Annotated in this window: 74 protein-coding genes and 1 pseudogene (2 of these 75 only partly in view); 43 read left to right on the top strand and 32 right to left on the bottom strand. The window is 54.6% G+C overall.

Translation table 11 applies throughout. The annotated features are described in order from the left end of the window. Positions 1–1972, top strand: partial view of an ATP-binding protein gene (locus QTO31_RS04085; RefSeq protein WP_301428182.1) — the 3' portion only. The gene continues 170 nt to the left of window position 1, outside the view; only the last 1972 of its 2142 coding nucleotides appear in the window; the start codon falls outside the window, past its left edge; its stop codon occupies positions 1970–1972. A gap of 136 nt (positions 1973–2108) precedes the next feature. Beyond that, positions 2109–3191: a B12-binding domain-containing radical SAM protein gene (locus QTO31_RS04080; RefSeq protein WP_031460946.1), complete on the top strand. Its 1083-nt coding sequence runs from the start codon at positions 2109–2111 to the stop codon at positions 3189–3191. A gap of 77 nt (positions 3192–3268) precedes the next feature. Here QTO31_RS04080 and hisF read toward each other — a convergent pair whose 3' ends face one another. The 3 genes from hisF to QTO31_RS04065 form a co-directional block, all read right to left on the bottom strand. Then, a complete protein-coding gene (gene hisF / locus QTO31_RS04075; RefSeq protein WP_301428181.1) occupies positions 3269–4057 on the bottom strand; it encodes an imidazole glycerol phosphate synthase subunit HisF in 789 nt (262 codons plus the stop codon). Positions 4058–4085: 28 nt separating this feature from the next. Next, on the bottom strand, positions 4086–4874 hold the full coding sequence (locus tag QTO31_RS04070; RefSeq protein ID WP_301428180.1) for a hypothetical protein: 789 nt from the start codon (positions 4872–4874) through the stop codon (positions 4086–4088). A gap of 194 nt (positions 4875–5068) precedes the next feature. Beyond that, positions 5069–5569 carry a hypothetical protein gene (locus QTO31_RS04065; protein ID WP_028458017.1) on the bottom strand — a complete coding sequence of 167 codons (501 nt, stop codon included), beginning with the start codon at positions 5567–5569 and terminating at the stop codon, positions 5069–5071. A 163-nt stretch (positions 5570–5732) separates the two neighbouring features. Here QTO31_RS04065 and tkt point away from each other — a divergent pair, with 163 nt between their 5' ends. The 12 genes from tkt (at position 5733) to QTO31_RS04005 (ending at position 26541) form a co-directional block, all read left to right on the top strand. Beyond that, on the top strand, positions 5733–7745 hold the full coding sequence (tkt, locus tag QTO31_RS04060) for a transketolase (protein ID WP_301428179.1): 2013 nt from the start codon (positions 5733–5735) through the stop codon (positions 7743–7745). Between the two features lie 308 nt (positions 7746–8053). After that, entirely contained in the window at positions 8054–11197 is a 3144-nt protein-coding gene (locus QTO31_RS04055; RefSeq protein WP_301428178.1) for an HYR domain-containing protein, read from the top strand. Positions 11198–11530: 333 nt separating this feature from the next. Next, positions 11531–11995 (top strand): HYR domain-containing protein, encoded by a 465-nt coding sequence (locus tag QTO31_RS04050; RefSeq protein ID WP_301428177.1) that lies wholly within the window; start codon positions 11531–11533, stop codon positions 11993–11995. 1516 nt (positions 11996–13511) lie between these two features. After that, positions 13512–13814 (top strand): RNA recognition motif domain-containing protein, encoded by a 303-nt coding sequence (locus tag QTO31_RS04045; protein ID WP_301428176.1) that lies wholly within the window; start codon positions 13512–13514, stop codon positions 13812–13814. A gap of 96 nt (positions 13815–13910) precedes the next feature. Beyond that, the gene (locus QTO31_RS04040; RefSeq protein ID WP_301429433.1) at positions 13911–14996 is read left to right on the top strand and encodes a calcium/sodium antiporter; all 1086 of its coding nucleotides are present in this window, start codon (positions 13911–13913) and stop codon (positions 14994–14996) included. Position 14997: 1 nt separating this feature from the next. Then, a complete protein-coding gene (locus QTO31_RS04035; RefSeq protein WP_301428175.1) occupies positions 14998–15894 on the top strand; it encodes a histone deacetylase in 897 nt (298 codons plus the stop codon). 158 nt (positions 15895–16052) lie between these two features. Further along, the gene (locus QTO31_RS04030) at positions 16053–16787 is read left to right on the top strand and encodes a ferritin-like domain-containing protein (RefSeq protein ID WP_301428174.1); all 735 of its coding nucleotides are present in this window, start codon (positions 16053–16055) and stop codon (positions 16785–16787) included. A 178-nt stretch (positions 16788–16965) separates the two neighbouring features. Then, positions 16966–17556 carry a sigma-70 family RNA polymerase sigma factor gene (locus QTO31_RS04025; protein WP_301428173.1) on the top strand — a complete coding sequence of 197 codons (591 nt, stop codon included), beginning with the start codon at positions 16966–16968 and terminating at the stop codon, positions 17554–17556. Between the two features lie 4 nt (positions 17557–17560). Then, positions 17561–18340 carry an anti-sigma factor gene (locus QTO31_RS04020; RefSeq protein ID WP_301428172.1) on the top strand — a complete coding sequence of 260 codons (780 nt, stop codon included), beginning with the start codon at positions 17561–17563 and terminating at the stop codon, positions 18338–18340. Between the two features lie 348 nt (positions 18341–18688). Next, positions 18689–21640, top strand: coding sequence for a GAF domain-containing protein (locus QTO31_RS04015; RefSeq protein ID WP_301428171.1), 2952 nt, complete (start codon positions 18689–18691; stop codon positions 21638–21640). Between the two features lie 373 nt (positions 21641–22013). Further along, a complete protein-coding gene (locus QTO31_RS04010; RefSeq protein ID WP_301428170.1) occupies positions 22014–24092 on the top strand; it encodes a putative glycoside hydrolase in 2079 nt (692 codons plus the stop codon). 49 nt (positions 24093–24141) lie between these two features. Continuing rightward, the gene (locus QTO31_RS04005) at positions 24142–26541 is read left to right on the top strand and encodes a peptidoglycan recognition family protein (protein WP_301428169.1); all 2400 of its coding nucleotides are present in this window, start codon (positions 24142–24144) and stop codon (positions 26539–26541) included. A 15-nt stretch (positions 26542–26556) separates the two neighbouring features. Here the strand turns inward: QTO31_RS04005 and QTO31_RS04000 are convergent, their stop codons facing one another. Together QTO31_RS04000 and QTO31_RS03995 are read right to left on the bottom strand one after the other, a co-directional pair. Further along, a complete protein-coding gene (locus QTO31_RS04000; protein ID WP_031460719.1) occupies positions 26557–27180 on the bottom strand; it encodes an SRPBCC family protein in 624 nt (207 codons plus the stop codon). A gap of 55 nt (positions 27181–27235) precedes the next feature. After that, a complete protein-coding gene (locus QTO31_RS03995; protein ID WP_031460720.1) occupies positions 27236–28066 on the bottom strand; it encodes an NAD(+)/NADH kinase in 831 nt (276 codons plus the stop codon). Between the two features lie 883 nt (positions 28067–28949). On the opposite strand from QTO31_RS03995, the pseudogene QTO31_RS03990 reads away from it, so the two are divergent. The 13 genes and pseudogenes from QTO31_RS03990 to QTO31_RS03930 all read left to right on the top strand — a co-directional run. Then, positions 28950–30047, top strand: a pseudogene (locus QTO31_RS03990) (RCC1 domain-containing protein); the annotation flags it as partial. A gap of 694 nt (positions 30048–30741) precedes the next feature. After that, positions 30742–33405 carry a tetratricopeptide repeat protein gene (locus QTO31_RS03985; RefSeq protein WP_301428167.1) on the top strand — a complete coding sequence of 888 codons (2664 nt, stop codon included), beginning with the start codon at positions 30742–30744 and terminating at the stop codon, positions 33403–33405. Between the two features lie 80 nt (positions 33406–33485). Next, positions 33486–34460, top strand: coding sequence for an AAA family ATPase (locus tag QTO31_RS03980; protein ID WP_031461446.1), 975 nt, complete (start codon positions 33486–33488; stop codon positions 34458–34460). 374 nt (positions 34461–34834) lie between these two features. After that, positions 34835–35035 carry a hypothetical protein gene (locus QTO31_RS03975; RefSeq protein WP_035419820.1) on the top strand — a complete coding sequence of 67 codons (201 nt, stop codon included), beginning with the start codon at positions 34835–34837 and terminating at the stop codon, positions 35033–35035. After that, on the top strand, positions 35025–37037 hold the full coding sequence (locus QTO31_RS03970) for an anti-sigma factor (protein WP_301428166.1): 2013 nt from the start codon (positions 35025–35027) through the stop codon (positions 37035–37037). Before QTO31_RS03975 ends, QTO31_RS03970 begins: the two co-directional genes overlap by 11 nt. 377 nt (positions 37038–37414) lie before the next feature. Next, positions 37415–38233 carry an FAD-binding domain-containing protein gene (locus QTO31_RS03965; protein WP_301428165.1) on the top strand — a complete coding sequence of 273 codons (819 nt, stop codon included), beginning with the start codon at positions 37415–37417 and terminating at the stop codon, positions 38231–38233. Beyond that, on the top strand, positions 38230–38700 hold the full coding sequence (locus QTO31_RS03960) for a hypothetical protein (RefSeq protein WP_301428164.1): 471 nt from the start codon (positions 38230–38232) through the stop codon (positions 38698–38700). The genes QTO31_RS03965 and QTO31_RS03960 overlap by 4 nt, the downstream gene beginning before the upstream one ends. A 3-nt stretch (positions 38701–38703) precedes the next feature. Then, a complete protein-coding gene (locus tag QTO31_RS03955) occupies positions 38704–39474 on the top strand; it encodes an SDR family NAD(P)-dependent oxidoreductase (protein WP_301428163.1) in 771 nt (256 codons plus the stop codon). Between the two features lie 13 nt (positions 39475–39487). Then, a complete protein-coding gene (gene moaD, locus QTO31_RS03950; protein WP_031460955.1) occupies positions 39488–39751 on the top strand; it encodes a molybdopterin converting factor subunit 1 in 264 nt (87 codons plus the stop codon). Further along, the gene (locus QTO31_RS03945; protein WP_301428162.1) at positions 39748–40161 is read left to right on the top strand and encodes a molybdenum cofactor biosynthesis protein MoaE; all 414 of its coding nucleotides are present in this window, start codon (positions 39748–39750) and stop codon (positions 40159–40161) included. The genes moaD and QTO31_RS03945 overlap by 4 nt, the downstream gene beginning before the upstream one ends. Before the next feature lie 63 nt (positions 40162–40224). After that, positions 40225–41061: a bifunctional DNA-formamidopyrimidine glycosylase/DNA-(apurinic or apyrimidinic site) lyase gene (gene mutM / locus QTO31_RS03940; RefSeq protein WP_301428161.1), complete on the top strand. Its 837-nt coding sequence runs from the start codon at positions 40225–40227 to the stop codon at positions 41059–41061. 85 nt (positions 41062–41146) lie between these two features. Beyond that, positions 41147–41788 (top strand): response regulator, encoded by a 642-nt coding sequence (locus QTO31_RS03935; protein ID WP_301428160.1) that lies wholly within the window; start codon positions 41147–41149, stop codon positions 41786–41788. Between the two features lie 528 nt (positions 41789–42316). Continuing rightward, positions 42317–42874 (top strand): HD domain-containing protein, encoded by a 558-nt coding sequence (locus QTO31_RS03930; protein ID WP_301428159.1) that lies wholly within the window; start codon positions 42317–42319, stop codon positions 42872–42874. Between the two features lie 129 nt (positions 42875–43003). Here QTO31_RS03930 and QTO31_RS03925 read toward each other — a convergent pair whose 3' ends face one another. Next, the gene (locus QTO31_RS03925) at positions 43004–44128 is read right to left on the bottom strand and encodes a trans-sulfuration enzyme family protein (protein ID WP_301428158.1); all 1125 of its coding nucleotides are present in this window, start codon (positions 44126–44128) and stop codon (positions 43004–43006) included. 183 nt (positions 44129–44311) lie between these two features. Between QTO31_RS03925 and QTO31_RS03920 the strand changes: the two genes are divergently transcribed. Further along, the gene (locus tag QTO31_RS03920) at positions 44312–45493 is read left to right on the top strand and encodes a glycosyltransferase family 4 protein (protein WP_031460950.1); all 1182 of its coding nucleotides are present in this window, start codon (positions 44312–44314) and stop codon (positions 45491–45493) included. A 275-nt stretch (positions 45494–45768) separates the two neighbouring features. Next, positions 45769–46523 (top strand): IS5 family transposase gene (locus QTO31_RS03915; protein ID WP_367620632.1). Its coding sequence is split into 2 segments (ribosomal slippage): positions 45769–46063 and positions 46063–46523, totalling 756 coding nucleotides; the frame shifts between segments, so codons are not numbered across the junction. A gap of 503 nt (positions 46524–47026) precedes the next feature. Here QTO31_RS03915 and QTO31_RS03910 read toward each other — a convergent pair. Beyond that, complete coding sequence (locus QTO31_RS03910; protein ID WP_301428157.1) at positions 47027–47689, bottom strand: hypothetical protein; 663 nt, start codon at positions 47687–47689, stop codon at positions 47027–47029. A gap of 183 nt (positions 47690–47872) precedes the next feature. Here QTO31_RS03910 and QTO31_RS03905 point away from each other — a divergent pair, with 183 nt between their 5' ends. Next, positions 47873–49210: an amidohydrolase gene (locus QTO31_RS03905; protein WP_031458518.1), complete on the top strand. Its 1338-nt coding sequence runs from the start codon at positions 47873–47875 to the stop codon at positions 49208–49210. Positions 49211–49471: 261 nt separating this feature from the next. Here QTO31_RS03905 and QTO31_RS03900 read toward each other — a convergent pair whose 3' ends face one another. Next, the gene (locus QTO31_RS03900; RefSeq protein WP_173424541.1) at positions 49472–49636 is read right to left on the bottom strand and encodes a hypothetical protein; all 165 of its coding nucleotides are present in this window, start codon (positions 49634–49636) and stop codon (positions 49472–49474) included. Between the two features lies 1 nt (position 49637). Further along, positions 49638–49829, bottom strand: a complete 192-nt coding sequence (locus QTO31_RS03895) for a hypothetical protein (protein WP_031458517.1) — start codon at positions 49827–49829, stop codon at positions 49638–49640. 255 nt (positions 49830–50084) lie between these two features. Here QTO31_RS03895 and QTO31_RS03890 point away from each other — a divergent pair, with 255 nt between their 5' ends. The 3 genes from QTO31_RS03890 to rimO all read left to right on the top strand — a co-directional run bounded on the left by QTO31_RS03890 (position 50085) and on the right by rimO (position 53025). Then, positions 50085–50894, top strand: a complete 810-nt coding sequence (locus tag QTO31_RS03890; protein WP_031458516.1) for a helix-turn-helix domain-containing protein — start codon at positions 50085–50087, stop codon at positions 50892–50894. Between the two features lie 17 nt (positions 50895–50911). Further along, positions 50912–51409 carry a YajQ family cyclic di-GMP-binding protein gene (locus tag QTO31_RS03885; protein WP_031458515.1) on the top strand — a complete coding sequence of 166 codons (498 nt, stop codon included), beginning with the start codon at positions 50912–50914 and terminating at the stop codon, positions 51407–51409. Positions 51410–51654: 245 nt separating this feature from the next. Then, positions 51655–53025: a 30S ribosomal protein S12 methylthiotransferase RimO gene (gene rimO, locus QTO31_RS03880; RefSeq protein WP_301428156.1), complete on the top strand. Its 1371-nt coding sequence runs from the start codon at positions 51655–51657 to the stop codon at positions 53023–53025. Between the two features lie 49 nt (positions 53026–53074). Here rimO and QTO31_RS03875 read toward each other — a convergent pair whose 3' ends face one another. After that, entirely contained in the window at positions 53075–53500 is a 426-nt protein-coding gene (locus QTO31_RS03875; protein ID WP_301428155.1) for a BlaI/MecI/CopY family transcriptional regulator, read from the bottom strand. Between the two features lie 188 nt (positions 53501–53688). On the opposite strand from QTO31_RS03875, the gene QTO31_RS03870 reads away from it, so the two are divergent. From QTO31_RS03870 to QTO31_RS03855, 4 genes are all read left to right on the top strand, one after another. After that, positions 53689–54726 (top strand): polyprenyl synthetase family protein, encoded by a 1038-nt coding sequence (locus QTO31_RS03870; protein ID WP_301428154.1) that lies wholly within the window; start codon positions 53689–53691, stop codon positions 54724–54726. A gap of 698 nt (positions 54727–55424) precedes the next feature. Further along, positions 55425–57818, top strand: coding sequence for a RelA/SpoT family protein (locus QTO31_RS03865; RefSeq protein ID WP_031458511.1), 2394 nt, complete (start codon positions 55425–55427; stop codon positions 57816–57818). An 18-nt stretch (positions 57819–57836) separates the two neighbouring features. Beyond that, the gene (locus QTO31_RS03860; protein WP_031458510.1) at positions 57837–58763 is read left to right on the top strand and encodes an A/G-specific adenine glycosylase; all 927 of its coding nucleotides are present in this window, start codon (positions 57837–57839) and stop codon (positions 58761–58763) included. Positions 58764–58875: 112 nt separating this feature from the next. Beyond that, positions 58876–61266 carry an ATP-binding protein gene (locus QTO31_RS03855; RefSeq protein WP_031458509.1) on the top strand — a complete coding sequence of 797 codons (2391 nt, stop codon included), beginning with the start codon at positions 58876–58878 and terminating at the stop codon, positions 61264–61266. 319 nt (positions 61267–61585) lie between these two features. Here QTO31_RS03855 and QTO31_RS03850 read toward each other — a convergent pair whose 3' ends face one another. Then, positions 61586–63004 (bottom strand): aspartate ammonia-lyase, encoded by a 1419-nt coding sequence (locus tag QTO31_RS03850; protein ID WP_031458508.1) that lies wholly within the window; start codon positions 63002–63004, stop codon positions 61586–61588. A gap of 500 nt (positions 63005–63504) precedes the next feature. On the opposite strand from QTO31_RS03850, the gene dnaE reads away from it, so the two are divergent. After that, a complete protein-coding gene (gene dnaE, locus QTO31_RS03845) occupies positions 63505–67290 on the top strand; it encodes a DNA polymerase III subunit alpha (protein ID WP_301428153.1) in 3786 nt (1261 codons plus the stop codon). Positions 67291–67339: 49 nt separating this feature from the next. On the opposite strand, the gene QTO31_RS03840 is transcribed toward dnaE, so the two are convergent. Next, positions 67340–68560 carry a hypothetical protein gene (locus tag QTO31_RS03840; protein ID WP_301428152.1) on the bottom strand — a complete coding sequence of 407 codons (1221 nt, stop codon included), beginning with the start codon at positions 68558–68560 and terminating at the stop codon, positions 67340–67342. Positions 68561–68870: 310 nt separating this feature from the next. Here QTO31_RS03840 and QTO31_RS03835 point away from each other — a divergent pair, with 310 nt between their 5' ends. Continuing rightward, positions 68871–70115: a hypothetical protein gene (locus QTO31_RS03835; protein ID WP_301428151.1), complete on the top strand. Its 1245-nt coding sequence runs from the start codon at positions 68871–68873 to the stop codon at positions 70113–70115. 721 nt (positions 70116–70836) lie between these two features. On the opposite strand, the gene QTO31_RS03830 is transcribed toward QTO31_RS03835, so the two are convergent. Both QTO31_RS03830 and QTO31_RS03825 read right to left on the bottom strand, forming a co-directional pair. Then, complete coding sequence (locus QTO31_RS03830; RefSeq protein WP_031458504.1) at positions 70837–71451, bottom strand: superoxide dismutase; 615 nt, start codon at positions 71449–71451, stop codon at positions 70837–70839. Between the two features lie 91 nt (positions 71452–71542). Continuing rightward, complete coding sequence (locus QTO31_RS03825; protein ID WP_301428150.1) at positions 71543–72175, bottom strand: helix-turn-helix transcriptional regulator; 633 nt, start codon at positions 72173–72175, stop codon at positions 71543–71545. A 469-nt stretch (positions 72176–72644) separates the two neighbouring features. Here QTO31_RS03825 and apbC point away from each other — a divergent pair, with 469 nt between their 5' ends. The 4 genes from apbC (at position 72645) to QTO31_RS03805 (ending at position 79446) form a co-directional block, all read left to right on the top strand. Further along, complete coding sequence (gene apbC / locus QTO31_RS03820) at positions 72645–73739, top strand: iron-sulfur cluster carrier protein ApbC (RefSeq protein ID WP_031458502.1); 1095 nt, start codon at positions 72645–72647, stop codon at positions 73737–73739. A 99-nt stretch (positions 73740–73838) separates the two neighbouring features. After that, a complete protein-coding gene (gene moaA, locus QTO31_RS03815) occupies positions 73839–74900 on the top strand; it encodes a GTP 3',8-cyclase MoaA (RefSeq protein ID WP_031458501.1) in 1062 nt (353 codons plus the stop codon). Positions 74901–74966: 66 nt separating this feature from the next. Beyond that, positions 74967–75938 carry a small ribosomal subunit Rsm22 family protein gene (locus tag QTO31_RS03810; RefSeq protein WP_031458500.1) on the top strand — a complete coding sequence of 324 codons (972 nt, stop codon included), beginning with the start codon at positions 74967–74969 and terminating at the stop codon, positions 75936–75938. Positions 75939–76350: 412 nt separating this feature from the next. Next, positions 76351–79446: a PAS domain-containing protein gene (locus QTO31_RS03805; protein WP_301428149.1), complete on the top strand. Its 3096-nt coding sequence runs from the start codon at positions 76351–76353 to the stop codon at positions 79444–79446. On the opposite strand, the gene QTO31_RS03800 is transcribed toward QTO31_RS03805, so the two are convergent. The 18 genes from QTO31_RS03800 to QTO31_RS03715 form a co-directional block, all read right to left on the bottom strand. Next, positions 79435–80670: a glycosyltransferase family 4 protein gene (locus QTO31_RS03800; RefSeq protein ID WP_031458498.1), complete on the bottom strand. Its 1236-nt coding sequence runs from the start codon at positions 80668–80670 to the stop codon at positions 79435–79437. The genes QTO31_RS03805 and QTO31_RS03800 overlap by 12 nt on opposite strands. Positions 80671–80674: 4 nt before the next feature. After that, positions 80675–82063: a phenylacetate--CoA ligase family protein gene (locus tag QTO31_RS03795; protein WP_301428148.1), complete on the bottom strand. Its 1389-nt coding sequence runs from the start codon at positions 82061–82063 to the stop codon at positions 80675–80677. Next, positions 82060–82926: a carbohydrate deacetylase gene (locus QTO31_RS03790; RefSeq protein ID WP_301428147.1), complete on the bottom strand. Its 867-nt coding sequence runs from the start codon at positions 82924–82926 to the stop codon at positions 82060–82062. Before QTO31_RS03790 ends, QTO31_RS03795 begins: the two co-directional genes overlap by 4 nt. Continuing rightward, positions 82923–84149 (bottom strand): glycosyltransferase family 4 protein, encoded by a 1227-nt coding sequence (locus tag QTO31_RS03785; RefSeq protein WP_301428146.1) that lies wholly within the window; start codon positions 84147–84149, stop codon positions 82923–82925. The genes QTO31_RS03790 and QTO31_RS03785 overlap by 4 nt, the downstream gene beginning before the upstream one ends. Then, the gene (locus QTO31_RS03780; RefSeq protein ID WP_031458494.1) at positions 84071–84883 is read right to left on the bottom strand and encodes a glycosyltransferase family 2 protein; all 813 of its coding nucleotides are present in this window, start codon (positions 84881–84883) and stop codon (positions 84071–84073) included. Before QTO31_RS03780 ends, QTO31_RS03785 begins: the two co-directional genes overlap by 79 nt. Beyond that, on the bottom strand, positions 84880–86070 hold the full coding sequence (locus tag QTO31_RS03775; protein ID WP_301428145.1) for a glycosyltransferase family A protein: 1191 nt from the start codon (positions 86068–86070) through the stop codon (positions 84880–84882). Before QTO31_RS03775 ends, QTO31_RS03780 begins: the two co-directional genes overlap by 4 nt. Beyond that, entirely contained in the window at positions 86067–87422 is a 1356-nt protein-coding gene (locus tag QTO31_RS03770; protein WP_301428144.1) for an O-antigen ligase family protein, read from the bottom strand. The genes QTO31_RS03775 and QTO31_RS03770 overlap by 4 nt, the downstream gene beginning before the upstream one ends. A gap of 12 nt (positions 87423–87434) precedes the next feature. After that, entirely contained in the window at positions 87435–88349 is a 915-nt protein-coding gene (locus tag QTO31_RS03765) for a glycosyltransferase family 2 protein (protein ID WP_301428143.1), read from the bottom strand. 1 nt (position 88350) lies between these two features. Then, on the bottom strand, positions 88351–89358 hold the full coding sequence (locus QTO31_RS03760; RefSeq protein ID WP_301428142.1) for a GDP-L-fucose synthase family protein: 1008 nt from the start codon (positions 89356–89358) through the stop codon (positions 88351–88353). Between the two features lie 21 nt (positions 89359–89379). After that, positions 89380–90420 (bottom strand): NAD-dependent epimerase/dehydratase family protein, encoded by a 1041-nt coding sequence (locus QTO31_RS03755; RefSeq protein ID WP_301428141.1) that lies wholly within the window; start codon positions 90418–90420, stop codon positions 89380–89382. Between the two features lie 21 nt (positions 90421–90441). Further along, positions 90442–91962, bottom strand: a complete 1521-nt coding sequence (locus tag QTO31_RS03750) for an efflux RND transporter periplasmic adaptor subunit (protein ID WP_301428140.1) — start codon at positions 91960–91962, stop codon at positions 90442–90444. A 3-nt stretch (positions 91963–91965) separates the two neighbouring features. Next, positions 91966–93375 (bottom strand): polysaccharide biosynthesis tyrosine autokinase, encoded by a 1410-nt coding sequence (locus QTO31_RS03745; RefSeq protein WP_031458487.1) that lies wholly within the window; start codon positions 93373–93375, stop codon positions 91966–91968. Between the two features lie 529 nt (positions 93376–93904). Further along, positions 93905–95182: a glycosyltransferase family 4 protein gene (locus tag QTO31_RS03740; RefSeq protein WP_301428139.1), complete on the bottom strand. Its 1278-nt coding sequence runs from the start codon at positions 95180–95182 to the stop codon at positions 93905–93907. A gap of 4 nt (positions 95183–95186) precedes the next feature. Beyond that, on the bottom strand, positions 95187–96167 hold the full coding sequence (locus tag QTO31_RS03735) for a glycosyltransferase family 2 protein (protein WP_301428138.1): 981 nt from the start codon (positions 96165–96167) through the stop codon (positions 95187–95189). Between the two features lie 3 nt (positions 96168–96170). Then, positions 96171–96860 (bottom strand): acyltransferase, encoded by a 690-nt coding sequence (locus tag QTO31_RS03730; protein ID WP_031458484.1) that lies wholly within the window; start codon positions 96858–96860, stop codon positions 96171–96173. Positions 96861–96982: 122 nt separating this feature from the next. Further along, positions 96983–97765 (bottom strand): sulfotransferase domain-containing protein, encoded by a 783-nt coding sequence (locus QTO31_RS03725; RefSeq protein WP_301428137.1) that lies wholly within the window; start codon positions 97763–97765, stop codon positions 96983–96985. Further along, positions 97766–99475 (bottom strand): bifunctional sulfate adenylyltransferase/adenylylsulfate kinase, encoded by a 1710-nt coding sequence (locus tag QTO31_RS03720; protein WP_301428136.1) that lies wholly within the window; start codon positions 99473–99475, stop codon positions 97766–97768. A 39-nt stretch (positions 99476–99514) separates the two neighbouring features. Beyond that, a protein-coding gene (locus QTO31_RS03715) for a polysaccharide deacetylase family protein (protein WP_301428135.1) crosses the window boundary here: on the bottom strand, positions 99515–99757 show its 3' end. Its footprint extends 585 nt past the window's final position; 243 of the gene's 828 nt are visible here — the last part of the coding sequence; the start codon falls outside the window, past its right edge — the gene reads right to left on this strand; it ends in the stop codon at positions 99515–99517.

The raw sequence follows: 99757 nt of genomic DNA, 5'->3' as shown, positions 1-99757 counted from the left end.
CTACCCCTCTGTAACAAATCGCCTCTTGCTCGGTAGCATCGCGAGCGATCTCCTGTTTGTCTTCTGGTGTATTACGTTTGGTGGCCCTGCTGCTCTAACGGTCGTGCAGGGGATCGGTGCCCTACGCGCCTGGCGCTACCGTTTCTACTCGCTATGGCCAGCGTTCTTACCGGCAATTATTGGCTTTATCTTATTCCTGGGGGCCGGGAACGCGATGACGTTCACCACACCCACGACACTTGCACCGGTTGGTAGCCTCCTGCTCAGTCTCGTTGTTGTTGCAGCCCTGATCTGGTTTGGGGACAGGCGCAATCTAGCCGCCCGTGAGTGGCGTGCTCGCTACGATCATCTGCGGCGTGAACAGAAGCAACAAGTCGCCAATCTTGAAGAATCGAACAACGAACTGCGTGATCGTCTGCGCCGAATGGAAGCCCTTGGTGAGAGTTTACGCGCTATCAGTAGCTCGCTCAGCCTGGATGACGTTTTGCATCAAATCCTCGACTCGCTCACTCATATGCTGGGCGTGCAGCGTATTGATGATGTCGCACTGACTCTGGCGCGACCCACTGGTCTGGAACATCGCCTCCTCCATGCGAGTGAACATCAGGCTGATTGGGCAACCGTATTGGCGCAGACCGTCATGAACAGTAAGCGGCCCGTTTCGCTCGATGGATTTCAAATCACGCAACAACCGGAATGGCAGCCATTGGCTGCGCATCAATTTCGGGCTGCGCTTAGCGTACCATTATTTGATCCCGACCAACCCGATCACATTCGTGGTACCCTCAGTGTTGTAAGCCGACAGGTCACCACATTTTCACCTGCTGAAGAACGACATCTGACCTCGTTTAGTATTCAGGCGATGATCGCCATTCGTAACGCTGAATTCCATGTACAATTGAGCCGTCAACAGGCGGTACTCAGTGCTGTTTTACACGACATGGCCGATGGCCTGATTGTGTACGATCAGCAGGGAACGGTCTACCTCGACAACGCGGTAGCCCGTCAGATTATTGCGCAGAGTATGGCGCGCAGTGGTAATCTGGCGAACCGTCTGATCGAACTTGCTCTTCGTGTCCATCACGAGGGGAATTCGCTGAGCCAGGAGATTGTGGATGGCGAAACCGAACAGGCGCGGTTCTATCACGTTCATGCGACCCTGGTAAACCCCTCGGCCGATACCCGACTGGCTGTTCTGGTCTTACACGATGTGACGGATCAAAAGGGAGAGGAACGGCAACGTCGTGAGTTTATTGCGAAATTAGCCCACGAGCTGCGTAACCCGCTGAATACGCTCAAAGGGTTTCTCGCTATTGTCTTGAAAGAGAGCGACAACGTTGGGAAGCTCACCGAACGTCAACGTGAGTTTCTGGGTGAGGTGGAAGATAGCGCCAATCGCTTGAAAAAACGGGTTGAAGAACTCATTGAGATCAATCGCAACGGGACCAATCAGCTTAAGTTGCGTCCGATACGGGCAAATATCATCGATCTCATTATTACCACGTGCATCAAACAACAGCAGCAGGCTCACGAGAAGGGTATCGATCTGCGCTGGGATGTACCCGAGCAGTTACCCGATGTAATCATCGATGAGGAGCGCATTAGTCAGGTTCTGACGAATCTGATCGAAAATGCGATCAAGGCCACACCCAACGGTGGAAAGATCGTCGTGAGTGCCGAGCAGCATTCCCAAGGCATCTACGTACATGTGACAGATACCGGTGTAGGGATTCCAGCCGATCAGATTGAGAAGGTATTTCTCCCCTTCTACCAGGTCGATAACGGGATACCGGTGAAAAAGACGCATCTTGGCCTGGGACTGGCAATCTGTAAACAGTTTGTAGAAGCCCATGGCGGCAAGATATGGATTGCGCACAGTGAGGTAGGAAAAGGGACACGCTTCTCGTTCTCTCTGCCATTACCAGATAAAGACACATTTGATATGCTAGTTAATCGTCATGCGTCTGTATGACTTTATAGCAATTGTATGTGAAACACGATATATTTTGTAGCGATCAATATCTAGTATTTCTGCAACTCTTTTAACGATTTCCTACGTAAGCAAAAAATGCACTTTCTGCTTCTGCACGATTGTTGGGGGAAACGACGTGAAGATTGCGCTCATTGCTCTACCTGGTAAACAACAAAACCGGCTACCACCGCTCACCCTGGCATACATCGCGGCAATCCTTGAGCAGCGGCGCGCCATCGTGCGTCTCTACGATCGTGCGCTCGAGTCGGCAGGAAGTTGGAACGATATTCGACGACGGTTACAGACATTTCAACCCCAACGAATGATCATTGCCGGCGATGATAGCCGTATCATCGAACAGGCTGTTACCTATTTTCATCAGACCTACCCTGACATCTTACCCCTGCTCGTTCAACGGAGTGGGAGTGAAGCGCCAACAATCGTCAACCATGTGATGGCCTGGCTTGATAGTGATAATACCGATACGACCACCGAACTGTCAGCCGATGCACTCCCTTATCCGGCCCGTCATCTGCTCTCACTCGAACGCTACGCCCTACGTGCGCCGGGTGGTGAAGTACAAACACCGGTAGTCATCGGGTGGTCTGACCGCGGTAAATGGGTCATGCGTTCACCGCACGCTATCGGACAAGAGATTCAGGCCGTGATGGCCGAGTTTGGGATTCGGAATGTGCTCTTTTGTGAACCTGAGTTGACGATTGACCAAAGCTGGCTGAACGATCTGCTTGATTACTTCATTAAGGCCAACCTCAATGTCAGATGGCAAGCTACCGTTACCCTTGAGCACTTACGCGAAGAAACATTGCCGCGGCTGGCGCAGGCCGGCTGCGAAGCACTGACGTTTTCGATTGCGGCAAGCAGTATGTTCGATTCAGTGCAGCGTCGCCATCAGGTGCAGAAACTGATAACCAGTGCTGGTGAGCTGGGTATCTATACCCATGCAACCGTGTTGCTCGAACCCCCCTACGAGGCGATTGCCCGCCTGATTGACGTTGCTGCGACGTTCGGTCTCAACGATGTCTCGTTTGAACTTATGCAGACGCTGCGAGTTGGTGATGATGAACAACAGATACAGCGCTTTGCGCGTCAACGGTATCAGCAAGGGCGTAGCCGACAGCGCCTGATTGATCGTTTTGGCCCGGCATTGGGTAGTTTGCTTTGGCAATTGCGCGTGCAGCATCTGGCCGAAGATGAGTAGGGCGTGGCAGATCAAGCTCATACTGGGCCGATCATCAACGACGTCAACCACTGCCCAACGTAGCGCAACATTTCCTCTCATCTTGCTGATATTTGCCGCACCGGTACACCTCGCTCGGCCAGGTATTGCTTGACATCGGCAATCGAGTAGTCGCCGAAGTGGAAGATTGAAGCCGCCAGCACGGCATCAGCTCCCCCTTCAACGATCCCGCGATACGTATCGTGTGGCGAACCAACTCCCCCCGATGCGATCACGGGTACCGACGCTATAGCGGTGATTGCCTGCAACAGCTCAAGATCGTAACCGGTACGCGCACCGTCGGCGTCCATACTGTTAATGCAGATTTCGCCGGCGCCCAATTCGATCCCCCGCTTGATCCACTCGATAGCATCAAGACCGGTTGGACGTGGATTAGCCCCGGTATGGGTGAAGACTTCCCAGCGCGGTGGCTCGCCAGGTGCATTGACCCGCCGAGCGTCCACCGATAGTACGATGCACTGACTACCAAAGCGCCGCGCACCCTCGGCGATCAATTGTGGGTTGTAGACCGCAGCCGTGTTCAGGCTCACCTTATCGGCGCCGGCCCGCAGCATTCGATACATATCTTCAACACTGCGTAACCCGCCACCAACAGTCAGCGGAATAAAGACCTCAGCGGCAGTTCGTTCAACCACCTCAACCATGATCGCCCGCTCGTCACTCGAGGCGGTAATATCGTAAAAGACCAGCTCATCGGCGCCAGCAGCATTGTACGCCGCGGCCAACTCTACTGGATCACCGGCGTCGCGATGATTGAGGAATTTCACCCCTTTAACCACTCGCCCTGCTTTCACATCGAGGCAGGGGATGATACGTCGTGTCAGCATATGTCACCTTTTCTTCCAGTTACTGGTATTACTTCGGCCGAACCTGCCCACGCCGACCACGCTCTTCAACCGGTGTTGTTGTCGCCGCTTCAGTCACCTGCTTGTTCTGCACTTCATCAATCAACAACTGGGTTGCCCGTACTGCCCAGAGGGCAAGAAATGATACGCTGAAGAGGAGAAATGGAACAATAAGTACCAGACTGCTCACCACTAAGATGATCCCCATCAAGAGCATAGTAACCAGGGTATACAGCGGTCGCATAAGGATGAGCAGGAGGGCATTACGGGCAATCTGTCGTAGTGAAGGTTGATCGAGCAAAACCATCAGTGGGAAAGCATAGATAATGAGTGCTGACCAGAGCATAAACAGGTAGAGAAAAAAGCCAATCAGCACACCTCCAAGCAAGCCGGGAACACCAGAATAGAACGCCAGATTCCACAAAATCAAGGCTAGACCGGCCATCCAGCTTCCGTACAGACGCCAGGCAGGCAGGGCATACGCCCGCATCCCGGCAAAAAAGTCGGTTAGCTTGCAGGCCCTACCTTCTATGATCCGCTTGCTCAGAGCGTACAGGCCGGCAAAGGCCGGCGCTGCGGGTAATACACCAGCCAATGCTGCTGCCGCTGCCGGTAGCGCGGCATTACTCACCATCGCGACGCAAGCAACACTGAAAAGGGGCACACTCAGCGCTGCCCAGATAATGTTGGCAAAGGTAAGTAGGAGGAACTCGTCGAACAGGTCACGCAGAGCACTCCAGAATACGCGAAACGGTGCTGTTATTGCTGATGTACTGATGATTGGACGTCGGTTATCCATACCAAAACCATGATAACCCAGACGGCGAGGTATAAACGCTGGGGAGGCAGATAACACGTAAGCGTTACAACTACCGTGATCCTGGGCAGCTATCGGGTAAGCTGTTCTCTAGCCGAATAGGAGGGGCAGGTTTCAGAGCCGAACCCCTCTTGCGTGTGAGATATTCTTCTCAATTATACCTGAAGTCATTCCTTCTATGGCGCATCCTCGGCCCACAGTACCACAACACGTCGTTCATCAAATGCGAACAAACCATGATCTAACGGCGCCTCACTGAGTGAACGCCACCCCACCACTTCATTCCCGTGAATGTCGTAGACGGCAAAACCACCGCTCACTGCACCATTGGTAAAAAAGCGTGCTCTAGCATCGAGCAGCGCCAGGACCCGTCTGGCTAGCTCGGTTGCCTGTGCTTCGGGAACAATCTCATCAGGATACGCCAGATCATGAGCAATAATATGGGTTGCAATCTTGAGTGCAATCCGTCGCGGTATCTCGATCCAATGTTTACCAAGCGGCTGAAAATCAAGTTCACGCGCTACTGCATCGAGAACGGTGTACGGATCAGATGGTGGCCGGTACAACCGAAAAGCAGCTCCGATGAGCGGATAACTCGCGGCGCGGGCCGTTTCGATAGCTACCCATAGCCCTTCGATTTCCGGATCGGTCTCAAGGCTTATTATTGATTGCGCCATAATACCTCACTTCGTTAGAACCTGTTACAGGTGCAATAATAGCAAATTCGGGCGCTATGGTAACAGTCGTCGTGCAGTGAATGTTGGTGACAGTGGTATGATTGAAAGAGTGGGGAATATCAGAACACCGCGATGAGTGTTTGCAAAGAGGAGATGCCACTTCATGAACGAACCTACTACCGCCACTCTTGATCGGTTGTGCGCTAACGCGATACGGGCGTTGGCTATTGACGCAGTCCAACAGGCCAATAGTGGACATCCCGGTATGCCGTTGGGAATGGCAGATGCTGCCTATGTGCTCTGGACGCGCTTTCTCAAGCACAATCCAAGTGATCCGCACTGGCCGAACCGTGATCGGTTCGTCCTTTCTGCTGGCCATGGGTCAATGCTGCTGTATGCGTTACTTCACCTCACCGGCTACGATCTCGCGCTTGACGACCTGAAGCAGTTTCGGCAATGGGGCAGTCGAACGCCCGGTCATCCCGAATACCACGAAACACCTGGTGTTGAAATGACGACCGGTCCGCTTGGGCAGGGCTTTGCCACCGCCGTCGGGATGGCCATCGCCGAACGCTGGCTCGCAACCAAATTCAATCGGGCCGGGTTTCCCATCGTTGATCATTACACCTACGTTATCGCCAGTGATGGCGATTTGATGGAAGGGATTTCGCACGAAGCAGCCAGCCTGGCCGGGCATTTGCGGTTAGGCAAGCTGATCGTCCTGTACGATAGCAACGATATTTCTCTGGTTGGACCAACCAAACTATCCTGGAGCGAAAACGTCGCCGACCGGTTTGCCGCCTATGGCTGGCAGGTCTTGTATGCCGATGGTCATACGATGTCGTCGGTTGCCCTAGCGCTGGCAGAAGCGATCGCCGATGACCAACGCCCATCGCTCATTATTACCCGTACCATTATTGGGTATGCAAGCCCGCGCGCAGGGAGCCATAAAGCGCACGGCGAACCACTGGGCGTCGAAGGTGTCAAAGCGACCAAAGAGGTATTAGGATGGCCAACAGAACCATCCTTCTACGTACCACCTGAAGTCTACGAACATATGCATCTGGCCGTAGAGGTTGGTGAAGCGCGTCAGCGTGAATGGGAGGCGATGCTGAACCGTTACCGGGCTTCATACCCTGATCTGGCGGCTGAATGGGATCTGCTGCAACAAGGTGGACTGCCGGCGAACTGGCAAGCAGCGTTGCCGGTCTTTCCGCCTGATCCGAAAGCAAAAGGCACGCGGGTTGCTTCAGGGGCAGTGTTGCAAGCGCTGGCACCCATCCTGCCAGGTCTTCTCGGTGGTTCAGCCGATCTCCACACGTCGGATTTTACGTATCTTGAAGGCTTTGGCTCAATCAGTGGCGACAACTTTCAGGCCCGTAACCTGCATTTCGGTGTGCGCGAGCACGCGATGGGCGCTATTCTCAATGGGATGGCACTCCATGGCGGGATTATTCCGTATGGCGGTACCTTTCTGGTATTTAGCGACTACATGCGCCCATCCATTCGTCTGGCAGCGTTGATGAAATTACGGGTCATTTATGTCTTCACCCACGATAGTATCGGTGTTGGTGAAGATGGACCAACGCACCAGCCGGTTGAGCATTTAGTTGCGTTGCGTGCTATTCCTAATGTATTGGTTGTGCGTCCGGCAGATGCAAATGAGGTAGCAATGGCCTGGCGCTTAGCCCTTCAGCGGACCGATGGGCCAACAGCGATTATTCTGTCACGCCAGAACGTGCCGACCCTCGACCGGAGTGGGCTGGGTGCTGCCGAAGGTGTCCTCCGTGGCGGGTATATTTTGCGTGATGCCGAGTCGGCGCAGGCACTGATCATTGCAACCGGCTCAGAAGTGGCAGTGGCCCTTGCTGCTGCCGATCAACTCGAAGCGGAAGGGATCGCGGTACGAGTCGTGAGTATGCCCTGTCGTGAACTCTTCGATCAGCAAGAGGCAGGGTACCGCGAGAAGGTCCTCCCCTCATCGATACCAGTACGGGTAGCGATTGAAGCCGGACGGTCTCTCGGTTGGGAACGCTATGTCGGCTGTGAAGGGACAATTATCGGCGTGGATCGGTTTGGGGCATCGGCACCATTTCAACGCATCTATACTGAGTTTGGTCTGACTGTTGAACGGATTGTTGCCGTTGTGAAGCAACGTCTCTCGGCTACAGCTTGATAGTCTGTGCAACCCATGAGCATCACTGCCGCCCTCCTTCCGCCTCAATATTAGCAGCGGAAGGGGGGAACTTCTTTTACCTTCCCTTGTTCAGGATTGAGATGAGTTCGAGTGTCGCCTGTCGTGCGCACCTGATAAGGAGGTATCCGAAACCGTTCGTCTGCTTGTAACAATTTTGTCACATTCTTCGCAACGAGCCATTCATTCTCCCTACACCTGCTAACGGTATGCTCATACCGAGTACATTCCCATTAGCGTTACATCCTGTGCTCTACAGCCCTGTATAAGCTCGCAACGGAAGGGAGGTTATGCGATTCCTGTCTACCATCACATTGCTGGTCGCACTTGGAGTAATGCTTGGAACGATGCCAGAGATCGGTAATGCGCAGCGATCCGACAAGCCGATGTCGTCAGAAGGTTCATTACCGGGTGGCAATCTCACGCTGAATAGTGTGATCGGTGACAATGATGAACGAGTCAGTTTTGTTGCACCATTACGCGATGCTTTTGAGCCGGATATTGCCTACAATCCGGTGACCAACCAGTACCTGGTCGTGTACGCTCGTCCCCGTGAAGGCGGTGGTAGCAATGAGTTTGAGATTTATGGTCAGTTTATTGATGCTACCACTGGTGAGCCGGTGCCACCTACTGCACCTGATGCTGAAGTGAGTGGGACTGCGTTTCGGATCAGTCGGAATGGAAATGATCTGGCTACCGATCCGTTTGATGCTTACAGTCCGGCGGTGAGTTACAGTGCACGCGATAATGTGTTTCTGGTGACCTGGACTGCCGACAACACCAATCCTTATATCGACTGTAGTAACCCTGCTGCTGGTCGTGCCGGTTATCGCGCTGCTGGCGCTTATGAAATCTACGTGCAGGTGGTTGCTGCCAACGGTGATCTGTTGATCCGTGATGAGTGTGGTAATCCGCAGGATGATCGCATCAGCGAGATCAACGTTTTGTTCTATCGAACTTACTTCGACGGACGAAATCCTGACTGGGATGCGTTCTCTCCCGATGTCGCCTACAATAGTCAAAATGGTGAGTTCTTGATTTGTTGGTCTGATGATCGAGCGAATGGATTTCTCTCTCAACCTTTTGCCGAGCAAGGTGGTGAATTTGAGATTCGGTGTCAGCGCTTCTCCCTCGATCCCCATCCACAAAGACGCTTCATCGGCCAAATTGGACCAAACGATTTTCTGGTAAGCCGTGCTGGCTTCAATACCGGCGCTACCGGCTATGTTCGCCCTGACTATGATGCTGTAACACCGGCAATTGCCTACAACAGTATTGATAACCAGTGGTTCGTGGTCTGGTCGGCTGATAACAATGCCAGTGGCGTCGAAGACGGTGAATTCGAGATTTATGGCCAAGTACTCGCGGCCGATGGCACACAAGCCCACCTCTTGCCTGGGATTGGTTCTAACTACCGTGACGATCACCGCATTAGCCAAACTGGTGAAACGACTGGTTGTGCGAACGCCAGTTGTGATGCGTATCGGCCAGCTGTAGCGCACAACCCTGATCGCAATCAATATCTGGTCGCCTGGTTTGGTGATGATGTCAATGGCTTTGAAGAGGTCTACGTCAGTTTACGCCAGGCGACCGGCTTTGGTACTTCGGTAAGCAATCAGCGGGTCAGTTTTAGTTCCAACGGTGTTGATAATCGCTTCAAGGGACTTGATGTCGATGTGGCTTACGATCCGTTCAACCGTGAATGGTTGGTCGTCTGGCGTGGTGATCCGACGGTGAATGACCGCTTCGAGATCTACGGTCAACGGTTTAATGCTGATACCGATGGGAGTATTCCGCTGACTCCGGTTGGCGGTGGTAACTTCCAGATCGGTAACACCCCAGCGCTTGCGCCGACTGCCTTTCAAGCGAGCAGCAGTGGCCTGACCCGTCCATTACCGGGAGGTGAAGCAGAAACTGCTGGCTCGACCCTGCTCAACCCGGTCAATTGGCACCGAGTTGCGCCACGAGTTGCGGCAACCGGTAGCGGGCGCTATATGGCAGTTTGGGCCGGCTATCTTGATGGAGTGGCGTCCAATCGTCAGTTCGAGGTCTTTGGGCGTCGTTTGAGTTTTGTCCCACCCGCGGTACAGGCTGCTACACGTAGTGACGGCGCCACCATCACACCATTAAATAATGGTGATCTGATCAATGCTTCGGTTAGGGAGTTGGGCTTAACCTTCGCAGAATTGTTACGCAACGGCGCCGATGTCGCCAACTACCGTCTCGTTAGTGGTTCAGTGACTTCGTGCAGTGGCGCCGGTAGTAGTTTGATTGCCAATGTTAATGTGAATCTGTTCACCGTAACAATTCAGCCAACCATTCAGCCATTACCTGATGGACAATATACACTGATCGCCTGTGCCACGCTGACAAGCGTTGGTGGAATTACATTGGGGAGTGATGTGGCGATCACCTTTACCATCGATACTACCGCACCGTCGCTAAGCTTGCCCGGCGATATATCGGTAGAAGCTACTGATGCAAGTGGCTCAGTTGCCACCTACACCGCAACGGCCAGTGACGCGGTAGCGGGGACGGTTCCGGTGACGTGTACCCCGGCCAGTGGCAGCACCTTCCCACTCGGCGCCACCACCGTGACCTGTACGGCGAGCGATCCCGCCGGAAATACGGCGACCGGCAGCTTTACCGTCACCGTTGTCGATACGACCCCACCGTCGCTGAATCTGCCGGGCAATCTCTCGCGCGAGGCGACCGGCCCCAGTGGGACGGTGGTCACCTACACGGCGACAGCCAGTGACACGGTGGCGGGAACGGTTCCGGTGACGTGTACCCCGGCCAGTGGCAGCACCTTCCCACTCGGCGCCACCACCGTGACCTGTACGGCGAGCGATCCCGCCGGCAACACGGCAAACGGTAACTTTACCGTCACCGTTGTGGATACCACGCCACCGTCGCTGAATCTGCCGGGCAATCTCTCGCGCGAGGCGACCGGCCCCAGTGGGACGGTGGTCACCTACACGGCGACAGCCAGTGACACGGTAGCGGGGGCGGTTCCGGTGACGTGTACCCCGGCCAGTGGCAGCACCTTCCCGCTTGGCGCCACCACCGTGACCTGTACGGCGAGCGACCCGTCCGGCAACACCGCCACCGGCAGCTTTACGGTCTCCGTCGTCGATACCACACCGCCGACGCTGAATCTGCCGGACAACCTCTTGCGTGAGGCAACCAGCCCGGCCGGGTCGGTAGTCACCTACACCGCAACGGCCAGTGACGCCGTAGCGGGTACAGTGCCGGTGACCTGTACGCCGACCAGTGGCAGCACCTTCCCCCTTGGCACTACTACTGTCACCTGTTCGGCGAGCGACCCGTCCGGCAACACTGCCACCGGCAGCTTTACGGTCACAATCACGCCGTCTGGAGCACCACAAATACCACACCATCGTCTTTTCATCCCGATCATTACCAGTGTATAGGAGCCACTCAAATGTGGTGAGTTGTGGTTATTTGGTGATAAATGCAGCCGATATTTACCGTTAGTCATCGCTCGATAGGACTTCGTCACCTCGTCGAGCAAGGTAATTCCTCAGAAGGTAGGGGCAGATTTTAATCTGCCCCTCCCACCAGTACCACTAGAGGGGCAAAGTTTCCGGTTTTCGGTCGTGCTCCTTCACCATCACCAGCAGGCAGGCAAAAAACTTTACAAACCTCATCATTGGAACCTTAGAGCGTAATCAAAAGCCTGGGCTGTTGATGATTCTCAACCACGACAGCGCCATAATGGCCAGGGAAACGTTGGCGGGCAATGCATGAGTCTCCTCGCAACGGCCAGCGATGCCGTGGCGGGGGCGGTTCCGGTCACCTGTACCCCGGCCAGCGGCAGCACCTTCCCGCTCGGCGTCACCACCGTCACCTGCACGGCGAGCGATCCCGCCGGAAATACGGCGACCGGCAGCTTTACCGTCACCGTTGTCGATACGACCCCACCGTCGCTGAATCTGCCGGGCAATCTCTCTCGCGAGGCGACCGGCCCCAGTGGGACGGTGGTCACCTACACGGCGACAGCCAGTGACACGGTAGCGGGGGCGGTTCCGGTGACGTGTACCCCGGCCAGTGGCAGCACCTTCCCGCTTGGCACTACCACTGTCACCTGTTCGGCGAGCGACCCGTCCGGCAACACTGCCACCGGCAGCTTTACGGTCACAATCACGCCGTCTGGAGCACCACAAATACCACACCATCGTCTTTTCATCCCGATCATTACCAGTGTATAGGAGCCACTCAAATGTGGTGAGTTGTGGTTATTTGGTGATAAATGCAGCCGATATTTACCGTTAGTCATCGCTCGATAGGACTTCGTCACCTCGTCGAGCAAGGTAATTCCTCAGAAGGTAGGGGCAGATTTTAATCTGCCCCTCCCACCAGTACCACTAGAGGGGCAAAGTTTCCGGTTTTCGGTCGTGCTCCTTCACCATCACCAGCAGGCAGGCAAAAAACTTTACAAACCTCATCATTGGAACCTTAGAGCGTAATCAAAAGCCTGGGCTGTTGATGATTCTCAACCACGACAGCGCCATAATGGCCAGGGAAACGTTGGCGGGCAATGCATGAGTCTCCTCGATGCGCTCAACGGTTGTAGCGTCGGTGCTACGGAGCACGCCTGACGACCCTCACCTTCCCCCTGGCCCCCTTCCTCTCCCCATGTAAGAGAGGAAGGGGGAACGCAGGGTGCGGGAACGAAGGCATATTAGCAACCTCCTACATAATGGTTGCACAGGCACGGTACGTACCCGATGAGAAATCCGTGTTTTTGATCAGGCGCTTAGGGCTTTTCAACGTTTTCACCCTACCTGGCAGAGGTACAGAGAGAGGAGAAGAAACGAGAGCAGCAAATGAGAAAGTCTTACCTTCTCGACAATACGTGTATCGGTGTTCAGTTTCCCGTTCCGACAGCGGTCTCCCCACGCCACACTTCTCGCGTCATTTATGTCGCTAGCGTATGGGAGGGGCGGGTTCCTAACCCGTAAGCAGGAGGAGCTAGGGGACTGGGATCTGGCAGGTAATGGTCGCTGATGTGCCAACCGATAGGTTCCCTCTGTACATCGCGGATGCGGGCCGGAGGCCCGCGCACCTAGGGACGGATGGGTGAGGTAGCAAAGAGATCAAGCAAGAACGAGCACCGCTTCTGGCCGGAGGCCCGCGCACCCAGGGACGGATGGGTGAGGTAGCAAAGAGATCAAGCAAGAACGAGCACCGCTTCTGGCCGGAGGCCTGCGCACCCAGGGACGGATGGGTGAGGTAGCAAAGAGATCAAGCAAGAACGAGCACCGCTTCTGGCCGGAGGCCTGCGCACCCAGGGACGGATGGATGAGGTAGCAAAGAGATCAAGCAAGAACGAGCACCGCTTCTGGCCGGAGGCCTGCGCACCCAAGTACGGATGGGTGAGGTTCGTCGGTGTTCCGCCGCTGATATATTGTCTGATCATCGAAGGTGACCCGAAGCTGAAAACCTTTTATTGAAACCTTCAAAGGTCTTTTCATCTGGCGACGAATGTGATACACTATAGCCGTTACACAGCGTCACGTTGCCGCGAGAGTCCGTTCGTCCGTTTGAGGCCCGATCGACTCCCCCGTCCGCAAGACCTCCACGCCAGAGGAACAGCACGCGGCGCTGTGGGCCGCCGCCCGCTCTGAGGCGAAGCGTGCGGTGTTTGTTTCGGAGGCGTGGTAGTGGGTACGATACCCGTGAGTGACTGCGTTGCTTATCAACGCGGAGGGAGTGGGACCGGACATGTACGTGAAGCTCTTTGTCGGCAATCTGGCCTGGAGTGTTGACGATGCAACACTTGAAGCCTTCTTTCAGGACTACGGCAATGTACGAAGTGCACGAGTGATCAATGATCGGGAGACCGGTCGATCACGTGGTTTTGGCTTTGTCGAGATGGAAGTCGCCGATGTGGCAACCGTGATTAGCCAAACCAATGGCCGTGCAATTAATGGGCGCGAAATTCGGGTAAACGAAGCGGAGGACAAGAGTTCCCGCGGCCATCGTTCTGGTGGTGATCGCGGCGGCTTCGGCGGTCGGCGTTATTAACGCTTCCCTTCGAGCCGGTCGCGCCTCAACTGGCTCGTTTGCGGGAACTATCTGCCCCCTGTCTGTGACAGGGGGCGCATTGTGTCAGGACATACCATGGTTATCGTCCTCTTTATTGCAGGGATTATCCTGCTAGTCTTTGGCGCCGATCTGCTTGTGCGTGGCGCGGCTAGCCTAGCAGCCAGCCTGGGTGTTTCGCCTCTCATTATCGGTCTGACGATTGTGGCCATCGGTACCAGCTCACCTGAAATTGCAGTGAGCCTACAAGCTGCATTCAACGCTCAGGGTGCGATCGTGTTGGGGAATATCATTGGAAGTAATATCGCGAATATCATGCTCATTCTGGGAATGGCCGCTATGTTCGGGCCGCTTCCGGTTGATCGAGCGATTCTTCGCCGCGATCTACCGGTTATGATCGGCGCTTCACTGCTCACATTCTTGCTAACGCTTGACCGCACGCTATCGCGAATCGATGGTATTATTATGCTCCTCTGTCTGACAGCGTATCTCTGGGTAATGTGGCCGCGCAACGAACATCACGACGCGCTTCATCAATCACACCTACCGCAGCGACGATTGCGCGCTCTGCTACTGCAACTGGCAATGGTTGTTGGAGGTCTGGCTCTTCTCATTGTAGGAGCACGCTGGTTGGTCGATGGGGCAGTAACCTTTGCAACCTGGTTTGGGGTAAGTGAGTTGATCATTGGGCTCACTATCGTGGCGGTTGGTACTTCGCTACCAGAGATTGCCACGTCGGTGATTGCTGGTCTACGCGGAGAACGAGACATTGCTGTTGGTAATGTGGTCGGCAGTAATGTGCTCAATTTGTTACTGGTGCTTGGCACAACGATGGTGTTATCACCACAGCCAATCGCTGTTCCCGAGGTTACTATCGCCCTCGATCTACCGGTGATGGTCGGTGCAGCACTTATTTGTCTACCGATCTTCTTTACTCGTCGGGTTGTTTCCCAACGTGAAGGCAGTCTGTTGCTGGTTTACTACTTAAGCTATACCCTGTATCTGGTCTTGAGTGCTACTGGCAGTGCTGAATTACCGGTGTACAATACCATTGTCGGTCTAATTTTGATCCCATTGACCGTGGTGTTGCTGGTCGTGCGCGCCCTACGCTGGTTGGGCAAAGAGCGCCGACAACAACGCACGTCAATCGCTAATCGTAAATAGCATGCGAGTCTTCTATTCTGACACGTTTGTCTTACCATTACCGCCAGGACACCGTTTCCCAATGGAGAAGTATGCCCTACTGCGCGAGCGAGTGCTGAATGAGGGTATTATCACCTCTGATCAGTTACATATCCCCGAACCGGCTAGTGTCGCTGAACTGTCTCGTGCTCATGCACCAGCTTATATCGAGCGCGTATTGAACGGGCAATTAACGAGTGCTGAACTACGCCGGATCGGTTTCCCATGGTCGCCACAAATGGTCGAGCGCTCACGGCGTTCGGTGGGAGCAACCATAGCTGCCTGTCGTGTCGCTCTTAGCGAAGGGGTTGGGGTCAATCTGGCAGGCGGCACCCACCATGCTTTTTCGGACGCTGGTGCTGGCTACTGCGTCTTCAACGATGCGGCTGTAGCAGCGCGAGCAATGCAGGCTGAAGGTCGTGCGCAGCGGATGGCGATTATCGATTGTGACGTGCATCAGGGTGATGGGACAGCCGCTATTTTAGCTGGCGACGAGACGATCTTCACATTCTCGATCCATGGTGCCAACAATTTTCCGTTCCGTAAACAGCAGAGCGATCTGGATATTGGTCTTCCCGATGCAACCAGCGATACCGCGTACCTCGATGCACTGGAATGGGGTATTCGCCAGGTCTTTGCAAGCGCCCGCCCCGAACTGATCATTTATCTGGCCGGCGCCGATCCGTACTACGATGACCGCCTGGGTCGGCTTAGCCTGACCAAAGCCGGTTTAGCCGAGCGTGATCGGTTGATCTTTTCGTTCTGTCGGGCGGCAGGAGTACCGATTGCTATCACGATGGCTGGCGGCTATGCCCGCCAGATCGTCGATACGGTTGATATTCACGCCCATACCGTAGCAATGGCGGCTATGTTGCGCTAACTGCTGTTAACACGGTGAATACGCTTCCCCGGCTACGAAAAACTGGCAATAAATTCCTGCTTAAGCTGAGATCCAAAAACGAAAAACCTTCGCACAGATGTTATGAAGGTACATGCAGCGGCGTGTACTGAGAGCAATCTGAAAGTGGAGGTAACACCGTGACAGCAGAACACACAAAGCAAGGAGTCTTCTCACGTCGTAGCCTGATTAAGGGCATTGCCGGTCTGGGTGGCGGCCTGGTGGTTGCAAGCTTTGCGAATCTGTTTGGGATTCAGTCAGCTTCAGCCGGGCACGATCGGAAGGATGATCCCCAGCTCATTCTAAATCTGGCTGCAACCGCCGAAACCCTGGCAACAACTTTCTACTATGCAGCATTGACTTCTGCACAGTTCCGTCTCAGCGAAGAGGATGTCCTCTACCTCAAATTTGCTCTCGATGCTGAGAAGTATCATCTCGATTTTCTGGTCAGTAACGGTGGTCGGGCACTAACCAACCAGTTCTATGTTCCGGCTAATCTGCTACGTGATCCAGCTCTCTTTGTTCAGGTCGGCGCCGATGCAGAGACTGCATTTGTAGGCGCGTATCTGGCAGCTACTCGTCGCTTTGCCGAGTTAGGGGCCGACCGCCTGGCAGGTACCACTGCACAACATGCTTGCAGTGAAGCTCAGCACCTGGCGCTGATCCGTGAAATTGGTGGATTTGTTCCCAATAATCTACCATTGCCACTGCCTATTTACTATAATGTATCCGATGCTGTGCCAACACTTGCACCATTCCTCCAAGGTGGACAAGGCTTTATTGGCCCGGTCACGGCACCCACTGCTGATCAGATTATGCGTGCCCTTGGCGGTGTGAAGTCTGACCGAACGGAACCATACACAAGAGTATTCTAAACAACTTCGACTAATACGCTAGCCGAGCCTGCCAGCAAATAGGCTGGCAGGCTCATGTATGTCTGTAAGACGCGCAGCAGGGAGAGTCCATGTGGATGGCGGTTTAGATTGTATCTCAGCCAACTCGGTTATAATGCAGCGTTGTAGATATGCTGAAAAGAAAAAGGTTTCGAGTCTAATGCCGCCGCGACAATCTGAAGATACCGGTCTACCTAACCTAACCGATGAATTACTGATAGACTTAATCGTGCAGCGCGATGAAGCTGCACTCGGCGAATTGTACGATCGGTATGCTTCGTTAGTATATTCCATCGCACTCCGCATTACAGGAGATCGGCAAACCGCCGAAGAGGTTATGCAAGATGTCTTCCAAAACATTTGGCAGACAGCCGGTGGATTTCGTCACCAGTCAGGAGCAGTTGTCGGATGGATTATTGGCATTACCCGTCATCGCGCAATTGATACGCTCCGTAGCAAACGAGAACGGGCTCGCAATCGTGAGTTGACAAGAATTGAAGCGGCTTACTTCTTACCCAACAGCTCAGGTGTTGAACAAGACCTGGAGCAGCGAGCTTTACGGCAAGCAGTCCAGGCAGCCCTGGCTGACTTGCCACCAACTCAACGTCAGGCAATTGAGATGGCCTATTATGGTGGTATGACCCAGACAGAGATCGCTAAACAACTTGGCGAACCTCTTGGAACCATTAAAACCAGACTACGTCTTGGTTTATCGAAATTGCGTGAGCTTCTGCGCACGCTTGCGGAGTAAGGTAATGGAGTCTTCACCGGAGTATTCCGACGAAATAGTTGACTTGCTGACAGCTTACGCCCTTGATGCACTCGAACCGGCAGAACGGGCCAAAGTACAACAATTGCTGTCAGAACGACCAGAATTGCAGAAGATTCTGGCCGAATTACGTGCTGCTGCTGATTTGTTGCCATTTGCCCTGGAACGACCAGTTCTACCACCCGAATGGCGTCAACGAACGATTGATTACGCACTCGGTCGCCAGAGGATAGAGTCAAAGCAGAAGCATTTCTTCCCACATTCGCGGCAACCCTGGTTAATAGGACTTGGCAGTCTGGCAACTGCACTTATTATTGCCGTATTTGGTCTCATTGGATATATCAACAACCTGCACAGTCAGTTGACAACTGCTATTCAACAACGCGATCAAGCGCAAGCCCTAGCCGCGACTGCGCAAGCTGCGTCACAGCAATTGGCAGCCGTGCTCACTAATCCAACACCACTCGCATCCCTTCGGGGTGATGCCGGACAGGGATCGATCTACCTTGATCGAACCGGAGAGCTGTTATTAATTGCTGCACTACCTCCGTTGACTGAAAATCAAGTCTATCAACTCTGGGTCATTCAAGGGGATGCAGCGCCAGTGAGTGGTGGTGTCTTCACGCTTGACCCGAGTGGTTACGGTATCGTTCGATTACCGGCAGCAAGAGTTCCTGGCGGTAGCACCCTGGCAATCACGGCTGAGCCAGCTCCCGGTAGTGATGGACCTACAGGGCCGATACTGATTGCCGGCAGAATAACGTAGGATGAAGATGAACGCCAATGAGGAGAAAAAAGAGTGCTGTGTTCTGAAAGTCTCGTTGTCTGTAAATGTTGAGCACCATATTATATATTGAACTACATCAGCATGCCATAGCAGACCGGTCAGGAATACATCCTTACATACATAATGTTCAATCGTCATTAACACATTGTTAGTTCAGGCGGCAAGGCGCACAAGAACATTTTTGGCTTTCTATACCACACTTCAATCAATCAGTAAGCTACCGTGTTTCTTTCCCTCGCTCCACCAGCAGCGATATGTCATATTTTTCATCGAGCAGACCTGTATCTGTGCTATACTGAAGGGGAGAACCGCTCAGGGGGGATGTGTATGCCCGAGCCTGCCCACATTCTAGTTGTTGAAGATGACAACGACATCCGGCGTATTTTTCAAGTCATCCTTAGCCGGCATGGGTTTCGGGTGTCGGTGGTGACAACAGGTGAGGAAGCGTTAAGTTTTCTGCAACTTATCACCCCTGACTTAATCCTGCTCGATTTAGCGCTTCCCGGTGTTGACGGTGCCGAAATTACGCGACGCATCAAGGCAGATCGCACAAAACCGTTTATCCCTATCATCATTGTATCAGCGCACGCCGATCTCAACACCAGTATCAGCAATCTCGATGCTGGCGCCGATGACGTTCTGCTCAAACCGGTCGATCACAATCTGTTGGTAGCACGGGTACGTGCCCTGTTACGTCTCCAGCGAGCACAACGTAGTCTTCAGCAAGAGCAGCGAAAAACCGAATTACTCTTGCATCTCTCGCGTGACTTGGGCGCCAGTATTGATCTGGATGTGCTATTGACTCGTTTTTTAAACCACTTAGCCGACGCGGTTGGTGCGATTCGGGCCAGTATTATTTTAACCGGTTTCATTGAAGATAAAATCTTACTGTATTCGAGCAGTCAGCATCCGGCCTCAACAGAACTACAGGACATTTTGCGCTATGGTGTGGCTGGTGCCGCGTTACGTCAGCGCAGCCCGATATTGATTACAGATACTCGTCTTGACTCGCGCTGGCTGGCAACATCCGATTATCACCAGGACGTGCGTTCAGTGGCGGCAATGCCGATCATACGCGATAACCGCACCTGGGGCGTTATTACCCTGGTACACCATACCCCGGGTTATTTTACGAACGAACATCTTGAATTGTTGTCATCGGTTGCCGCCCAGAGCGCCGTTGCGCTGGAAAGCGCCCGCCTCTACCGGTTGAGTGAACAACAAAAAGAGCTGCTGGCGAAACGTGCTGAAGAGCTGCGCCAGATCAACGAACTCAACCAGATGCTCTCTGAACTCATGCAGATGGATCAGTTGAGTCGGCTGTTGGTGCAAATACTCCATCACCAGTTTCAGTACCCACTAGTGGCACTCACATTATATGAGCACAATCAGTTTGTGCTGAAGGCCCTCGCTAGCTCAGAACGAACTATTTCAACGACGTTGACGTTCGGTGTAGAGCAAGGGATCATTGGTTGGGTCTACCGCCATCGCGAACCGCTTCGGATCGACGATTTGTCGCAAGATGCGCGATTTACACCGTTATTACCCGGTGAAGCACAGATGCGATCGGCGCTGAGCATTCCAGTGCTCCTGGCCCGTGAAGTATTTGGTACCATCGAGGTACGCAGTCCACACATCAGTGCTTTCAGCTCAAACGATGAAGCAATTCTTCAAGCAGTGGCTAACCAGTTAGCGATTGCCATCAGCAATGCCCGCATGTTCGAGAGTGAACAGCGCCGAATTAAACAATTGAGTGACATCAATCGGCTATCACTTGCCTTAACCGCGCAGTTTATCGCTCCCTCTAACCTGCAACGCATTATTGCGGCAGTGGCACAGATTTTTCAAGTAGAACAGGCAGCAATGATCCTGTTTGGCCCACAGCCGACCGATACGATTGTTGCTTTAAGTGGTCAATCATCACCCAACGACGCTGAACTTCGTCAACTTCTCCAGCGGCATCCATACCTCGCCGCGAAAATTGCCAGGCTTAATCAACCGCGCTATGTACGTTTAGCAGAACAATCCGATCTGACACCGTTACAAGCGTTTTTTGCGGCTCGTCGGTTGGAAACCGTTTTACTGGTACCGCTCAAAGTGAAACAGCATACGCAAGGCGTGATCTGTCTCGATGTCAGTCAGCGTGAACCCCTTCAACAAGCTGAATTAGAACTAACTACGACGGTTGCCAGTTTGATCGTGCAGATATTGGAAAATAGTCGTCTCTACCGGCTTGTCAATGATGAGCGCTCGACCCTCAATGCCATTTTGCAAAGTACGACCGACCCGATCCTGCTCATTGACCCAGAACGGCGCCTGTTGCTGGCAAATTCGGCTGCGCAACATCGATTGCAGATCGATCAGAAAACGCACCGTGGGCAGGTTGTCGATCAACTGCCAACCCTACAAGCAGTCCTCCCCTTCCTGGCCCGTTCTGAGCCAACGACTATCGAGATAGAACCGGAGACCGATGTCCACTTTAGTGTAAGTATTGCACCCGTGCATAGTGTTGATAAAAAAGCATTAGGGCGCGTCGTGGTCTTCCGTGATATTAGCGCTATCAAACAGCTTGAAAAACAAGAACGTGAGCGCGTGCGCAGTGTCTTCCGCCGTTATGTATCACCGCAAGTTGCCGAGCAATTGCTTAGCGCCGGGAGTGATTTCGGAACCCCAACCGAACGGACGGTGGCGGTGCTGTTCGCCGATATGCGAGGATTTACCACATTAACCGAACAGATAGATGCCCACATTCTGGTTGAGCGCATTCTCAATCGCTATTTCACGGCAATGACCGAAGCGCTCTACGCTTACGATGGCACGATCGACAAGTTTCTCGGTGATGGCTTGATCGGTGTCTTCGGAACCCCTATCAGTCACCCTGATGATCCCCAGCGCGTGATATTGGCGGCTGTGGCAATGCAACAGGCTTTTGCCCGCCTGTCTGACATATGGCGGGAAGAATTAAACCTCCAGATTGGAATGGGTATCGGGATCGGCTACGGCTCAGCAGTTGTGGGGAATATCGGCTCAGAACAGCGCCAAGACTATACCTTGATCGGTGATGTAGTGAACACTGCTGCGCGATTATGCAGCATTGCCCAGGCCGGTCAGATCATTATTTCTTCACATTTGGCACACGTGCTTGCCGATCAATCACCTTACCCCCTGCGTGAACTGGGCGCGGTTCGGTTGAAAGGAAAACAGGAAGCTCACTTCATCTACGAAGTCGTGGTTGAGCAATCGCTAGCCAGAATGGTGAATCAGGAACAACCGCAGTAGGACAGGTGCTGCCTCGTCGCTACGGGTAAAACCGGCACTGCTTGAGTGCGGCATTGCTTCGTCCCTACGGGTAAGACCCGACGATGGTCGAACGACATAGGCGTATGATCAACAACCCCTATCTTCCATCAATCGCACGCCGTGTCCTCGGATAGGCCTTCAAGACCCGATTGCGCATATGTACAGAAACAACGTTGCACTCATCCCATCGCCACGATACTGCCCGCTCTGGCTATTCTACCCTGGCGATTTTTTCAGACACACGCTCACCTCTCTTGCCTCACTTGACAGCCGCCTGTGAGCCTCTTAAGATACCCCTGACTGGTACACATTTTGACCGGTCCCTCATTCTAACTAAAGGAGCCTGTAAACCATGGTGTTATTTGCGCGGCGAATTGTTCGCCTCTGGTCGATCTGCATTCTTTGCGTAATATTCCTGATCAGTTGTGCGTCGCAACCGGTTGTATTGACCGGTATCGTAACTGATGCTTACACTGGTGCACCGGTTCCCAATGCAACAGTATCCATCGGGGATCTGATGTTAACCACTGATGATCAGGGCCGCTTTCAGACCGAACGCTGGCGACCTGAAGACACACTGGCGCTACAGGCACCGGCTTACGAACCGACAAGTTTACCACTGGCCGAACAACCCGGTGTTGGTGTAAGTGGCGTATTGACCGTAACTATCACCACTGCCTTACGCCCAAATACGCTCGTTGGTAAGGTCATCGATGCTTATACCGGCCAACCCATTCGCAACGCTGAAGTCATCCTGAACGATACAGAACCACCACTTACCACGACGAACGAGAATGGACAATATACGTTAACTGATGTGCCGGAGACGTTTAGTATTACGGTACGTGCTGATGAGTATGAACCGGTTCGCGAGACACTCTCGCGGACAACAACCTTTGATGTTAAGCTCCGCCCTAATATCCTGCGCGGTCAGGTGACTAATGTGTATACGGGTGAACCGGTGGCAGGGGCGACGGTCAAGCTGTCCGATCTGAGTGTAACAACAGATGCCGAGGGGCGTTACGTATTGCGCGGTGTGACAGAGATCGGTGAGATTACCGTCGAAGCGGATGGTTTTGCGGCGGTTACGCAACCGTTTACCCGCACGACAACACTTGACGTCGCCATCAGACCGGACACCCTCTTTGGGCAATTGATCGACGCCACCACCGGAAAACCTGTCCAAAATGCAGCGATCATTGCCACTGAAACGCTCACTTCAACGGCTGTGGCGTTTGTGCGAATTAGGGATAGTGTTGAAGGTCGATTCCGCCTGCCCAATCTCCCTGAACGTGGATTTGTACAAGTGTTAGCGCCAGGATATACCAAACGAGTGATCCCTATTGAGCCTGGCAATATGCCGCATCAGATCGAGCTAGAACCTTTCTATGTGCGTGGTATCTACATTACAGCGGCTGTTGCTTCAGTGCCGAGATTAGTTGATCGCTTCCTCGATCTGATTGACCGTACTGAACTGAACACGCTGATCATCGACATCAAAAGCGATCTGCGTGACGACCTAGGTATGGTTTATTACGATTCACAGGTGCCGCTTGTAAAGGAATTAGGACTCAGTACACCTAGAGTTGATTTCCGATCAATTCTTGCCAAAGCGAAAGAACGCGGCATCTACACGATTGCCCGTGTTCAGCTCTTCTCACACGATAATGCGCTATCGGATGCCCGACCTGAATGGTCGATTCGTCTGCGCTCAACCGGCGAGGTGTACGCCGATTATCCCGGACCGGGGATTCGCTACGCTTATCTTGATCCAACCAATCAAAATGTCTGGGATTACAACATCGCCCTGGCAGTTGAAGCCGCGCAGATGGGTTTTGATGAGATTAACTTTGATTACATCCGCTTCCCTGACTGGTTTGGAACCAGGGATGAATTTCGTGATAAGCTCTTATTCAGCGAACCAATTGATCCTGTTGGTAATCCGGGCCGAATGTACGAGGTGATTCTCGAATTTATGCAACGCGCTCACCAGGCTGTCAATGCTGCTGGTGCCTTCATGTCGGTTGATGTATTCGGGCGGGTAGTGAACGGTCCGTCACTAACCATTGCGCAAGATATGACGCGGATGGGTGAGCACACCGACTACGTTTGTCCAATGCCGTACCCGTCGTTATGGTGGAGCGGATTAGACAACATTGCCGTACCGGTGAAGTACCCGTATGAGACCATTCAGATTGCGGTGCGAAAGGGTGGTCGGCTGATGGCAGATAGTTATGCCCGGCAACGTCCATGGCTGCAAGATCACACCGATCCATGGGCGCCAGTGGTGGTCGAGTACGGACCGGCTGAGGTGCGCGCTCAGATTAATGCGACTGAAGAGCAACCTGAAGCAGCAAGCGGTTGGATGTTGTACGATTCGGCTAATATCTATAAAGGGGCGTTTAACGGTGCAGTGCGTCCGGCACCGTAGCCCTCTATCAACAGAGCACAATCGACGGTTTAGCAGCAGGGCATGATCTATGAACCAACGAACGGCACCGAGTATTAGTCTGCTCGTCATTCTGGCCGGAATACTGACCTGGGTATTGCCGGTTGCCGCCCACCCGGCAACTGATATGGCTCAGGTATCAAGCTGGCGCTTAAGCAGTGTGAACGACTGGACAGCCGGTGAGGTAACCGGGCTGCTGGTCACGAACAATGCCGGTGGTGAATTGCGCCTAGCTGCCGACGCCAGTGAGGGAAGCTTTATCTCGGCGCCGTTTGCTACTGCGTTTGCTACCAATGCGGCTGGTGCTGTCTGGCGCGCCGATCTGGTAACAGGAACTGCGCTGCGGCTTGAACTGCGCGCCCGCTCAACCCCACCTAGCAACGGTGATGATGGTTGGGGACCATGGTTGCCGTTGGTTGTCGCCGATGAACCGCCGACTGCCGATCCAGATGCGTTTACAACCGCTGCGCCGCTAGCGCTACCAGAAGATACCCGCTATCTCCAGTTACGCGCTATCTTCACCAGCCAGATCCCACGTGCTTCAGCCGTGCTTAATGAGGTAACTGTGTCATATCTGGCAACCCAGATCACGCCGCCAATCTTTGCCGCTGGCCTACCGCAACGGCCAATCCTGTTTGGTCAACCGGTACTAACCCCGCGACCCCTCCAGATCAGCCGCGCCGATTGGGCACAACCAGCCGCAGCACGCCCGGATCGTCGTGATCCACAAGGAATAGTCATTCACCAACTGGCCGTTGATGTTTCCCCGGCCACTACTTTGGCTTATCTACGCGCCCTGCTGGTCTATCAGACTAAAGTTCTCAATTGGGATGATCTGATCTATCACTATCTCATCGACAGCGAAGGCAATCTGTTTGAAGGTCGATTGGGTGGGCCAACATCGTTGGTACGGCAGGTGAGTGGCAGTGAGGCTGATGTGCAGATTGCACTGCTCACACCCGCCAATCAACCACCGACGTCGGCAGCCCAAGATCGGCTGGTGGGACTGCTAGCGTGGCTGACCCAAACCTACAACATCGCACCTACCGATTTACAACCGACAGCCAGCGGTGACCGATTACGACCTGCAATCGCTGGTCACTTTGAGATCAGTAGCACGGCGGTTGATCCTTACCCGGCATTCCGCGAACTGCTGCCACTGTTGCGCACACGCATCGACACCGCAACCGTCCGTGCCCGCTGGTATTTTGCCGAAGGTAACACCGCAGGCTATAGCCAGCGCCTGAGTTTGTACAACCCAGCTTCTCGTCCGGCTACTGCCCGCATCACACTGCTTCCGGCTACCGGTCAGCCCATCGTGCGCGAACTACAAGTATCCGGTGGTGGGCGGGCCGACCTGAACATCAACGAGATTGCGCCTGCCGCTAACGCTCTGCCGGCAATCGTTGAAGCAAACGAGGCGATCCTGGCTGAACGATCAATGGCGTTAACTACCGATATTGATAGCGGGCCAGGCATCGATCGCCTCTCGCGGGTCTGGTACTTTGCCGAGGGAAGCACGGTCAATCAAACTCAAACCTATCTGATAATTTTCAATCCCCAACCCAGCACGACCAGAGCGCAGATCACGTACATGCGTCGTGATGGTACCGTCTTCGAGCAAGAGGTACAGGTCGGCGCCCAAAACCGCCTGGTTGTCTCGGTACACGATATAACCCTCCCTGACGGGAGTCGACCGCTGGCCGACACCCACTTCGGAATGCGCGTGATTGCCGATCAACCGGTGGCGGTTGAACGCACGATGCGGTTCGGTAATGGCGGGAGCGGCTTGCATACCGGACGCGGAATTGATACACTCTCACGCCGCTGGCTGTTCGCCGAGGGTACTACTGAGGGAGAGTTTCGCACGCAGTTCCTGGTGCTGAATCCGAACAACCAACCAACAAACGTCGAAGCCATTTTCCGTGGGCCTACCGGCGTTGCTGCTACTCGACGCTATGCGATCCCGCCAAGAGCGCAACTCGCGATTGATGTCAATGAAGTTGTGCCCAGTCTTGGTATTGCTACCGAGGTGATTGCTGACCGTCCGGTGGCGGTTGAACGGGTCATGAGTTTCGCAGGTGGGACTGCCGGAACGATTAGTACCGGAGTACGTGCACCAGCTTACCGCTGGGCCTTTATTGATGGGCGCACCAGTGATGCAAGCTACTACCTCTGCTTGCACAATGTGAGTCCGCTCACAAGCACTGTCACGGTCGAAGTCATTTTTGGTGATGGGACAAAAACTAACCTGAGCATCCGTATTCCAGCCAGAGCCAGGTATACGCTAGCATTACACGAGGCATTTCCGGGTGAAACGGCGGTAGCAGCGATTGTACGTAGCAATCAACCGATTGTCGCCGAGCGTTCACTCTACCCCGGCGGTGGTGCACGTGGTGGGAGCACCACCCCCGGCATTCCATTGCCATAACGCAGACATTCGTACCTACATCTGCTGCCGCCAGCGTCGCCATACCGCCAGCACTGCGGCTACAACCGCCAGTGCTCCTGCAAGCATCGTTGCCCCCGGTATGAGCAAGGGCGGGAGCATTGCCGTTAGCTCGGCAGGTGGTTCGGTGACTACCTGTATATCTGCGGGTGGTGGTGCATTCACCATCCGGGCCAGATTTGCGAGGGTCGGAGTCATCGAATCGGCGTAACCCTGCCCTATCTTCTTGCGCAACAACGAAAACGGAAAGAAGGTCGGCAGCGCATACACCAACGCCACCCCATTGGTGACGCGCGTCGCGTTGGCTTCTGGTTGCAAACGAAACATCCAGATCTGCGCGATACCAGGTGCAGCCGGTAAACCAACTCGCCAGGCAAAACGGTAGGGTGGATCCCAAATCACGACCCGATTTGCCGTCACATAATGGATACCACGCATATACTGCTGTGACTCAAACACTGCACCGACAGCCAGTGGCCGTCCATCACGAATAGTCACTGCCTGAACTTCTCCGCTACCGGCAATCTGGGGATGGCGCTCAACATCACTCACCAGCTCCCAAAGCGCTTCCAGGGGAGCATTGATGCGCGCACTCACTGTAGCGCCTGTATAGGCAATCATACGCTACATACTCCTTACGTCTGCTACAAAGCCTGCTTCACCGCCGTTTATCACTTCAGGAACGGCGCAAACGCGCCACCAGTTGGCTGTAAAATTGATTACTTGGCCGGAGCCTGACAAACGTACAGACCTGTGGACTGCGTCGCACAATGACTTCATCACCCTCGATGAGGTCAACATTCTCGCGGCCATCGATAGCCAGCAGAGCATGATACCGTGAACGGAGCTGCATCGTGACCACTGCATCTTCATGTAAAACCATCGAGGGGATATGGGTTAAATGCGCTGCAATTGGCACCAGCACTAATGCCTGTGAACGCGGATCAACAATTGGCCCACCGGCAGCCAGCGCGTAGGCGGTTGAACCGGTCGCAGTTGCCACAATTACACCATCAGCGTGATAGGTTGTAATCGGGCTATCATCAATCGTCACATAAACATTCACGATCCGACTCAGATCACGGCGCGAAATCACCACCTCGTTCAGTGCCGTATACTGACCGAGCTTCTGCCCATTCCGCCAAAGCTGTGCCCGCACCAGCGTTCGTTCATCGAACCAGCCACCGCCGTTCATCAGTTGTTCACAACTCGTGTATACTTCGTCGGGGCCGATCTCGGCCATAAAACTGAGGTGACCGAGCGCCACCGGCAAAACCGGAATATTATGCGGAAAGCAGAGCCGGGCCGCGCGCAAGACGGTACCATCACCACCCAGCGCAATCATCAAATCACAATCGGCGACCAGGTGCGGTTGGTCGCGAAATTCTTGCGACACACCACGTATCGCTTTCACACCACGCGCCGTAAGCCAGTCGGTGAGTTCGTGCGATAGCTTGATCGAAGCATCGCTCAAGGGGTTGTACAGAACCGCCACGCGCTCAAGCATTGCTCAACCTCCGTGTAACGCTGTTTGCATCAGGATACCACACGCTGATGAATATCGGAACAACGACAGCGTGGGATCGGCAAGACCTGTGGGTTCCCGTATCTTCCCCCAGGCCCCCTCCTCTCTCGCTGCGCGCCCGGAAGGCATCGGATGGTGCCTCAGCCCATTATCAGCGGTCGGTTCCCAACCCGCCCCTCCCCGAAACCGACAGGCACGATCGGCGTACCACCGAGAACCCCAACTTGCAGACTCCTGTCAACGCAGGAACCCACTGCTCCGCTGCCCCCTCTGCTCACCACGACGGGGGATGCCAACGTTGAAAAGCCCGACAGCCGGGGTGAGAATGCTTGACACCCCCAACGACGTATGGTACACTGCTGTCAGCAGTTGTCACTGCTATCCCTACCTTAGACAGACCGGCAATTCACCCACCCGCATCCCCTGCACGAGTGAGGAATATACACGGGGAATGGATGCTTCGCACGGTATCGTTCTGCCTTTGAACGAGTTGGGTGTTGTTCTCCACCCGAGGTTGGAAACCCGCGTGCGTCCTTAGGATCGTCAGAAGAGGCACCGATTTCATCGGCCACGAGAGCATACGGATCAGAACGAACAACCGACCGGTCACTGCGCCGGGTCATTCGGGTTCCATCGCAACCACAGCCGGAAGAGGATGAGTAAGATGAACGGCTCGGTATACGCTCTGCTGGTGACGGTGGTCTGGCTGGTTTCAAGCATTGTCCCGACCGTCGCCGCGCCATCGGTCAGTACATGGTATACCCCTGTCCGCGTTTCCCTGTCGGCTATGCCCGCCGAGCGTTCTGGCGGCTACACCCCTGCCATCACCGCCGGGCAACGTAGCCTGGTGCAAACGATAGCCCCCGCTGCCATCGCGGCGGGCGGCTTACACACCTGTGCGCTGACCACCACCGGCGGCGTCAAGTGCTGGGGGTACAACGGCGTCGGGCAACTCGGCGACGGCACGACAACCGACCGTGCCACCCCCGTGGACGTGAGCGGGCTGACGAGCGGCGTGAGCGCCATCGCGGCGGGCGATTATCACACCTGTGCGCTGACCACCACCGGCGGCGTCAAGTGCTGGGGGTACAACGGCTTCGGGCAACTCGGCGACGGCACGACAACCGCCCGTTTCACCCCCGTGGACGTGAGCGGGCTGACGAGCGGCGTGAGCGCCATCGCGGCGGGCGGCAGTCACACCTGTGCGCTGACCACCACCGGCGGCGTCAAGTGCTGGGGGGACAACGGCTTCGGGCAACTCGGCGACGGCACGACAACCAACCGTACCACCCCCGTGGACGTGAGCGGGCTGACGAGCGGCGTGAGCGCCATCGCGGCGGGCGGCTTACACACCTGTGCGCTGACCACCACCGGCGGCGTCAAGTGCTGGGGGTACAACTCCTCCGGGCAACTCGGCGACGGCACGACAACCGGCAGTGCCACCCCCGTGGACGTGAGCGGGCTGACGAGCGGCGTGAGCGCCATCGCGGCGGGCCATTATCACACCTGTGCGCTGACCACCACCGGCGGCGTCAAGTGCTGGGGGTACAACTCCTCCGGGCAACTCGGCGACGGCACGACAACCGGCAGTGTCACCTCCGTGGACGTGAGCGGGCTGACGAGCGGCGTGAGCGCCATCGCGGCGGGCGATAGTCACACCTGTGCGCTGACCACCACCGGCGGCGTCAAGTGCTGGGGGTACAACGTCTTCGGGCAACTCGGCGACGGCACGACAACCGGCAGTGCCACCCCCGTGGACGTGAGCGGGCTGACGAGCGGCGTGAGCGCCATCGCGGCGGGCGATAATCACACCTGTGCGCTGACCACCACCGGCGGCGTCAAGTGCTGGGGGAATAACTTCTTCGGGCAACTCGGCAACGGATTAGGAGTCACAGAGCGCACAACGCCGGTGGATGTGGTGTGGCTCGGATTGCAGCTCTACCTGCCGCTGGTTTCGCGCTAGGCTTATTGCAACATGAACCCTCGGTTGCCTGCCCCCCGCCACCGGGTGCCTTTGGTCACGGTTGGCACAGGTAAGGCAGAGGCTTAAGACTACCTGTGGGGTGCAGCGACACGTCGGGGCAGTGATGGGTTGGCGGGCGTATCTTATCTTACGCTCGCTCCTTCCACAAACGACCGGTCATTGCTCGATGAACATTAGACACGGCGATGGTTACCGCTTGCCCCGCCGAGTAGATGAGGCCTGGGAATTTATTGCACCATCGTTTCGTGGCGACAGGCGATCCGGAAGCGAGCGGAACGCGACCATCGGTCAGGCCGGTAAACGACCTCAAGGGGTTGTACAGAACCGCCACGCGCTCGAGCATTGCCAAACCTCCGTGTAACGCTGTTTGCATCAGGATACCACAAGCTGATGAATATAGGAAAAACGGCAGCGTGGGATTAGAAAGCTGCGATACCCCCCGCAAGCACTACCCCCCCCTAGCCCCCCCGCACGCGGGGGGGAAGGGGGGGTACCGCTTCCCTTTTCCGGCAATCACGTTAACAACCGGCTATAATGATGAGAGGTGACAGAACTCTCGCCCACATCACGGCAAACGGCATCAGATGATGAACCTGGGCATTTGATGGCGCGCTAAACGCATGGTTTAGGTTACACAACGTACCCTGTTCATTACCAGAGGAATGACCCCGCTATGACGAACCAAACCATTCTGGTCAACGGTAAGCCCTTCTTTGGTCGGGTTGAAGAGCAGAAACGATTCCGAGATGCGCTGAGCGAAACGATAAATCCACCTTCCGGTGAAAACCTGCCCTACGTCTTTCTCGTCTACGGCGACGGCGGTATCGGCAAAAGCACGCTTTCACGGCGCTTCTGCGATATTGCGACCGAGAAACACTCTTTGTGGTGTCCGATCCATACATTGTGGATTGATTGGGAAGAGGCCCGTCGCCGTCTCCCCGCGCTGCAGGTTGGCCACGATGCTATCGCACCAGAGACGGTGTTTGACGTTATTGTTCACACGGCGCAGACGCAACACAGGGGCTGGCAGGGATACTTTACCGCCTACCACGAGACGCAGCAGCGGCGCGCCAGCGCCGAGCACACTGCTCACCAGGTTCTGGATAGCGCCACCGAACGCCCCGAATTGCGAGAGTTGCGCAGTGCCGGCGCTACGGCGCTGGCAAAGATTCTCCGCGTCGGGTCGTCGCTGGCAGGTCTGCCCATCGGCAACAGCGGTGAACAACTGGCTAAAGCCTTTCTGGAGGCCGGCATTCAGATTGGCGCAGAAGCAGCGGTCGGTCTGCGCCAGCGCCTCGCCGATCTGCTGCGTGCTCGAATGGGGGCCGACACCTACGACCTCTTCGTCAATCCTCTCGAACACCTGGCCCATGCGTTGGCTGATGGTCTCCGGCGGATAGCCGGGCGTGGTGCGCTGCTCGTCGTGCTGGACACCTACGAAGTAGTAGACGCAGTTGACCCCTGGTTGCGCCTGGTTATACGGAACAGCGGGCCACACGTACTTTGGGTGCTCAGTGGGCGCAACGATCTGGTCAATAGTCGCCGCTACGGAGACACCTACTTCAAAGGGTACGCCGAAGAGTGGCCGCGTCGCCTTGTGCCGGTGAACGTCACCCAACTGGCCCGCGATGATGTAGCCGCCTACTTCGCAGCAACTGTCCCAGAGCGTCCGCTTGACGATGCCGCTGTGGATGCAATACGGCAGACAACCCGTGGCATCCCGCTGGCAATCGTACTGGCAGCCGAAATGTGGCAGAAGGGCATTGCGCTGGAAAACATCGTTGGTCATAGCGACAAAGACACCCCCGCGCAGCAGATCGTTGACCAGATGACCGAGCGTTATCTGTTGCACGCGGTAACCACTGCCGACCGCTACGCCCTCTACGCCATCGCCCTGGCCCGCGGTGATCGCGCTGTGTTACAGGGAATGCTCACCCCTACTGATGCGTCAGGCTTCAATGTAAACGATGAACTACGCCGCCTGGAACGCGCTTATGCCTCGGTATACGCTGGTGAAGCCCGCCTGCACGACGACCCCCAGGCATTTTTCGAGGCATACCTGCGTCAGGACGCCCAACTGAGCGATCCTAGCGTGCAACGCCTGATTGAACGAGGGGTGGCTGTGTTAGAAGAGCGGCTGGAACGGATCGCAGCCGACTACGATCTGATTGAAGAGCGCTTAACCGATGACGACTATCTCACCACCACACTCGCACTGAGCGACTACCTCTTCTGGCTTGACGAAGAGCGCGCCTGGCGCTGGCTGATCCCCCGTTTCGTCGAGGCGCTGGCCTATAACGACAACCTGCGCCGAGGTCTGCTGACCGAGGCCGGGCGCTGGCGGAAGCGGCTGAGCGCTCGTGGCAAACGGCGGCTGGAAGCCCTGCAAACGCTCACAAGTCTGCGAGATGAAGCAGCAGCCACCGGCCTGAGCGAGCTAGAACGCCTGGCCGAGCGTGGCTATCTGGCGGGTGACGGCGAGGCTGAACGGCGCGCCATCCTACGCTGGCAGCGCGGACGACTGTACTACTACCAGCAGCGTTATTCAGAAGCAATGACCGCCCTTGACCAAGCCGAACAAGGTCTCCCTGCCGGTGGTCAGGTTCTGCGCGACCACCTGGCCGAAGCGTATGAAGACCTCGGCGGTCAACTGGGTTGGCGACGAGCAGCGGGACGTACCGTTGCACAGGCTTCTCCGGCCGCCGAGGATGCCTACCAGAAAGCTCTTCGCTTGGGTCGTGTCAGTTCTGCTCTTTACCATGCCCTGGGTGCAGTGCAAGCGAAACTGAAGAAGTACCAGCAGTCTTTGGAAAATTTCCAGAAGGCGCTGGAAATAGATCCAGAGAATGTGTATGCCTGGCACGGGCTGGGGAACGTGTATGCTGACCTGCGCCGCTACGACGAGGCCATCGCTGCTTACCGGCAGGCGCTTCAGCTCGACCCGCAATTCGCTGCCCCCTGGAACGGGCTGGGGCTGGTGTACACCCTTCAGGGCGAGCTGGAACAGGCATTGCAGGCCTGGCAAAAAGCAGTGGAACTGGCGCCAACAGAGGGTTCGTGCCACGCATCACTGGCTAGCGTTCTCCGGCGGCTGGGACGCGAGGAGGAGGCGCGCCGTGCGATTGAAACTGCCCGGCCATTGATGGAGCACGAGAGTGAATACAGCCGCGCTTGTTTCGCCGCGATCTGCGGTGATCATGAAGAGGCGTTGCGTCTGCTCCAGATTGCTCTCGACCAACATCAGGAATCACGGGATTGGGCGCGCCTCGATCCCGATTTTTCATCACTACACAACGATCCACGCTTCTGGGCATTGGTGGCCGATCGTGAGGCGTGAGGATGTTGCGCTCGCTCGAGCCGGTAATCGTGGTATACTGCCCATGCATCCAGACAACTACCTTCTGAATTGAGGTGCCCGTGGAAGAGGTTCAGCATCTGGCTGCGCGGATAATCGCGAACGTTGAGCAAGTTATCGTTGGCAAACGTCGGATCGTGGAACTGGTCCTGGTGGCACTGTTGTGCCGTGGTCACGTCTTGATCGAAGATGTGCCCGGTACCGGCAAGACTATGCTGGCACGAAGCATCGCTCGCTCTATCGGATCGAGTTTTAAGCGTATTCAGTGTACCCCCGATCTCTTGCCGAGCGATGTCACCGGCGTTTCGATCTTCAACCAGCAAACCCGCGAATTTGAGTTTCGCCCTGGCCCGATTATGGCCCAGATTGTGCTGGCCGATGAGATTAATCGGGCGACACCAAAAACGCAGTCGGCCCTGCTCGAAGCGATGGAGGAGCGGCAGATCACCGTTGATGGCGTGACCCACCCGCTGCCGCAGCCGTTTATCGTGCTGGCAACGCAGAATCCTATCGAGTACGAAGGGACGTTTCCGCTACCGGAAGCGCAACTCGACCGCTTCCTGCTGCGGGTTCATATCGGCTATGCGGATCGGCTCGATGAGATTGCAATTTTGAAACGCCAGCGCGACGGGCACCCAATCGAAACGTTATCAACGGTGGTGGATGTCGCTGAATTGCTACATCTGCAAGAGGTGATTAAGCAGGTTCACGTTGATGATCTGATTGTCGAGTATATTGTTGCCCTGGTTGTCGCCACCCGCGATCACGGCGATGTTTATCTAGGCGCCAGCACACGCGGAGCACTGGCCCTTTATCGGGCCGCACAGGCATGGGCTGCGATAAACGGGCGCGACTTTGTGATCCCTGATGATGTCAAATTACTTGCGCAACCGGTGCTCGGCCATCGTCTGATTATCAGTCCGGCAGCCCGTGTGCGCAATGTGACGGCACAAGCGATTATTGATGAGGTGCTGGCCGCCGTGCCGGTACCAGGGGCACGTGCCGGTCGGCGTTTTGAACGAATGAGAGGCGGGTAGCGGTGATGGCGATGGAGAAGAGAGGAGTGGTATCCCAATCTTCTTCCTATGCAGTAGCGGAAGTAATCTTTGGGGATGAGAGGCGGTAACACGAACCTTGAACTGTGGCAGCATTGCTTCCGAATGGGTATGAGCACGGTTTGCCGATTATGCCCGTCACCCAATAGTTGGAGGGAGTGCTACCCTTGCCGCAAGCGAGGGTCTGGCGGGTACGCCGGTTCTACCAATCCTGGTGCAGGATGCGGGCCGGAGGCCCGCGCTCCCAGCGCCAGCGGGTGTTGGTCGGTGCTCGGCCCACCAACGACGGCCTGCCACCAATCCTCGGGCAGGATGCGGGCCGGAGGCCCGCGCTCCCAGACAGTGGAGGGAACTCTATGCCGGATCGGGAAAACGATGCGCTGATCGACCGACAGGCGAACGCAATCCGAATTGCATTGCAGCGGATCGTCCTGTTGCGCGAAACCGGACCAAAGAGTGCAGCCTGGCAACGGGCACGAATCAAGACGATGTGGCGATTACGGCAGCAACTGCTGGCAGATACCACACCGCGCCAGGTCGACGAGCATGATAGGTAACGATTTGGTACACTGGTTAACCAACGCCGGAAATGTGGCGTACAGTTTTGCACTGGCGCTAACCCCAGATGAACGGACAGCCCAGCGTCTGCTGCAACAGTGGGTGCGCACACTCCGCGAACAGCCACCTGCGGTCTGGCGTGACGACGAGCTGATTACTCGTCTCTACCGGCTCGCACTCAGCAAGTACGCCGATCAACCACGTGAGCGCCGTCCGGCGCCACCAACCGCATCGATCCTGGGGCCTCTACGTACACTGCCACTTGATCAGCGGATGGCAGTGCTGGCGTACAGTTTACTCAGCGCCGATTATGCCCGACTCGCCGCAATGCTGAACACTAGTGTTGACGCCGCACTGGAGATATTTAAACAAGCGATCACGGCATTGGCACCTACCCTCGGTCACCATCTCACGCAGCAAATCCAGAGTGACGTGTGCGTCACTGTCCGACAGGCGCTGATCAACCCGACCCAGCACCTGCAACTGTTCGAGACCGTCCGTCGCCATCTCAGTATCTGTACGCACTGTCGGCTCTTTGATCGCGAATGGCAGGCGGTAACTCACGAGCTGACAGCGACCCTCCGCCGAATACGGGACAATCAGCCGTTACCGACGCGATTGCTGAATCGTTTGCTGAAAAGTGCCACTGCGCCACGGCAACGTCTTACGCAATGGTCACTGATGATACCGCCAATCGTGCTGATCGTCCTGATCCTGACCCTCATCTTGCCGGGCCTGCTCCGTACACCTTTTACCGTGGTGACAACAGGAGCAACAGAACCCGGCATAACTGCCGGGGAACTGGTTGTTCGTGCGCTGGCCCATGGCGGCCTCCCCGCTCCAGAAGGCCCTCCCATCTGGTACGCTCGCTATCAAACCATCTGGTATTTTAACAATCGCACCATCGCCCCACTCTTCGCTGAAATCTGGCACGACCGCGATAATCCGGCCCGTCATCGCTTACAACTGCGCCACATCGAGGGTGGTGCGCCCTACGAGTTCCAGTTGGGTGATGGGACACGCCGTTTCTACTACGCGCTTGACGGCTCGTATGCACCAACGTTATACGGCGATCTCCCCATCCGTGCAGCACCGAATGAGCCGGAGTTAGTGATGAGTCTGTTGTCTGCTGAACAACAGCAAGCTGCCTTTCTCGCCCGTCTCCAGACTGGGCCATGGGCAATTGTGCCGATGTACCTGCGCCAGGCGGCAGAGGCTCCGGATCTGCGCTTGCTGGGACAACAGCGTATTGGTAATCGCCTGGCCTACATTGTCAGCTTTCGCGGTATCAGTCCCCTTGACCTGCCTCCCGAAACCGCCGAGTCGGTACTGGTTTTGATGGCGATTAGCGGTCAAGACGGCCATGTCTTGAGTATCACTGAACTGGTCGGCCCATCAGGCAGTACCCAGACGAGTCGGGTAGTCTGGCGGCTGGCCGAGTTCAACTGGCTGGTTAGCAGTGAACAGATTCGCGATGCGTTCACTTTCGAGCGAGCGTGGAACGGAAGAGCTGAAACTGAAGGATTGGCGCCCCAACCACTCGTTGATCCGGGCTGGCCGCTGCTACGAGCGAACATCATTGAACCGGCGCAGCTTGCTCATGTATCGGAGCAATTCGTCCTGCCGGCAACGCTTCCGGTCGGTATTGAACAGGCAGTGTTGTTACGGTTGCGTGGCTCTACGATCAACGGTGTGCTGTATACGGGGCGCAACAAACGCCTGATCTTGACCTTCGACCGGATACCCGATATTGATTCCACAGTACCCACTGAAGTGATCGACCGCTGGCGGGTACGGATCGAACCGGTACGCGGTCAGCGTTATCGGGTCGCGATTGAACCAGATTCGGCGTCTGGCAACGCTGGTACACGCATAGCACTTGATACGCAGGGCTTCACCATTGATGAACTTCGAGCAGTAATTGCCTCCTTACAGCCAGTCTATCAGATTGATCTTACCACGCAACAGGCATTTTTCGTCTCGACCGCTACAGTACGTTAGTGATTAGAGCCTGACCGAAATATCCTCTTATAGAAGAAGATCGGTCGCAGCGCAGCGGCGCTGTGCCCGTCCATCGAGATGCGCTCGCGGGGAAAAGGTATCGTCTGTCCTCACCATGTGCCTTCCCCGTTTGTTCGTCGCGCAACTCATGGTATACTCGAAAAGAGCAATGATCTCAACCTGAACACTCATCGCAGAGACGCGAAACGTGCAGAACGAGTTATGTCGCGTCATAGCTGTTGGAGTTCAGGTTTTACACCAGAATGTCTGTGGTGAATGATTGAAACGAGCGTCCCGCGACCGACAGCAGGACAATGCACGGTGCTCTAATCGGTGGTAGAGCAGACTTGTTGGCCGCAGCAGCGTGACTGAAATTCATGCAACTCCGTACCGATTTACAAACCCGTGAAGAACAGGCGGCGTATCTGGCGGAAGCACTTGCCGGTCTTTTCGAGGGGGCCGCTCAGCCGTCTCCCATTCGTGGTGGACGACGAGCTGCGCTCCGTCGGTTACGTGCGTTTAACGTTCAGCACTACGCCCGCACACGTAACGATGTGGTGCAGCGTGGGGTTTCCCTGCTCTCACCGTACATTCGCCACGGCGTCCTGACGCTAGCCGAAGTACGCGACTCGATCCTGAGTCGGTTTGGTCACACCCCTGATACGGAAAAGTTTGTCAATGAGCTGGCCTGGCGGGCGTTTTGGCAACTCGTGTACGCTCACCTCGGTGATCGAATTCATCAGGATATTGAGCCGGCCAAATATCGGACTCGTGTCCCGCGTCGTCGTCTCCCGCCAGAGGTGATGTCGGCCACAACCGGCCTGGTGTGCATCGACGAGTCACTGCGCGAACTGTACACAACCGGTTACATGCACAACCATGCCCGCATGTGGGTGGCTGCGTATCTGCAACACTGGCTGGGTGTAGATTGGCGCGAGGGCGCCGATCTCTTTTACCGCCATCTGCTCGACGGCGATCCGGCCTCGAACAGCCTGTCATGGCAATGGGTGGGCAGCACCTTTAGCCACAAACCGTACATCTTCAATCGTCAAAATGTAGAACGCTTCAGTGCCGGAACCTATTGTGCGCGTTGTCCACTGGCTCACAACGGCAGTTGTCCGTTCGATGACAGTTACGAGAATCTGGCCTGGCGGCTGTTTGGGGTATCACTAGCAGAACTGGAGGGACGACGATGAACGGGGTGATTGTCTGGCTGCACGGTGATAGCCTTAGCCCGACCGATCCGGCATTGCTGGCGAATCCCGGCGCGCCTGCCATATTTATCTTCGACGAGCCATTTCTGGCAGCGGCTCAGTTGAGCTTCAAGCGGCTCTTTTTTCTTTACGAATGTGCACTTGAAGCAATTGCCGGTAGAAATGGCAGCATCCGTCGTGGAGTCGTGGTTGATGAAGTGCGAGCATTTGCCGCCGAGCATCAGGCTTCAACCGTTCACGTGACCGACAGTGTTGCACCGCGTTTTCAGCAGTATGTAGCTGAATTACAGACCAGGGGGCTACAGGTCGTTATTCATCATCCACCGACGTTCGTCTCTTGGCGTGGAGAACCGCCCCGTCGTTTCAGTGCCTTCTGGCGGCGCGTAGCGGAAGAAGCTCTCCGACCGGGAAGTACAGGGCCGGAGCTGCCGTCAGAAGAGGTGGAGTGATCTATGAAATTTCAGGGGAAAGTTGCTATCGTAACCGGCGGCGCCCAGGGCATTGGGCGGGCGACCGCACTGGCGCTCGCCCGTGAAGGGGCCAGTGTGGTGATCGCCGACCGTGATAAGGAAACTACGACAGCGTTAGTCACCGGTATCAATGACTGGGGAGGGCGGGCGCTGGCAGTGATCGCCGATGTCAGCAACGAGGCCGATGCCGCCCGGATTGCCAATGAAACGGTGTTGGCCTTCGGTGGCATCGATCTGTTAGTAAACAACGCCGGCATTCAACAACCGGGTACGATTGAAAGTACGACATTGCAGCTCTGGAACGAGATTATTGCGGTCAATCTTACCGGCGTCTTTCTCGTCTCACGCTTCGTCATGCCCGAACTGCGGCGACGCGGTGGCGGAGCGATTGTCAATGTTGCATCGGTTTACGGCTTGCGGGCTGAACCAGGCTGGGCAGCCTATTCGGCTTCCAAAGGCGGTGTGATTGCGCTGACCCGTGCAATGGCAATTGACGGCGCAGCCGACGGGATTCGGGTTAATTGTGTGTGTCCGGGTTTGATCGACACCTCATTACTACGCGCCAATGCGGCGCTGATCAATGCCCAACGTCCAGATGAGGCATTGCGTGCCTTTGCCCGCCGCGTACCGCTCGGTCGGCTAGGTACACCAGAGGAGATTGCCAATATTATTCTCTGTTTGCTCAGCCCAACTGCCGAGTATCTCACTGGCGCCGTCATTACTGCCGACGGTGGATTTGAGGCCCGCTTGTAAGCAGGAGATGTCTATGATCACCGTTACCGTGCGCTTCTTTGCCGGTCACCGCGACATTGTCGGGCGTGCCGAGGCACAGTATACGCTAACCGAGGGCACAACGCTGGGTCAGTTGTGGGAACAGTTAATAGCCGAATACCCACGGCTGGCTGGCTACACCGGTAGGCTGCTGTTCGCCGTGAATCAGCAGTTTGCGCAGCCAGCAACTGTGTTGAGCGATGGCGATGAAGTCGCTTTCATCCCGCCTGTCAGTGGCGGACGGAGTGATGACGTATGATTGAACCATTTGTAATTACAACCGAACCCCTTGATCCGGCGCCATTGGTGGCGGCAGTACAAACACCAGATGATGGCGCTGTAGTAACGTTCAGCGGTGTCGTGCGAAACCAATTTGGTGGCCGTCCGACAGCATTTCTGGTCTATGAAGCCTATGCCGAAATGGCCGTACCGGTGCTCCGCCAGATCGCCGATGAAGCACGGGCACGCTGGCCTATCGGGCGCGTGTGTGTACATCATCGGGTAGGGCGATTGGAAATCGGCGAGACCGCAGTACTGGTAGTCGTTGCCGCGCCACACCGCGCCGCTGCCTTCGCTGCCGCCGCCTACATCATGGATCGGATCAAGGAAATTGCGCCAATCTGGAAGCAGGAACACTGGGCTGACGGAACCGCCGAGTGGCGTGAGTAAATGCCGTTTACAAACCAAAAAAACGCGCTCATACGTATCTGAATCGGAGTTGAACATCCATCTATGCCGGAACTACCTGAAGTCGAGACTGTAGCCCGTTCCCTTGTACCACAGCTTCAGGGACGTATCATTGTAGGTTTGGCCAAACTCGACTGGCCCAAGATGATCACACCATCTCCCAGCGAATTTGCTGCACTCATCACCGGACGACGGATTGAGTCTATCGGCCGGCGAGCGAAATGGCTTCTGCTTACCCTTGATCGTGGATGGACAATAGCGATTCATCTGCGGATGTCAGGACACTTACTGGTTACCGAACCGGCTGCCGCCAGTGAACAGCATGTCCATTTCGCCCTCGCGCTTGATAATGGCCGTTACCTGATCTTCAACGATCAGCGCAAATTCGGTCGCGTTCATCTTCTCGATCAGCAGGGCCTGGCCGCACTTGATCAAGCCCATGGCCCAGAGCCACTGGCGGATGACTTCACCCCAGACATTCTGGCTCAACGTCTACAAAGCCGACGTGCACCGATTAAAACCTTACTCCTCGATCAGCATCTCATCGCCGGAATTGGCAACATCTACGCCAACGAAGCGCTCTGGCGAGCCGGTATCCATCCGCTGACACCAGGTGCGGCACTCTCATCAGAGCAGATCAATCACCTGCATCGTGCTATTCGTGCTGTTCTTCAGGAAGCAATTGCCAACCAGGGCAGCTCACTGCGCAATTATCGCGATAGTTACGGACGGCGCGGTTCGCAACAAGAACATTTCACCGTCTATGACCGGGCAGGTGAACCCTGCCCATGTTGTCAGACCCTGATCGAGCGGATCGTTATCGCTCAGCGTAGCACCTACTTTTGCCCGGTATGTCAGCAAGGTATGCAACCGGCGCCATGATTATGTACAATACGTCTATGTTGAACAGCAATGTAGCACCAGATTGATAATCTCTCTGGTGCACAACATACACTGGAGCAATCACGTGCACGAACCAATCCTGCTGGTAGAAGACGATCCCGTCATCCAGTTATCCCTAACCACCATACTGCGACGCGATGGCTATACCATCGATACTGCCCGTAATCTTGCTGAGGCACGCCAACTGATCGCTTCGCGGCGACCACGGGTCATCTTGCTCGATCTCGGTCTGCCAGACGGAAGTGGCTTTGAGCTCCTGAAATGGCTGACCACGGAACCGGATCGACCATTGATCATTGTTACCACGGCGAATGACACACCACAATCCATCCTCCACGCCATAACCCTCGGTGCGTTTGATTATCTGACCAAACCCATCAATAATGACATCCTTCGCCACACCATACAGCGTGCGTTGAACTATGATCGGCTTCGGCAACAGGCGCGAAATTATGAAGAATTACAGAGTGAAGTTCAACAAACACGACAGGTCTTTCGTGATATGGCTCATCATATCAGCCAGGTCTTGACAGTTATTATGGGTGAAGCGCAACTGGTTCACGCAGAGATTACCGATCCGACACTGCGCGAGAGTCTCAACCGCATTGTCCGCATGGCCGAGGATGCAGCACAGACCCTCTCGGCGCTCCGTGCATTGCGTCTCTTGGGGGCACAAGAAAGCAATAGTGAATTGTCATATGAATAATTATCAATTATCTATGTTGTTTTTGGATAAATACCGATCACATCTACCCTTGATCCGCAGGGAAAGTGAGGACCACCGACTATACTTCGTGCCGATACGTATCGGCAATGAAGGTGCGTACCTTGAAAGAGCACCATACGCTATAGCAGCAACGCTACTCCCTTGCCCGCCAGGAGTTTTTCGAGTTGTCGTCGTTTGGAAAGATGAAGGCTTCTTGCCGGCGTATAAATTGAGAACTACCGGTAAAGAACGCTATCCAAATGCACAAAACGCCCCTCGACCAACACGGTGGACTGGGTACGCGAGCCGCTGGCCCGCAGGGACGAGCATCATCCGTAAGCCGCCAGGAATGCGGCTGCACACCATCATTGAAACAGGAAGCGGTACATATCTGTACACACGGCAACCTGGTTGGGGACCTGACCCGTTCATTTCATTCCTCCCCTCGTCGTTGCCACTTTCGGGTCGGGATATAATGTTGAAAACCCCTTATAGCGTGCATGCGATTCAACCTTGAAAGAAAACTCCATGGAACCCTCTGCGCTGAGTGGCCTGATTCCACATTTGTTGTCTTTAAAACTTCTGCCGCGCACCGGCTGGTTGCAACGCGGAGTACGTGATGTCGAGAGTATTGCTGATCACTCGTTTAGCGTGGCCGTACTCTGTCTTTTGATTGGCGATCAGATTGAAGGAATTGATCGCGGACGACTCCTTGCGATTGCGCTATTGCATGACCTGGCCGAGTCGCTGTTAGGTGATTTGCCGGCGTCGGCGACTCGTCTGCTCGGTAGTGAAACCAAGCGCAAAGCCGAACGAGACGGTCTGAAGAGCCTGATCGGACACCTGGCACACGCTGATGAATATCTGGCACTGTGGGATGAATATGCCAACGGAACTTCCCCTGAAGCACGGCTGGTTAAGGCAATTGACCGACTGGAATTGATGGCGCAAGCGTTAGCCTACGAACGAACTGGTGTTCGTGGTCTTGATTCATTTTGGCCGGATCACGACGATTGGGCAGCAGAGTTTCCGCCTGTCGCTGCGCTGGCTTCTTATTTACGGGCTGAACGAAACCGGTTGGTCTGACGGCTGTTGGCCCGCGCTGTGCAGTGCACGGCAACCCATCGGTTGGCGCATCAGCACACCATCATCCCCCATGCTCCGCGCAGGTGAGGGGTGGTGAAGCCACTCCCCCTCTCATTTTTTTCTCTTCCCTTACAGCGGTGCTGCCTTACGAATCGCCGTATCGAGATCGTACCAGAGATCATCAACATTTTCGATACCAACACTCAGCCGTAACAGTGATGGCGGCAGATGCTCTTGCCCTGCAACCGCCGCTCGCCGCTCCATGGTCGTCTCAACTGCTCCCAAACTGGTTGCGTGGCGGATCAGCCTAACACACCGACAAACCGCATCTGCGAACACCGCATCGCCTTTCAGATCAAACGAGATGATCGTACCGAAGCCCTTGAGCACGCGACGAGCAACCTGATATGTCGGATGGGAAGGTAAACCCGGATAACGTACATTGGCAACCAGCGGATGGGATTGCAGTCGTTGCGCAAGCTCCAGCGCATTACGCTGTGCTCGTTCTAAGCGCAATGCCAGCGTGCGCGCACCACGTATTGCCAGAAAGGCCTCTAAAGTACCAGGGGTCGCGCCATTCAATGTCCGCGACTGCCGCAGCTTTTGCCAGAGCTGCTCTTCACGAGTGGTAAGCACGCCAGCCAGAAGATCAGAATGCCCGCCGATAAATTTGGTAGCCGATTGTATCGCAACGGTTGCCCCGAACTCAAGTGGCTGCTGATTGAGCGGCGTAGCGAAGGTATTATCAACTGCAATAATGGCACCGGCTTTGCGCGGTGCAGCACAGATCGCCGGGAGATCGGCCACTGTCAACAACGGATTCGATGGCGACTCGAGCCAGATCAGATCGGCAACCGCACAGGCCTGCTGCCATGCTGCGGTATCGGTCAGCGGCAACCGCTGTACCGACCAACGACCACGGGTTGCGCCAGCCATCGCCAGCCCAACGACACCCTGATAGCAATCATCCGGCAAAACGACGTGCGCACCGACGGGCAACTGGTCGAACACGGCTGCTACGGCGGCCATACCGGAAGCAAATGCAAGTGCACGCCCACCTTCCAGACCACCCACAATCTCTTCGAGGGCTTCCCAGGTTGGGGTCGCGTCACTCCGCGCATACGAACGCTCTTGCCCGATGATGAAGTTTGAAGCAGGAATTGGCGGTACATTCAGTGGCTCACCGCTGGCAATCGTTCTACCGGCAGCCACTAACCATGACTCTGGTTTGAGATGGATAGGATGATTCGACATAGAAACCCTGTCAGCTTTGTGTGGAAATGGAGAACAACCTGCGAAACCTGGGTGATTATCGCACCAACAATTGGTACTGTCAATCGATCAGAGTGTCACAGGATCGGCAAAATCGGCTATCATAAGAGCAAACAATCGTATCATCAACATTCCCCCTCCTTTTGGAACTTTGAGGAGCTTGCTGTGCAGATCGTGATCAACGGCAGCTTTTGGTCTCAACCAACCGTAGGTATTGGTCAATACCTGCACAATCTGGCGCCCTGGCTGCATCGCCAGGCGCCTCAACACCGCTACGTGATGGTGCTACCAGGCAATTCGCCCACACTGGCTTTACCAGGCGGTGTTGAGCGGATAACCGTAACCATCGGCGGGCCACGCCAGATAGCAAAGGTTATCTTCGAGCAAATTGCCGTACCGCTGATCGCACAGCGACTGGCGCGAAACGGTGAGCCAACCGTGATCTTTGTGCCCTACTTTGCTCCACCATTGCGTGCGCGCCAACCAGTCGTAACAACCATCGGTGATCTGATTCCACTGCTCCTTCCGGCGTATCGTGGGAGCTGGTCGGTTCGGTTGTACATGGCGCTGGTGCGTCGGGCCGCACTGCGCAGCACGCACATATTAACCTTCTCGAAGTTCAGTCGTAATACAATCTTGAACTATCTTGCCGTCCCACCAGAACGGGTCACCGTAACCTATCTGGCCGCTGGTGAGCAGTTTCGCCCGGCTGCTGATATTGCTGCGGCCCAGAATCTGGTGGCAGCCCGCTACGGGGTAGCATCGCCGTTTATTTACTATGTAGGCGGCCTCGACGAACGCAAAAATCTCTCGACCCTGTTACGCGCTTTTGCCCTGGTACGTAGCCGCTACCCATACGTAACCCTGGCGATCGCCGGGCGAGCACTGGGACGCGATCCACGTCTCTTCCCGGACATCGATCAATTGATTGCCGACCTTGATCTCACGACGGCAGTACGGCGCATCGATGTGCCACCCGAGGATGGCCCGTTGCTCTACCAGGCGTGTACCATCTTTACCTATCCCTCGCGTTATGAAGGTTTCGGTTTACCGCCGCTGGAAGCGATGGCCTGCGGTGCACCGGTGATTGTCAGTGATGCGAGTTCGCTGCCCGAGGTCGTCGGTGCGGCTGCTATCCGGATTGCCCCCGACGACGTGGCAGGGTGGGCAGCAGCCATACAGCGCCTTTTAAGTGATGAGAGCTTGCGCGCCGACTTACGTATCCGTGGCCTAGAGCAGGCTGCCGGTTTTTCGTACCAGCGCACCGCAACCCAGACCCTCGCCGTGTTTGAACAAGTCGCAAGTGCCTGTCGCGTTACGAAGCGAGAAGTGAGTGGAAAGAAGTGAGCGATAAGGCTTTGTAATGTTTCAGTGTTGGATTGCCGCTGATACCAACACGACGAACATCACCTACTTGCTGACGGCGTTTTCCGATCCGCAGCGTGTATATACATCGGAAACCAGCATACGTTGCATCAGCACGCTATCCGGCCAAATTGCTAATCGAAGAGAGTGTCTGAAATGTATCTGGTCGAGGGTTTTGATGTATCCTTGATGGTATGAACGAATAGAGCACACGAAAACCCTATCCTACCGACCTTACGGATGCAGAATGGCAACGGATTGCCCCCGCTCTGCCGGAACGGACGCCACGCCGAGGGCGACATCGCGTCTATGCGTACCGGGAGATGCTGAACGCCATCTTCGCTATCGTGCGCAGTGGGTGCACCTGGCGGATGTGTCCTGATGACGTGCCTCCTTGGCAGACCGTGTCTCATTCCGTTCGGTTCTGGCAACGGGATGGGACCTGGGTACGCATCCATGCGGCCCTCCGCACGGACGTGCGCGTTGCCGCAGGGCGGGAGGCAGCACCGAGCGCTGCGATTCTGGATAGCCAGTCGGTCACAACGACCGAAAACGGGGGCCGCGCGGGGCTGATGCTGGCAACAACCTCTACGGACGCACACGCCATCTGCTGGTGGATCCCGTGGGCGTGGTGGTGACGGTGGTGGTGCATGCCGCCGATATCCAAGACCGGGACGGGGCACGGTTGGTGGTGGACAACCTCCACGGGAAGCAGTCGCACGTGTGGGTGATGTGGGCCGATGGGGGCGATGCCGGCCAGGTGGTGGAATGGGTGCAGCACGTTGGTGGCTGGCCCCTAGACAGCAGCAAGCGTCCCGATGGGGTATCGCGCTTCCACGTGTTGCCGAGACGCTGGGTGGTGGAACGGACGGTTGCCTGGCTAGGGAGGTATCGCCGCTTGAGGAAGGACGACGACGCACGCACCGCTACGAGCGAAGCGTTCATTTATGTCGCCATGATTCACGTTATGGTCAGACGGTTGGCCCGCATCGATATCAACGACTCTTCATAGAATTTTCAGACACTCTCTCAGAGCCTTGATTGCCGTACGACTAGTGCAATGCCTTGCTTTTCCAAACGTTGAAGGAATGTCAACACCGTCATGTGGGTGCACGGGCCGCTGGCCCGCAGTGCGGAGCGGGAAACCATTGCCCGCCTTATCAGCACGCCATTTGGTGCAGGTATCCAACCTGTTCAGAGCTTTCCTAATTCCGCACGACTGGCCAGAGGAAAGAGGGAAGTGAAGGGAAAAGCCCAACCATCCCTTCTACTCCCTGGGTGTAAGTGGATGGGAGGGTAGATGTGCTGATCACACGTGCGCCAATTTCCTCGCCGTCATCAGGTGCGTGGCTTGAGCCTGGTGGATCAGCACACTGCCACTCCCCGCCATGATGATGATCAAAATCAGTAAGCCAACAGGGATTTGACTATAGCCTATCGTCAGCACGGGATTTGGACGGTTTGGAGACTTGCTCTTCTCCTGCACGCTTCTTCTCTTCCCGCTCTCCTCGCATCCTATCCTGATCGTCGGCCCTCGCGGGCAAGTGTGCGTTGGAGTGTCTGCCATTCGCCGATCAGCGTCGCTGCCTGCTCATTGGAAAGCTGGGCAACCGATACTTGAAACCGACGCTGCGCTTCAGTATCAGGGTCAAGACCGAGATCACGGGCAAGCGAGGCAATGGCCGCACGTTGCTTCTCTGAGGCTGGCTGACCGGCATAACGTGCCCGCTCTTCAGCGATGGCAACCCGCTGCTGTTCATCACTCAACCGCTTCAATTCATCGATAAATGCAGAGGCCTGACCTTTGTTAAGCGAGACCAGATCATACCCGTGCTGCTGAGCAAAGCTGGCTAATTGTTCGCCAGACCAACCCAGAGCTTGCTGGAGTGCTGCGATGAAATTGCGCTGACGTTCACTGGCCGGTGCATCAGGATCACGGACAGTTATGGCAGTTGCAGCGGTATGCTGTTCGCGGATGTGGGCAATCTGTTGCTCAACTGCCTCTCGCTGACTGCGAAAAATGCGCCAACCGAGATCGACGGCCTGCTGTACCATCTGATCGTCGGCGTCAATTGGGAGAGTGATGGTTTCTTCAATCGTGATGAAATCGTCACCTAGTTTGATGGCAGTTCGATAGGTGCGTGTAACGCTGCGTTCGCTCTGGGGTTTGGCCGGCATATAAGTTCCCTCCGACTTTCCGTACCGATTCGTCCCGTAGCGCCTGTTCCCTGTCGTGATACAGTGCCGGCGCTATGGCTATTATAGCACAAATGTTCAGTTTTGCAAGTGGTTGTCAATCTTGAAATTTCCGGTTAGAATAGTAACAATATCCGATGTGCTCGCAATGTGACGTGAAGCGCTATGTACGATCTTTTAATTCAGCACGCCAATGTTCTCCAGGTCGCCAATGGCATTCCCTCAGTCTTGCCCCAACACGACATTGCGATTGTCGACCGACGTATCGCTGTCATCGCCCCTGAGATCAGTCCTGGTCTCGCCCGTGAAATCCTGAACGCCAACGGTCAACTCGCCATTCCCGGTCTGATCAACAGCCATGCCCATACTGCGATGAGCCTGTTTCGAGGTGTGGCCGAAGATGTACCGATTGAAGAGTGGTTTAACGGTTATATCTGGCCGTTGGAAACAAATCTGACCCCTGAAGACGTATACTGGGGAACGTTGCTCGGCCTGGCCGAGATGATCGAAGGTGGAGTAACGTGCGTTGCCGATCATTACTTTATGATGGATGCGATTGCCAGCGCCGTGCAAGAATCGGGAATGCGGGCACTGCTCGCGTGGACGATCTTTTCTGGCGCCGATGAGCAGCAACAGATCAGTACCGCTCGTCAGTTTGTCGAGCAGTGGCACGGAGCGGCTAACGATCGCATTCGTGTCTGGATGGGTCCGCATTCACCGTATACCTGTACTCCATCGTTGTTGCAGCGTGTCGCTCAGACGGCACGTGAGTTGGGTGTGGGAATCCATATTCATCTTTCTGAAACGGCAGCGCAGGTAGCACAAAGCATTGCCACGTATGGCCGTTCCCCGGTACTGGTAGCGCGTGATGCCGGTCTGTTTGATGTTCCGGCATTGGCTGCCCACGTAGCCCACGTGTCTGCTGACGATATTGATACCCTGGCTACCCACGGTGTTGCTGTAGCCGTTACGCCGAAGACCGAAATGAAGCTTGGGATTGGCGTAGCTCCGACGCTATCGTTACGTTCGGCAGGTGTCACCGTCGCACTCGGTAGTGATGGTGCGGCCAGCAATAATACCTATGACATCCTCGAAGCGGCTCGTCTATTAGCTTTGCTCGAAAAGCTGCGTCACCATGATGCCCGCTGTATGCCGATTGGTACTGCTCTCGAACTGGCGACGGTTGCCGGGGCGCGTGCTCTCCACTGGGATGGGATTGGCGTCTTGCAGGTTGGTGCGCATGCCGATCTAGCGCTGGTAGAATGCACAACCGCCCACACCCAACCGCTCCATAATTCGGCAGCAGCATTGCTTTACAGCGCTCAGTCGACTGATGTTACGACGGTAATCATCGACGGGCGGATTGTAATGCGTGATCGGGTGTTGCTAACTATTGATAAGCCGCGGGTATTACGAGAAGTCGCTGCACGGGTAGAACGACTGACCCGACGCCAGACTGAACGCCGAATCGCGGTGTACCCTGAATTGACTGCTGACACGTAGCGTTTGTCGGAAAGATGTCTCTTGTCTGAGAGCGACTGGCACCCTGTCTGAACTGTTGTCTGTCATACACCATCGTGTCAGGTTAGGTTGCCCAAACAGTGCTTCCAGCCCCTTTACCCTCTTTACGGAGAGCGTAAAGGGGAATTTTGGAGCAGAAAACCGCCGGCAAGGTTTGTTCAGACGCACACTCAGCGATGTTGGTTCCGAAGACAATATATAGCGCGAAGAACGATGTTGATTTTCCCGCTGCTGAGTGACAGCCTATTTGATGAATGTCGCTATGCCGCTAATAATGCTGCTGGCCAGGATAATCACCAACCCGTGCAGCCACAGCGGGCTTTCGGCCAGCATCGTTTGCATAGCAAAGGCGGTAATCCCCACGATCACACCCAGAATGATCGCTTCTCGTTCACGTGGACTAAACATACTATCGCTCACGCTCATCAACATCACGACCTTGATCAAGCGAATAGCTCCCATAATCCTGTGTGGGTGGTTCGGCAGCTTTTTGTACGATAACACCGATCTGCACTAAAAACCAGAAGATTCCTGACCCAATAAGTGCGATGACGATCAGTCCGGCAATAAGTATTACGATGAAAAATAGCGTGCTGAGCATGATTCCCTCCTTACTGCACCTACAACATTCAGGTTGCAACCAGATGAGTAAACATGTGCGGTGACGCTCGTTTGATTGACATAGAATGTACGAGGAAAGCACATACCATGTTTCATTGTACATTTCACGTCTCAGTCAATTGTTTGTTGGCGAACCATCTAGTTGTGGTATACTGTTGCCGGATATAAGCATCTAATATCACCATACCATGGGGGAGGATGGTAAAAAACCGGTGGTGCGATAGAAGGAATCGGTATGAGCGAGTTGGGCGCGCGTCTCCGACGGGCGCGAGAGGCAAACGGTATATCACTGGCTCAGGCAGCGGCTGATACTCGTATTCTCTTGCAATCGCTGCAGGCGCTGGAAGAGGGTGCATTCGAGCGGTTACCCAGTGATGTTGTTGCTCGTGGTTTCATTCGCAATTATTCACAGTACCTTGGGCTGCCCGTCGATGAAATGATCGAACTCTACCGACGCGAGCGCGGTGCTACTGACAAAATTCGGATCGTGCCTGCGACACATCCGCCCCGTACTCGCATGTATGTTCTACCCAGTTTTTTTGCCATTTTTTTCATTACCCTGGCATTGATCGGTCTGGCATACGTTGGCTTGAGCGCCCTTGGGCAAATTGGAGAGCGAGCAACACCGCCTGCTGCTGTTGCGCCATCACCAACAATTGTTCCACCCTCACCTTTACCAACGCCTGAACCACCACCAACTTCCGTAAGCATACCAACCTCTTTGCCAGCAACGCCGACCGTGCTACCTACCGTACCCACTACACCTGAGCCGACGCCAACGCTCGCAGCTCCCATTGTGGTTGAGATACGAGTACCCGCCGTTCGTGGGAACGAAAATTCCTGGGTGCGGGTACAGGTTGATGGGACAACGGTCTTTGAAGCTATCATGCGCGCTGGTGAACAACGCACGTTTACGGCTCAGCGCCGTGTCTTTATTCGGGCCGGTAATCCGACAGATGTTGAAGTAACGGTCAATGGTCTTCAGCAAGGGCCGCTCGGTACGGTGCCTGGTCAGCCGGTAAACTGGTCGTGGCCCCCGAACTAATCTCTGGAGTACGAACAATGCCAGCAGAAAATAGCTTTGATATAGTCTCAGACTTCGACCAACAAGAGTTAGTAAATGCGGTTGATCAAACGTTACGCGAAGTGCAGACTCGCTATGATCTGAAGGATGCCGGTGTAACGATAACGCTCAGTAAAACCGAACTGGTGATCGAAGCTGACAGTGAAATGAGCCTGCGTAGTGTCCGTGATGTTTTAGAGACGAAGGCACTGCGGCGTAAGTTGTCGCTCAAAATCTTCGATTACGGCAAGCCAACCGATGCCAGCGGTGGTCGGGTGCGGCAGGTGGTTACTTTACGCCGTGGTATTGACAGTGAGTTAGCGAAAAAGCTGAGCAAGATGATCCGCGAACGGTTTCCCAAGGTTCAGCCCCGGATTCAAGGTGACGCACTGCGCGTGGTAGGAAAGAGCCGCGATGAATTGCAGGCAGTTATTGCGTTTCTCCGCGAACGCGAAGGTGAGATTCCGGTGCCCCTCCAAATGACAAATTACCGCTAGCGGGTGTTCGCACATGTGCGCTGTTGGCCTGGATCGCGAGTCGATGAACCGCATGGTCGGCAGCGCTCATCTTCTCCAGCGTTTTTCTGGGTTCTTTAGTGGATGCCGCTATCGAGTGCTCAGAACAGGACACTATCTCGTCTATGGTGTGTACATCCGAATGACAAGTCGATCTATAATGAAACGAGGTTGATGATCAACGATGTTAGCATTATTCGTGGTTATATATCGAAGAGAACGCCATAATGAAATATCATATTGTGACGCTGGGCTGCCCCAAAAATGTAGTGGATAGTGAAGGCATGGACGGCCTGCTCAGCATGCAGGGCCATCAAGCAGTTGCATCGGCTGATGAAGCTGATGTTGTTATTGTTAATACATGTAGCTTTATTGCTGCTGCTCGATCAGAGACACTTAGTGTCTTAAAAGAACTGGCCAGCCGTAAACAGCCCCATCAGCGACTCATTGCAGCCGGGTGTATGGCTCAAAGTCACCCGCAAGAAATTACGGCTGTGCAAGGAGTGGATGCAACGATTGGCACTCAACAATGGACACAGATTAACGCGCTGGTTAGCCAACTCGATCAGCCGGTTATCCCACTGACGCCGGGCCAAACGGCTGTGACCATTCCCCTCATACCGACGTCATCGAACGGTCGACCGACATCGTATGCCGATTGGCGTACCACCCAGATTCGACGTACACGCCATACACCCTCGGCGTATCTCAAAATTTCAGACGGTTGTAATCTGCGCTGTGCTTTCTGCACGATTCCCAGTTTCAAGGGCGACATGCGCTCGAAGCCGGTCGGTGCTGTATTGGCCGAGGCACAAGAGCTGGTTGCGCAGGGAACCCGCGAAATTATTCTGGTTGCCCAGCACCTGACCGATTATGGTCGCGATCTAGGTCTGAAGGACGGTCTGGCTATGCTTCTGGATGAATTATGCCAGGTTCTACCGACAGACATCTGGATCAGGCTGATGTATGCGTACCCGCATGGCATCAGCGAGCGGCTCATCACTACGATGGCTACTCACAAACAGATTTGCCACTACCTCGATATGCCGCTCCAGCATGCCCATCCAGCCACCTTGCGGCGCATGCGACGACCACCTGATACTGACCGAACGCTCAAACTCATTGCTGAACTCCGGGCGGCGATGCCTGATATTGCTCTTCGCTCGACGTTTATTGTTGGTTACCCCGGCGAAACGACGGCTGAGTTCAATGCACTCCTCGAATTCTTGCAAACGGCCCAACTCGACCGCGTTGGTGCATTCCGCTATTCACGTGAACCGGGTACACCGGCAGCCGAACTACCCGACCAGGTGCGTCCACAGGTTATCGAGCGACGATGGCACGAATTGATGCGCCTACAACAGCAGATTTCGTTTGCCCGTAATCAGCGCTGGATCGGGCGCACATTAACGGTGTTGATCGAGGGGAACGGCAGCGCCGACGATGGCAGTCAGTTGAGCGTTGGTCGATCATTTCGTGATGCACCCGAAATTGATGGTCAGGTCTTTGTTTGGGGCCATTTTCCTATCGGGCAGATAATAACTGTGCGTATTACGCAGGCTGCTGAGTACGACTTGTGGGGTGAAGCAGTTGGATAATACATTGGTGGTGCAGATTATTGCACCACCAATGAATTGGTTGCACCGATCACTTCGTACCGTTTAATCGCCGACTAATCTCTTGTTGCAGACGGCGTAATTCAGTAGGATTGTTCTTCGCCAGATGATCAACCATATAAGAGATGGCTGTATCACTGTAATCGTCGAGCAAGCCATCGATAACCTGCTGAACAACCAGATTAACAAATTCATCTTCAGAAATTACGGGGGTGTAGACATAAGCCAACCCGTCGCGCTCACGTTGTAACATACCCTTATCGGCGAGACGGCTCATTGTCGTCATGACGGTTGTGTATGCAATATCGCGCTGTTGGGCCAGTTTACGATGAACCTTCTTCACTGTGCTCGCGCCCTCTTTCCAGAGAATTTGCATAATCTCGGTCTCAAGCGGCCCCAGTACCTTGACAAGACCATCTTTCATCGGACTGAAGCGGAAGCGTAGGTTGAATGCCATAGTACACCCCTTTTCTTGAGTTAACGGTAGTAGATAGCTCATACCCTTCTGAAAGCGAGTGTACGGCGCAGCAAGCAGTTCGAGAAGAGGGAAACATTACACAGTGATGACAGGTTGGTAGTACTATAATCCGCTTTCTATACGATATTGTGTCGTATAGACAATAGAAAAACTGTAAACAATTTGTAATGTCTATGATAACAGAAAACGACGTTCGTTACCAGATTCAGGCGGAAATGCGGGCAGCATTTCCGGTGGTCGAAGGACGGCTCAGCCGGTTTTACGCAATGCAGGAATATCATCTAGGTTGGCGCAACGAAGATTTGACGCCGGCAACCGCCGATCCAGGGAAGCTGATCCGTCCACAGCTTGTGTTGTTGGCCTGTGCTGCTGCTGGTGGTGATCCACAACAGGCCCTACCGCTGGCAGCCGGTGTACAGTTGTTACACGATTTCTCGCTTATCCACGACGACATCGAAGACGACAGTGCCATGCGGCGGGGGCGGCGTACCCTCTGGCACATCTGGGGGTTGGCGCACGGGATCAACGCCGGTGATGCAATGTTTGTCATTGCGCACTTGGCCATTCATCGGCTGAGCGATCGTGGTCTGCCAGCCGAGCGAGTGCTGACGATCCTCCGTCGGTTTGATGAGATCATCTTACGTATCTGTGAAGGTCAGTACCTTGATCTCAGTTTCGAGGGTGATTTGAGTATCTCACCCGCTGATTATCTGACGATGATCGGTGGTAAGACCGCAGCACTTATTGCCGGTGCTGCTGAACTTGGTGCTCGCGCCGCTGGCGCTACCGAAGAGACGGTCACGGCGCTAGCCGATTTTGGTCGTGCAGTGGGGTTGGCGTTTCAGATCGAAGATGATATTTTGGGTATCTGGGGAGCGCCAGAACAGACCGGTAAGCCGTTTGCCGCTGATTTATACCGCCGTAAAGTGAGTTTACCGGTTGTGCATGCACTGAGTCATAGTCCTGATCGCGAGCGCTTGGCCGAACTCTACCGCCAGCCTGTGCTCGGTGATGATGCGGTGAGACAGGTGCTGGCCATTCTTGATGCTGCCGGATCACGATCATTCTGTGCTGTTATAGCTAACGAACACCATCAGGCCGCCTTTGCCGCCCTTGATCGCCTTTATCCACCTACCGCAACCGCCGCTGCAGCCCGCGACCGTTTACGTGCCCTTGCCCAAAGCCTGATTGGCCGTCAGTATTAGGGTGTAGGTTTTTCAAGGGTCTTTTCCTGTCTGGTAGGAGGGCAGCAGAAGGAGAAGCGAGAGAAATAGGAGCGGGGGTAGCTTTTACCCCTGCTTCCCTCTTCCCTTCCTCTTGCTCTTGCGAGGTGGAATGGGAAAAGGTGAGAGTTTTCCCTAGTAGATACTGGGGTGAAGGTGAAGGTGCAGCCGTGCTGTGGCGACGTGCGCTGACTTCCACGTGAATTTATCGGTTGGTGCATCCTCACTTGCAAGAGAGGGCGGGTAACCTAACTATCCAACGGCGCTGACGAGAATGATCGTCTTATCAACGTGGGGCCAGGAAGTTCCCTCTTTTGTGCCTGTTTCTCTTTTCTGTTTCCTCACCGAACCCCGGCCAGGTCAGGTGAAAACTTTCAAACCGCTGCTCCTCACAACCCGGCTTGACATCATTGCTCACGAGTGTTATGCTACATAATCAAAGACAACTTGTGCGTTACGATCACGGAAGATCGTCGCTCGGGATGAAATGCGGCCTGGCGTTGCACGCCGGGCGTTTTTGATCAAATATTCTTTCTGTAAACCTGCAAGCCTTTCATCAGCAACAAAGACGGCTGGATAATAACGACTGACTGCTTACTGTGCGGGAATTGGTTTCATCCGCGCCTGATCGAAAAGCTGAAAACAATGGCGCACCCTCTGTCCTGATAGGAGCGGCTCTTATGGATGATGTAGCAACTACCGCTCAGGTACTTGAGCTAACGGCAACGATACCGGATGAGTGTAAATCAGATGACCTTTCGCCACTGGCAGCCGAACTGCTTCAGCATCCGGTAATGCACATTATCGTTAAACAGCAACAAAAACGTGGCTGTCAAACATCCCTCGAAGCGGTGCAAGTAGCTTTTGTGAGAGCCTATCATTCGCCTTCAGTAGAAGCCCTGATTGCCCGCCATCGCGATTACCTCCCCTCTGCCGATTTTGATCTCATCCGCCGCTCGTATGCTCTTGCTGCAATTGCCCACGAAGGACAACGCCGACAGTCAGGTGAGCCGTATCTTGATCATCCGATTGCAGTCGCCATTATTTTGCTCGACCTCCGTCTCGACACCGAATCGATAGCTGCTGCGCTGTTGCACGATGTGGTTGAGGATAGCGAGGTGCCGATTAGCGTTATCGAACACTTTTTCGGTCAGCAGGTTGCCAGTCTGGTTGATGGAGTAACAAAACTTTCTGGTTACGAGAGCAAGAGCAAGGAAGAAGCTCAGGCAGGGACGTACCGTAAACTCATTATTGCTTCTGCCGACGATCCGCGGGTTGTGCTGATCAAGCTGGCCGACCGCTTGCATAATATGCGTACTATCCATGCTACCCCACCGCAAAAGCAGCAGCGGGTAGCCCGTGAAACACTCGACATTTATGCGCCGCTCGCCCATCGTCTTGGGATGTGGCAGATGAAATCGGAGCTAGAGGATTTGGCGTTTAAGACGCTGCATCCCGACCGCTATCAAGAGATTGCCCGTGGCCTGGCGATGCGCAAAGAGGCGCGTGACCAGATCGTGCAAAAAGTTATTGCCCAACTGAAAGAGATGTTGGCCCGCGAGGGTATTAAGGCCGAGGTGACCGGTCGCTCGAAGCACATTTACTCGATCTGGCGCAAAATGGAACGAAAAGGGGTGCCGCTCGAGCGCATCTATGATCAGCTTGCCGTGCGGATTATTGTTGACGATCCAAATAATGAGGTAGGCGCGTGTTATCAGGCGCTGGGGGTAGTACACGGCAAGATGAACTGGACGCCGGTGATGTCGGAGTTTGACGATTATATTGCTGCTCCGAAAGAGAGTTCGTATCGCTCGATCCACACAACCGTTATTTTGCCGGAAGGGCTGCACTGTGAAGTGCAGATTCGTTCAACGAAGATGCATGAAGAAGCCGAGCACGGCATTGCAGCACACTGGCGCTATAAAGAGGGTTTCAATACCCGCAGTGATCGCGATTACGAAAACAAAATTCGCTGGTTACGCGAGCTGATCTCGTGGCGCAATGAAACGACCGACCGCGAATTTGTCGATATGTTGCGCGCCGAATTTGAAGAGCGCGTCTTTGTGTTCACGCCAAAAGGTAAAATTATCGATCTCCCTGAAGGATCGACACCGGTCGATTTTGCGTATCGCATTCACTCTGAAGTGGGGCACAGTTGTATCGGTGCGAAAGTCAATGACCGCCTGGTACCACTCGATTACGAATTACGAAACGGTGAAATTGTTGAGATTCTAACCTCGAAACACCAGCGCGGCCCCAGTCGCGACTGGTTGCGTTTTGTGAAGACACCCTCGGCTCGGAACCATATTAAGCGATATTTCCGCAGGCTGGAGCGCGAAGAGAACATTGCTGCCGGGCGTGAAATGCTCGAAAAAGAGCTGAAACGTTATGGCTTAACCCAGGTCAGTTTCGAGAAACTGGTTGAGCTGGCCGGCCCAACTGTGCGCTCGATTGATGACCTCTTCTACCAGATCGGGGTTGATGACCTGAACGAGCGGACACTCGTTCAGAAGCTGTTGAGCGAACAACAGCTTTCACAGGCACAGAGCGAACAAGCGGAACTGGAACAACAACTACAACTACCGCGTGCTCCCCAACCAATAGCCCGAGTCAGCGCTAGTGGCGAGATTTACCTCGAAGGTACCGGTAAAATTGCCTCACGGCTTGCACGCTGTTGTAACCCGGTTTTTGGTGAACCGATAGTTGGTTTTACAACCCGTGGTCGGGGTGTTACCGTTCATCGCACCGATTGTCGCACGATCCAGAATCTCAGTGCTACCGAACGCAATCGTCTGATGCCAGTATGTTGGGGGAATACCATCGGATCAAATCAGTTCTTCCCGGTACCGTTGCGGATCGAAGCCTGGGATCGGGTGGGATTGTGGCGCGATATTTCAAATGTGATCGCCGATGCCGGTATCAATATTGCCGATGTGAGTCAAGGCAAGCGTTGGGCCAATGGTCGCACCATTCTTAATGTGACGGTCTCGCTGCAATCGATGGCTCAACTGTCGCCGTTGATCGAGAAAATTAACCGCATTCCCGATGTGATTGATGTCTACCGTAAGACGTAGACTACGTGTTGAGGTTTGATGATCGAGGCAATTCGTTCCAGGCTACTCCACTGGTTTGCTAAACACGGACGAGACCTGCCCTGGCGCCGAACCCGCGATCCCTACGCGATTATGGTCGCCGAAATTATGCTCCAGCAGACGCAGGTCGATCGGGTTATCCCCAAGTATCATGCGTTTTTGACGGAATTTCCCACCATAACAGCCCTGGCTACTGCTTCCACGGCGGATGTGATCAGATTGTGGGCCGGTCTTGGTTATAATCGGCGGGCGATTCATCTGCAACGTGCTGCCCAGATCATTGTAGAACAGTATGATGGTCAGGTTCCATCATCGGTAGCAGCATTGCGTAAGCTTCCCGGGATTGGCCCCTACACTGCCGGTGCTATCGCCTGCTTTGCTTTCGAGCAAGATGTGGTCTTTCTGGATACCAATATTCGCCGTGTTGTGCGGCGGTTATGTGTTGGCCCTGATCACTGGCCCGCGCCATCTGATGCAACACTTTTAGCCCATGCCGAAGCATTGTTGCCCGTGGGCAAAGGCTGGGAATGGAATCAGGCTATCATGGAATTGGGGGCATTGATTTGCACTGCCGCTGGCCCGGCTTGCTGGCGTTGCCCGTTACGCCAATACTGTCGTGCGTATACTGTTGCGGTTGCGGCTGATAGTGAGCTGGTACTGACTCCGGCCACTCCGCAGGTGAAACGAGTGGCTGAAACTCGCTCTGCAGAGCCGTTCATTGGATCAAGACGCTGGTATCGCGGTCGAATCATCGCTACGTTGCGGAATTTACCAACAGGAACAGTACTACCTTTGGCCGAATTAGGGCAACGAATACGCGCCGATTATACTGCGGAGCACGAAACCTGGTTGCAGAAACTGGTCGTCGATCTGGCTCGCGACGGTCTGCTGCTTGTAACCGAACAAGGGGTTCGTTTGCCCGACTAAGCGCATTACCTGAAGGACAGATCAGGCAACATGTGATGAACGGCTCGGCCGTTTGCCGCGCCGATTATCAATGCAGCCTGGGGAATGTCGTAACCTGGAGGGAGTGTGATTGATGCACACCATTCCATCATCTCTTCGCAATACAGTGATAGGATTGTGGATTGCTGCGCTATTGGTAGGTGTGATCTCTAGCCTGCTGGCTCCACCCGTCACGATTGATCTGGCCACATTGCTGGCTACCATCCTTTTTGCTGTGGGGCTGACCGTCTTTGAATCCCTCACGATTGTGCATCAATCTGACCGTCCTCTAGCAGTGACTCTGGCTGTGTTGATTGGGGCAATGATCATTTTGCCCTGGCCACTCTTTTTACTGGCGACGGCCATTGGTGCTGTCGCCGGGGCATTGGCGCGTCAGGCTGAATGGTGGCAGGCGCTTGTCCTGGCATCTATTCGCTGGATTGCTCTCACTGCTGGCAGCGTCGTTCTTATCATAGCTGTTCAGCAGCACACATTTGAAGCTAACGTTGCCTCACCGTTCGCCTTCTTCGGTCTGATCAGTTGTGGTCTGATCATCTACGTTATCGAGCGGCTGGCCAGTGCCAGTCTAACGGCCCCGAATACCGGTGAAGGTTTTCTCTCTGCACTGCACTGGCGATGGGATGATGCTGGCTGGTATGCGTTGATCTATGCGCCGTTTGGTGGAGTATTGGCAATTCTCTGGCAGCAGGATGTGTGGGCGTTTGTGCTGGGGATGGCGCCACTGATGATGGCGCAGATCAGTTTGCGTCATCAGCATCGGCTAGAAGAAGCTCTGAACGTTACCAACAAGCAACTGCAAGCAGTGAATGAACGTTTCCTTGCTCTCTCGCGCCAGACCGAGCATCTGCAAAGCCTGATGGTTGTGCTTCTGACCAGTCGTGATGTGCCAACAATGCTCAATTTACTCGGTGAGCGTCTAAGTGTGCTCATGGGTGCCGATAGTGCGTGGGTAACACTGTATGATGACCAGGGGACCCTTCAGTTGGTCGCTTCACATCATTTGCCGGTAGCCACAGGTGGGGTTGGTCCACAACCGATCCCGTTGCCGCACGCTTACGCAACTGCCCTGGAGCGCGGACGGGTAACTCTCTTTACAAATCAGCATGTCCAGATGCTGGCGCCGGTCGCTGCTTTGACGCAGCACTCCACCTGGCAGGCAATTATTATGTTGCCGTTACTCGATGAGCAACGTCCGCTCGGTGCAGTCTGTCTGGCGTTCGAGACGGTACGTGGTCTGAAAGAAGATGAGCAGCGTCTGCTTGCTGCCTTTGCCCGCCACGTGGCGACAGCCATTCAAAATGCCCGGCTCTTTCGGCGCTGGCAAGAATCGCAAATCGAACTGGGGCGCTCGGCGAAACTTGCAGCCGTGGGCACGTTTGCTGCCAGTATTGCTCACGAATTCAACAACCTGCTGGCAGGTATGTTAGGGTATGCTCAGTTGGGGTTGGCTGACGATAACGTTGACATAAAAAACGAAGCTCTCAAAGTCGTCCTCGACACCTGTAAGCGTGGCCGTAGTATTACCGGTAGTCTGTTGACCTTTGCCCGTCGGCGTGATTCGCGTCGTGAACTGTCAGACCTGCGCGAAGTGGTTGAAGGGACTCTCACGCTCATGGAGATTGAGCTGCGTAAACATAACATTCGGGTTGTCCGTCACATTGATATGGTTCCGCCTACCGTCTGTGATGCCGGTCAGATTTCGCAAGTATTCTTAAATCTGTTGACTAATGCCCGTGACGCGATGAAACCACAGGGTGGCACGCTGACCGTAACCCTTACTTCGGATGACAAATGGATCTGCTTGCAGGTCGAAGATACCGGTTGTGGCATCCCCGAAGCGATTCGACGGCAAATCTTCCAACCGTTTGTGACAACAAAAAACACAACCGGCAGCCAATCGGGTACCGGCCTGGGGCTGGCCGTCTCGTATGGCATTATCAACAATCACAATGGGCACTTTGAAGTCGAGAGTGAGGTTGGCAAAGGCACAAAGATGACAATTCGGCTGCCGATTGTGTCGGAAGAACCGGCTGAAGCTACGGCAGCACCTATTCCAGCACTGCGGATGCTCGTTATCGACGATGATGAAGCATCGGCACGCACGCTCACTACTATTCTTGAACAGGCCGGTCATCAGGTGACCTATTGTGCACACAGCGGTGAGGCGGTTTCGATCTACACAGCGCAACCGTTTGATATTGTGTTGAGCGACGTGGTGATGCCTGAACTCGATGGGATCAGTTTGCTGAATGTCTTGCGGAGTTATGACCCAACCGCGAGTGTTATTCTATTTACCGGTCAGATCGAACCCGACCAGGTAGCCACTATGGCTGCCAGTGGGGCCTATGCGGTACTACGCAAGCCTTTTTCGACGGATGAACTGCTAGCGACGGTACAGGCGGCCTACCATGATCGTGAGCGGGCCAAACGAGCGTTAGCAGGGGTTGCCGAAGCTATTCGCTAGCCGTTGTCAGGCCGGGAATATCCAGCCCCACGCTTATTTGACGTCAATCCCGGCAGCGTTTTCAGCGTTAACTGACCTGTGCCGTAACAGAGCGACGCCAAAGAATGTTACACCGACTAACGACGATCCCCGCTCCACGCTCTTTAAGCGTGAGGCGTGGGTTGGCGCTATGCGGTGTGCGACTGGCATCCCCTCACTTCACTCAGTCGCTTGGGGCAGGTTGAAAACCTGCCCCGCCCCATTGCTATGACCATCCTCCTACATTTACGTGCACGACCACGAACGAAAAGAGTGCAGACAACCGCTCACGAAAGCTGTGCTAACCGGCGGCTGCAATGCCCTGAATACCGCCCTCGGTCATCTTCCGCACATCAAGCAGCTCATCAACCTGTTCAGGGGTGAGCAGACCCTTCTCGACGACCACCTCCTTGATCGTCTTGCCGGTTGCCATCGCCTCTTTCGCCACTTCAGCACCGTTGAGATAACCGATAACTGGGTTCAGAGCGGTGACCAGAATAGCATTCTTGGCCAGCCAGCCAGCCGCCTTTTCCCGGTTGGCAGTGATCCCAACCACGCATTTGGTCGTGAAGGCATTGATCGCGCCGATCAGGACGTGCATCATCTCAAACAGGTTATGAGCAATGATCGGCATCATAACGTTCAGTTCGAGCTGACCGGCTTGCGCAGCCAGGGCTACTGTAAGATCACAGCCTTGCACGTGGTAGCAGGCCATATTCAGCATTTCGGCCAACACCGGATTCACCTTGCCTGGCATAATTGAGGAACCGGGTTGGACTGCCGGGAGCCGAATTTCATCCAGACCGGTAGCCGGCCCAGAGGAGAGCAGCCGGAGATCGTTGGCAATACGCCCGAGCGTAATGCAGAGGGTGCGCAGACTGGCTGAAAAGTCGGCGGGATCGGCCATGCTCTGCATCGACTCAAAGAGATTGCCTGATGAGTACAGTTCCTGGCCGGTCAATTCGCTCAACTTGGCTATCATGCGGCTGTGATATTCGGGATGCGCATTGAGACCGGTACCGGTTGCTGTACCGCCAATCCCTAACCGACGGAGCCGATTGGCAGCCGTGGCGATACGCTCGCGGTCGTTGCGGACTGCTTTCGCATACGCGCCAAACTCTTGACCGAGGCGCACCGGAACGGCGTCTTGCAAGTGCGTGCGTCCTGACTTGACAACATCATCAAATTCGACCGCCTTCTGCTCAAGCGCATCGGCAAGATTATCGATGGCGGCGAGCAGTTCGGGCAGGCGCCACAGACACCCCAAACGAATGGCTGTTGGAATGGTATCGTTGGTTGATTGCGCCATATTCACATGATCATTTGGGCTGACCGGCTTCTTTGGGTCATCAAGCCTGTAACCAAGTATCTGGTTGGCACGGTTGGCTAAGACCTCGTTGACATTCATGTTATGAGAGGTACCAGCACCGGCCTGGAATGGATCGACAACAAATTGATCGGCATGTTTCCCGGCCAATACTTCATCGGCGGCCTGAATAATCGCGTTGGCAATGTGTGGATCGAGCAGACCGAGATCGCGATTAACTTCAGCCGCCGCTCGTTTGATCATCGTTTGCGCCCAAACGAACGCCGGGTATGGACGCATTCCGCTAACCGGAAAGTTCAATACAGCTCGTTGCGTTTGTGCACCGTAGAGCGCATCAGCCGGTACTTGCATCTCGCCTAACGAGTCGCGTTCAATGCGATAGCCTTCAGCCATGAGTTCAGCTCCTTTCATGCGGCAGAAACGCATAAGATGCTCTGCCGGCAAGAATTGTGTCGCGTGCAGTGCGATTGTATCACATTCTGACCCGGTAACCGGTGCGAGGTGATTTGGGGCGATTGAGCCTTATGGCCGATCATCGGCAATCACCTACCGCAGAATTATGCAAGAGGCGGCGGCGGTTTCCGCAGGGTTGGGGCGGGCCAATGCGGACAATACCGCCGATACGGGCGATACGTATAGGACGCTTGGAACCGACAAGGGCGACTCAGGTTTACCAAAATAGCTTACAGTTTCATGAAAGCCTGTTCGCAAGCGGCTATCGGTGTGCTATAATCGAAGCGGAAGTATGCACGGTGTGGTGCAATTTATGTCTATATAAAAACAAAAAATCGACACCATCCTTATTCTTTCGGACAAATGTTTCAGATTTAGATCGCGCTTTTGCCCTTGTTCTCGTTTGTCGAGTGTAAACTGTTTTTAGAGACGAGTACGCCATGCACGACTTCGTTCATTTGCATGTCCACTCTGAATATAGCCTGCTCGATGGCTATGCTACCACCAAAGGCATCGCCCAACGTGCTGCCGAATTGGGGATGGACAGTATTGCCTTGACCGACCATGGCGTCATGTACGGCGCAATGGAGTTCTACGAGGCGGCCAAAAAGGCCGGCATTCGGCCAATTATTGGGGTTGAAGCCTACATGGCGCCGGGTTCGCTCAGCGACCCAATGACCAGAGGGAGCAAAAACTACTTCCATCTTCTGCTCCTGGCGCAAAACGAGGTTGGCTACCGCAATCTGGTCAAGCTCACCACCCGCGCCCATCTTGATGGTATGGGTAAGGGCGTCTTTGCGCGCCCCCGCATTGATCGTCAGTTGCTCGAGACCTATCACGAGGGTTTGATCGTCACCTCGGCCTGTCTGGCCGGTGAGGTGCTACACTACCTCAAGCAAGGTGACCGGCGTACCGCTGTCGAAACGGCGGCGTACTATCGCGATTTGCTTGGCCCCGACCGTTACTACCTTGAGTTGCAATTGCACGACAATACGCCCGAACTTGAAACACTCAATGAAGAGCTGGTGCGGATCGGACGCGAGCTTGGGATACCACTGGTCGCTACCAGCGATGCACATTTCGTCCGGGCGGAAGATAAAGCCACACAGCACAAGATTATGGCGATGGGTATGAACATGACCTACGCTGAGTTTTGTGCTCGCGAATACGCCATGGACGAGAGCTACCATATTATGTCGGGCGAGGAGATGTGGGCGAAATTCAAGCGGTACGGTTCTGAACCGCTCGAAAATACCCGCCGTATCGCCGATATGTGCCGACTGAAACTCGAGTTTGGCCGTGTACAGTTGCCGGTATTCGAGTTGCCGCCAGGTCACGATGCTGCTTCCTATCTGCGGCTCGTTTGCGAAGAGGGGTTGATGCGCCGTTTCAACGGTCAACCACCCGATGAATATGTGCGTCGGCTCGACTATGAGCTTGATGTTATCAACAAGACCGGCTTCCCCGACTACATGTTGATCGTGTGGGATTACGTGAAATTTGCTCGTTCACGGGGTATCCCATGTCTGCCCCGTGGCTCGGCCGGCGCTTCACTGGTGCTCTACGCCCTGGGGATTACCGACGTTGATCCGGTAAAGAATAAGCTGCTCTTCGAGCGGTTCCTCTCGCCGGAACGGCTGGAGATGCCTGATATTGATACCGACTTCGCCGATTCGCGTCGTCAGGAGATTCTGGACTATATCGCCAATAAGTACGGACGCGAGAATGTAGCCCAGATTATTACCTACGGTACGCTCGGTGCGAAGGCGGCCATTCGTGATATGGGTCGGGTCCTCGGTCTCGATCCCAATGAAGTAGATCGCGTCGCGAAGTTGATTCCAGCACTGCCGGTAGGAACGACCATCGCTCAGGCCCTTGAGCGGGTTCCCGAACTGAAGCAGATCTACGAGACGCAACCGCACTTGCGTGAATTGATCGATGAAGCACAAAAGGTCGAAGGGCGGATGCGTTCAGTCGGTACCCATGCGTGTGGTGTGGTGGTGAGTCGCACCCCTCTGGAAGAGATTGTGCCGCTCCAACGCACGACCAAAGACGAGAATGCGTTGATGGCGGCGTTTGAAGGCCCTACGCTGGCGAAGATGGGCCTACTCAAGATGGATATTCTCGGCCTGACAAACCTTTCAGTAGTGGCCGAGGCACTTAAGTATATCGAGCAGACAACCGGGCGACGGATGTGGCTCGATGAAATTCCGCTTGACGATCAAAAGGTTTTTGAAGCATTAGGACGCGGTGAAACAAAGAATGTCTTCCAGCTTGAATCGGCGGGCATGACCCGTTATCTGATGCAACTGAAGCCAACTCGTGTGGAAGACCTGTACGCGATGGTGGCCCTCTACCGCCCTGGTCCGCTCGAACAGATTCCGGTCTATATTCAAAACAAGAATAATCCATCGCAGATCCGTTACCTTCACCCGGTGCTTGAACCGATCTTGTCTGACACCTACGGCGTGATCGTCTACCAGGAACAGATTATGCAACTGTTGCAGACGGTCGCCGATTATACGCTCGGTCAGGCCTATATCGTGATTAAGGCGATCAGCAAGAAGAATCGTGAGCTGATGGCCGAAAACGAAGCGATCTTTAAACAGGGCTGTCAGCGTAAAGGTATCAGCAAAGAGATCGCCGATCAGCTCTGGGAATTGATCTTGCCCTTTGCTGGTTATTCATTCAATCGTCCCCATGCCACCCTCTACGGTTTGCTCAGTTATCAGACGGCCTGGCTGAAAGTGAATTATCCGGTTGAGTATATGACGGCGGTTTTGACCGGCGCTGGCGGTGTGATTGAAGATGTCACCAAAGCGGCCATCGAGGCCCGGCGGTTGGGGGTTGCCATACTTCCGCCTGATGTCAACCGTTCGCAGAAGGGATTTACGATTGAACCACTGGCTGAGCCATTGCCACCTGGAGTCACGTATAACCGTGGCATCCGCTTCGGTCTGATGGCTATTAAAAATGTAGGTGAAGGCCCGGTAGAGGCGATTATCGCCGCTCGTGAATCAGGTGGGCCATTTCAGTCGCTCGAAGATCTCTGTGCGCGTGTAGACCGCCATGCGCTCAATAAACGAACTCTAGAAAGTCTGATCAAAGCGGGTGCACTCGATTCGCTACCCGGCACTCGTCGCCAGAAACTGGCCATCCTTGACCAGGCAGTAACTGCCGGTAGTGAAGCGCAGAAAGCGCGTGAGATCGGCCAGAGTAGCCTGTTCGACATCTTTGGTGGGATGCCCGGTAGTAACCCAACTGTGAGCCGCATTCCGCTACCGCTGATCAATGAGACTGCTGCTGATCAGAAAGAGGTTCTGCGCTGGGAAAAAGAGCTGCTGGGTCTGAACCTTTCCGATGATCCAATTGCGAAGGCGCTGGAAGGGATCGATACAACCGGCGCTACCGATCTCGGCTCGATTGAAGCTGAGCATATTGGTGAGACTCTTACCTTTGTGGGTGTGCTAAGCGGTGTGCGGCGCATCGCAACGAAAAAGGGTGAGACGATGCTGGTCGCAACGCTCGAAGACCTGACCGGCAGTATTGAGCTAGTTGTCTTTCCAAAGGTGTTGGCGAAATGTGCTGATCTGTTGCAAAACGATGCCGTCGTGCGCGTCACGGCGAAGGTTGATAATCGCCGCGATACGCCGCAACTGGTGGTCGAGAGCGTGGAAGCACCGCAAAGTATTGATCAGGCAATGTCAGTTCAACCGGTTGAAATGGACCTTGAAGGTGTCAGTGATGATCTGAACAGCGAGCTAAAGATCGAGCTGCCGTCACCCTCGGTAGTCGAACCGCAACCCGCTGTAGCTGTTGCTCCTTCGCCACCACCGTCCCTTTCACCTGCTAAACCGCCCGCTGTTCGTCCACGCCAACCGGTTAAGTTAGCCAGTCACGGGAACGGCAATGGTGATGGTTATAGCAATGGCCACTCAGCAAGCCGGTCGAGCGCACCAGGTGCAGAAGGAGGGCGGGGTGAAGGGGTATCGGCCCGCAACCTTCGTATCTACCTCCCTCGTAGCCACGATTTCGATGCCGATGTTGCCCTTATGCAGCATGTTCATCAGATTCTGAGTAACAGTCATGGCCACGACCAGGTAACACTCTATGTACCAAACGGGGTTGGGATGGTAGTACTGCAATCGCAGCATACCATCACTATTTCCGATGCCCTGATTGCCGAGCTGAAGCAGGTGCTTGGACCTGAGCGTGTTCTGGCATGAAGGCCTAGATTGCAGCGGTTCCCGTGGGCTGTGTCGTCAGCCCACGGGTTTAGCGTGAGAATGCCCCTAAAAATGTCTGCTGAGAGTGGTGACTGAAAAGTACCAGAGAGTAGTCACCAAGTTGCATACCTTGCAATGAAAATTGACCACTCACCTTACCATCACCATCGGCACGCACGGTCGTTACCGTTACCGGTGGCGCCCCGGCAGGTGGGTTGTACCAGATGCCGACCGGTTCGCCGGGAGCAAAACCGTCGGCGGCATAGGTCAGTATTGGACCGGTTATGGTCATGGTTGGGGTACGCCAGAATGTGCGTTCGGAACCGGTGCCGATGAATGTTTGGGGCAGGTTACTCTGTCCTCTTCCAAACATATTGGTCGCATCACGATACCAGAAACGTGCTACGCGCCCCAGTAAAACTCCTGGAGAACTCTCCTCTCGTACCCGGAAACGGATCGTTATCGTTACCAGATCGCGAACAGATGCCAACGCACCGGTGCGAATGGTTATCAAGCCGGGCCGCACATCACTGACCCAGACATCCGGGCGACTGGTTTGGGCGTCGAGCAACACGAGTTCGTTGTCGGCAAATGGTAATTCAATCGTTGCTTCGAGTGCTGATCCCTGTCCATAATTTTCGAGCACTACATCGAGCGAAAATACCTCACCGGGCGCGACCACATCATTAACCCGTTGTGCTAGCACCAGCCTGGCCGGTCGTGCTCCCAATGCCGGGTCGACGGTATACTGCACGTCGTCGATCAGCCACGTATCCTTTGGCCCACTCACTTCAATAACCGTGATAGTCTTGCCAGCCGGAGCACTAAATGTCACCTGATCGAGGCGACCGGTGAGAATATTGGGCAGCACTTCAGCAGTAGCGATGACAGCACCATCGGAAGCTGTAGCGGTCACACGAAGGATATCTGATGTCGAGACATAGATACTGAACGAGAGCACACCTGCCGGTAAAAAAATCATTCCTGTTCCGCTTCCGCTTACCCGACCGAATCCATAGCCGTTGACGAAAAAGGCGCAGGTTCCCCCAAAATCGGGACAGGTATCTGGAAACGGTGCGTTGTAGCGACCGCTGCGTATATCACCAAACCGCCAGCCGGCGCCGAAGCGAACCCCACTATATTCGCCAATAGCTACATTGTCGGGAAAATTCTCGAAATCAAGGGTGAACGTCAACAGTGACTGCGCAGTTGCCACTGTCGCGGTGCAAAGATGCCAGAGGATAAAACAGAGAACCAGCCAGCGGTGCATAATGGCCTCCGTAGAACAGCGATGTTCTTATTATAGTCAAGAAGAGGCCATCGAGAAATAGGAAATTTCTCAGAATTGGCACCCACGAGCTAACAATTTTGTGAGGTTGAATCGGAACACACCATACGAAAACGCTCTCAGCGTACATCAGATTTCACTATTCGGCTCTTTCGGTGCTATAGTAAGATCACGTCGATAAAGTGTGTAACTTCCCTTCAGATCGCACGTACATGTTTACAAGCCCAATCTGAGCGGGTGGAACAGCGTTATCGTCAGTAAGGTTTTGTCGTGCTCTACATGGGGAGGTCGTATGTCTCACAACTATCGGCTCTGGTTGGTTTCGCTCGTCAGTCTATTCCTACTCGCTCTGACAGCCTGTGGTGGTGGTAGTGCAACTCCAACTACAGCCCCAACTCCTGAACCAACGCAGGCAGTCGCACTCCCCACCCGTACTCCACGCCCGACCATAGTTCCGGCTCAGCCGACTGCAACTCCTCGTCCTTCACCAACGACAGCAGGGCAAAGCGGGCAGTTGGCGTTGGTAGACATTGGCCCGCTCAAGACCTATGATCATCCGAGCGGTGTGTTTAAGATCGACGTTCCCAACAATTGGACGTTGCAGGATAACAGTTCTAGTGCAGAGCTGTTATTGATCTGGACAGACCCAACAGGCAATGGTGCAATTCTGGTTAATATCTTTGAGGATAATCGCAATTATTCTGATAGCCAGCTCGTAAAGCTGCTCACCGATTTCCTCGAAGAGCGTTTTGGTCAACAACCAGATTTCTCCTACGAAGACGCAAAACCGCAAAGTGACGGTAGTCAACTGGTTGTCTGGTCGTATACCGCCACCGCCGACAACAATATTCAGACTACGTTGTTAGGGAATAGCTTCGTCGAGCAACGAGGGAACAAAGTCTCGATCCTGACTACCCTGGTGCCTCAAGAGCAATTCGAGACGCTGGTGAGTCAGACTGACAAGATTATCAATACCTATCGCATCAATCCCAGAGCTGCGATTGGTGGTGGGAGTAATACGCCTGCTACCGGTGGCACCGTCCTCGCACCGGTTCAGATCGGTCGTCTCCGAACCTTCAATCATCCCTCTGGTGTATTCCGAATCGACATCCCTGAGAACTGGTCATTGACTGACAATAGTCGTCCCGGCGAGTTGATACTCGTCTGGAATGATCCCGCCAATAACGCAGCGATTATCGTGGACGTTTTGGAAGATAGTGCAACGTACAGCGATGATCAGTTAGTCGATAAGATGATTAGTTTCCTGCAATCATCTTTTGGCAACCAGCCCGATTTCTTTTACGAAGACCCTAAACCACAAAGTGACGGCAGTATCCTGATCGTCTGGGGGTTCACAGCAACTGCATCAAACAATGTCCAGGCCTCGATGTTGGGGAACAGTTTTATCGAGCAGCGTGGGAACAAGCTTTCGGTATTGACCACACTGGTACCGGCGGATCAATTTGACACGCTCGTGAGCCGGACAGACGAAATTATCAATACCTATCGCCTCGATCCCGATGCCAGGGTGCCGTAGATACACTGGGATAGTGGGTATCTAAGCGCGATCCGAAACATCTCAACGGCTGATGAAGTTCGCCGTGTGTTGCCCCCTGCCAGATCGGTGGGTGTGCAAAAGGGTCATATTCCACAATCCGCGATCTCAGTCACCGGTAGGCATTGTCGGTTATGCGACAACCGTTGGTATCGACTTCTAGGGGCGAGGCGCCACCTCGCCCCTTGCTCTTGCGAAAAACTGGGCTGCGTTCGCGCAGATCGAAAGGCGGGCCAGAGGCCCGCGCACCTGAGCGCAATCCTGAGCGCGTAGATCGAAAGGTGGGCCAGAGGCCCGCGCACCTGAGCGCAATCCTGAGCGCGTAGATCGAAAGGCGGGCCAGAGGCCAGCGCACCTGCGTGTAACCCTGCACGTGCACAACGAAAGGCGGGCTAGAGGCCAGCGCACCTGCGTGTAACCCTGCACGTGCACAACGAAAGGCGGGCCAGAGGCCCGCGCACCTGCGTGTAACCCTGCACGTGCACAACGAAAGGCGGGCCAGAGGCCCGCGCACCTGCGTGCGTATATCAAAGGGCGGGCCAGAGGCCTGCGCATCTGCGTGCGTATATCAAAGGGCGGGCCAGAGGCCCGCGCACCTGAGGAAAGGCAACCTATTCTTCAGACACTCTCTGAGAGGAACATGGGTTCTTCCAGTTCACTCACAGCAGAGATATACGATAGCGTTATACCCCTCTATCAAGCACTAGCCCTTCGCAGCAGCGTAATGCTCAGCAACCTTCGCCCAATTTACCACGTTCCACCAGGCATCAACATAGGCTGCACGCTTGTACTGATATTTCAGATAGTAGGCGTGTTCCCACACGTCGATGCCGAGGATTGCCGTCTTCCCCTCCATCAACGGATTATCCTGATTGGGTGTGCTCATAATGCTCAGGCTGCCATCTTTTGCGGCTACCAGCCAGGCCCATCCCGACCCGAATCGGCCCAGGGCTGCTGCTTTAAACTTCTCCTTGAAGGCATCGAAGCTACCAAAGGCAGCATCAATTGCCGCAGCCAGCTCACCATCGGGCGCACCACCGGCATTGGGGGCCATAATTTCCCAGAAAAAGGTGTGATTCCAGTGCCCGCCGCCGTTGTTGCGTACCGCGGTCCGAATGGCTTCAGGAATAGCGTCAAGGTTGCTCAACAGCTCCTCAATCGTCTTACTCTGTAACTCAGGATAATTTGCCAGCGCGTTATTCAGGTTAGTCACATAGGTCTGATGGTGATTATCGTGGTGAAAGTGCATCGTTGCTTCATCGATGTACGGTTCGAGAGCGTTGTAGGCGTAGGGTAACGGTGGAACTTCAAAGGCCATGTGAAACCTCCATATATTTCGAGCAGCGACGGCCACCTTTGGCCGTCATCGTGGGTACACATCTATTGTACCGCGAAGCCAGAGAAGATTGCTAGCCTGGAATCCGGTAGCGACAACAATGACCACCGCTGGCAATCGTCGTATCGCGTTCGATAGTCGTTGCTAGCAGCTCTTCGTACAGACGTAACTCTTGTGCGCAGATTTGTGGATAGCGACGGGCGACACAGTCAAATGGACAGTTGTACTGGATGAGCAACCAATCCCCTTGCTCGCCTTGCTCACATTCGCACATATATCCCTGGTCGACTAGCGCCTCGGTGAGCGCAGTGATTTGTGCTGCTCGAGGTTTATCAGCCAGTTGTGGGGCTAATCGTGTGAAGAGAGTTTTACGCCGTTGTTCGAGTATTTCGGTGACTGCCGCTTCGCCACCAACAGCAGCGACGCTCTCGATCAGCTCACAAACGAGACGCTCGTAGTGCTTGGGGAAGAAGGATTCTGCGCGTTCGGTAAGGGCATAAAGATGCGCCGGGCGACCAATATTGCGCCGTAGACCGCAAATGTATACCAGCCCTTCCTGCTGTAAAGCGGTGAGATGCTGGCGAATACCGACTGCACCAATTTCCAGTGCTTCGCTCAGCTCAATCGCACTCATTTGGCCGTGACGCCGCAGCAATTGCAAGATACTGCGCCGAGTTGCTCCCTGCTCTTTGCGCTCAACTTTCATCGGCGTTATACCACTTTACGAGTTTGTATCTATTGAATATGCTTAATGCGAGTATATCAATCGCGATACGCGCTGTCAAGCAAAATAATCACAGACAGAGGCAGCGTTCTCAGCCTTGGGTGACGCAACAGAGGAACTCCGGCGGACACCTAGGTGCGCGGTCCTTCAGTCTACGTTTAGCGTGCGATTGGAGGGCATTAGCGTCTCCTGCCCACCGGTAAGATGGAATGTGCCAATCGATTTCTCCACAGGGCGAGGAAGGGGAGTGAAGCAGGTTTAGGAACGTACCTTGATCGCGACAACAATGGGTATAATAGGAAAGAGTGCTTGTTTCCCCGCTAGTTGTGAATGACCAAGACGTGCAATCTTAACGCGATAACGCTTTATTGTTGGCGACTTTAGTAACATTCTTCTTTTCTTATTCTCTGGTATAATGCAAAAAGATACCGACAAAACATGGAGTAGATACATGGGGCGCTTATCAAATCATCAATCGGCTACGGTGAGCGAAGAGCAGATTCTGGCCGCTCTTCGCCATGTACAAGAGCCAGAGTTGGGGGGTGATCTGGTCTCCCGGCAGATGGTCAAGCATATTGCCATCTGTGACGGGATTGTTCGTTGTACGATTGAACTGACAACCCCGGCGTGTCCATTGAAAGATCAGATTCGTGCCGAAGCTGAAGCCGCAGTACAGGCTGTACCAGGCGTCAAAGAGGTACACATTGATTTCACGGCCAATGTACGGCGTCCAGCCGGTATTCCTGAACAGGCTGCTATTCCTGGTGTAGCCAATGTTATTGCAGTGGCTGCCGGTAAGGGTGGGGTCGGGAAAAGTACAGTAGCGGCCAACCTGGCGGTCGCTCTGGCGCAGATTGGTGCACAGGTTGGTCTGCTCGATGCTGATGTGTTTGGGCCGAGCTTACCGCTGATGTTGGGGGTGCGCGGACAACCGATGGCCGTCAGTGATGCTAGTGGTCAACCGATGATGTTGCCACTTACCGGCTATGGGGTTAAAGTGATGTCGGTTGGCTTCTTAATCGACGAGTCACAGCCGGTGATCTGGCGTGGACCGATGGTCAGCCAGTTGTTGCGCCAGTTTCTGTATCAGGTTGCCTGGGCGCCGCTCGATTACTTGATCATCGATATGCCACCTGGCACCGGTGATGTTGCATTGACACTGGCTCAGAGCTTGCCATTATCCGGTGCGCTGATCGTGACCACGCCGCAACAAGTGGCGACCATTGATGTGGTCAAAGCCATGGAGATGTTTCGCAAAGTTAATGTCCCGCTGCTGGGCATTGTTGAGAACATGGCTTACTTTATTGCACCTGATACTGGCAAACGGTATGACATTTTTGGCACCGGTGGCGCTCAGCGATTGGCGCAGCAATTAGGAGTACCGGTGCTGGGTCAGATTCCACTCGGTATCAGTGTGCGTGAGGGGGGCGATAGTGGCCAACCGGCAGTGATCAGCGATGCCCCCGATGCGTATGCCGATATATTCCGTGAATTGGCCCGCCAGGTTGCGGCCCGTATTTCAGTGTTACAGTACGCCACAGCATGATTGCTCGGTCTGGTCGGTAGGCATCACGGTCTGCCGACCAGTACTCTCTTCCCAATCGGTTGTTCGCTCGTCGTTTGATGATCACAATGAGGTGAGGCTATGGCCGCTCATCAGCTCGCTGGTACGACTCCCATTATCTTCTACGACCCAACCCGTCATCCGCGTTATGCCACCGATGCACCGGCACTCGATCAATATGGCCGGCGAATTGATTATCTGAGGGTTTCGCTTACCGATCGCTGCAATATGCGTTGCATCTACTGCATGCCGGCAGTTGGTGTGCAGTTTGCTCCTCGTCCTGAGCTGCTGACTAATGATGAACTCTTATTGGTGATCAATGCAGCCGCCCGTGCCGGTTTCCGCAAGTTGCGCCTGACCGGTGGTGAACCGACGCTCCGCCACGATCTGGTCAATCTGGTACGCGAACTCAAGCGGATACCCGGCATCGAGCACATTGCAATGACGACGAATGCACTGCGTTTGCGTAAACTTGCCCAACCGTTGCGTGATGCCGGTCTTGATCGAGTTAACATTAGTATTGATACTCTCGACCCGGTGAAGTTTCGCATCATAACTCGTGGTGGCAGTCTCGATGAAGTGTGGGCCGGGATCGAAGCGGCTGATGCTGCCGGTTTGCATCCGATCAAACTGAATGCGGTGGTCGTGCGCGGGATGAATGATGAAGAAGTGGTGCGGCTGGCCGGATTAACGCTGGAACGACCGTGGGAATTTCGTTTTATCGAAGTGATGCCACTTACCGGTGTTGCCGGTTTGGCCGAAGAGGGAATCGTCGCGAGCGCCGAATTGATCGCCCGTCTCGAACAGCACTACGGTCCGCTGGAGGAGATTGGTCACGCACCAAGTGATCCTGCCCGTACCTACCGCATTCCTGGGGCTAAAGGCGTTATTGGCTTTATTTCGAGCGTCAGTGATCCCTTCTGCGCAACCTGTAACCGCATGCGTCTCACCGCCGATGGCCGCCTGCATCTCTGTTTGTTACGTGACGATGAAGTGGATTTACGGGCGGCAGTGCGTGCCGGTGCCACTGTGGAAGAGGTTGAACAGATTATTCGTCACGCAGTGTATATTAAACCGTGGGGGCATGGCCTGCCGGTCGGTGTCAAACCGACACTGCGTGGTATGTCAGAGCTGGGTGGATAACGCAGGTTGCCTTCAAGTATCAGACAGGATAGTGGTTGTATCTGTTGACTGATTGTAACGCAGCCTATGCAACTTCCGCCATCTTTGCAGCATACGCTTGAGCGGGTTATTGCCGAACAACCGCTGACGGCACTCGAACGAGCGGCGCTTGAACTCTCTACACGTTACCGTGAGCAGGGAACCGGCAGCATACCGGTGATCAATACTCCGCTTGACGCAGTTGCCTATGCCGCGTGGCGAATGCCGGCCACCTATGCAGCCCTACGGTCTGTCTTTCGACGGTTGGCCGAGAGTCAACCCGATTTTGCACCCAAACGGATGCTCGATATTGGCGCCGGTAGCGGCGCAGCAATCTGGGCTGCTGCCGAGCAATGGCCTTCTCTCCAGCACGTTGTGGCAATTGAGCGACAGCCAGCTATGGTCCGGCTTGGCAAGCAATTGACGATTAGCACCAATTTACCGACAGTGGTGTGGCAGCAGCAAGATGTCATGACACTTGATCGTCTCCCTGAAAGCGATCTGGTTGTCGCCGGGTATGTGTACGGTGAGATTGAAGCCACGGCGCGCAACCTGTTCTTGAGTCGGCTGTGGAAAGCAACCAGCGGGGCACTGGTATTGGTCGAACCAGGTACACCTGCCGGGCACACCACTATTTTGCATGCCCGCGGCGAGCTGATCAAGCGCGATGCCTATTTATTAGCACCATGCCCTCATACTGCTTCCTGTCCGCTAGCTGAACGTAACGACTGGTGTCATTTTAGTCAGCGTATTGCTCGTCCGGCCTTTCAGCGCCGGTTGAAAGGTGCTTCTGCACCGTTTGAAGATGAGAAATTCGCATACCTGATTGTTAGCCGACGCCCGGCGCTGCCGGTGAACGGACGGATCGTGCGCCATCCAAAAATCTACAGTGGTCGCATCGAGTTACAGGTCTGTACTGCCGATGGGTTGCAATTGATAACCGTCACTCGTAGCCAGGGAACTATCTGGCGTCAGGCTCGTGATAAAGAGTGGGGCGATAGCTGGTCGGACAGAGGGTAGGGTCCCAGCACCGCTATGTTCCTCTCTGTGGAGTGGGCAACGTGGGCACAGGCGATGCGCCGGGCGGGGCAGGGTATCGGTAGGTACACGTCGCCGTCGTTCCCTTCCCCGGAATTCCGTCGGCGCCAGGCCAGTCGTCCATCGTGTGGGTGCTATGGATTAGGGTGCATCCGTGGTGGACATAACGATAGGATATTCCGGATAGACACCAAGACAGGTTTTCTTTGTCTGTGCATCAGCACACCATTCCCAAAGCGGGGGTTGAGAACCTTCCATCCGCACGCTTCTTTTCTCAACTCATCAAAACTCTTTGTCTATCTTCAGACGTAAGCACTCTTGGTAACGGAGTGCTATAATAGTAGATGCCCGGTGCGATCCGTCGCCTCGGCTACAGATTTTTAAGGATACCATTATGGCTGACGCTCGCACCCACCTCCTCCTCTTTGCAATTGACGATCTGCGTGAGCTGATTACCCAAATGCTTGCGCCGTTTCATCACATTACGTATGCGTTTGTGACTGACTTCCCCGAACTAATCCAACTGGTTGATGATCAACCTCCAACGTTCATCCTCTGCCGACCGGAGGTTCGGTATCTGATGCCGGTCAGTACTTCCTTAATCTTGATTTGCGATCCTGAAGATCTTGCCCTTGATCGGTTTATTGCCGAGCCAGGGGTTGTTGATCTCTTGTTTGCCGACGATTTCCGTCGTCTCCCGTTCATTCTCCACCGTTCAGTTCATTATCGGCAACCGACTGCTCGTGAAATATATCGACTACGGGCAATCATTGATTACATCCCCTACGGGATCATCGAAGTTGATATGAACAGTCGGGCCATTCAGTGGTCCAATTCGGCCATGAGTCAACTTTTTGGTTATTCCACAGCGGAACTGATCGATTTACACTTTGAAGATTTTTATCCGATGGATGTTCGCGCCCAAATCGTGACGTTGTTTCAGCGCATGCTAACCGGTGATTCCTCATCACTCGCGAACATTCTCTGTCAACGTCGTGATGGTACTACTTTTTACTGCAACATTGTACCAGGTGGCATGTATGGTAACGGGCAGCGACTCATTTTTATCTTTTTTGCCGATGTGACAACCGAATATCAGAGTTTGCAAACCCTTCAAATCAATGCTCAGCGGCTAGAATTAGCTTTACGTGCCGCCAATCAGGGCCTTTACGATATTGACCTCCAAAGTGGAGCAACAACGGTAACTGACGCATACGCTACGATGTTGGGTTACGATCCCGCAGCTTTTATCGAGACTAACCAGAGCTGGCGTGAACGAATTCATCCTGCTGACGTAGATCGGGCGTATCAAGCCTACCTTGACTATCTCGCCGGACGCATTCCCGAATATAGAGTGGAATTCCGCTCACGGATGCGGCAAGGCGGCTGGAAGTGGATACTATCGGTAGGTGCAATTGTTGAACGCGATGAACAGGGTCATCCGCTCCGAATGATGGGTACGCACACCGATATTAGTGCACTGAAACGTCTGGAGTTTCAAGAGCGATTACGGGTGCAGCTCTTCACCAGCCTGCTAGGAGGTGGAGATTTGAATACCTTGATGAACATTTTGTTACAAGCTTTTGAGGATGAACAGCCTGATACCCGGTGTGCAGTTGTGCTATTCGATCCCGGTGGCTATCAAGTAACACAAGTTATCGCACCACACCTGCCGCAACCCCTGATTGAAGCGCTGAAACAGCCGGAGCCACACCTGACTAATCCACTCTGGCAGTTACTGATCACTCAACAGCGAGTAATGATACCTGACTTGCAAGTCGATCCATTGTGGGCAGTTTATGCCAAACCGGCCCGAGAGCACGGTTTGGTGACCCTATGGGCCGAGGCGATTTTCGGGACGGGCGGTGTTATAATCGGTGCATTTACCGTCTGGTCGGCACGTGTGGCTGTGGCCGAAAACGAAGAGCTGGCGCTTTTACAGTTTGCCGGGCATCTGGCCGGGCCGGTAATAGAACAACATGTGATTGCCGAACGGTTACGTCTGAGCGAAGAGCGATACGCGCTGGCTGAACGGGCTGTGCAAGACGGGGTATGGGATTGGGATATTACGAATGGTGTGACCTATCTCTCGCCGCAGTGGAAGGCTATGTTCGGTTTCACCGAGGATGAGTTGCCGAATACAATCACTACCTTTTTCGAGCGTATTCATCCAGATGACTGGCCAGCAGTGACGAAGGCGCTTGATCGTCACTTTGCAGGTCAGGAACCGTTTCACATGGAATTTCGCATGCGCTACCGTGACGACAAATATCGTTGGGTTTTGGCGCGCGGTGAAGTGTTGCGCAATGAAGATGGTCATGTCGTGCGCATGGTCGGTGCGTTGAGCGACATCACCGAGCGTAAGCACCTGGATGAGCGCATCCGTGAAACACAGAAGTTGGAAGCATTAGGTCTACTTACCGGCGGCCTTGCACACGATTTCAATAATCTGCTCGGTATTATTATTGGGAACCTCGATCTATTGCTCAGTGGCTGGCAGGGAGATGAAGAAACCAGACAGATTCTTGAGGCGGCACTAAAGGCGTCTTTACGCGGTGCTGAACTGACGAAAAGTCTGCTGGCGGTTGCTCGTCGGCAGCCGCTCGCGCCAACCACGATCGATGTTTGCCAGATCGTGCGTGAATTCCTGCCTTTGATACAGGTGACGGTTGGTTCGGCTATTAAGGTGGAGCTGATCGAGCAGACGACAGTCACAGTACGGGCGGATCGAGCCGGATTAGAGGCTGCACTCCTCAACCTGGTGATCAATAGCCGAGACGCGATGCCCCATGGAGGCAGTTTGATCGTTAGAGTACGCGAACAGCGGGTGACAGACGAAGATACGATGCTATTGGCAATTCTGTCACCTGGTTGCTATGTCAGTATTGACGTTGTAGACACCGGTACCGGTATGACGCCAGAGGTGGCTAAACGGGCATTTGAACCGTTCTTCACCACAAAGGAACGTGGGCGCGGCACCGGTCTGGGGCTGGCAATGGTCTACGGCTTTGCCCGTCAATCGGGCGGCACTGCCCAAATTTATTCAACATCGGGTTTGGGAACGACAATCCGGTTGTACCTGCCATGTGCGGGAGAGTTGCCGTCTGAAGAAGTACCATCCGTTCCAATTACCGAACGTCGCGGTGCCCGTATTTTAGTCGTTGATGACGATACAGCACTCCTTCAGATCACCGTGAAGACGTTGCTCGCACTCGGCTATACGGTTGCTGCGACCAGCGATGGGCAAACAGCGCTGGCCCGATTACAGGCTGAACCGTTCGATTTGTTGCTGACCGATGTGGTGATGCCTGGGATGGATGGGCCGACGTTAGCTGCACGGGCCCGACAGGTTGATCCCAAGCTCAAGGTGCTCTACATAAGCGGTTTTGCTGCCCTGCAAGGGATAGACTTGAACGACGAGCACGTGCTTGAGAAACCGTTTCGTTCCAGTACACTTGAAGTGGCCGTGCAACAGGCACTAAGTGATTGATCGCTGTGTCACCGCAGCATCCAGCACACGCAATACCTCGGCAGCCAGACGCTGGCGATCAAAGCACCGTTCGGCCAGCAGACGTGCGTTTTGTCCGGCCTGGTGGGTGAAGGTCGGATGATCGCGGAAGAAGACGATCTGCGCTGCTAGATCCGCAGGATCGCCAGCTCGTGCATAACGACCACACTGGTGTTCGGTTACCAGTTGGCGGAGCCAGCCAGGAGTGTTGACAATAACCGGTTTTCCGGCAGCCAGGGTGTCGAACAGTTTATTGGGAGAACAGGTTGCCAACACCGGTACCGCTTTGAAGATCGTCAGACAAACGTCTGCCGCAGCGACCAGATCGGCAATCTCAGTTTTAGGCAATGGATCGATAAACCGCACGTTGTTCAAACTGTAACGCCGACTCTGTTCTTCTAACCACGGCCGTTGACGGCCCTGACCGGCCAGCGCGATCAGGATGTCGCTCCGTCCTTGCTGCTGCAAGACATGTGCTGCCTCAATCACCTGGCCCAGATCGTTTGCTTCTCCCATCGTACCGAAATAAAGCACGAGAAACGGTGGTTCACCGAGTTGTTCACGCCAGTGTCGACCATCACGTTGTGGATGAAACAGATCAAGGTCGGCTGCATTCGGGATGACACTCACCTTTGTTGGTGAGATACCGGCATCGATCACTCCCTGTCGCATGCCGGGTGAGAGGGCGATAATGTGGTACGAATAACGGTAAATCGCTCGCTCAAGCCAGCGTGCCGCCAGGATGAGCAGTGGATGGCGAAGTGCTCCCATCTGAATCGGCGCTTCGGGCCACAGATCACGTACTTCAAACACTAGTGGCACCCGATGCCAGCGACTGGCCAGCATCCCCGGAATCCCGATCGTTAACGGTGTGCTGGTAGCGAATACGACATCGGGCCGCTTAACACGCAACACGACGAGCAGGCTGACCATGGCAAAGAAGATAAAGGCGATGATCCGCCAACCGTAGCCAATCGCCGTTCCTCGATGATAATCGGCATAGCCGGCCCGCACCTCAATGACCTTGATACCGTCAACAGTGGATTCGCGCCACCATCCGCCTGACCACGGGTGCTGCTGATTGGCTGCTGTCACTATCGTCACTTGATGGCCTTGGCAGACGAAAAAACGGGCAAACTCGTATGACCGTGTGCCCCCTACCCCAGAGCGGGTTGTAAAGTATTGATGCAGATAGAGGATGTGCATTGGGTTACACCTCGATCTCGCGTACCACGTGACGTAACTTTCCGGCCCGTGTCCGTGGCAGGCGCTCGACTAGTTCCCACTCGATCTGCATAGTTGGGCCAAGATAGCGACGAGCCACTTCGATGACGGCTGTCATTGAAGCGGGTACAAAATCGGCTGCCGGTACGACACGAATGACGATACGATCACGGGCAACCTGAGCAATCTGGCTCTCTTTGATTCCTATTCCCGGTTTAGTTACATGACTGAGCCGACCGATCCAACGCCCATCTGGTGTCTTAATCCGGTCATCGATGCGACCTTCAATCGCTACCCACGAAGGGTTATGCCGACCACAGGGGCAATCGTCGGCTGCCAGCGTTGCCAGATCACCGGTTTGATAGCGGATGAACGGTGTTCCTGAGCTGGCAAAGCTCGTGACGATGATCTGACCGGTTTCACCCGGTGCAACTGGACGGCCATTGTCATCGACGACTTCAACGATAGCAGCCCGGCTTAAAATGTGATACCGGCGGTGTTCACACTGCCAGGCAATCTGACCAACTTCACCGGTGCCGTAGGTCTGTACAACCGGACAGCCAAACGCCCGTTCGACCACCATCTGTTGTTCGATGCTGATTCCCTCGCTGTCGGTAATGATTGCACGCAACGTCGGCGGACGATCTCCACTCTCTAGCAGGTACGTTGCCAACAGATGCCACGCCGTTGGGTATCCGGTACCGTAGATCACCCTGCTCTCGCGTAGTGCCCGTATGTAATGCGGGTAAAACTCTGGGGCCAGGTGATAAGCCGAGCATTGCAACTGGTGGTAGAGATCAATCCATATCCAAAACGGGGGCTGAGAACGGGTATAGGGAGCGACATACGCACCAGAAAAGCGAGCACGTGGCAGACCAAATTGGCATCCCAATGTTGCCAGCATGGCATCGGCCGGCGCCTGGTGATTGCGCGTTGCCTCACGGTCGAGGTAGAAGGTCAAGGGAGTACCGGTTGAGCCACTAGTCTTACGCGGCCAGAGCGTGCGGCGGTCGAGGTCTTCGGCAATCAGGGCAAGCGGATTTTGCCGGATCTGCTCTTTGTGCAACATCGGGATGTTCGACAAGTCGGCCAGGCTGGTTAGCGGTTGATCGGGCAGGATGTCACGATAAAATGGTACTCGCCTACGCACTGCCGTTAGCAAGCGGTTCAACTGTGTCAGTTGCCAGGTCTCTTGTTCGTCTCGCGAGCGATAGTACCAGGATGGATCGTGCGAGGCGACCAATTGCCGATAATCGCCATGGCGACGAAACCATTCACGACGTACTGCTTCGGCGTTCACCAAAATCCGCTGCAACCAGTGCGGTGAGTGATCATAGATTTGCTGTTGCGAGGGGAAGACAAAGCGACGCATCATAAGACCTCGAAACCAACAGGGTGAACCCCTATTGCACGCAGACGGCGAACCAATTCCGGATCGCGAAAGACTTCGTACTCACGTACACGCGATTCGGTCAGACTACCAAAAAGATCGGTAACGACCCCCGTTGCCGGATGTATCACCAGCTCAGCCGGAGCATTCTTTGGCCAGGGCACCCGTAGCACGATTTGTTCGACAGCCGCCTTTCCCGGCCCATACCCTGGCGTACTGACCACGCCGGCCGGCATTCGTATCCCCTGCCTGGCTGCGGTGGTGGCCCAGTGGGCAATCACCTGCCCCTTAAGCCAGTACAGGGGATTGCGCAGGTAGTATTGCACGGCCGAGCCGTAACGCGGTGTCGTGATCCGACGATGTGAACGCATCGCTACGATGCCAAGCCGTCGGGCCAAATCGACTATCAGTTCAAATAGACCGGGCAACACGTGAACATTTTGATGGGTGTTCCAGAACACTGGTTGGCCGGCCAAAGCTACAAACCGTTCGTACTGGGTCTGTAATTCAAGCCGTATGTGATCAGGCGAAATGTGGCGAGTCAGCCAGCGCCGCCGAAATTCTGGTGCTGACCAGAACTGACCATTGGGTGCAACGAGATCGGCGACGTGCGATGGAGGTGCAGCCGGCATACCTAGCGTCAATGTCCAGTGGATGCCAATTGAGACCTGGGGAAAGTCATGCCGTAGGCGTATCAGATCGGCATAAGCTGGCATATTGGTCATTACGCAGGTTGCACGCAGGGCGCCTGCGGCAAGGCATTCTTCGATAGCCCGATTCACTTCAGGGCACATTCCGTAATCGTCAGCCGTAATGATCAGTTGGTGGGTCGTACCATTATGCTTCATAAGAGTTCTGCATATAACGATAACAAATATTGTGACTCGCGTTGCCAGTTAAACTGGTTAATCACCCGTGCGCGTCCTTCAGCGCCCATAGTGCGTCGCAACTCCGGGTTATCAAGTAGGCGAATGATAGCGTCGGCATACGCCTCGTGATCATTGGCCGGTACCATCAATGCACACCGACCATCGCCGACAAATGGTCGACTCGGCGGGAGATCACTTAACACGACCGGCATCCCCAATGCCATGAATTCAAACAGCTTTGTCGGAATGTTGTGCTGGAACTTGGGTAGATCGGGTAGTGGAATAAATCCAATCTGCCCCTGACGCACGCGAACTGCCACTTGCTCGTGTGGTATGGGGTGAGGGTCAATCACGATATTGTCCTGAAGGCCACGCCGTACCAGCTCGGCTTGCGCCCAGACTATTTCAGGGCACTTCCCGAAAAAAAGCCATCGCGCCCGTCGGCCCCGGCGTCGAAGCGCTTCAGCGACGGCAAAGGTCGTTTCAAGATGATAACGCGGAATCGTTCCGTGGTAGACCAGATCAAACGGTGCATCATCTGCTGGTGGTGACTGATTCAAGAACAGATCGAGTTGCGGAAAATTGTGCACGACCACCACTCGTCGGGCACGGAATTGACGTAAGTAGAGATCGGCAACCCCCTGATCGGCAGTGATGATCGCGTCAAACGTTCGGGCAGCCAGGTGTTCAAGCGTCGCCATGCCAAGCTCTAGCCCGCCTCGCAACAGCGAGTTGAGATAGTGCTTTTGGCGAAGATAAGCGATATTATTTTCGTGGCAATCGAAAATTACTCGCCGCCGCGTTGTTGCCTTTAACCATAATCCGAGAGGAATCAGCTCGGGATCGTGCAGGTGATAGAGATCGGCCCGTAACTGACGAGCAAGGATTGCTGCCCGCTGTATGCGTTGCCAGCGCCGCTTCAATCCTAATCCCAACCGCTGTTCACCCACCACACCTACGCTATGCAGATGGACTGCCTGCCGCTCAAGTTCAACTACCGGTAACGGTGTGAGCAAATGTGTCTCGTAACCAGACGCCGCCAGACTAACACATTCGCGGTAGAAGATACGTTGATCGAATGGCGGATGAACGGTTGAGATATGAACGACCCGATACGGTCGTGCTATAGTCCGCTGAGCCGGGCGCGCCATCGTTCGGGTAGCAGCGGGATCATCGGGTAAATAAGCGTGCGGTTGAGACATCGCATCCCTCCAAAGATGCTCGCGTAGAGACGCAATTCCCACGGCGCGTACACCGTCGCCAATGCACGCGCACGCTCGGCTTCACGGCGCGGTGAAGGACGGCTACTAATGCCACCACCATCAAAAATTGCTACTTCCTGTGCAAGGTGCTGATACCGAACACGGCGTCGGAGCACCATATCAAGCAGGTAGGCGTAATCGGCCAGGATGCGGTAATCGGTGGCGAATGGCTGCTCGAGATAGATTTCGCGGCGTACAAACCAGACCTGTTGACAGATCATTTTGCGGTACAGCCAGAAACGGTTCAGGCGGTCTGGATAGCGGATCAAGCGTCCGCTTCCGTTGCTGCCGGCACCGAGATAGGGATGGTTCACCAGGGAACGAACATCACCGTACAGAAAATCTGGTTCGTTGTAGCGTTCGATGGCCGTCGCCACGTCACGCAAGACATGTGGCCCGGTAAAGCGATCACCAGCATTGAGAAAACAGATGTAACGTCCAGAAGCGTGCGCAACACCTTGATTCATCGCATCGTAGATACCTGTATCCGGTGCAACGATGACGCGAACCCCCAACTCGGTCAGTCGTTCTGCTGTACCGTCGGTTGAACAGCCATCTTTTACCAGGTACTCAACCGCTGGAAAATCCTGCGACAGCACACTACGCGCTGTCTCTACTGCCTCACCGGCACAGTTAAGCGTGACTGTAATAACACTAAACAATGGCTGGTTCACACCATATCTCCTGAACGGATCGATTGCTGATAACGGGCGAGCTGTTCTTGATAGCGGCGGCGGTGTTCCGGAATGAACTTACGTTGCAAGGCAGGCGGCAAGTGCTTGATCAGTGCTGAAGGAGTCTGTTCACGCACCAATTGCACCAATCGCTGACGGTGACGCCACCATAGCAGATAGATCAGATGTTCTCGCCAAGCTCGTAAGCGCTCTTGTCGAGCAGCCGTCTCGACCATCGCGGTGTAGCACGGATCGGCCAGTAGCCGCTCTATATCATCAGTTCGTCGCATTTCAACTTTGACCCGACCTACCGCCAGGTCGGCACGCAACGCTTCGATTTGCGGTGGATGTTTGCCCTGAAAGCGGGTGAGCCAGTTGCGCGTACCGTACTGATCCATAATCTGCAATCCGTTCTGCAGATTGACTTCGCGCAACAAAGCCAGATTCTTCTGTAACCGGCCACGTTCTCGTTCCCAGGGTTGATTTTGATAATAAGCGCCCTTCACTGCAAATTGATGCGGAAACACCATGTAGTAATGGTACATCCGCACACCTAGTGCATCGGCGTAGCGCATTCGTCGGCGTGTCACATCCCGGCCCCGCTCATCAACAATGGTCGGCGGGCGATGACTATCGTAGCGGTACCCCAGCCGCCAGCGGAAGACGCGCCGATACCGGCCCCACGGTTCGCCCTGGTACTGCCGATTCCAGAACAAACCTCCATCGGCCAGATAATCGAAGCCACCCCAGAAGTGGTACGCCCGAAAACAGAGGCAGCTCGTATCAGGATGCTGTTGCAAGAAATCAATCACCCGTTCTATATCTGTCGGATGATAAAACTCATCGACATCAACTTGCCATAACCAGTCACCCGTGGCCCGTTCGGCATACGCACGGCTCTGTTCATCTTTCTCACCCGGCCAGAAGCCGTCTCGATGCCCGCACATCTCAGCAGTGACGATCACCAATTTGTTGTCAGGGTCTTCTTCAGCTTTAAAACGGTAGAGTGCCTGCAAGGTGCCATCCAGCGAGTGCCCGTCGGCGGTTGCGGCATGGGCAGCACGCGGACTGGCTCCCTCGGCAACGATGATCTGGTGCGCATAGGGGTAGATTGCGCGCAGGTTGTAACGCAGAAACGGCTCACCGTTCAGCACAATCATGCCAAAGGTGATTCGTGCGTTCCTCATCGCTGTGCTCCTGCAGCAACGGTTCGCAGACGTGTGCGTGCTGGTAATGGTAAGGGTTTCCGGGTGGGGATCATGACCACCCCCGCACTAAGCGCCCATACTGCCCAAAGTGGCCAGTGCAAATGGGCAGTTGACATTGTGTTGCCAGAAGCCTGACCGTGAACAACTGCAAAGACAAAGAGGGCAAAGAAGACCACTCGCCAGACGGCGCGATCATCAGTCGGGGTTTGTACCCACACCGCTGGCAATCGGCGGAGTGCCCATATTAGATAGCCGATCAGAAAGCTCATGCCAACCAGCCCCTGATCGGCGAGGGTACCGATAAAGATATTGTGTGACCAGAGTTTTTGTTCAAATCCCCAGCCCCATACCGGCGAAGCGAGAAAGTAGTTCCAGCCGATCAGCCACAGCTCGCCCCGATCTTCAAAGATGTTGAACGATTCGCCAAGGTCACTCTCTCCTTCACGCACAACCAGGTGGGGAGCCACCTGATAGATCAGGATCACAATGATGACAATAGCAGCGATTGCCAGTGGCACCCGCCATGGTTTCTTTCCTTGCCGCGTCAATGCCCACGTAAAGATCAGCGCCGCAGCTATTCCCGCTCCACTCAATGACTGACGGGCGCCGGTGAGAAAAATGCCGTAGCCACAAAAGAGTGCGAGCGTAAGAATTGCTGCCATTGACCACAAGCGACGGGTCTGCAAGAACAGACCAAGCCCTAACAGAAAAGCAATGCTCAGGTGGTGTGAGAAATGGTTGTATTCGCGAATACCCAGATTGCGGTAAGGGAGAGAGGAAAGGCCTGGATCGCTCAACAGATAACTGAGCGGCACATCGATAAAACGCAACGCTGCATACAGACCATAGGCGCTAGTAAGCATGTACGCGATTGCAAACCGCCGCGCTGCTGCCGCATCACGGATGGCAATCAGCATGACGAGGGAAGCTACGATAATGTAGAGTATTAATGGACGGGCAATCGACATTTTGTTCGGCAAATCAAACTGGAAGAGAACGCACAGCGCCCATCCCCACCATAGTGCCATCCAGGGCAGTATCCACGTGTCGGTTGCCGGTACGATCTGCCGGGTTGTTGCATCAAGTCGTTGCGGTAACAACGACCATTGCCGCACCACATGCAAATATCGGATGAGAGCTAGCACAATCATTGCGAGCAGCGGCCAGGTCGCTGCACTCGGCCCGACAAAGACTGTTCGCGTCCATAAAGAGACCGACAGATAGATCGCTAACGGAATCTCTGGTCGACCACGCCAGACCGCATAAAAACACACCAGTCCGAGCACGGCTAATTCGAGCGGGTTGAGGATGATCGGCCCGGTAACAATCATCGTGTCCTCTTCCTAGCATTCAATGCCATAAGCGTGATAAAGCCGATTGCGAAAACTAGCGTGTTTTTGCCAGAGCCACCAGACCACTCGCAAACCTGCATAGCGATAGGCATCCATTGGTTGGGCATAACGACGCTGTAACAGTGCATGTTCTCGTTGCCAGACGGTCTGTAAGGTGGCAGTTTTGGCCTCTTCATGCAGGCGAAAATCACCTAACGGCGGACCAGGAATACGGCGACTAGGGCCAGCACTACTCAGGCGAATGAATAGGTCACGATCCATACAGAAGCGCAGCCGTCGATCAACACCTCCCACCTTTTCGTAAACACTGCGCCGCCAGAAACACCCTTGTTGTGGCCAGCGGTGGACACCCAACTGGGCAGTCAGTGTTGCGTTGGGCGGTAAAGCGAAGATACGAGCCGTTACTCGTCCGTCAGCGTCGATAAAGTTGACATCACCATTCGCGAAGGCCAGCCAGGGCCGACGGGCGAAGAAACGACCGACGCGCTGTAATGCACCGGGCTGTAACCGGTCGTCTGAATTGATCCAGGCCAGGATTTCACCGGTTGCACGAGCAAAGCCGTCGGCCAGGGCTGCTGATTGCCCGCCGTCGGGTTGTGACTGCCAGTAGCTGAGCCATGGGGCGTAGCGTTGAATAATCTCGACGCTGCCGTCCCGACTACCGCCATCCATCACGATATACTCAAGATTCGGATAGCCCTGTAGCAACACTGAACGCATCGCTTCTTCGAGATAAGCTGCCTGTTGGTATGAAGGGGTGACAATCGTAATACGCGGCCAAGGCCGCCCATCAGGCAGAGTTGGTGCTGCCGGTGGTGTAGCCACCGTCCAGGGCCAACCGACTCGATCAGGCGGGGGTGGTGGCAGATCGGTAATTGTTGGTAACGAACGAAATACTACCGACATATCAGTGTGCCTCACCTACTGCACGCATTGCGGCTACCGGCTCACGATGAGCACGGTACCACTCGATCGTTGCCCGTAACCCATCGGTAAAAGTTGTCTCGGCCCGGAACCCAAACCGCTCCCATGCCCGGCTCACGTCTAGCTTGCGCCGTGGCTGACCGTTTGGTTTGGTTGTATCCCACACAATCCGACCACGAAATCCCGTTAGATCGGCAATGAGTGTCACCAGATCGCGGATACTGATCTCGTAGCTACTCCCAATATTCACCGGATCGGGATCGTTGTAGCGTTCAGTTGCTAGCAGAATACCTTCGGCGGCATCAGCGGCGTAAATAAACTCGCGGGTTGGGGAACCATCACCCCAGACGATAATCTCATCGTCTCCACGCTCGGTAGCCTCGATGCACTTCCGAATCAGTGCTGGAATCACGTGCGAGGTTTCCAGATCGAAGTTGTCACGCGGGCCATAGAGATTCACCGGCAGCAGAAAGATCGAATTAAAGCCGTATTGTTGACGATACGCTTCGCCTTGCACGAGCAGCATCTTCTTAGCCAGTCCGTAAGGTGCGTTTGTCTCTTCAGGATACCCGTTCCAGAGGTCATCTTCTTTGAACGGTACCGGTGTATGCTTAGGATAAGCACAAACTGTGCCGATCGTGACAAATTTTTTCACTCCGAACTGCCAGCTCTCGTGCAGCAACTGAACTCCCATCATGAGGTTATCGTAGAAAAACTCTGCCGGATGGTCACGATTAGCGCCGATACCACCTACTCGTGCGGCCATGTGGATAACAATATCTGGCCGGGCATCGTGCAAGAGCTGGCGGATTGCCTCGCGTTGACGTAGATCGTAAACTCGTGAACGCGGCACAACGACACGACGAGCACCACGTTCGTGTAGTTTTTCAACCACGTAGGAACCGAGAAATCCAGCGCCACCGGTGACCACCACACATTTATCTTGCCAGAACTGATGGCTATCGGGCCAGAGACGTTGATTGGGATACATGGCTACCTCACAGCGCAGGGACTATTGAACGATAAACTGAGCGTTCCGATACTGACTGTCGAGTGCATCTTTGATGACACCGTTGAGCAGTACACTGGCTACCTCGCGAATGCCCTGTTCGACGCTGATCCGTGGTCGAAAGCCGAGTCGCTCGCGGATTTTGGCAAACGACACTCGAATATCACGCATATCACCACCGAAGGTCAGGTCTTTGTATTCAACGACCGTTCCTTCAACGTGACGTTGGACCAGTGCTACGATCTCATCTTTGGTGTAGTTACCTTCGTCACCACCGACATTGAAAATCTCACGATTCACAATCGCCGCTGGTGCTTCTAAACCAAGCAAAATTGCATCACACACATCACGCACATGCACGAACGAACGTGCGTACCCTCGCTGATAAATGATCAATTTACGGCGCGTAATCGCTTCAAGGACAAACTGATTGATTATCAGATCGAAACGGGTGCGTGGTGATACGCCAAACAGGGTCGCGAAGCGGAAGAGGATCGGCGTTGTCACTGAACCGGTCGTTTGATCGCGTAAATATTGCTCAGCGGCAATTTTCGTTTCGGCGTAGAGTGATTGTGGATTCAGTGGCGATTCTTCGGTTACCGGCGACCCGTCAGGCGAGAGGCCGTAATTGCTGTAGGTCGAGGCAAAAATGAATCGTTCAACTCGTCCGGCATCGGCAGCCGCGAAGACTCGCTTCGTTCCTTCAAAGTTATAGCGCCAGGCCACCTGCGGCCCTACCATCTGACAGGCTGGGAAGCCAACAATTGCCGCTAAATGAATAACCGCATCGAAGTGTGTTGCCGGTAAATCACCGACTGCAATACCTTCGACACTGGCGCGCAAGGTTGCCGGATCGCAAATGTCTCCCTTAGCAAAGCGGAATCGTGGGTGGTACCAGTATCCCAAGAGTGAAGTACCGCCAAAAAGAAGGTCATCGACAACTGTAACCGACCATCCCTGGTTTAAGAGTACACCGGTCAACAGTGAGCCGATATAGCCAGCACCACCGGTGATGAGCGCATGGGGGGTTCTTGTGTCCATCATTCGTTACCTCCTTTAGGATGGTTATTTACTGGTTGCAAAGACGACCTGAGCGTTCATGTTCCACCGGAGACGTTGATCCCAACTGTCAGGGATAATCCGTACCGTGTAAGTCGTGCCGATGCCTGTCTCTAAACCGACCGGTTCGATATACTTCACCCTGCCGCTCAGGAGCACATCGGGCAAGGCAATAAACTTGATTGTCACCGGATCATTTTCTTGTACCAGACTGACGTGTAACTCGCTCAGGTTGGTCACCACAATTTGCCACTGATCGAGGGTTGCCAGGGTGATCACCCGTTGATTGGCCTCAACCGTTTGGCCTGGTTGTACATTCACGGTGACAACGGTGGCATCAATCGGTGCCCTGATTTGGTAGCGCTCGCGATTGAGTTCGGCTCGTCGTAGCTCAATCTCGGCTCGTTCAATACGGGCCTGGGCAATCGCAAGTTGGGCACTGGTCGGATCGGCAGTTAGGCGAGCAAAATCAGCTTCCGCCTTACGCAACTCTGCCTCATACACTGCCACCTCATTGGGATGATTGATCGTTAGTTGGGCCAGCCGGGCCTGAGCCTGCAAAATGCGCTTTTCGGCAGCCGCGATCTGATCAGGTGTCGCCGGACGTAATGCGTCAGCCAACAGCGCTTCCGACTGTTCTACCTCAGCTCGGTAAGCTGCGATTTCGCTGAACTCGTTTTGACGGACTGTTTCCAGGGCTACTCGTGCTTCCTGTAATCGGCGTTCAGCATTTTCGACGGCTCGCAGCAGGCGTGTCTCATTGTCAATTTGAGCCTGGGTTAGTTGACCACCACCAGAAACAATCTGCTGATTCGTCCAGGCGACTCGCGAATAGTCGTCTTGGGCATTGCGTAACTCATTCGCCAGCCGCTCAATCTGTGATTCGAGCTGCGTCTTTTCACCGGCCAGCGTGTTAATGCGAGTTTGCAGACGGGCCTTGTTCTCGGCTATCGCAGCTTCTAATCGGGCACGAACTTCAGGTGTGATGCCCTTTTGCAAACGCTCTAACACAGCGCGTGCCTCACGCAATTCGGCCTGAACAGCGGCTATATCACTCTGAGTCACGTTTGTTTGGGCATCGGCCAGACGTGCCCGTGCTCGCTCGATTTCAGCCTCGGCTTGTGCGATCTGCTCTGGAGTTGCCCCACTACGTAACTGCTCGTAATTCGCCTGGGCCTCCGCAAGCGCAACTTTTGCCTCAGCAATCGTGAGATTCAATAAACGCACATCGAGACTAGCCATCACGTCGCCAGCGCGCACCCGATCACCTGGTCGTACCAACACTTCACTGACCGATCCACCATTAACAAAGCTGAGATCGATCACGGTCATCGGTTGGACACGCCCATGCGCAATCAAGGTTCCATCCACAATTGCTGGGGCGGTAGAAGGTGATTCAGCCGACGTTGACGCTGATGTTGGTGCCACGACAGTCGGTGCTGGTTCTGTATCTGGTGTTACTTGCTGAGCGCATCCGCTCAAGATCAACCCCAGCGCTGTGATGACAATGAGCCAAAAGCGTGGCATGGTTCAATCTCCTGCATCACCAACGATCTCACTCCGGTTGGCAACTACCACAGGAGTAGCCGGTTGGGTTGGTCGCATATTGGGAAGGAACAGACGACGTCGGCGTCTGGCAACTCCATTGAGCACAATACCCAGGCAGGCAATTTGAGTCTGGCGTAAGAGTTCGAGCATCTGGCGCAGACGATCTTCTGTCGTTTGACCAGAACGCACAACCGCTAGCGTGGTATCTACCGACCGCAAGAGCAATGTTGTATCAGCAAAGATCAGCAACGGCGCGGTGTCAATAATGATAACCTCGGCATACTGCCGTAGCGCCTTTAAAGTCTTGTCCAGGTGGTGACTCCCCAATAACTGAGCCGGTAGACCGGCGACGTTCCCGGCTGTAAGCAGGTAAAGGTTCGATTGAGCGGTTATGCGCAGAAACGGCTCAATAGCCTGAGCTGTGCCGCTAAGTAAATTGGCGAAACCGCCCTGGTTGGGGATGTCGAACAGTGTATGTAACGTTGGCGCACGGAGATTCGCATCAACCAACAGTACCCGCCGTCCGGTTTGGGCCAGCCCTACCGCCAGGTTAGCCGCCGTCAGACTACGACCTTCGCCGCTGTCGGCACTGATGACGGCGATCACGTGTGGACGTTCATCGGCAGGTAATGTATCGAGGTACAGCCGAAACATTCTGTAGGATTCTGCATCGAGTGAAGTAGGGTCATGTAACGTGACTAGTTGCGCAGTTGGTGTTGTGCCTTTGAGTTTCCCAACCGTCAGCAATGGGCGTCCCCCACCACGGCGGTCGAGATCGTTTTCGTCGCGGATCCGGGTATTGAAATAGTCATACAGAAAGCCAATGACAATTGCGATCAAAACCGCAATGAATGCGCTGAGGATCATATTGCGGGTGTAATCAGGACTGACCGGAGTACGTTTGGCATACGCCGGATCAACGACGATAAGTGTGGATGCTTGTGCATAGGGGTTATCAAGCAAATCACGTTCCAGAGCCTGGAATGAAGCTACAATTGCATCGGCTAACTTGATAGCCCGTTGCCGATCAGTATCGCGCACTGAAAGGAGGAACAGTTCAGTCTTACCAACCTCTTTAGTACTGCTACGAACTGCCAATTGTGCAGGTGTTACTCCTTCCACCATTCCCGCAGCCCGTTCGAGCACTGGCCGAACTAAAAGCAATTCTCGTACCGTTAGAGCGTAACGTTCACGGGCCCGTAAATCTTCGAGAGTTGGTGAAGGACGGGCGAAGATGCCCTGATCCTGATTGACCATCAGCATTGTTGAGGCTTCGTATAACCTTGGCTGCGTTTGTGAATAGGCGTAGCCGATACCAACACCAACTAATGCGAACAACGTGATTAACCACGCCCAACGCCACGCGAAAAGAAGATAGTTCTTGAGTTCCAAATGTCCCTCCACGTTATGAGACCGCTTGATAGTGGCCTTGCAAATATGTTTTGGTCTGTAAGCGTGGATGCGTGTCTGGAAGAGGCGACAGACCTTGCTTTAGTATTGTATAGACACCGAACCATATCGCACAATAGTTGTAACCGGGACACGTGACATTGTAATGTCATGGGTAAGAAATCGCTATGACAAAACGTTCATAACCTGCACCGCTGATCACAACCTCACTCCCTGTAAAGGCGGTTCGCGAACCGCTCCTGCTTTGACAACGGGATGTTTCAGATAGGCTTTCAGGGGTCTGTGACTGCCGCCTGTTGTCTTACCACTGATGCCCGTCACCACACGGTAGGGGGACCAAGTTCGCTGCTGCGGGCCGGATGCCCGCGCACTTAGTGCCTATTCGGAATACTCTGTCGCAGAAGAAGATCGGTTGGGGCACAGCGCACCTGTGCCTGTACATCCAGGTTTCATCCGCCGTACCGTGAGACGATTATTCGGATAGGCTCTAAATGTCTTATCCGTGAAGTGACTATGTTGCTGAAACACGCTCAGCAGTAACCTGATGGTAGAGTTCTAGATAGCGCTGTGCCTGTATGTCCTGGCGGTATTCGGCTACGGCTATTGAACGACACCGACGGCTCATATACAAACGCTCATCAGGGTTGTCTAAGAGACGCTGTATCGCTGCACGGAGGGCGTCAACATCACCGACCGGTGCTAGCCAGCCGGTTTGTCCAGGCCGCACAAGCTCGCTTATCCCACCGGTATCAAAACCCACGACCGGTGTGCCACACGCCAGCGCTTCCAGTACTGTACCCGGCATATTATCTTGCAGCGAGGGGATGACAAAAAGATCAGCAGCGCTATAGACGAGGGCCAGGCGTGTATCATCGTTAATCACGCCGAGGGGATGGTGCGCAATCGCTGCTGCGATTGGTGGTGGATTTCGACCGATTGAAACAAGGAGCAGATTCGGTGCATCACTCATGCTGGCCAGAGCTGCGGTTAACTCAGCAAAACCTTTTCGCCGGTTGTTTACCGACATTGCCACGAAGAGCACAATGCGCGCCTGTTGTGGCAAACCCAGTGTTGCCCGTGCGTAAGCCTGGTCGTAGGGCATAAAAACCGTTGTATCAAGGCCGTTAGGAATGATGTGTACTGGCAACTGACCAAACAGCGAACTCCGCTGTACTTCGGTTGCCATCCAGCGGTTGAGAGCTACAATGTGTAGTCGGCCTGGTGGTACTGCGGCCAGGGCATCCCGTTTACGTACCCAAATCTGGCGCGAAAGGTCGTGTTCGTTTTGTGAACCAAGCTGTGGACACGATCCACAAGCTGCCGTATAACGATCGCAACCCTCGTCGTAATGACATCCTCCCGTGAATGGTTGCTGATCGGATAATCGCCAGACAATCGGTACACGGCGCGGTACAGTACGAAAGAATGTGGTGTAGTCAACAAACCCGGCTACCCAGTGCAAATTGACAACATCACACGGTGGTAATGCCCGTACCAGCTCTGCGCCATACCGACTGCGATCATCACTGAATGGCTCAAGCCCTGCCGGACGTGTTTGCTTGTAGGGTTGCATTGCCCGCCGGATGCGCCAATTCCGCCAGCGTCGTTGTAAGTTCGTGATCAGGTTGGTTGCTGGGGGTATTGCCTGCACGGTTGGGTCATCGCTCCGCCGGTTTGCCACCAGCATGCGCGATTGACAACCTATTGCCAGCAACGCCCGATGAAGCCGATACGCAGCTCGTGCTGCCCCACCGCTTATATCGTTAGTGCTGAGATGCACAACTCGCATACGCTCACCGTATTGCCAGGCGCCGACGCGCTAATGGCCCAATTGCCGGTAATGAATAGAACATTTCGGGCAATGCCCGTCGATAGTAGGCCGGAATAAACGGCAAGGCAAAACCGGCTTTCAACCAGTCAATGTACCGTTCCCGCCCCCGATAGAGTTGACGCCAGCGTCCGTAATACGTCGTCCAGATCACGCGAATAATGGCCTCACGGCAGGTAGCCCACTCTTGCGGATGCTGCTGGGCATACGCCCGTAATACCGGATGTTGGTCAAGAAATGCGAGAAACTGGCGCGAAGCACGGGCCAGGCTCTGGACGCCAACCGATTTGCCGAAGCTGGTATCGTAAATGCGATGGCGGAAGATGGCTTCATCGCAATAGATAATGCTCCGATTGATACTCAGCACTACCAGAAGTGCATTATCCACACCATTCCCACCATCGAAATCAGGATACCCACCCACTGCTCGTAGCTCAGCTGTGCGTGCCAGATTGGTGGTGAAACAAACAAACTTGTGTTGGTTATACCCCCATCGGCGAATCCAGTCTGGACCACTCATCAGTCGCGGCGGCAGTGGGCGGTCGGCAGTTGAGCCGATGACCTGGTTCTGTTCATCGATCACTTCTACTCGTGAGATGACTGCTGCCGCGTCGGAATGGGTTTCAAACGCCCTGACCATTGCCGTAATGTAGCCGGGAGCTAGCTCGTCATCATCGCTCAACAGGATGAAGTAATGACCCGTTGCTGCTGCCAATAATTGATTAAAGTGTGGCACGATAGGCACGGAAGTTTCGTTTTGGCGGAAGACGAAAGGACGCGGATAGTTCGCTCGCACCAGATTGATAACCGCATCACCGTTACAACCGTTGTCAGAGACGATGAGTTCAATCGCCGGATAGTCCTGAGCCGCTACCGATTGAATTGCCTGCACAACGTATGTCAGACGTTTATAGACCGGGATCGCTACCGTTACCGTCGCTCCCATGCTTCACCTCGGGTAATCAATATCTTGGGCGGTACGTTCACGGATAATCCGCGCCGGTACACCCACCGCGATGACGCCGGCCGGCAGGCTGCGCGTAACGACACTGCCGGCGCCAACTACCGTACCGGTACCAATCGTCACACCTGATAGCACCACCACACCGTAGCCTAGCCAGACATCATCCTCAAGGACAATTGGTCCGCGACTGGTCAGCGGTTGATTGTGAATGGGTTGACCGGCAGCGGTACCGTGATCGTAGGGGTAAAATGCGCATTGGGGGGCAATCTGACATCTACGCCCGATAATGATCTGTTCAACATACGCCGATAATTGACAGTGTGGCTGGATCCCGGTTCGTTCGCCGATGGTCAGGCTCCCACCACGACCACATTCAATGATCGTATCCCGATGTAACTCAACGAAGTCACCGAGTTCGATCTGACCACCATCGTGACGCTGGTATATGACAACACCATCGCCGATAAAGGTATGGCGACCGCGTTTGATGCGGCGACCACTGATCTGGGCCGATGGCGCAATGTATCCCTGAGCGTAGCGATGAGCCAGTGCGACACGTGCCTTGTAAGGTGCATACGGCCAGGCAGCCAGCCAGGTTGCTACTTTCCCCCGTCGATCAGGCCCGGCCCATCGCATCCACACATCAGTCCAAAGTTGTAGTAATTTTTGCCGCATACCGGTTCTCAAAGTTCCCATCAAGAGATGGTCTGCATGCACAGATAGCGAAAGATTCGGTGCCAGTGTCTCTGGCAGTTGCGCTGGTTCATCGAACGCGGTACATGTTGCTCGCTACACGTTCACGACACGCGATCACCGTATCCGGCAGCGATCATGCCTGCACGGTGGTATTGCCAGAACAAGTCTTCATCAGCGGGTGAAAAGAGGTTTCGCCAATCGCCAGAGCCACCTTTGCGAACGAACAGTGGCGTTTCTGCACCCTGAGCAGCTTTTTCTTTGGCTCGCATGCGCTCAAACGACGAGGCTGCGACTGCGGCAGCAATCTGTTCCTCGCTTGCCTGCAAGTGACAGAAATCGAGAATACGACGTAACTGTCCGGCCGTATCGGCGTAGAGATCTTCGTACTTCACGACAAGCAACTCACAGCCGCTGTTGAGCCAACCCAGCACGTGATCCGACCAACGTCCCCAGTAAGTTTCACCGACGATAATCTCACGTAGACTAACCGGTTTACCGGATCGTCGGTTACGCCAGTGGTAGAACGAGGTCATCGCATCACGGCCATCACGCACGATGTAGATTGCACGGCGAAAGATTGGTCGATAATAAAGATGAGTCTTCACGAAGCGCGGCCGCATCTGGTTGAACGGTGTAGTCGGATCGGCCATGTATGCCAGATCGCCTTTGATATGGCTATCGGGGACATAGCGGCCAAATCCCTGCAACTCCAGTTCTCTGCCGGCAAGGAGATTGGCTAGTAAGAATCGTACCCACGTATTGCCCGATTTGGGAAACGAGGCCAGGTAGTAGAAATCGGGTTGTGGTCTAAAACCGAGATCGGCATGCGGGCCTTTCAACCACTGACGTAGCGTGCGCCGTACTTTCGTGAAGACAGTGCTCATTTATGCCTCCAGAAATCCCTTCTCTTCCAGATACCGAATGATTTTGCGCGCATTCTCTTCTGGGGTCACATCGATTGTAGATAAGGTCAATTCAGGGTTTACCGGTGGTTCATACGGATCATCGATACCGGTAAATCCGCGTATTTCGCCACGCCGGGCCTTGGCGTAGAGACCCTTGACATCCCGTTGCTCACATACTTCGAGCGGTGTGTTAACAAAAACCTCAATGAATTGATCACTGCCAATCATCGCTCGACATTCGTTACGAGCGGCCCGATACGGACTAACCGCTGCGCAAATCACGGCACCACCGGCTTTTACCACAGCGCTGGCGACAAAACCAATGCGTAAGATGTTGGTATCACGATCTTCACGTGAAAAACCTAACCCTTTCGAGAGATGGGTACGAACAACGTCTCCGTCAAGAACGGTTGGTGTTCGACCACGCTCGAGCAACAACACATTGAGAATGGCAGCAATGGTTGACTTACCGGCGCCGCTCAGACCGGTGAACCAGACACAAAAGCCCTGGCGGTGTCGTGGTGGGTACATCTGCCGCAGAATCTCTGCCGTCTCTGGACGTGTAAACCATTCTGGCAACAAACGTCCTTTAGCCAGGTACTCATCACGCACTTGCGAACCGGAAATAGTTGCAATTTCAGCTCCGGGTGGAACTTCATCAATCGGTACGTAGCGACCTTCACGTTTGAGATAGACAAGCTCGGTGAAGGGGATCATCTTCACCCCGATTTCCGCTGCGTGATGTGCCAACAGCTCTTGTGCTGCATAGGGTTCATAGAACGGTTTTCCGTTACTGTCATTGCCAGGTCCTGCATGGTCGCGGCCAACGATGAAATGATTGGCGCCGTAGTTGCGGCGAATAATCGCGTGCCAGACTGCTTCGCGGGGGCCAGCCATACGCATCGCCAACGGCAGTAAACTTAATAGGGTACGGCCAGGATCGTAATATTTATCGACCAATAGCCGATAGCTGCGCACACGAGTGAAATGATCAACGTCGCCGGGCTTGGTCATCCCTACAACGGGATGGATAAGCAGGCTGCCATCGATCTGCGCGGCGGCGCGCTTAGTGAGTTCTTCGTGAATACGGTGCATCGGGTTGCGGGTTTGAAAGGCCACCACGTTTGGTCGTCCCATCGCCTGTAACAAACGACGGACTTCAGCCGGTGTGCGCCGTAGATCGGTGAAGTCATAGTAGCGCGGCAGATTGAAGACGCGCAAACGCCCGGCGGCATAGAACTTCCCCCAGCGCGCCATCTCGGCCACCAGTGGGTGGCGCGGATCGGTTGTTCCGACTACTGCCAGGGCTTCCCGTTCAGCGTCCCAAGAATATACTTCGCTGACTTCCATAATTGCCAGCGGGTTGTTATGCACATCACGCAAGACGATGCGATCGCTGCCGAAACGACTCTGCTCAACTGGCAGCGTCACCGGAATTGGCCAGAGGGTGCCGTCGGCCAGGCGCATTTCTTCGAGCACACGCTCATAATCAGCCCGTCCCATGAAGCCGGTCAGTGGCGAAAAGCCACCGGTGGCGAGGAGTTCCAGATCACACAGACTGCGCATCGAGATTTGTATCGAGGGTAAGTGTGAGGCTTCGGCGAGTAGTTCTTCTCGCTCCTCAGCCGATACAACTAGATTGATCAGGCGACCACCATACGGTGGAATTAGAAACGTGTCATTGTGCATAGAGAGATGTGTCCTTCCTTAAAAACTATTGTTTGCCCGTTACAGCGCCGGACGAAACCATGGTACGCGCACCGGCTTACCGGCGTGGATCAATTCGGGAATAGTAACGAAACGGTATTTGCGGCTCAAGGTGGGGAGTACCATAGCTAACGCTGATACCAGATTGGAACGATCGGCAGCGTTTGGATCACGTGGGTTGACCAGCCGATCATGTAACAGAACAATACTCCCCGGACGTATCTGCTCTACCAGCCGGGTCGCTAATTGCTCTGCCGGTTGGTG

It is taken from the genome of Chloroflexus sp. MS-CIW-1, from assembly GCF_030444705.1.
In the GTDB taxonomy this organism is placed as follows: Bacteria; Chloroflexota; Chloroflexia; order Chloroflexales; family Chloroflexaceae; genus Chloroflexus.
Note: the sequence above shows the minus strand (reverse complement) of the source record. Positions and strands in the feature narration are given on the sequence as shown.

What these genes read in the sequence shown, in the direction of transcription:
- QTO31_RS03840 (WP_301428152.1), bottom strand. Translation starts at nt 68,560, where the DNA reads ATGCACCGCTGGCTGGTTCTCTGTTTTATCCTCTGGCATCTTTGCACC.
- QTO31_RS03870 (WP_301428154.1), top strand. Translation starts at nt 53,689, where the DNA reads ATGTCTATGATAACAGAAAACGACGTTCGTTACCAGATTCAGGCGGAA.
- QTO31_RS04045 (WP_301428176.1), top strand. Translation starts at nt 13,512, where the DNA reads ATGTACGTGAAGCTCTTTGTCGGCAATCTGGCCTGGAGTGTTGACGAT.
- apbC (WP_031458502.1), top strand. Translation starts at nt 72,645, where the DNA reads ATGGGGCGCTTATCAAATCATCAATCGGCTACGGTGAGCGAAGAGCAG.
- moaA (WP_031458501.1), top strand. Translation starts at nt 73,839, where the DNA reads ATGGCCGCTCATCAGCTCGCTGGTACGACTCCCATTATCTTCTACGAC.
- QTO31_RS03875 (WP_301428155.1), bottom strand. Translation starts at nt 53,500, where the DNA reads ATGGCATTCAACCTACGCTTCCGCTTCAGTCCGATGAAAGATGGTCTT.
- dnaE (WP_301428153.1), top strand. Translation starts at nt 63,505, where the DNA reads ATGCACGACTTCGTTCATTTGCATGTCCACTCTGAATATAGCCTGCTC.
- QTO31_RS03750 (WP_301428140.1), bottom strand. Translation starts at nt 91,962, where the DNA reads ATGCCACGCTTTTGGCTCATTGTCATCACAGCGCTGGGGTTGATCTTG.
- QTO31_RS03825 (WP_301428150.1), bottom strand. Translation starts at nt 72,175, where the DNA reads ATGAAAGTTGAGCGCAAAGAGCAGGGAGCAACTCGGCGCAGTATCTTG.
- QTO31_RS04070 (WP_301428180.1), bottom strand. Translation starts at nt 4,874, where the DNA reads ATGGATAACCGACGTCCAATCATCAGTACATCAGCAATAACAGCACCG.
- QTO31_RS03725 (WP_301428137.1), bottom strand. Translation starts at nt 97,765, where the DNA reads ATGAGCACTGTCTTCACGAAAGTACGGCGCACGCTACGTCAGTGGTTG.
- QTO31_RS04025 (WP_301428173.1), top strand. Translation starts at nt 16,966, where the DNA reads ATGCCGCCGCGACAATCTGAAGATACCGGTCTACCTAACCTAACCGAT.
- QTO31_RS03850 (WP_031458508.1), bottom strand. Translation starts at nt 63,004, where the DNA reads ATGGCTGAAGGCTATCGCATTGAACGCGACTCGTTAGGCGAGATGCAA.
- tkt (WP_301428179.1), top strand. Translation starts at nt 5,733, where the DNA reads ATGAACGAACCTACTACCGCCACTCTTGATCGGTTGTGCGCTAACGCG.
- QTO31_RS03900 (WP_173424541.1), bottom strand. Translation starts at nt 49,636, where the DNA reads ATGTTTAGTCCACGTGAACGAGAAGCGATCATTCTGGGTGTGATCGTG.
- QTO31_RS03800 (WP_031458498.1), bottom strand. Translation starts at nt 80,670, where the DNA reads ATGCACATCCTCTATCTGCATCAATACTTTACAACCCGCTCTGGGGTA.
- QTO31_RS03795 (WP_301428148.1), bottom strand. Translation starts at nt 82,063, where the DNA reads ATGATGCGTCGCTTTGTCTTCCCCTCGCAACAGCAAATCTATGATCAC.
- QTO31_RS03905 (WP_031458518.1), top strand. Translation starts at nt 47,873, where the DNA reads ATGTACGATCTTTTAATTCAGCACGCCAATGTTCTCCAGGTCGCCAAT.
- QTO31_RS03775 (WP_301428145.1), bottom strand. Translation starts at nt 86,070, where the DNA reads ATGAGGAACGCACGAATCACCTTTGGCATGATTGTGCTGAACGGTGAG.
- QTO31_RS03805 (WP_301428149.1), top strand. Translation starts at nt 76,351, where the DNA reads ATGGCTGACGCTCGCACCCACCTCCTCCTCTTTGCAATTGACGATCTG.
- QTO31_RS03760 (WP_301428142.1), bottom strand. Translation starts at nt 89,358, where the DNA reads ATGTATCCCAATCAACGTCTCTGGCCCGATAGCCATCAGTTCTGGCAA.
- QTO31_RS03970 (WP_301428166.1), top strand. Translation starts at nt 35,025, where the DNA reads ATGATAGGTAACGATTTGGTACACTGGTTAACCAACGCCGGAAATGTG.
- QTO31_RS03960 (WP_301428164.1), top strand. Translation starts at nt 38,230, where the DNA reads ATGAACGGGGTGATTGTCTGGCTGCACGGTGATAGCCTTAGCCCGACC.
- QTO31_RS03925 (WP_301428158.1), bottom strand. Translation starts at nt 44,128, where the DNA reads ATGTCGAATCATCCTATCCATCTCAAACCAGAGTCATGGTTAGTGGCT.
- QTO31_RS03975 (WP_035419820.1), top strand. Translation starts at nt 34,835, where the DNA reads ATGCCGGATCGGGAAAACGATGCGCTGATCGACCGACAGGCGAACGCA.
- QTO31_RS03955 (WP_301428163.1), top strand. Translation starts at nt 38,704, where the DNA reads ATGAAATTTCAGGGGAAAGTTGCTATCGTAACCGGCGGCGCCCAGGGC.
- QTO31_RS04065 (WP_028458017.1), bottom strand. Translation starts at nt 5,569, where the DNA reads ATGGCGCAATCAATAATAAGCCTTGAGACCGATCCGGAAATCGAAGGG.
- QTO31_RS04050 (WP_301428177.1), top strand. Translation starts at nt 11,531, where the DNA reads ATGAGTCTCCTCGCAACGGCCAGCGATGCCGTGGCGGGGGCGGTTCCG.
- QTO31_RS04000 (WP_031460719.1), bottom strand. Translation starts at nt 27,180, where the DNA reads ATGATTGCCTATACAGGCGCTACAGTGAGTGCGCGCATCAATGCTCCC.
- mutM (WP_301428161.1), top strand. Translation starts at nt 40,225, where the DNA reads ATGCCGGAACTACCTGAAGTCGAGACTGTAGCCCGTTCCCTTGTACCA.
- QTO31_RS04010 (WP_301428170.1), top strand. Translation starts at nt 22,014, where the DNA reads ATGGTGTTATTTGCGCGGCGAATTGTTCGCCTCTGGTCGATCTGCATT.
- QTO31_RS03945 (WP_301428162.1), top strand. Translation starts at nt 39,748, where the DNA reads ATGATTGAACCATTTGTAATTACAACCGAACCCCTTGATCCGGCGCCA.
- QTO31_RS04035 (WP_301428175.1), top strand. Translation starts at nt 14,998, where the DNA reads ATGCGAGTCTTCTATTCTGACACGTTTGTCTTACCATTACCGCCAGGA.
- hisF (WP_301428181.1), bottom strand. Translation starts at nt 4,057, where the DNA reads ATGCTGACACGACGTATCATCCCCTGCCTCGATGTGAAAGCAGGGCGA.
- QTO31_RS03785 (WP_301428146.1), bottom strand. Translation starts at nt 84,149, where the DNA reads ATGTCTCAACCGCACGCTTATTTACCCGATGATCCCGCTGCTACCCGA.
- QTO31_RS04040 (WP_301429433.1), top strand. Translation starts at nt 13,911, where the DNA reads ATGGTTATCGTCCTCTTTATTGCAGGGATTATCCTGCTAGTCTTTGGC.
- rimO (WP_301428156.1), top strand. Translation starts at nt 51,655, where the DNA reads ATGAAATATCATATTGTGACGCTGGGCTGCCCCAAAAATGTAGTGGAT.
- QTO31_RS03735 (WP_301428138.1), bottom strand. Translation starts at nt 96,167, where the DNA reads ATGGGAGCGACGGTAACGGTAGCGATCCCGGTCTATAAACGTCTGACA.
- QTO31_RS03910 (WP_301428157.1), bottom strand. Translation starts at nt 47,689, where the DNA reads ATGCCGGCCAAACCCCAGAGCGAACGCAGCGTTACACGCACCTATCGA.
- QTO31_RS03995 (WP_031460720.1), bottom strand. Translation starts at nt 28,066, where the DNA reads ATGCTTGAGCGCGTGGCGGTTCTGTACAACCCCTTGAGCGATGCTTCG.
- QTO31_RS04005 (WP_301428169.1), top strand. Translation starts at nt 24,142, where the DNA reads ATGAACCAACGAACGGCACCGAGTATTAGTCTGCTCGTCATTCTGGCC.
- QTO31_RS03860 (WP_031458510.1), top strand. Translation starts at nt 57,837, where the DNA reads ATGATCGAGGCAATTCGTTCCAGGCTACTCCACTGGTTTGCTAAACAC.
- QTO31_RS04015 (WP_301428171.1), top strand. Translation starts at nt 18,689, where the DNA reads ATGCCCGAGCCTGCCCACATTCTAGTTGTTGAAGATGACAACGACATC.
- QTO31_RS03930 (WP_301428159.1), top strand. Translation starts at nt 42,317, where the DNA reads ATGGAACCCTCTGCGCTGAGTGGCCTGATTCCACATTTGTTGTCTTTA.
- QTO31_RS03755 (WP_301428141.1), bottom strand. Translation starts at nt 90,420, where the DNA reads ATGATGGACACAAGAACCCCCCATGCGCTCATCACCGGTGGTGCTGGC.
- QTO31_RS03765 (WP_301428143.1), bottom strand. Translation starts at nt 88,349, where the DNA reads ATGTCGGTAGTATTTCGTTCGTTACCAACAATTACCGATCTGCCACCA.
- QTO31_RS03730 (WP_031458484.1), bottom strand. Translation starts at nt 96,860, where the DNA reads ATGCGGCAAAAATTACTACAACTTTGGACTGATGTGTGGATGCGATGG.
- QTO31_RS03830 (WP_031458504.1), bottom strand. Translation starts at nt 71,451, where the DNA reads ATGGCCTTTGAAGTTCCACCGTTACCCTACGCCTACAACGCTCTCGAA.
- QTO31_RS04020 (WP_301428172.1), top strand. Translation starts at nt 17,561, where the DNA reads ATGGAGTCTTCACCGGAGTATTCCGACGAAATAGTTGACTTGCTGACA.
- QTO31_RS03985 (WP_301428167.1), top strand. Translation starts at nt 30,742, where the DNA reads ATGACGAACCAAACCATTCTGGTCAACGGTAAGCCCTTCTTTGGTCGG.
- QTO31_RS03885 (WP_031458515.1), top strand. Translation starts at nt 50,912, where the DNA reads ATGCCAGCAGAAAATAGCTTTGATATAGTCTCAGACTTCGACCAACAA.
- QTO31_RS03810 (WP_031458500.1), top strand. Translation starts at nt 74,967, where the DNA reads ATGCAACTTCCGCCATCTTTGCAGCATACGCTTGAGCGGGTTATTGCC.
- QTO31_RS03790 (WP_301428147.1), bottom strand. Translation starts at nt 82,926, where the DNA reads ATGAAGCATAATGGTACGACCCACCAACTGATCATTACGGCTGACGAT.
- QTO31_RS03965 (WP_301428165.1), top strand. Translation starts at nt 37,415, where the DNA reads ATGCAACTCCGTACCGATTTACAAACCCGTGAAGAACAGGCGGCGTAT.
- QTO31_RS03855 (WP_031458509.1), top strand. Translation starts at nt 58,876, where the DNA reads ATGCACACCATTCCATCATCTCTTCGCAATACAGTGATAGGATTGTGG.
- QTO31_RS04055 (WP_301428178.1), top strand. Translation starts at nt 8,054, where the DNA reads ATGCGATTCCTGTCTACCATCACATTGCTGGTCGCACTTGGAGTAATG.
- QTO31_RS03720 (WP_301428136.1), bottom strand. Translation starts at nt 99,475, where the DNA reads ATGCACAATGACACGTTTCTAATTCCACCGTATGGTGGTCGCCTGATC.
- moaD (WP_031460955.1), top strand. Translation starts at nt 39,488, where the DNA reads ATGATCACCGTTACCGTGCGCTTCTTTGCCGGTCACCGCGACATTGTC.
- QTO31_RS03895 (WP_031458517.1), bottom strand. Translation starts at nt 49,829, where the DNA reads ATGCTCAGCACGCTATTTTTCATCGTAATACTTATTGCCGGACTGATC.
- QTO31_RS03835 (WP_301428151.1), top strand. Translation starts at nt 68,871, where the DNA reads ATGTCTCACAACTATCGGCTCTGGTTGGTTTCGCTCGTCAGTCTATTC.
- QTO31_RS03740 (WP_301428139.1), bottom strand. Translation starts at nt 95,182, where the DNA reads ATGCGAGTTGTGCATCTCAGCACTAACGATATAAGCGGTGGGGCAGCA.
- QTO31_RS03865 (WP_031458511.1), top strand. Translation starts at nt 55,425, where the DNA reads ATGGATGATGTAGCAACTACCGCTCAGGTACTTGAGCTAACGGCAACG.
- QTO31_RS03770 (WP_301428144.1), bottom strand. Translation starts at nt 87,422, where the DNA reads ATGATTGTTACCGGGCCGATCATCCTCAACCCGCTCGAATTAGCCGTG.
- QTO31_RS03890 (WP_031458516.1), top strand. Translation starts at nt 50,085, where the DNA reads ATGAGCGAGTTGGGCGCGCGTCTCCGACGGGCGCGAGAGGCAAACGGT.